The sequence below is a fragment of the Extensimonas soli genome (genome assembly GCF_029211265.1).
Classification (GTDB): Bacteria; Pseudomonadota; Gammaproteobacteria; order Burkholderiales; family Burkholderiaceae_C; genus Extensimonas; species Extensimonas soli.
This window is the reverse complement of sequence record NZ_JARGEL010000013.1, coordinates 282993-394114: the sequence shown is the minus strand read 5'-3', so window position 1 is coordinate 394114 and position 111122 is coordinate 282993. Positions and strand designations below refer to the sequence as shown.

Sequence of the window (111122 nt, the reverse complement as noted above, 5' to 3'; positions counted from 1 at the left end):
GCACGCAGCGATGCACATCACCAAAGAAGCGATCCAAATGCACGGCGGCATTGGCTATACCGACGAATGCGACATCGGCCTCTACCTCAAGAAAGCCATGGTGCTCTCCAGTTGGCTGGGCAGCGCCCACTGGCACCGCGCGCGCTATGGGGCGCTGGCCCCGCTCGAGGCGGATGAGGACAAGGCGCAATCCCAGGTCATCGGCAGCGGGGAGCACGCCGTTTCCATTGCCGAGCTACGCCGATGGATCGCCGAAAACTTTCCGCCCGAGTGGCGCTATCCCCCGAGCCGCCTGAGCCAGAAAACGGCCAAACCCTGGCACGAAAAGCTCTACGCCAAAGGATGGGCCGCACCCAACTGGCCCAAAGAATACGGCGGCATGGGCCTGAGTGCTTACGAGCAGGTGCTGTTCCAGAACGAATTCGACCGGCACGGCATCAACCTGGCGCCCAACCCGGGGCTGACCATGCTCGGGCCTTTGCTGATCCAGCACGGCACGGAGCAGCAAAAGCGCGAACACTTGCCCAAGATCCTCTCGGGCGAGGTGCGCTGGTGCCAGGGGTATTCGGAGCCGCAGGCAGGGTCGGACCTGGCCGACCTGCGCACTTCGGCAGTGCTCGACGGCGACGAGTTCATCGTGAACGGGCAAAAAATCTGGACCTCGTTCGCGCACGAGGCCGACATGATCTTCATGCTGGTGCGCACCGATCCCAAGGCCAAGAAGCAGGAAGGCATCAGCTTCTTGCTCGCCGACATGCGCGCACCCGGCATCACGGTCAAGCGCATTCGCAACCTCGGTGGCGGCGAAGAGTTTTGCGAGACTTTTTTCGACAAGGTGCGCGTACCACGCAGCAATCTGGTGGGCGCCATGAACGCGGGCTGGTCCATGGCCAAGTCGTTGCTGGGTTCCGAAAGAATCACCATTGGCCATCCGCGCAATGCGCGTGCGCCGCTGCTGCGCCTGCATGCGCTGGCCGAAACGCGGCAGCGCTTGCAAGACCCTGTCTGGCGCGCACGCTTCGACGCCCTGCGCCTCGACGTCGATGACCTGAACGCCTTGTTCGTGCGCTGCGTCGATGTGCTGCGCCGCGGCAAAGACCTGGGCGCCGAAGTCTCCATGCTGAAAATCTGGGTCACCGAAACCACGCAGCGCATTTCCGAACTGTTGCTGGACACCGCCGCAGAAGACGGCGTGCAAAACGCGTCCGTCGCGCTGGCCCATGGGGGCGCGGTGCACCCTGCGAACGTGTTTTTCGTCGCACGGCCAGCGACGATCTACGCCGGGTCGAACGAGATCCAGCGCAACATCCTGGCCAAGGCCATCCTCGAGCTGCCAGGTTGAGCGGCGCGGTTCATCGCTCCTGTGGCACGACGCGCTGCACCGCCGGCGCGTAGCCATGGTTCAGCGGGCCGTGGCCGTGGCCGGTGCGCACTTCGGCCCCGGCGGCAATCGCGCCGAGCACGTAGGCGCGCGCCTGCTCCACCGCTTGCGGCAGCGCAAGACCGCAGGCCAGATAGGCTGCCAGCGCAGACGAGAGCGTGCAGCCGGTGCCGTGCACGTTCTGGCTTGCAATGCGCGGCGACTCGAAAGACTGGCGCAGACCATCCCGCGTGGCGAGCCAATCGATCACGAACTCGCCCGCCAAGTGCCCCCCCTTGAGCAACACGGCAGGCGCGCCCAAGGCCAGCAGATCCGCCGCGGCGCCTTCGAGTGCGCCCGCGCTCGCGAGCGGACGCCCGAGCAGCCAAGCAGCCTCGTCGAGGTTCGGGGTGATCACCTCGGCCAGCGGAAAGAGCTCCGCCACGAGCACGGCCACAGTCTCCTCGGCCATCAGGCGGTCGCCGCTCGTGGCCACCATGACGGGGTCGAGCACCACATGCGGCATGCGGTGCCGGCGCAGCGCCTCGGCGACCACGCGCACGACTTCGGGCGCGTGCAGCATGCCGATCTTCACGGCATCGACGCCTATGTCTTCCACCACGGCGTCGATCTGCGCGCGCAGCATCTCGGGCGGCACGCCATGGATCGCACGCACACCTTGCGTGTTCTGGGCCGTGAGCGCGGTGATGGCCGTCATGCCATAGCAGCCCAAGGCGCTGAAGGTCTTGAGGTCGGCCTGTATGCCCGCGCCGCCACCACTGTCGGAGCCCGCGATGGAGAGCACGCGCACGTAGCTGCAAGAAGCATGGTGGGCAGAAGACGCAGAAGAAGCTGACGAACGCATGATGGAAATTATGGTGGATGCGCCAAGTCAAGCGGCGCAGGGTTTGGCTGTGCTGTAATTCTTTTCTCCTGGACGAAACGGAAGTGTCACGCGCTTTGGGATTGGCGTGGCCGAGATGGGCCCCAGCTGGCGTGCGGGTTTCGCGTTTTGCAGCGTGCGGCCTTGACCCGTTTCGTCCTCTGCGAGACGAAGCCATGCCATCCTCTTCTTCCATCGTCATTCTGGGCGCGGGCCTCATGGGCCGTTTGCTCGCGGTCGAGCTGGCCCGCGCAGGCCATGCGGTCGAGGTGTTCGACCGCGGCGGCCCGCAGGCCGAACATGCGGCCGCCACCGTGGCCGCCGCCATGCTCGCGCCGCTGGCCGAATCGGCCGTGACCGAGCCCAGCGTGGTGCGCATGGGCCAGTACGCACTCAGACGCTGGCCCGCTTTGCTCGGCGCGCTCGAGCAGCCGGTGTTTTTCCAGCAAAACGGCACCCTCGTGGTCTGGCACCGGCAGGATGCGGCCGAGGCGCAGCGCCTGCGCCGCGTCTTCGACTCCACCCATGCCACCCTCCCGGAACTACCGGCGCCCGAGGCGCTCGACGCGGCGCGGCTCGCGGCAGCGGAGCCAGCGCTCGCCGATCGGTTTGCCCAGGGTCTTTATCTGCCCGGCGAGGGCCAACTCGACAACCGCCAGCTGCTCGCGGCCCTCGCGCAGGAAATGCAGCGTCTGCAAGTGCGCGTCCATTGGCACACGCCGCGCGAAGTGGGCGACTTCGCCCCCGGCACGCCTGGCCAGCCCGATTGGCTGATCGACTGCCGCGGCCTGGGCGCGCGCGCGCAATGGCCGGCGCTGCGCGGCGTGCGCGGCGAAGTGCTGCGCGTGCATGCGCCCGAAGTCACGCTGCAGCGGCCGACGCGGCTCGTGCATCCGCGCTATCCGATCTATATCGCACCCAAGGAGGAGCATTTGTTCGTGATCGGTGCTACGGAGATCGAATCCGAGGACCTTTCGCCCGTGAGCGTGCGCTCGGCCCTGGAGCTGCTCAGCACCGCCTACACCGTGCACAGCGGCTTTGCCGAGGCGCGCATCCTCGAAATCGCCACGCAGTGCCGCCCCACCCTGCCGGACAACCTGCCCGCGATCCGCTGCAGCGCCCCGCGGCTGCTCGAAGTCAACGGCCTGTACCGCCACGGCTACATGATCGCGCCGGCCGTGCTCGACGCCGCGCTCGAATGGCTGCACACGGGGGCATCGCCGCTCGCCGAGCGCCTGGGCCTGCACATCGTGCACACTGCCACCCCTGCCCGTGCTGCTTTCGCGACACCATGAACGTCCTCATCAACCGCATTCCGCACACCCTGCCCGAAGGGGCCACTGTGGCCGACGCCATTGCGACCATTGCCGCGCGTGCTCCTTTTGCCGTAGCTGTCAACACCCGTTTCGTGCCTCAGTCGCGCTATGCCGAGCAGCGCTTGCAGCCAGGCGACGAGGTCGAGATCATTGCGCCCGTGACGGGCGGCTGAAATGCTGCAAACCATGACCCCAGCCGACGCGCCACCCACCCCCAACTCCATCCTGGCACCCGCCGACGCCGCTGCAGATGCCCTCGTACTGTATGGCGAATCGTTCGCCAGCCGGCTGCTGCTGGGCACGGCGCGCTATCCTTCTCCTAGCGTTCTCGAGGCCGCAGTGCGGCGCGCGCGCCCGGCCATGCTCACGGCCTCCCTGCGGCGCCAGGGCAGCCAGGCGGCCGAGACCGGGCGCGGCTTTTGGGAGTTGCTGCGCGCGCTGCAGGTGCCCGTGCTGCCCAACACGGCCGGCTGCCACAGCGTGCAGGAGGCCATCACCACGGCGCAGATGGCGCGCGAGGTGTTCGACACGCCCTGGATCAAGCTCGAACTCATTGGTGACGACTACACCTTGCAGCCCGACACGTTGCACCTGGTCGATGCCGCCGCGCAGCTGATCCGCGACGGCTTCAAGGTGCTGCCCTATTGCACCGAAGACCTGGTGCTGTGCCAGCGCCTCGTCGATGTGGGCTGCGCGGCCGTCATGCCCTGGGCTGCGCCCATAGGCACCGGCCGCGGCCCCGTGAATCCTTATGCGCTGCAATTGCTGCGCGAGCGCCTCTCGGTGCCCTTGCTCGTCGATGCGGGTCTGGGCCGCCCGTCGCACGCCTGCCAGGTCATGGAGTGGGGCTACGACGGCGTGCTGCTCAACACCGCCGTGGCACTGGCGCAAGACCCGGTCGCGATGGCCGGGGCGTTTGCCGACGCGGTGCGGGCCGGGCGCAACGCTTACCTGGCCGGCACCATGGCCGAGCAAGCATCTGCGCAACCCAGCACCCCGGTGCTCGGCACCCCTTTTTGGCACCAGACATGAGCACCACCCCAGACGACATCGACCGCATGGCGCAAGACATCGTGCGCCACCACGCCACGACCTTTGCCGGCTTTGCCCCCCAGCCAACGCCTGCTTCCGACACGCAGGAGCCGGTTTATCAAGCAGCCTTGCAGGCCTGCAGCACACTCGGCTTCATCGCTGCCGACGCGCTTTGCCTTGCCCGCGCCTGGCAGGCGCGCACGCAGCGCACCGGCCAGTTCAGCGCCGCCGACTGGCCCGACGACCCGCGCGACTTCGGCCTGCGCCTGCGCAACGGGCCTCACGTCTTTGCCGCCTGCCCCATGCAACTGGGCCTGTACGCCGTGCTGCCCGACGCCACCTGGGTGCAGCGCATGGCGCATGCAGGCGTGCCCACGGTGCAATTGCGCTTCAAGTCCAGCGACCCAGCGGCGATCGCGCGTGAAGTCGCTGCTGCCGTGCAGGCCGTGCGCGGCACGCCGGCGCGGCTCTTCATCAACGACCATTGGCGCGCCGCGATCGAGGCTGGTGCCTACGGCGTGCACCTGGGGCAGGAAGACCTGGATGCGCTGCAGCTCGAAGATTTGCAAACGCTGCGCGCAAGCGGCATGCGCCTGGGCGTGAGCACCCACGGCTACGCCGAGATGCTGCGCGCCGACGCGCTAGGGCCGAGCTACATCGCACTCGGCGCGGTGTTTCCAACCACGCTCAAGGCCATGGCCACCGCGCCGCAGGGGCTGGGGCGCCTCGCAGCCTATGCCCGGCTGCTGAAAAGCTATCCGCTCGTGGCCATTGGCGGCATCGGTGCCGAACAGTTCGCGCCGGTGCTCGCGACCGGCGTAGGCGCTATCGCCGTGGTACGCGCGCTGCTCAACGCCGCCGATCTTGATGCGGAGGCACAGAAATTGATGGAGCTGATGGCGGCAGCACTGCGCTGAAAGACGCTGCTGCGGACAGGGGGCAGAAAAGTCGCACCGCCAAGCCGCGCGCACGCCCGTTACTTTGATTTCGGGCCGTCCTTGTCCCGGCTCCATTCGACCCGCGCCTCGAACTTGTCACTGGCCGCGCCAAACCCTACGGGCTGGTCAGGATGCGGCGGCGCCGTCACGGGAACGGGCGGCAGGTCACTGCGCGTCACGGGCGGCAGATCGGACAGGTCCAGGTCGAGATCGGGCCCAGTCCCCTTGGATCGGGCCGGCTGCGCAGCCATGGCACCAAAATCGAAATCGATGTCCAACGGGGCCGCGGCTTTTTGCACGGAAGCGGCCGCTGGCTTGGCCATGGACTCAGCGCCGGCGCCCTGCGACCGAGGAGCTTCTTGCGCGGCCGGAGACTTCGGCGCCGGCGAGGAAGCTGTTTTTGCCTTTGGTTTGGCTGCCGTGCGCGCGCTCGGGGGCGTCGTCTGCACGATGGAGAGCAGAAGCAGCAAGTCATCAAAAGCTGCCAGGTCAAAGGGCTCCGCACCCGTCCCGCCGTCGCGCTCGAACAAGTAGTGCTCGAGCAAACCTTCCACATCTGGCGTGGCCCACGCAGCCTCGATCGATTCCAGCGCCTGCGGATAGTGCTCCAGATTTTTGCCAGGGCGACCAAACTCTTTGAAACCGGGCACGCTCGCGTTGAAGTAACGCTGAAACTGCGCGCGCAAGCGCTCGAAATCTTCTGCGCGGCCAAGCACATGGTAGAGCTGCAAAAGCTCCAGGTACGCCAACGGAGAGGTCTCCTCGTGCTCGGCGATGTGCTTTTTCAGCACATCAACGGCCTGCTCGTGCTCGCCCACCGAAATGAAGAATTCGGCCTGCTGCTGCACATCGAAAAGCTCCTCGGGGTGAACGATATGCGCCGCCGTATGCCCAGACGAAAACTCCAACGAAAAATCTATGGGAACCGTCAAAGGCCCTGTACGCGATTCCACATCCTGCCTTTGGGACATGTCCAAAAGCTGGGGCGCAAGAGGGGCAGCATGCTCTTTTGCTGCAGAAGGCACGACTTCTTGTGCATCCTGGCTGCCGTGCACCGAAAGCGGCATGGCCCCTTGCACTGCAGCCTTGTCGGCGGCACCACTGCGCCCCCCCGCAGCGACTGCATCGCGCCAGGACTCTACCGCGCGTTTGGCCTCTTGCCGCGCCCGCTGCCAGAACCAAGTCAAAGTCAGCACCGCCGCCGCCAGCAAGCCCAGCAACGCATAGACCCACGCGGCCGCAAAACGCTCTTTTTCCATGGCGTCGAGCCGCCGCTGGAGCTGGGCCACACCGGTCTGCTGCTCCGCGGAGCGAGCGCGCAAGGTGGCGAGTTCGGCCTCGAGGGCATGCATGCGCTCGGCGTCGCTTTGCACGCCCGCGCCGGAAGCGTTCAGCGCCTTCCAGCTCGCTGCTGCCTCTGCCCGTTGCGGCGTGGACGCCAGCGGCGGCGCAGACGCCAGTTCGGGCGAAGAGCGCAAGGCCGCAGGAGCGTCTGCCCCCAGCCCTGCCCCCAAACCATCGAGCGGCTCCATCACCAGACGCGAGCGCGCAGGCGGTGCAGTGACTGGTGCCGAGGCGACAGGGCGTGCCTGCGCGGCAGCCTTGGGTGCCTGCGGGGGTGGGCGCTCCCGAACTCTGACGGGGCGCGCCGCCGGCCGGGCTGCAGGGCGTGTTCTGGGTTTGGCGCTGGGGATGGAGCCGTCGGCAGGAGACGAACGCGCGCCGGCGGCACCTGCCGCAGTGCTTGCCAGTAGACCCGCTTCACGACCATCAGCCTGGGACTGTGGTGGCGCGATCCGTGCAATATCCACGGGCGCCGAAGAACTCGCCCCCACGGGCAGATCCGCCAAAAAGGTGTACGTGCGCGACACCTTGCCAGAACAACCGGCCGAGAGCTTGACCTGAACCACGGGCTCATCCACGGCAATGGAGGCGCGCACCCGTACCGCCGCCGCACGTCCTGGCATTTCGGGCAAGGGCAAAACCCGAACTTTCTCGTTTGCTGTGGGCACATCACCGACAAGCAATTCGGCCGTGACGCACGAGGACGCCACACTGGTGCCCGGATCCGGCTCCACTTCGAAAACCAGATCGACGGGCGCACCCAACAGCACGGTACCCTTGGCTGGCCCCAGCGAAAGGGCCGCAGCGCTGCCTGCCAGCAGTATTCCGCCCACTCCCACAATGGTGTAACGCATTTTCACGTGAGTTTCATTTTCTTTGCGCGGATTCTGGCACACAAATACTTTGGCACAGGCTCGCCATAATCATGTGGCGAAAAAACCATGCCCATAGGAGACCCGCCATGCCCGCAGAACTTTGGAGCCGCAGCCAGGGACAGACCTTGATTCTGACTATACACAACCCCGAATCGCGCAACGCGATCGAGCCGGCCATCTACGCCGCAGGCATAGAAGCCCTGAACGTCGCCGAGCGCAGCCCCGAAGTGCGCAGCGTGCTCATCGCCGGTTCTGATGGCATGTTCTGCGCGGGCGGGAATTTGCGCCGGCTGCTCGCCCAGCGCCAGACCACGCCCGAAGTGCAGGCGCAGGGCATAGAAGGGCTGCACCAGTGGATCAGCACCATACGCGCCTACCCCAAGCCCATCATCGCCGCAGTCGAAGGCGCTGCCGCGGGCGCGGGGTTCTCGCTCGCCCTGGCGTGCGACCTGATCGTCGCCGCGCGCAATGCGGTGTTCGTGATGGCCTACAGCAACGTCGCCCTGTCGCCCGACGGCGGCGCGAGCTGGAGCCTTGCGCACGCCTTGCCGCGCCAGCTCGCGAGCGAACTGCTGCTGTGCGGCGCACGCATCACCCCCGAACGCTTGCATGCGCTCGGCGTCGTGAACCGCCTGAGCGAGCCGGGTGGCGCACTCGCGGATGCCCTGGCGCTGGCCGAAGAGCTCAATGCCCGCGCGCCCAACGTGCTCGCAAGCTGCAAGGAACTGCTCACCGAAGCGCCGTTCACCCCGCTGGCCGCGCAGCTCGACCTCGAACGCGCACATTTCCTGAAAAACCTGCACCACCCGAATGCGGGCACGGGCATTTCAGCCTTTCTCGAAAAGCGCCAGCCGCAGTACGAGTGAACACCGGTGCGAACGCGCCGTGCCGCCAGCGTTCGCGCACGCAGGCCGCAAAGGGTCACCTTCGCGACAGCACCACCAGCCGTAAGTCACCCACAAGACAGACTATGGACGAGCCGATTCTTACCATCGAGGAACGAGAGGCGATCAATTCCGGTCGCTGGTTTTCCTCGCTTTCCCCTTCGCTGCGCCACGACATACTCCGATGCGCCTACGTCAAACGCTTCCAGGACGGCGGCTTGATTGCCGCGCGCGGCGATCCGCCCCACGAGTGGATCGCCTGCGCGCGCGGCGCCGTGCGCGTGAGCTCGACCTCGCTTTCGGGCAAGCAGATCACGCTGACGTATGTGGAGCCGGGCATCTGGTTTGGCGACGTGGCGATCTTCGACGGCGACCAGCGCACGCACGACGCCTACGCGCACGGCGACACCACCATCCTGTGCGTGGCCAAGGCCGATTTCAAAAAGATTCTGGCCGCGCACGTGGAGTTCTACGAAGCCATGCTGCGCCTGCACGCGCGCCGCATCCGCCAGCTCTACGGTCTGGTGGAAGACCTCAACACCTTGCCCCTGCGTGCGCGCCTGGCCAAGCAGCTTTTGCACCTGGTGCGCAGCTACGGCATCCCCAGCCTTGCGGACGGCAGCGAGATGCGCATCGGCCTGCAGCTCGCGCAGGAAGAACTCGCGCAGCTGCTCGGCGCCTCGCGCCAGCGCGTGAACCAGGAGCTCAAGGGCATGGAACGCGAGCACATCATCCGCATCGAGCCGGGCGGGCTGGTGGTGCGCGACCGCGCGGCGCTGATGCAGATCGCCGAATCGATCCAATGAAACCATCACACCCACCATGGAGACAGCCTTGAGCCAATACGAGCCATTTGTCGGCACGCGCCCCGTCGCGCCCCAGCACAGTTTCGACGTGGCTGCGCTCAGCGCCTGGCTGAGCGCGCACCTCGAAGGCTTTCGTGGCCCCGTGCAGGTCGAAATGTTCAAAGGCGGGCAGTCGAACCCCACCTACAAGCTGGTGACGCCCACGCAAAGCTATGTGATGCGCGCCAAACCCGGGCCCGTGGCCAAGCTGCTGCCCTCGGCGCACGCGATCGAGCGCGAGTTCGCCGTGATGCGCGGCCTCTACGGCACCGACGTGCCCGTGCCGCGCATGTACGTGCTGTGCGAGGACGAGTCCGTCATCGGCCGCGCTTTTTACGTGATGGAATACATGCAGGGCCGCGTGCTGTGGGATCAGTCGCTGCCGGGCATGAAGCCCGCCGAGCGCGGCGCCATCTACGACGCAATGAACCGCGTGATCGCAGCCCTGCACACCGCGCCCTACGCCGAGCGCGGCCTGGCGAACTTCGGCAAGCCCGGCAATTACTTCGAGCGTCAGATCAGCCGCTGGAGCAAGCAATACCAGGCCTCGATCACTACGCCCATCCCCGAGATGGACCGCCTCATGGAGTGGCTGCCCGCGCACATGCCGGCGAGCGCGCGCGACGACAGCCACGTCTGCATCGTGCACGGCGACTACCGGCTCGACAACCTCATGTTCCACCCTAACGAGGCGCGCGTGATCGCGGTGCTCGACTGGGAGCTTTCCACGCTCGGCCATCCGCTGGCCGACTTCAGCTACCACTGCATGTCTTGGAACATCCCGGCCAACCTGTTTCGTGGCATCGGTGGGCTGGACCTCGCAAGTCTGGGCATTCCAAGCGAAGACGAATACATCCGCCGCTACTGCGAGCGCACGCGCATCACCACGCCCGAGGCGCTGCGCGCCGACTGGAACTTCTACATGGCCTACAACATGTTCCGCATCGCCGCGATCCTGCAGGGCATCGCCAAGCGCGCCGAAAGCGGCACCGCGTCCAGCGACCAGGCCAAGGCCTCGGGCGCGGGCGCACGTCCCATGGCCGAACTCGCCTGGTCTTTCGCGCAGCGCGGCTGACGCCTCGGTTGTCACTTTTTTCACTGGAGACCCACCATGGACTTTGACTATTCCCCAAAAACCAAGGAATTGCGCGCCAAGCTGCTGCAGTTCATGGACGATTACATCTACCCCGCCGAAAAGGATTGCGCCGCAGAACTCGCGGCCAACACCGCGGCAGGCAAGCGCTGGACGCCGCTGCAAACCATAGAAAAGCTCAAAACCAAGGCGCAGGCCGCCGGTTTGTGGAACCTGTTTCTACCCGTCGATACCGCCGAAGTCTCCGGCTACCGTGGCGCAGGGCTCACCAATTCCGAATACGCGCCGCTGGCCGAAATCATGGGGCGCGTGCCCTGGGCGAGCGAAGTCTTCAACTGCTCTGCGCCCGACACCGGCAACATGGAAACCATTGCGCGCTACGGCGACGCGGCCGCGAAAGAGCGCTGGCTCAAGCCGCTGCTCGAAGGCAAGATCCGCTCGGCCTTCGCGATGACCGAGCCCGCCGTGGCCTCGAGCGACGCAACGAACGTCGAGACGCGCATCGAGCGCCAGGGCGACGAATACGTGATCAACGGGCGCAAGTGGTGGATTTCGGGCGCGTCCGACCCGCGCTGCGCGGTGTTCATCACCATGGGCAAGACCAACCCCGATGCCCCCAAGCACTCGCAGCAAAGCATGATCCTCGTGCCTGCCGACGCGCCCGGGCTCAAAATTTTGCGCCCGCTCAACGTGTTCGGCTACGACGACGCGCCGCACGGCCATGTCGAGATGGTGTTCGACAAGGTGCGCGTGCCGGCGTCCAACATTCTGCTCGGCGAGGGTCGCGGCTTCGAGATCGCGCAGGGGCGCCTGGGGCCGGGGCGCATCCACCACTGCATGCGCCTGATCGGCCTGGCCGAGCGCGCACTCGAGCTGATGTGCAAGCGCACGAGTTCGCGCATGGCTTTCGGCAAGCTGGTGTCGCAGCAAACCGTGACGCAAGAGCGCATCGCCGAGGCGCGCTGCAAGATCGACATGGCGCGGCTGCTCACGCTCAAGACCGCGTGGCTCATGGACGTGGCGGGCAACAAGGTGGCCAAGACCGAAATCGCGATGATCAAGGTCGTGGCGCCCAACATGGCCTGCCAGGTGATCGACTGGGCGATCCAGGCGCACGGCGCCGGCGGGCTGTGCGACGACTTCCCGCTCGCCTATGCGCACTCCACGGCGCGCACGCTGCGCTTTGCCGACGGCCCCGACGAGGTGCACCGCAACGCGATCGCCAAGTGGGAGCTGGGCAAGTACGCGCCCGCCCTGCGCGACACGCCGCCGCCCGTCACGCGCGGCTGTTGATAGCACGCTCCGAAGCGCGGGGGCCGTCGTCGCTCAGATATGCCCCCAATACAGCAAGGCATCGCGCCCTTCGACGGACAGCGTGACCTTGGCGCCCACGGGCAGCAGCACTTTGGTCGGCACATGGCCGAACGGCAGGCCCGTGAGCACGGGCACGTCGATGCGGCTGCGCAGCCCATCGACCACCGACTGCAGCTTGTAGCCCTTGTCGTGCGGCGCGAGCTTGTAGCCCGTGAACTGGCCCAGCAGCACGGCCTTTTGCCGCGCCAGCACGCCCGCGTAGAGCAGCTGCGTGAGCAGGCGCTCGATGCGGTACGGGTGCTCGTTCACGTCCTCGAGGAACAGAATGCCGCCCTGCACCTGCGGGAAATACGGCGTGCCCACGAGCGACGCGAGCACGGCCAGATTGCCGCCCCACAGCACGGCGTCTTCCACGAGCAGTTCCGCATCGTGCGCCTGCGCCGCCGCCGTGGCGGCTGCCGCACCGCGCTCGCGCGGCAGGCGCCAGCCCGCGCCCTCGCCCTGGCCTTGCAGCAGGTCGTCGAAGCAGGCAAGCATGATCTCGTCGGGCTCACCTGCCACGCCAAAGTCCGCCGTGAGCGCCGGGCCGGCCCAGCTCACGGCGCCGGTCTGCGCCAGCAGCGCGCTTTGCAAGGCCGTGAAGTCGCTCATGCCAACGAAGCGCGTGCCGCGCGCCACGGCCTGCGCCACTTCGGCGTAGCGTATGCCGGGCAGGATGCGCGTGAGGCCATAGCCGCCGCGTGCGATCAAGGCCACATCGGCACCGCTGGCTGCGGCGCGGTGCAGCGCGGCCAGGCGCGTGGCGTCGTCGCCGGCAAAGCGCGTGTCGCGCGCGAGCGCGTCGGGATCGACCTCGACCGCGTGGCCGAGCGCACGCAGGCGCGCGACGCCGCGCCGGAACGCCGCCTTGTCATTCACCGCGCTCGAAGGCGCATAGATGTAGATGTGGCGTGCACCGGGAACATGCGCGTCGTGGTCATGCGGCGCATGCTCGGCAGTGCGGGTGGCGACGTGGGCGGCGTTGGAATGGGAGGAATGCGCGGGAGACAAAACGCTCGGCCCCGGCGGGCCGCTCCATGGAAAAGATCAGGCGGCGAAGTATTCCACAGCCTGCGCAGCCAAGGCGGCGCCGGGCTCGAAAGCGCTTGGAAGGCACAGCACCCGCTGTTGCGGCAGTGCGCCCTTGCAGGCATCAGCGGCAGCAGCGGGCAGGTGCTCATTGCGCCAGGCGCGCAGCGCCGCGCAGTAGCCGCGATCGGGAAACGGCGCGTCGTATGCGGCCCCATCCTCAGCTGCTGCCGCGCTCGCAGTTTGGGCGTACGCATCGGGTGCGACGTCACCCGACGCAGGTTTTACATGGCGGGCCAGCCAGCGGCCCGGCGCCGCCGCGGGCAACTTGTCGCCCCAGCTTCCCTGCAAAACCAGCACGCCCTCGAAGCGTCCGGGCAGCGCCTCGAGCAATTCCGGCCCCAGCCAAGCCGCCGTGCCGTGCAGCACCAACACGGCCCGTGTGATGTCCAGCCGCTCCACCAGCTCCTGCAGTACCTGGCGATGCCACGGCAAGGTGTGCAGTTGCTCCTTCTTGGGCTTGTCGCTTTTGCCAAAACCGATCAGGTCGGGCGCGAGCACGCGCTCGCCCGTGGCCAGGAACACCGGGATCATGTGGCGGTACAGGTAGCTCCAGCCGGGGCTGCCGTGCAGACACAGCCAGGTGCGCGCCGCTGCGGGGCTGGCTTGCGGCCCGAGGTCGAGGTAGTGCAAGCGCAGGCCGCCCAGCGCGGGCAGGTCGCTGACATAGCGCGGCGCCCACGGGTAAGCGGGCAGATTGGCAAAGCGCTCGGGTGGCGTGCGCAAGGCATCGTCGCGCAAAGGGTGCGCGGCCACAAACTGGGCGCGCTGCTGGCTGCGCCGCGCCGCGAAAAAACCGCGCAAAAGCGCTGCGCATTCCTGCGCGAGCACGCCGCCTTGCAGCTGCGTTTGGTGGTTGAGTGCGGGTTGGGCAAACAGGTTCAGCACCGAGCCGGCGGCACCGGTCTTGGGGTCGGCGGCGCCAAACACCACGCGGGCCAGGCGCGCGTGCAGCATCGCGCCGCTGCACATCGCGCAAGGCTCGAGCGTGACGTAGAGCGTGCAGCCCTCGAGCCGGTAGTTGCCCAGGCGCTGCGCCGCGGCGCGCAGGGCGACGATCTCGGCGTGCGCCGTCGGATCGTGCGCGGTGATGGGCGCATTGCGCCCCGTGGCGATCAGCGCGCCCTCCTTGACCACGACGGCCCCCACCGGCACCTCGCCCGCCTGCGCCGCCGCCTGCGCCTGCGCCAGCGCGAGGCGCATCCAGTGCGCATCCTGCGCACGCATGTCGAATGCTCCCATATCAGTAGCTTCCAACGCTTTAAAAATAAGGGGAAAATGTCAATTTGGCTATGATTTTCAGGTCAACGGGCGTCCTCCGGCATGGGCCGGGGCTGTATCAGTTCCTGCACCTGCTGCTGCACTTGCCGCTCCACTTGGCGCGGCGTCTGCGCTGCAGCGCTCGGCTGCGGCGCAGACGCAGACTGGGCCGCTGGCGATGGCCCCCGCAGCGCGGCAAACTGCTGGCGTGCCAGCAAGGCCACCAAAGCCATCGCGACGAGCAGTGCCAGTAAAGTAAAAACACTTCGCATCTTTTCGACACCCCAAAAAACATTACCAGATTGCTACAACAGCCCCCATGTATCTTGACAAGGCTGTGTCAGCCTTTGCGGCACGTGCTGCGTTAAGCAGCTACCCTCAGGAGTTTTTCATGCGCAACATCGCGATTCTTTCCGCTCTGGCCCTCATGGGCACAGTGGCCGCGGCCCAAGAGCAAGCCCGGGTGATCTCCTCCACCCCCGTCATTCAGCAGGTGGCCATCCCGCAGCAGGTGTGCCGCAACGAAACCATCTACAACGGCAACAGCCAACCCTCGGGCGCGGGCGCAGTGCTCGGCGCGCTCGCGGGCGGTGCCGCTGGCAACACCATTGGCAACGGCAGCGGACGCGCCGCGGCCACGGCGGTGGGCATCATAGGCGGCGCGCTGCTCGGCAACACCGTGGAAGGCAATGCCCATCCGGCGCAGCAGAACGTGCAGCGCTGCACCACCGAAACCCGCTACGAAAACCGCACCCTAGGCTACGACGTGGTCTATGAATACGCCGGACGCCGCTACACCACGCGCACGCCCACGGACCCCGGCCCCACCATTCCCGTCATGGTCCAGCCGGTGATCAACACGCCCCCGCCGGCCAACTACCCCGCGCCGACACAGCAGGCGCCCAGCTACTACCCTCCGGCCTCCGGTCCGCAAGAGACGTACACGCCCGCCCCCTTGTCTTACTACCAGCCTTATTCCCCGTCGTGGACGCCGTGGTATGCGGCCATGCCCGCCATCTCGCTGCAGTTGGGCTATGCCAACATCCGCTCGGGCGGGCACTGGCACCGGCACTGAGAGGCTGAGCTGCACATGGCGGAATAAAACGCCGCCCGCGTTCCCGCCCACGCCCTACCACCAAAGCGCGCAACGGCCGTGCGCACGCCCTGGCAGCGAGCCTTGGCTTGCAGCCGTGGCTGCCCCCTCCCCTACAATCGCGCGTTTGTTCTGCTCTTTGTTTTGCGCCCCCATGACCACCGAGAAAATCGACGGCGTCAGCGTCGCCACCCAAGCCAGCGTCTATTTCGACGGCAAGTGCATCAGCCACGGCATCACGCTGCCAGACGGCACGCGCAAATCGGTGGGCGTGATCCTGCCCGCGACGCTCACCTTCCAGACCGGCGCACCCGAAACCATGGAATGCGTCGCAGGGGGCTGCGAATACAAGCTTGCGGGCAGCGACACCTGGCTGCGCTCGGGCCCCGGCGACACCTTCAGCATCCCCGGCAACTCCTCGTTCGACATTCGCGTCGGCGAGGCCTATCACTACATCTGCCACTTCGGCTGAAACCCCAGCACCCGTTCCATCCCATGGCCACGATTCTCCAAGACCTGCCTGTCGGCCAGAAAGTCGGCATCGCCTTCTCGGGCGGCCTCGACACCAGCGCTGCGCTGCTCTGGATGCAGCGCAAGGGTGCCCTGCCCTTTGCCTACACCGCAAACCTCGGCCAGCCCGACGAGCCCGACTACGAAGCCATCCCGCGCAAGGCGCTCGAATACGGCGCCCAAAAGGCCCGCCTGATCGACTGCCGCAAGCAGCTCGCGCACGAAGGCATCGCCGCACTGCAGGCGGGCGCCTTTCACATCTCCACCGCGGGGCTGACCTATTTCAACACCACGCCGCTGGGGCGCGCCGTCACCGGCACCATGCTCGTGGCCGCGATGAAAGAGGACGACGTCCACATCTGGGGCGACGGCAGCACCTATAAGGGCAACGACATCGAGCGCTTTTACCGCTACGGCCTGCTGACCAACCCGGCCCTCAAGATCTACAAGCCCTGGCTCGACCAGAAGTTCATCGATGAACTCGGCGGCCGCAAGGAGATGAGCGAATTCCTCATCGCCAACGGCTTCGACTACAAAATGAGCGCCGAAAAGGCCTACAGCACCGACAGCAACATGCTGGGCGCCACGCACGAGGCCAAAGACCTCGAATACCTGAACAGTGGCATCCGCATCGTCAACCCCATCATGGGCGTGCCCTTCTGGCGCGACGATTGCAAGGTCTTGGCCGAAGAAGTCAGCGTGCGCTTCGAAGAAGGCCAGCCCGTGGCGCTGAACGGCGTCGAGTTCGACGACCCGGTGGCGCTGATTCTCGAAGCCAACCGCATCGGCGGGCGCCACGGCTTAGGCATGAGCGACCAGATCGAAAACCGCATCATCGAAGCCAAGAGCCGCGGCATCTACGAAGCCCCCGGCATGGCGTTGCTGCACATCGCCTACGAGCGCCTCGTGACCGGCATCCACAACGAAGACACCATAGAGCAGTACCGCATGAACGGCATGAAGCTCGGCCGCCTGCTCTACCAGGGCCGCTGGTTCGACCCGCAGGCCATCATGCTGCGCGAAACCGCGCAGCGCTGGGTGGCGCACGCCGTCACCGGCACGGTGACGTTGGAGCTACGCCGCGGCAACGACTACTCGCTGCTCAACACCGAAAGCCCCAACCTCACCTACCACCCTGAGCGCCTGACCATGGAAAAGGGCGAGTCCATGTTCTCGCCGCGCGACCGCATCGGCCAGCTCACGATGCGCAACCTCGACATCGTGGACACGCGCGCCAAGCTCGGCATCTACACCCAGACGGGGCTGCTCGCGGCAAGCAAGGATTCACCCCTGCCGCTGCTGGGCAATGAATCCTGATCGCCAGCAGCGTCATCGCCTGCGCCAAAAAACCGCCTTCGGGCGGTTTTTTTATAGTCTTTTTGGGCAATAGCGCTTGATACAAAAGCGTATGCAGCTCTTATTAAAAGAGCATTTTCGGTCACACCACCACGGGCTCAGGCTCCAGACGAATGCCAAAGCGCTCATAGACGCTGGTCTGGATCGCGCGCGCCAGCGTCATGACCTCGCCGCCGGTCACGCTGTCCTGGCCCTGCCCGCGGTTGACCAGCACCAGCGCCTGCTTTTCATACACCCCGGCCTTGCCTATGGACTTGCCACGCCAACCGCAGGCATCGATCAGCCAACCCGCTGCCAGCTTGAAGCTGCCATCGGGCATGGGGTAATGCACGATCTTCGGGTCGCGCGCGATGATGTCGGCGCACTGTTCGGGCGTGACAGTCGGGTTCTTGAAGAAACTTCCCGCATTGCCCAGCGCCTGCGGATCGGGCAGTTTGGCGCGCCGGATGGCGCAGACCCACTCGAACACCTGCTGCGCCGTGGGCTGCGCAATCCCTGTCTCGATGCTGCGGCGCTGCAGGTCGAGGTAGCCCAGCTCTGCCTTCCAGGGCTTGGGCAGGCGCAAACGCACGCGCGTGATCACGGCGCGCCCGGCCAGCCCCATGCCGCGCGGCAGGCCACCATCATTCGCCATCGCCGGGGGCGGCGCGTGCTTGAACACCGAGTCGCGGTAGGCAAAACCGCACTGCGTGGCATCCAGGGTGAAGCACTGCCCGGTGACCAGGTCCACGGCGTCGAGCGACTCGAAACGATCCTGCAGCTCCACCCCATAGGCGCCAATGTTTTGCACCGGCGCCGCGCCCACGGTGCCGGGAATCAGGGCCAGGTTTTCCAGGCCGGGCATGCCGTGGGCCAGCGTCCAACGCACACAATCGTGCCAAAGCTCACCCGCCCCAGCCTCCACGATCCAGGCTTGTGGCGTGTCTGCGAGCAGGCGCAAACCTTTGACTTCCACCTTCAGCACCACCGCTTTCACATCCCCCGTGAGCACGATGTTGCTGCCACCGCCCAGCACGAAGAAAGGTCCGCGCCGCAATTCTTCGTGCGCCAGCAATTGCAAAATGTCATCAACGCAGCGCACATGCACCAGGGTCTGCGCGCGCGCCGCGATGCCAAAGCTGTTGAAGGGCTGCAAAGAGCAGTTTTTCTCGACTAACATAGGGCGATTTTCGCATTCCGATGATGCGCGCCGCACCTCAGCCTGCGCAGCAACTCTCCCCAACGACCCACCGAGAATCACCATGCCATCCTTTGACACCGTGTGCGAGCCCAACCTCGTAGAGGTCAAAAACGCCGTCGAGAACACCGCCAAGGAAATCGCCACCCGCTTCGACTTCAAAGGTACCTGCGCCGACATCGAACTCAAAGACCAAGAAATCACGCTGCTGGGCGACGCCGAATTCCAGCTCACGCAGATCGCCGACGTCCTGCGCGCCAAGCTCACCAAGCGCGATGTGGATGTGCGCTTTCTCGACATGGGCGAGGTGCAGAAAATCGGCGGCGACAAGGTCAAGCAAGTCGCCAAAGTGCGCAGCGGCATAGAAAGCGAGCTGGCCAAAAAAATCCAGCGCCTGGTCAAGGACAGCAAACTCAAGGTGCAGGCGTCCATCCAGGGAGAATCGGTGCGCGTCACAGGCGCCAAACGCGACGACCTGCAAGCCGTGATGGCGCTGCTGCGCAAGGAAATCGCAGAAGTTCCCTTGTCTTTCAACAACTTCCGCGACTGAAATGCAGCTCTTTGGGCGCCACGCCCTGCGCTTTCTCGCCGCGGTGGCTATCTGCTCCAGTGGCAGCCTTCTTGGCGTGACCGTACAAGCCGAGCAGGCGGTGGCCTTGTCCGGCATTCTGGGGAGCAAGGCACTCCTGGTCATAGACGGCAACCCGCCGCACAGCATGGCGGCGGGCGAAGTTCACCAGGGCGTCAAGGTGCTCTCCGTCGGGCGCGATGACGCCGTGGTAGAAGTCAACGGCCAGCGCCGTAACCTGCGGCTCGGAGAGGCCCCTGTGAGCGTGGGCAGGCAGGGCGGCAGCGGCCGGCGCGTCACCCTGCTCGCCGACGGACGCGGCCATTTCGTGGGCAGCGGCACCATCAGCGGACGCAGCATGGACTTCGTGGTGGACACGGGAGCGTCCACGGTCGTGATTGGCCGCCCCGACGCCGAGCGCCTCGGCTTGGACTACCAAAAAGGCCAGCCCGTGCGCTTGAGCACCGCAAACGGCATCGCGCAGGGCTGGCGCATCAAGCTGGACTCCGTGCGTATTGGCGACGTCGAGGTTTTCGGCATCGAAGCCATCGTCACGCCCCAGCCCATGCCCTACATACTGCTCGGCAACAGCTTCCTCGAAGAATTCCAAATGACCCGGATGAACGACCGGATGGTGCTGGAAAAGCGCTGAGTCACTGGCCTGCCAACACCCATGTCACCACCAACTGCCTGGAGCCACCGCGGCCACGATGGCGAGTACGAGGACTTGCTCGGCCTCTGGGCGGACCTGGAATCCGCCCTCGCAGTCCTGCTGTCTGCGCCCGCGCAAGTGCTGCACTTCGCGGACAAAGTGCGCCAACTCGACCGGTGGCTGCAGGACCTGATGGCGCATGACACCGACGCGGGGCTCTACCTCATGTTTCAACTCGCCAGCACCTCCACTGCTGGCTACAGCACCTCGCATGCCCTGGTGTGTGGCACGCTGTGCCACGTGCTGGCGCAAGAGCTGCAGCTCGGCAAGTCTGAGCGCGACAGCCTGGTGCATGCGGCACTGACGATGAACATCGGCATGACTGCGCTCCAAAACGAGTTGGCGCAACAGCGCGAAAAACCCAGCGCAGCACAGCAAAACGCCATCCGTGAGCATGCACAAAATGGGCGCAAGCTGCTCGAAGGCTTGCACATCCAAGACGAACTCTGGCTGCGCGTGGTGCAACTGCACCATACCCCGCTCCCCTCTTCGAGCCAGGCCCTGCCCACACAAGCGCCCCCAGAACGACTCGTGCGCATCCTGAACACCATAGACCGCTACGCCGCGATGATCAGCCCGCGCCAGACCCGCGCTGGCCGCAGCATCACAGAGTCGGTGCGCGCCATTTTCAGCCGCAGTGCAGAGGCCACAGACGAGGTCAACCGCGCGCTGGTGCGTGCGCTCGGCCTGTGTCCGCCAGGTGTTTTTGTGCGTCTGGACAATGGTGACACCGCGCTCGTGCTGCGGCGCGGCACAGCCACCAGCCATCCCATCGTCGCCAGTTTGCTGGATCGCAGCGGAAAGAATTACCCGAAGCCGTCGATTTACGACACGGCGGGCGGCAAACCGCGCATCGAATCCTCGCTACCGCGCGCCACAGTGCTGTTGAAACAGGATCACAGGACGATGGTACGCCTGGGTCTTTATGCCGCGCAGCGCAGCCTGGAGCTCGTCACGCCGCACCCCACTGCAGCGTTTCCTTGAGTGCTTGCGGCACCGCCCACGGGATCACGGGAATGCCTTCCGCGCGCAATTGCGCGGCATCCTCTGCGGAGGCTTGTCCGCGGATCGCCCGCTCCTGAGCCTCACCGCTCTGCATACGCCGCGCCTCCTCGGCAAACCGGTCCCCAACGTCTTCGGTATGCGCCATGATCTTGCGCGTGAGCGCCAGCCAGGCGCCCTGCAAAGCAACAGACCCGCCCTCGTGCGAGGGCTCTGCTGCAGGCAGCGTTCCTGCGTCAGGCGCCCCTGCAGCGCAAGGCGCTTTGGCACCAAGGTTCAAGCGCGGAACACTGAGCTGCTTCTCCACACACGTGTCGCCACACAAAGGGCATTGCACCAGACCCCGTTGCATTTGCTCCTGAAAGTCAGTTTCGGAAGCAAACCAGCCCTCAAAGCAGTGACCTTGCCGACACTTCAGGTCAAGCACCTTCATGGCGATGCAACAGATAACGGTAAACGAAACCCGGAAACGCGAGTGTCAAAAACAAGGCCCCCGTCACGGCATAAAACTCCCAGGCCTGCGGGCTTATCTGACCCAGGCGCCTCTCCAACAGCAAGGCCAGTGCACCCACGGCAAAATACAACACGAGCAATTCCAGGAGCCGCAGCCACAAGGTCTTCTTTCCTCCCGCCCGCGGGCCGAAAAAGAAATAACGCTGGCTCAAAAACGGCAAATTGGCCGCCAATGCAGCGGCCAATATCACCAGCCATATCGATGAAGTCTGGCTCATGAGGGAATGAAAGCCCAAAAATCAGGTGACCAGGGCGCGCAACACGGCATCCGAGCACAAAGCCATCAGCCCGCCGGGCAACAAGCCAAGCAAGAGCAGTAGTGCACCATTGAGCGAGAGCACCACCCGCACATCCGGGCCCGCGGACACGCTCGTGGCCGTTAGCGGCGCATCGAAATACATCACCTTGATCACCCGCAAATAATAGAAAGCGCCGATCAACGACATGATGACTGCAAACACGGCCAAAGCAATATAAGGCGCCTGCCCCGACGCGATCAAGGCCTGCAAAACCGCAAGTTTTGCATAAAAACCCACCAGAGGCGGAATGCCCGCCAAAGAAAGCATACAGATTGCCATCACCGCTGCGTACAAGGGGCTGCGCTGATTCAGGCCCGCAAAATCGGAAATCTCCTCACTCTCGAAGCCTTCACGCGCCAGCAGCAAGATCACGCCAAAGCTAGCCAAAGTGGTCAAGACATAAGTCACCACATAGAACATGGCGGAGCTATAGGCCGTTTGCACCGCAATGGCCTCCACCTGGCCATTCACCACGCCCGACAGCAAACCGAGCAGAACGAACCCCATCTGCGCAATGGTGGAATAAGCCAGCATACGCTTCAGATTGGTTTGCGCAATCGCGGCCAAATTGCCCAACAGCAAAGAAGCAATCGCCATGATCGCCAGCATCTGCTGCCAATCGATCGCCATAGGCAAAAGCCCATCCACCAGCAAGCGAATGGTGATCGCAAATGCCGCAAGTTTGGGGGCCGCACCAATCATCAGAGTGACGGCCGTAGGTGCACCATGGTAGACATCAGGAATCCACAGGTGGAACGGCACCACGCCCAGTTTGAAAGCCAGACCACTCACCACGAACACCAGCCCGAAAACCAGTACCTGATGGCGCACCTGGCCCGAAACGACCGCCTTGAACACCTGGCCAATGTCCAAAGAGCCCGTCGCGCCGTAAAGCATGGACAAGCCATACAACAAGAAACCACTGGCCATGGCGCCAAGCACGAAATATTTCATGGCGGCCTCTGTCGCCCTGACATCGTCACGTCGCAGCGCAACGAGCGCGTAACTCGACAAGGTAAGCAACTCCAGACCAAGGTAGATCACCAGCAGATGATTGCCCGAAATCATGATGAACATGCCCAGCAAGGCAAACATCGACAAGGTGAACAGTTCGCCGCCGCGCAACATGTCTCGATCGGCCGCATAGGAGCGGCCATAGACCAATGTCACCATGACCGCGATCGTGGCGAAGCACTTGAGCCAATTTCCCATGGCGTCACTGACCACCATGTTGCCAAAGCCGTAAAACGTGCTTCCGTTGCGCGCGTACATGGCCTGCAACCCAGCCACGACCGCCAGTGTCAACAGGGTCAGCACGTAGGTCCCGGTGCGGCGGTGGCTGCGCACCCCCAAGTCAACCAATGCGATCACGCACGCCATCACCAGCAGCACAATCTCTGGGTAAACGGCAAGCCAGCTGATGTTATCAATCATCTCGAATCTTTCGGTTCAGTCTTGTCAGTTCAGCTTGGACAGGGCCACATGGCGCAGCAGTTCTGTGACGGAAGCATTCATCACGTCGGTAAAGGGGCGGGGGTACACACCCATGGCCAATACCGCCAAAGCGAGCAATGCCAGAATCAAAAACTCCCGGCTCCCGATGTCGCTGAGGCTGCGCACATTTTCATTGGCAATCGGCCCCAAATACACCCGCTTGAACATCCACAAGGTATACGCCGCACCCAGTATGAGCGCTGTAGCCGCGGTCAGGCCAATCCAGAAATTCGACTGCACTGCGGCAAGAATCACCATCCATTCGCCGACGAAGCCCGCCGTCCCGGGCAAACCGCAGTTGGCCATGGAGAAAAGCAAAGCAAATGCGGCGAACCTGGGCATGGTATTGATGACGCCACCATATGCAGCAATTTCGCGGGAATGCACGCGATCGTACAAAACGCCGATAGCCAGAAACATCGCACCCGACACAAATCCGTGGGCAATCATTTGCACCAAACCGCCCGAAACTCCGAGCTCATTGAACACGAAAAAGCCCAACGTCACAAAACCCATGTGCGCCACCGAAGAATAAGCCACGAGCTTTTTCATGTCGGTCTGCACCAGGGCCACGAGTCCCACGTAAACGACCGCAATCAGTGACAGCGCCACCATCAACCAGGCCCACTCATGCGCGGCGTCCGGGGTGACAGGCAGGGAGAAGCGTAAAAAGCCATACGCGCCAAGTTTGAGCATGATGGCGGCAAGCACTGCAGAACCGCCCGTCGGCGCCTCCACGTGCACATCGGGCAGCCAGGTGTGCACCGGCCACATGGGCACCTTGACTGCAAATGCCGCAAAAAACGCGAAAAACAACAAGGTTTGCGCCGTGGCACCCAATGGCATCTTGTGCCAGGTGGCGATATCGAAACTACCACCGGACTGGTTGTAGAGGTAGATCAGCGCCACCAGCATCAGCAGGGAGCCGAGCAAAGTGTAGAGGAAGAATTTGAAAGCGGCATAGATTTTGTTCGGCCCACCCCAAATACCAATGATGAGGTACATGGGAATCAGCGTCGCCTCGAAAAACACGTAAAACAACATGCCGTCGAGCGCAGAAAAAACGCCGATCATCAGGCCCGAAAGAATGAGAAAGGCGCCCATGTATTGGTTCACACGCTCCGTCACCGACTCCCACGAGGCAATCACCACGATCAGCGTAATGAACGCCGTAAGCGGCACGAACCAGAACGAAATACCGTCCAAGCCGAGATGGTAGTAAACGTTGAAGCTTTCGATCCAGATCGTCTTCTCGACGAACTGCATCGCTGCGGTTCCAAGCTTGAACCCATCGTACAAGGGCAAAGTCACCAAAAGGCCCAGCAACGCGCCCAGCAAGGCAAGCCAACGCACGGCGGCCACCTGCCCTTCACGCCCCATGGCCAGCAACAGGGCGCCAAAACCAATCGGCACCCAAATAGCAAGACTCAACAATCCCATTTTCCTTTTTCTCCTACTTGTTGAGCCAGACAAAATACGTCATGAATACGAAGACGCCCAAAATCATGAACAGCGCATAGTGGTAAATGTACCCAGACTGCACCCAGCGCACGACACCTGCCGCCCAACCCACGATTTTCCAGGAGCCATTCACCACGGCGCCATCGATGATGGCACGATCGCCGCCTTTCCAGAGAACCGTACCCAGAATTCTGGCGGCGCGCGCAATGATGTTCTCGTTGATCCAATCCAGGTAATATTTGTTGTCCATCACAACGTAAAGCGGATGCAGACGCCGCTTGATCGCTGCGGGCAAGGCCGGGTTCACCAGATACATGTAGTAAGCAAGAGCGACACCCGCCAAGGCAAGCCAAAATGGCGCCGCTTGCAGCCCATGCAATGCCATGGCAACCGGCCCATGGAACGCTTCCGCGAGCTCTGCCATTGCGGGATGCTTCGCAAGATCAATGAAGATGGCGTCTTTGAAGAAATCACCGAACAGCATAGGCCCGATGAACAAGAATCCTGACACCACCGAAGGAATCGCAAGCAACACCAGGGGTACCGTCACCACCCACGGGGACTCGTGCGGCGCATGGTGGTGTGCATCATGCCCGTGCGCATGTGCATCCTCCGCGTGCGCCTCGGGATTCTGGTCATACCGCTCTTTGCCATGAAAGACCAGAAAATAGAGGCGAAATGAATAAAACGCCGTGATGAAAACCCCTGCGAGCACTGCGAAATGCGCAAATCCTGCTGCGGGCAAGTGGCTTGCGTGCACGGCCTCGATGATGCTGTCTTTGGAATAAAATCCGGAAAAGAAAGGCGTACCGATCAGCGCCAGAGATGCCAACAGAAAGGTGATCCACGTGATCGGCATGTATTTGCGCACGCCGCCCATCCAGCGAATGTCCTGGTTGTGATGCAAGCCCATGATGACCGAGCCTGCACCCAGGAACAGCAGCGCCTTGAAAAACGCATGGGTCATCAAGTGAAATACCGCCACCGAATAAGCGGACGCACCCAGCGCTACCGTCATATACCCTAGTTGCGACAAAGTGGAATATGCCACCACGCGCTTGATGTCGTTCTGAATGATGCCCAGCAGACCCATGAACAGGGCCGTGATGCCCCCAATGATGAGGATGAAATTGAGCGCAGTATCTGAAAGCTCGAACAATGGCGACATGCGCGCGACCATGAAAATCCCCGCCGTGACCATGGTGGCCGCGTGAATCAGCGCAGAGATGGGTGTCGGGCCTTCCATGGAATCCGGCAGCCACACATGTAAGGGAAACTGCGCACTCTTGCCCATGGCTCCGATGAAAAGACAAATGCAGATCACGGTGATGAGCATCCAGTCCGTTCCCGGGAATCCCAATTCCGCCAGCGCCTGCGCCTTGGCAAAAATCTCGCCGTAATTCAACGTGCCTGCATAAGCAGCAATCAAACCAATTCCCAAAATGAATCCAAAGTCGCCCACCCGGTTGACCAAAAAGGCCTTCATGTTGGCAAAAATGGCAGACGGCTTGTTGAACCAGAATCCAATGAGCAGGTACGAAACCAGTCCCACTGCCTCCCAGCCGAAGAACAGCTGTAGAAGATTGTTGCTCATGACCAGCATGAGCATCGAGAAGGTGAACAGGGAAATATAGGCAAAAAATCGGTCGTAACCTTCGTCTTCCGCCATGTAGCCTATGGTGTAAATATGCACCATGAGCGAAACGAAGGTCACGACGACCATCATCATCGCCGTCAAGCTGTCCACCCAAAAACCCACCTCCATCTTCAAGCCACCCGCCACCATCCAGGTGTAGAGGGTTTCATTGAAGCGCGCACCATCGAGCGCCACGCTCTTGAGCGTCATGACCGACAGAATGAAGGCCACGAGCACACCCAAAATCGTCAGGCCATGGCTCAGGTTGCGGCCAATTTTGTTTCCGCCCAAGGAGGTGCCGAAAATACCTACCAGCACGGAGCCAGCGAGCGGCGCCAAAGGCACGGTCAGAAGTGTGGAAGCAGAAAGGGTTTGACTCATTCTAGAGAACCTTGCGTAGGGCTACGACTCAACCCTTGAGGGTATTGAGATCTTCCGCATCGATGCTGGACTTGTTGCGGAACAAAAGCACCAGGATGGCCAGACCGATGGCAGACTCGGCCGCAGCCACCGTCAGAATGAAAAACACGAACACCTGCCCGTGCATGTCGCCAAGGTAATGCGAGAAAGCCACGAAGTTGGTGTTCACCGCCAGCAGCATGAGCTCTATGGCCATGAGCAACACAATGAGATTTTTGCGATTCAAGAAAATACCGATCGCCGCGAGCGCAAAAAGCATTGCCCCCAGTGAAAGATAATGCCCCAAGGTCAAGGTCATGCTTTTTTCTCCTCGCTCGGCACATCATTGGCCGACGCAGTTTGCTGGGTTGCCGCGATCTTCAACACTTGCAGCCGATCCGCAGCACGCACATGCACCTGCTCGGAGGGATCTATTGCCTTGCTGTCTTTGCGCTGACGCAGCGTCAAGGCGATAGCGGCAAGCATGGCCACCAAAAGTATGACGGCAGCAATTTCAATCGGGAAAAGATACTCCGTATAAAGCAGCTTTCCCAAGGCCTTCACATTGGATGCCTGTACCGCGTGCCCTGCCGCGTCCACGACGACAGACGCGGGCCTGGGCTCCTCGACGCCGCGAAAACCGCCCATCAGCACGGCGGCCATTTCGAGCGCGATCAGCGCACCCACCGTCACCGCCAAAGGAAAATGATTCCAAAACCCCTTGCGCACCGCATCGATACGGATGTCCAGCATCATCACTACAAAAAGGAATAGCACCATCACCGCACCCAAATACACGAGCACGAGCGCAATGGCGAGAAACTCCGCCTTCAACAACATCCAAAGCCCCGCCGCCTGAGCAAAGGCCAGTATCAAATACAGCACCGCATGCACAGGGTTGCGCGCCGTCACCACCCGAAAGGCCGCAAACAGCAGCACGATCGAGAAAAAATAGAAAAAACCAGTCTTGGCGTCCATGAATCGGTTCTTTATAGAAAGTCTGGTCCAGTTTTGTTGGTCGCGCCGCTTCAGCGGTATTTTGCGTCTGCAGCTTTGGCCGCAGCAATTTCCGCCTCATATTTGTCGCCCACGGCCAGCAGCATCTCTTTGGTGAAATACAGGTCGCCGCGCTTCTCGCCGTGGTATTCGAGAATATGGGTTTCGACGATCGAATCGACCGGGCAGCTTTCTTCACAGAACCCGCAGAAAATGCATTTGGTCAAGTCGATGTCGTAGCGCGTGGTGCGACGAGTACCATCTTCACGCTGCTGCGATTCGATGGTGATGGCCATTGCAGGGCACACGGCCTCGCAGAGTTTGCAGGCGATGCAGCGTTCCTCGCCGTTTTCGTAGCGGCGCAAAGCGTGCAGCCCACGAAACCGAGGTGACAGCGGCGTCTTCTCCTCGGGATATTGCACAGTAACCTTGCGGCGAAACGCATAACGCCCCGTCAAGGCCATGCCCTTGAACAATTCGACGAGCAAAAAGCTCTTGAAAAAATCCTTGAGCGAAAAAGGTGTAGCAGCAACAGCAGCCATTTGTGTCCCCGCTTACTTCCAGATATTCCAGGGCGAAAGCAACCACGCGCCAACGACGAGCAGCCACACCAGCGTCACTGGAATGAATATCTTCCACCCCAGACGCATGATCTGGTCATACCGGAAACGCGGGAAGGTGGCGCGAATCCAGATGAACATGGAAACCACGATGAAAGTCTTGAGGCCCAGCCAGATCCACCCAGGAATGGCATTGAAAAATTCGGTGTTGATGGGCGAGAGCCATCCGCCGAGGAACATGAGCACCGCAAGAATCGATACCAGCCACATGCTCGCGTATTCGGCCAGGAAAAAGATGGCAAAGCCCATGCCCGAGTATTCGACCATATGCCCGGCAACGATTTCCGCCTCGCCCTCGACCACGTCGAATGGATGCCGGTTGGTTTCGGCAACGCCGGAAATCAGATACACCATGAACATGGGCAACAGTGGTAGCCAGTTCCATGACAAAAACGCCAGCCCCATGTCCGCAGCCATGCCACGGGACTGCGCCATGACGATGTCCGTGAGGTTCATGCTGCCGGAAACCATGATGACCACGAGAAAGCAAAAACCCATGGCGATTTCATAGCTCACCATTTGTGCCGAAGCACGCAGTGCACCCAGAAAGGCATATTTCGAGTTTGACGACCAGCCCGCGATGATCACGCCATACACCTCTATGGACGTGATGGCCATCATCAACAACAAGCCCGCATTCACGTCAGCCAAGGCCACGTGCGGGCCAAATGGAATCACCACCCAGGCCGCGAGCGCAGGCATGATGGCCATGACAGGGCCGAGCACAAAAAGACCTTTGTCAGCCGCTGCCGGCTGAATGATCTCTTTGGTGAGCAACTTCAGCGCATCGGCGATCGGCTGCAGCAAGCCCATGGGGCCCACACGATTGGGGCCATAACGCACCTGCATGAAACCCAACAGCTTGCGCTCCCACAGCGTAAGGTACGCGACTGCGAGCAGCAGCGGGATTAGCACGGCGACGATCTTGAGCAGGGTCCAGACAACGGGCCAGCCGGCGTGCGTCCACCAGCCCTGGCCACTCAAGCCCAGCCCCGCGTTGTAGAGCGCATCGATCATGCTACGCCCCCTTCCCTTGCGCAGCGCGCATCGGCGGTGCGCTGCAACGCTGGAGCGCGGCGCACCAAGCCGTCGAGTTGGTAACTGGATGCCACCACCGGTTCACCTGCAGCGCTAACGGCCTCACCCGCGTGGGCAGGCTGATTGCTCAACGCGGAGGTGGCAATGACGGGCTCTTGCCCAACCGGGGTCTTGGTTGCGAGCATCAACACTTCCTGCGAAGACTCGAACTCAAATCCTGGTAGTTCGAGCATATTGGCCAGCACACGCAACACTTTCCAAGCGGGGCGCGTCTCGCCCAAAGGCCGCACCACCGCATGAAAGCTCTGCAAGCGCCCTTCGGCATTCACAAAACTCCCCGAGGTTTCCGTGAACGGCGCGATCGGAAGAAGCACGTCGCTGAACTCCATGTTCGCCTTGAAGGGGCTCATGGTCACGACCATGTCTGCGGCGTCCAAAGCGGCAATGGCTTTTGCACCCGCTGCGGAATCGAACACGGGCTCGGTGTTCAGCAATAGCACAGCTTTCAGCCCCCCTGCGAGCATTTGTGTGGCATTTTTGCCACTCTGCAAGGGCTGGGCACGCACGAATTGCGCTCCGACGGTGTTGGCGGCTTCGGTGAGGTATCCGACGGAAGCGCCCGTTTGTGCGCCTATCCAGTGCGCGAGTGCCAACAAGCGCGAGGCTTGCGCATGGTGCGCTGCGGCATTGCCCAGCAGCACGGCCTTGCGCTCGCCACCGAGCAGCGATTGCGCGATTGCTTGCGCTGTAACGTCAAAAGAAGCGCTGGCGCCCTCTGGCGGCGGCACCCCTTTTGCCTCGGCGATCACCGCAGCCACCTGGGCCAATGTCTGCACCCAGCCGGCTGCTGGCTGCAACAGCGTATGGGCCACCGGCATGGCCCAATCGTGCTGCAGGGCATTGATCGCACTGACCACGCAACCCTGGCGCGTTGCCTGACGGATGCGCTGGGCAAAAAGAGGATGGTCTTTGCGCAAATTGGAACCAACCACCAAAACACGCTGGAGCTTGGAGAGCGATGCGATCGAGGTGCCGAGCCAGCGCACACCCGCGAATGGCGGGAACTCCGCATGGCGCAAACGATGGTCTATGTTGTCACTGCCCAGGCCACGCACGAGCTCTGCGGCGAGATGGAGCTCTTCGAGCGTGCTGTGGGGGCTGACCAAGGCGCCTATGCTCGTGGCACCGTGTTTTTTCTTGATGTCTTGCAGACCATTCGCCACATATTCGAGCGCCGTCTGCCAGTTGACCTCTTTCCAGACACCCCCCTGCTTGAGCATGGGCTGGGTCAAGCGCTCTGCACTGTTGAGCGCTTCGTAGGAAAACCGGTCACGGTCGGCGATCCAGCATTCGTTGACTTCTTCGTTCTCGAAGGGCACGACGCGCATGACCTTGTGGTTTTTGACCTGCACGATCAGGTTTGCACCCGTGGAATCGTGCGGGCTGATGGACTTGCGACGCGAAAGCTCCCAGGTGCGTGCGCTGTAGCGAAACGGTTTGCTCGTCAAGGCACCGACGGGGCAAATGTCTATCATGTTGCCCGACAGTTCCGAATCGACCGTGCTGCCGGATACCGTGGTGATTTCGGAATGCTCGCCACGGTGGATCATGCCCAGCTCCATGACGCCGGCGATTTCCTGGCCGAAGCGCACGCAGCGCGTGCAATGGATGCAGCGGCTCATCTCCTCCATGGAGATCAGCGGTCCCACATCCTTGTGGAACACCACGCGCTTTTCTTCCTCATAGCGCGAGGCCGAACCGCCGTAGCCCACGGCCAGGTCTTGCAACTGGCATTCACCGCCCTGGTCGCAAATCGGGCAGTCGAGCGGGTGGTTGATGAGCAAGAACTCCATCACGGATTTTTGGGCCTTGATGGCCTTCTCGCTCGTGGTGCGCACGATCATCCCTTGCGTGACCGGCGTCGCGCACGCCGGCACGGGCTTGGGCGCTTTTTCCACGTCCACGAGGCACATGCGGCAATTGGCCGCGATCGAGAGCTTCTTGTGGTAGCAGAAATGGGGAATGTAGGTGCCTGCCTTTTCGGCCGCATGCATCACCATGCTGCCTTCGGCGACTTCCACTTTCTGACCGTCCAGTTCAATTTCAACCATATTCGTTCTCGCGATCAGGCAGACGCAGAGTTGACGGAAACAGCACCCTGCCCAGCCTTGTTGCGGATCTTCGCTGCAAACTCGGGACGGAAATGTTTGAGCATGGCGCGCACCGGCATGGCCGCGGCATCGCCGAGCGCGCAAATCGTGCGGCCCATGATGTTTTCGCCGACCGAGTCGAGCAGCTCCAGGTCACCCTCCCGGCCTTGCCCTTTGTGAATGCGATCGACCAGGCGCCACAGCCAGCCCGTGCCTTCACGGCAGGGCGTGCATTGGCCGCAGGATTCGTGGGCATAAAAGTAAGACAGGCGCAGCAGGCTTTCGACCATGCAGCGCGTGTCGTCCATCACGATCACGGCGCCCGAGCCCAGCATGGAGCCCGCTTTGGAGATGGAGTCGTAATCCATGGTGCACTCCATCATGACGGCTGCGGGCAGCACCGGCGCCGAAGAGCCTCCAGGGATCACGGCCTTGAGCTGACGCCCCTTGCGCACACCACCCGCCAATTCGAGCAGCTTGGCAAAGGGCGTACCGAGTGGAATTTCGTAATTGCCGGGATTTTCCACGTCGCCACTGACAGAAAAAATCTTGGTGCCGCCATTGTTGGGCTTACCGCACGCCAGATAGGCTGCGCCACCGTTGCGGATGATCCAAGGAACCGCGGCAAAGGTTTCCGTGTTGTTGATCGTCGTGGGTTTGCCGTACAGACCGAAACTCGCCGGGAACGGCGGCTTGAAACGCGGCTGGCCTTTTTTGCCCTCGAGCGACTCGAGCAGGGCGGTTTCCTCGCCGCAGATGTAGGCACCAAAACCATGCGCAGCGTGCAACTGGAAGCTGAAGTCGCTGCCCAGGATGCGTTCGCCCAGATAACCGGCGGCACGCGCCTCTTCGAGTGCGGCTTCGAAGCGCTCGTACACCTGAAAAATCTCGCCGTGGATGTAGTTGTAACCCACGCTGATGCCCATGGCATAGGCCGCGATGATCATGCCCTCGATGACGGTATGCGGGTTGTAGCGCAGGATGTCGCGGTCTTTGCAGGTGCCCGGTTCGCCTTCATCGGAGTTACACACCAGGTATTTCTGCCCTGGGAACTGGCGCGGCATGAAGCTCCATTTGAGGCCCGTAGGAAAGCCCGCACCACCGCGCCCGCGCAGGCCAGACTCTTTCATCGTGGCAATGACCTGGTCCTGCGTGAGCCCTTCGCCGCCATCCTTGCCAAGAATTTTGCGCAAAGCCTGGTAGCCGCCGCGTGCTTCGTAATCCTTGAGGCTCCAGTTGCTGCCGTCCAGCCCGGCGTAAATCTGCGGGTTGATGTGGCGCCCATGGAAACAGGTCTGCACGCCTGTGGCTTGGAACTGCGCCAGAATTTGTGCTGCCGTAGTCATGGGCGCTCCTCGGCCTGGCGCAGGCCATCGATCAATTGGTCGAGCTTTTCGTCGTCCATGAAACTGCACATGGTGCGGTCGTTGACCAACATCACCGGTGCGTCGGCACAGGCGCCCAGGCATTCGCATTGCTGCAGCGTGAACATGCCGTCGGCCGTGGTTTCGCCCATCTGGACACCCAGCTTTTGCTCCAAATGGTGCAGCGCCTTGAGACCGTCACGCAACTGGCAGGGCAAATTGGTGCAGACGTTGAGCTTGAAACGACCCACCGGCGCCTGGTTGTACATGTTGTAGAAAGTGCTGACCTCGTGCACGGCGATGGTGGGCATGCCAAGGTATTCGGCCACGTCCTGCTCGGCTTCAGGGCTCACCCAGCCCTGCTCCTGCTGCACGATGGACAGGCAGGCCATCACCGCCGATTGCTTTTGCTCGGCAGGATATTTGGCCACTTCGCGCGCAAAGCGGGCTTTGGTCGCTTCAGAAATCATCGGTCAATCTCTCCGAACACGATATCCAGGGTGCCTATGATGGCCACGGCGTCGGCGAGCATGTGGCCGCGCGCAATTTCGTCGAGTGCGGACAAGTGCACGAAGCCGGGCGCGCGGATCTTCAACCGGTACGGCTTGTTGGCACCGTCGCTCACGAGATAAATGCCAAATTCGCCTTTGGGGTGCTCGACGGCCGCGTAGGCCTCGCCTTCGGGAACGTGGAAGCCTTCGGTGAAGAGCTTGAAATGGTGGATCAGCTCTTCCATGTTGGACTTCATGGACTCGCGCGACGGCGGGGCCACCTTGTGGTTGTCGGTGATCACCGGGCCGGGGTGGGCGCGCAGCCAATCGACGCACTGCTTGATGATCCGGTTGGACTCGCGCATCTCGTGCACGCGCACAAGGTAGCGGTCGTAGCAGTCGCCCGTCTTGCCCACGGGGATATCGAAATCCATGCGGTCATAGACTTCGTAAGGCTGCTTTTTGCGCAAGTCCCACGCGATGCCGGAGCCTCGCAACATGGGGCCGGTCATGCCCAGATTCAGTGCGCGCTCGGGCGTGACGACGCCGATGCCTACGGTGCGCTGCTTCCAGATGCGGTTGTCGGTCAGCAGGGTTTCATATTCATCGACGCACTTCGGAAAGCGCTGCGTGAAATCATCGATGAAGTCGAGCATGGAGCCCTGGCGGTTGCGGTTGAGTTCCGCGAGCTCCTTGGGCCCCTTGATCTTGCTGACCTTGAATTGCGGCATGCTGTCGGGCAGGTCACGATAGACACCGCCAGGACGGAAGTACGCTGCGTGCATGCGCGCGCCGGACACGGCCTCGTACATGTCGAACAGATCTTCGCGTTCGCGAAAGGTATAGATCAGGATCGTGGAGCTGCCGCAGTCGTTGCCGTGCGATCCCAGCCACATCAGGTGGTTCAAAAGGCGCGTGATTTCGGCAAACATCACGCGGATGTATTGCGCACGCAGCGGCACCTCAATGCCCAACAGCTTTTCGATCGCAAGGCAGTAAGCGTGCTCGTTGCACATCATGGACACGTAATCGAGCCGGTCCATATAGGGCAGCGACTGAATGAACGTCTTGTGTTCGGCGAGCTTTTCGGTTGCGCGATGCAGCAGGCCGATGTGCGGGTCGGCGCGCTGCACGACTTCACCGTCGAGTTCGAGCACAAGCCGCAGCACGCCGTGCGCTGCCGGGTGCTGGGGGCCGAAGTTCAGGGAATAGTTTTTGATTTCAGCCATGGTGGATCACAAACGGCGTGCCGCGCCCAGGCCGGCGTATTTGTCTTCACGGACGATGCGCGGCGTGTTTTCGCGCGGCTCGATCGACACGGGCTCATAAACCACCCGGCGCCGCTCCTCGTCGTAGCGCATTTCGACATGCCCCGAAAGCGGAAAATCCTTGCGGAACGGATGACCGGCAAAACCGTAGTCGGTGAGGATGCGGCGCAGGTCGTCGTGCCCTTCAAAGACGATGCCATACAGGTCGAACGCCTCGCGCTCAAACCAGTTGGCCGAAGCCCACAATTGCGAGACCGAGGGCAGCACCGGAAGATCGTCGTCCGGGCAGCGCACCTTGACGCGCACGCGCTGGTTCAGGCTCACCGACAGCAGATGCGCAACGATGCCAAAACGCGGGCTTTCCTGCCCGGCAAAGTCTGCATAGTCCATGCCGCACAAGTCGATGAGCTGCTCGAAACGACAGCTTTCGGCCTCGCGCAGGCGCTGCATCACACCAAGATAGTCAGCGGCCGACACTTGTACCGTGACTTCTCCGAGGCGAACGGAGATGCTGCGTGCGGCGTCGCCCAACACGCTAGCGATGGTTTCCTGGAGCTGTTCGGGCCGAATGGCTACTTCTGTCATCGTCAACCCTTCAAACCCGTGCGATGGTGTTGGTGCGGCGGATTTTCTGCTGCAACTGGATGATGCCGTAGAGCAGCGCCTCGGCCGTGGGCGGACAACCGGGCACGTACACATCGACCGGCACGATGCGATCACAGCCGCGCACCACCGAATAGCTGTAGTGGTAGTAACCACCGCCATTGGCGCAGGAACCCATGGAGAGCACCCAGCGCGGCTCGGCCATCTGGTCATAGACCTTGCGCAGGGCGGGCGCCATCTTGTTGCACAGCGTGCCAGCGACGATCATCAGGTCAGACTGGCGCGGACTGGCACGAAACACCTCGGCCCCGAAACGCCCGATGTCGTAGCGCGCAGCCGCCGCGTGCATCATCTCGACGGCGCAGCAGGCCAAGCCGAACGTCATGGGCCACAGCGAACCCGTCTTGGCCCAGTTCACCACGGCGTCGTAGCTCGTGGTGACGAAGCCTTCTTTCATTACGCCTTCAATCATCAGATCCGTCCTCGTTGAAGCCTGTCGCGCTCATTCCCAATCGAGGGCGCCTTTTTTCCACTCGTAGACAAAGCCCACGACAAGGATGGCCAGAAAGATCACCGCAGCGATGAAGCCGGTCAAGCCGACTTCGCGCATCACCACCGCCCAGGGGAAGAGAAAGGCAACCTCGAGGTCGAACAGAATGAACAGGATGGCGACGAGGTAGTAGCGTACATCGAACTTCATGCGCGCGTCTTCGAACGCCTCAAAGCCACACTCGTACGCAGAATTTTTGGCCGGATCGGGCCGGTTCGGCCCCAGCACATAACCCAGCACCAAGGGGACGACACCGATGGCGATGCCGACCAAGATGAACAACAAAACGGGGAGGTATTGATCGAGGTTCATCTTGTGGATTTGCTCACCGTTGTAGCCGCACCCGCTAAAACTCGACAGACGCGAGCAGCAGGTGGGTTTTGTATGGTGCCGTCGGCGAGACTCGAACTCGCACAGCTTTCGCCACTACCCCCTCAAGATAGCGTGTCTACCAATTTCACCACGACGGCGGTTTTTGCTGCCCGGATGGCTTGAGGCTTGCGCTCCGGACAGACGTAAATTCTAACCCGGAAAAACCCTCATTCGCTGGCTCCGGGCGGATTTTGCTGCAGATTATTTGGTGGGAATCTGCGCCGCCCCGGAGGCTGCTGCAGCAGGCGCGGAGGCTGCAGCGGACGCTGGAGCTGCGGGCGCAACGGGCGCGACAGCGGCGGATTCGAGCACGCTGTTGGAGCTCGTGGGGCGCGCATTGCCGAAATAGGCCAGCGCCAGCGTGGCGGCGAAGAAGATGGTCGCCAGCACCGCCGTCGAGCGAGAGAGGAAGTTGGCACTGCCGCTGGCGCCGAACAGGCTGCCCGCACCGCCGCTGCCGAAGGCGGCCCCCATGTCCGCGCCTTTGCCATGCTGAACCAGCACCAGGCCGATCATGCCCACGGCCGCGAGCATCTGCACGACCAGTATCACGTTGACGAGCACATTCATTCTTTTTTACTCCGTTTTCAATAGCTTCTTGTGCCTGATTTACTTGGCTGAAGCGATGATTTGCAAGAAATCGGGCGCTTTCAGCGAGGCACCACCGATCAGGCCGCCGTCGATATCGGGCTGGGCCAGCAGGGCTGCAGCGTTGGCGGCGTTCATGCTGCCGCCGTAGAGCAGGCGGATGCGGTCGGGTTGCTCGGTTGCGGCCGCAAGCTGGCTGCGCAGCACGGCGTGCACCTCCTGCGCCTGTTCGGGCGTGGCCGTGAGCCCCGTGCCTATGGCCCAGACAGGCTCGTAGGCCACCACGATTTCGCTGATGCAGTGGCCGTTCAGGTGGATCACCGCGGCAAGCTGGCGCTTGACCACGGCTTCGGTCATCCCGGCCTCGCGCTCCTGCATGGTTTCGCCCAGGCAGACGATGGGCGTGATGCCCGCGGCCAACGCCCGCTGCGCCTTGATGGCGACGAGGGAGTCGTTTTCATGGTGGTATTGGCGGCGCTCCGAATGCCCGACGAGCACGTAGCGCACGGAAAAATCCTTGAGCATCGCCGCGGACACCTCGCCGGTGTAGGCGCCGGCCTCGTGCGCCGAAACGTCCTGCGCCGCCACGGCCAGCGGCGCGCCGGCGGTGAGCGTCTGCACCTGCGCCAGATACGGCGCGGGCACCGCCACGGCAACGTCGCACGAAGGCGCCTGCTGCGCCATGCCATCGCGCACGGCGCGCAGCAGCGCCTCGTTGCTGGCCAGGCTGCCGTTCATCTTCCAGTTGCCTGCAATGAGCTTCTTTTTCATGTTCACCACGTCAAAACGATCTTGCCGATATGTTGGTTGGACTCCATCAGTGCATGCGCTTGCGCGGCCTCCTCTGCCGGGAAAGCGCGGTGCACGACGGGGCGAATCTTGCCCGCAGCGATGAGCGGCCAGACGCGCTCGCGCAGTGCGCGCGCAATCGCGCCCTTGAACGCCACAGGGCGCGGGCGCAGCGTGGAGCCCGTGATGACGAGCCGCCGGCGCAGCACCAGGGAGGCATCGAAACTGCTTTTGCTGCCGCCTTGCACGGCGATGATGAGCAAGCGCCCATCCTCGGCCAGGCATTCGACCTCGCGCGCGACGTAATCGCCCGCAACGATGTCGAGGATCACGTCCGCGCCCTTGCCTTGCGTGAGGCGCAGGCACTCGGCGGCGAAGTCCTGCTGCTTGTAATCGATCGCGTGGCTCGCGCCCAGCTCAAGGCAGGCCTGGCATTTTTGCGCGCTGCCTGCGGTGGCGATCACCGTGGCGCCGAAAGCGCGCGCGAGCTGGATCGCCGTGACGCCTATGCCGCTCGTGCCGCCTTGCACGAGCAGGGTTTCGCCGGCTTGCAGGCGACCACGGTCGAACACGTTGCTCCACACGGTAAAAAACGTCTCGGGCAAGGAGGCCGCCTGCGCGTCGCTCAAGCCCTCGGGCACGGGCAGGCACTGCGCCACGGGCGCGACGCAGTATTCAGCGTAACCCCCACCGGCGACCAGGGCGCACACGCGGTCGCCCACTTTGAAACCCGCTTCGGCCAGCGCGGCGGGGTCACCCGCTTCGATCACGCCTGCGACTTCGAGGCCCGGCAGATCGGACGCGCCGGGCGGCGGCGGGTAATGCCCTTTGCGCTGCAGCACGTCGGGCCGGTTGACACCGCTCGCACGCACATGGATCAGCGCCTCGCCCGGCCCCGGCTGGGGCTGCGGACGTTCGGCCAGACGCAGCACTTCAGGCTTGCCAAACGCGGAAATTTCTACGACACGCATACAAAAACCATAGCAATTTTGTATGGATGAAAAATGCTGCTAACGCTTATTAATCAAGCGCTAGCAGCTCTTATAAGATGAGCGAAAAGCTCAAACTTCTTCGGATGGCTCGCCTTCGCTCGCAGCTTGCGGCGCAGGCGCACGGCCGGCACCACGACCGCCCTCACGGCGTTCGCCACGTTCGCCTCGCTCAGCGCGTTCTCCGCGCTCGGAGCGCTCGCCATTGTCTGCGGCGGGCCGGTCAAGGAGCGCCCGCATCGACAGCTTGACGCGCCCTTTGTCGTCGGTCTCAAGCACCTTGACCTTCACGATCTGGCCCTCGCTGAGGTAGTCGCTCACGCGTTCGACGCGCTCGTTGGCGATCTGGCTGATGTGCAGCAGCCCGTCCTTGCCCGGCAGCAGGTTGACCAGCGCGCCGAAGTCCAGAATCTTGACCACTGGCCCTTCATAGACCCGGCCCACCTCGACCTCGGCCGTGAGCTGCTCGATGCGGCGCTTGGCCTCCTCGGCCTTGGCGCTGTCGGTCGCGGCGATGGTGATGGTGCCGTCTTCGGCGATGTCGATCTGCGTGCCGGTTTCCTCGGTCAGCGCGCGAATCACGGCGCCGCCCTTGCCGATCACGTCGCGGATCTTCTCGGGGTTGATCTTCATGGTGAAGAGCTTGGGCGCAAAGCTGCTGACCTCGGTATTGGCGCCCGCCATGGCGCCCTGCATCTTGCCCAGGATGTGCATGCGCGCTTCCTTGGCCTGCGCCAGCGCCACTTGCATGATCTCTTTGGTGATGCCCTGGATCTTGATGTCCATCTGCAGCGCCGTGATGCCGCCCGTGGTGCCTGCCACCTTGAAGTCCATGTCGCCGAGGTGGTCCTCGTCCCCGAGGATGTCGGTCAGCACGGCAAAGCGGTTGTCTTCCTTGATCAGGCCCATGGCGATGCCGGCAACATGCGCCCTCAGCGGCACGCCCGCGTCCATCAAGGCGAGACAGCCGCCGCAGACCGAGGCCATGGACGAGGAACCATTCGACTCGGTGATTTCGGACACCACCCGCATGGTGTAGGGAAATTCGTCCTTCGCGGGCAGCACGGCCGTGAGCGCGCGCTTGGCCAGGCGGCCGTGGCCGATCTCGCGGCGCTTGGTGCTGCCCATGCGCCCGACTTCGCCGGTGGCAAACGGCGGCATGTTGTAGTGCAGCATGAAGCGGTCTTCGTACTCGCCCAGCAGCGCGTCGATGCGCTGCGCGTCGCGCTCGGTGCCCAGCGTGGCCACGGCCAGCGCCTGCGTCTCGCCACGCGTGAACAGCGCCGAGCCGTGCGTGCGCGGCAGCACCGAAGTGCGGATTTCGATCGGGCGCACGGTGCGCGTGTCGCGCCCGTCGATGCGCGGCTCGCCCGCGAGGATCTGGCTGCGCACGATGCGCGCCTCGATCTCGAACAGCAGGCCCTCGACCTTCACCGGGTCGAATTCCAGCCCGGCTTCGCGCAAATCGGCCATGACCACGGCGTAGGTCTCGCGGCAGGCCTGGGTGCGCGCCTGCTTGTTGCGGATCTGGTAGGCGGCGCGCAGGCGCTCTTCGCCAAATTCGGTCACCTTGGCGATCAGGGCCTCGTCGCGCTGCGGCGGCTGCCAGTCCCACAGCGGCTTGCCGGCTTCGCGCACGAGCTCATGGATGGCATTGATGGCGATGTTGCCCTGCTCGTGGCCGAACACCACGGCGCCGAGCATGATCTCTTCAGACAACTGCTGCGCCTCGGACTCGACCATGAGCACGGCTGCTTCGGTGCCGGCCACGACCAGGTCGAGCTGGCTTTGCTTGCGCACCGTCTGACCGGGGTTGAGCACATAGGCGCCGTTGACATAGCCCACGCGCGCGGCACCGATCGGGCCGTTGAACGGGATGCCCGAGATGGCCAGCGCCGCACTCGTGGCAAGCAACGCGGGAATGTCGGCATCGACCTCGGGGTTCAGCGAAAGGGTGTGCACGACCACGTGCACCTCGTTGAAAAAGCCCTCAGGGAACAGCGGACGGATCGGGCGGTCGATCAAGCGGCTCGTGAGCGTTTCGTACTCGCTGGGCTTGGCCTCGCGCTTGAAAAAGCTGCCCGGAATCTTGCCCGCGGCATAGGCTTTTTCGATGTAATCCACCGTGAGCGGAAAAAAGTCCTGTCCCGGCTTGGACGACTTGGACGCGGCCACCGTGGCCAGCACCACGGTATCGTCCATGTTGACCAGCACGGCGCCGGTGGCCTGGCGGGCGATCTCGCCCGTCTCCAGCGTGACCTGGTGCTCGCCCCACTGAAAGGACTTGGTGATTTTGTTGAACAGACTCATAAGTGCTCCAAATTAAATAGCTAAAAGCGCATATCCATCAAGCGCCAGAGCCTCATTCAGAACACGATGCCATTCCAGTGACCCTGCCCGCCCGGCGCCGGGCCAAGGCCATTGGAATGACACAGCTTCGCTCTGCAGTGTGGCTCCGAAGCAAAAAACGCCTGAGCTAGCGCATGACTAACCCAGGCGTTCGATGCATACGATACGAATTACTTGCGCAGCCCCAGCTTGGCGATCAGCGCGGTGTAGCGGTCGGCGTCCTTGGCCTTGAGGTAGTCGAGCAGCTTGCGGCGGCGGCTCACCATGCGCAGCAGACCGCGACGGCCATGGTGGTCCTTGGCGTGGGTCTTGAAGTGCGGGGTGAGTTCGTTGATGCGCGCAGTGAGCAGCGCGACTTGAACCTCGGGGCTGCCGGTGTCGTTGGCAGCACGGGCGTTGGCCTGAATGACTTCGGCCTTGATGGAAGATGCGATCATGGGTTTTCCTGAAAGAATCGGGCGCAGACGATGGGCAACAGCCCTTGCAACCCGGGTTTGAACTTGCGCCAGCGGCCGGAACGAGCCACGCGGCGTGCGTTTTGCACCATGCAAAACCTGTGGATTATAGCGGCCCAATGCGCTGGCCCATTGCCTGCGTGGGCCCAAAGTAGTAATGTCCCCTTTGGCCCCCTTACCCTCTGGGTTCAACGAGTTTCGATAAGTTTCGATAAGAAAGGATGCCCATGCGACCATCCGTTGTGCTTGACATGAAGCGAAGTGCAGTGCGCGAAGCGGTAAGCCGCTTCCGCACAGCGAACCCGCGCGTCTTCGGCTCGGTGCTGCATGGCACCGACCAGGACGGCAGCGACATTGATCTGCTGGTCGATGCGCTGCCTGGCGCAACACTGTTCGACCTGGGCGGCTTGCAAGATGAACTGGAATCACTGCTCGGCATTCACGTCGATGTGCTGACCCCGACCGATTTGCCGCCGAAGTTCCGAGCCAAGGTGCTCGCGGAGGCGCAGCCGGTATGAGTGAAAACCGCCTGCCCGACTACCTCGACCACATACAGCAGGCCGCAGCCGATGCGTGCGGCTTCGTAGAGGGCTTGGCCAAAGAGGATTTCCTTGAGGACAAGCGAACCCAGCAGGCCGTCATCATGAGCCTCATCGTCATCGGCGAGGCTGTCACGAAGGTGATGGATGGCTATGCCGAGTTCGCTCAGGCACACGGGCAAGTGCCGTGGCGCAATATGCGCGGTATGCGCAACCGCATCGCCCACGGCTACTTCGACATCAACCTCGATGTGGTGTGGGACACCGTGCAGACAGCGCTACCGGAATTACTCAAGCAACTGCCCTCAGTGCGCCAAGATGCCGACGACGAAGACCGCAACGCACAATGATCGGCTGGTGGATCGTCATAGATGAGCCTCTCTTTTCGGTGCATGTCTCGTGCAGAAATCACGCGGATCAGCGTTCCGGCCTGCCGCGCGAACCATTCACACCGGCACCCCCTTGCACTTGCAGCCACCCCTTCAACCGCTCCACCCCCTGCACCAAACGCGCTGGATCGTGCGAAGCGAAGCACCAGCGCAGCCAGCCTTGGGCCTCGGGGCCGAAGGCGTTGCCCGGGGCCAGGCCCAGCCCAGCCTCGGTGACCAGGCGCTTGGCCGTGGCGAGGGAATCGTCGTGCCCGTGCAGGCGAAAAAACGCGTACATGCCGCCCAGCGGCGTGGCCACTTCCACGCCCGGTAGCGCCTGCAGCAAAGGCAGCAGCGTATCGCGGCACTTGCGCAGGTGCGCCACCACGCGCGGCGTGATGGCGTCGGCGTGCTGCAGCGCCGCGATGCCCGCGCGCTGCGTGAACACGCTCGTGCACGAAGTGTTGAATTCCACCAGCTTGCCCACGTGGTGCACCGCGGCAGGCGGCAGCACCAGCCAGCCCAGGCGCCAACCCGTCATCAAAAAGCTCTTGGAAAAGCTGTGCACCACCACCAGCCGGTCGTCGGGCTCGGCCAGGTCGAGGAAGCTCGGCGCGCAAGCCTTTGGCGAGGGCGCGTAATACAGGCGCTCGTACACCTCGTCGGCCAGAATCCAGGTGCCCGTGCGGCGGCAATGCGCGAGGATGGCGCGCTGCTCCTCGGGGCGCAAAGTCCAGCCCGTGGGATTGTTCGGTGCGTTCAGGATCAGCAAGCGCGTGCGCGGCGTGATCGCGGCCAGCAAGGCATCCAGGTCGAGCGCCCACGCGCCCCCCGGCTGCGGGCGCAGCGGCACGCACTGCAGGCGCGCGCCCATGATCTGCGGCTGCGCCGTCAAGTTGGGCCACACGGGCGTCACGGCGACCACCTCGTCGCCCGCATCGACGAGCGCCTGCACGGCCAGCATCAGCGCATTCACGCCGCCCGAAGTCACGACGACGCGCTCGGGCGCCACGGGACGATGCAGCTCGCTCATGTACGCGGCGATCTCTGCGCGCAACTCGGGCAGGCCCAGGTTGTGCGAATAAAACGTCTCGCCCCGCTCTATCGAGGCTACGGCCGCCTGGCGCACCACCTCGGGCGTGCCCTCGTCACTCTCGCCAAACCAGAACGCCAGCACGTCGCTGCGCCCCAGGCCGGCGTTGGCCACTTCACGGATACGGGATTCTTCGAGGTTCAAAACGGCTTGGCGCATGGCAGTATGTGCAGTGGAACAGTCCTCTATCCTATCGGTTGCCATTCACACTTCACACTCAACTTTTTGGAATGCCCATGTCCTCTACCACGCATAAACCTGCAAAAGATATAGCACGTCACGCACGCTGTTCCTCGAGAAATGCCCTTTTTGCCTTGTGTTTTGCTTTGAGCCTCAGTGCCCTGCCCCAGGCGGCTCTCGCCGCGAGCAAAAAATCCAGTTCGGGCGACGCGACGACCAGCGTGGGCAACACCAGCACGGCACGCAAGAAAAACCACAGCGTGCGCATCACCCACCAGCGCAGCCCCAGCGAAGAAACCACCGCCGAGCGCGACCGCCGCCTGTACCGCGAATGCCGCGGCATGCCGAATGCGGGGGCGTGTTTGGGGTACACGCACAAGTGAACCGGGCCAGCAGGCCGCTAAAAACGGTCTCGCCCGCGAATGCGCGCCAAAACGCGAAGGTCTGGTCCGACTCGATCCTGCGCCTTAAATTCGAGCTCCTGCGCCTGCGCCAGGGCGGTCAGTTCACCCAGTTGTGCCATCCCGGCGCCTGCGCCTAGGAGCTTGGGCGCCAGATACACCAGCAACTCATCGACCAACCCGGCGCGCAGCAAGGACCCGTTGAGCTTGTAGCCCGCCTCGACGTGCAGCTCATTCACCTCGGCACGCAGCGCAAGGTCCGTCAGCATGGCCGCCAAGTCCACCTTGCCGTGCGCATCGGGCAACGTGATGACCTGCACCCCACGCTCCTCCAGTGCCTGTTTTTTTGCATCATTTTGGCTTGCAGTGAAGATGTAGGCACCACGATCAGCTATGAAAATCGATGCATCCAGCGGCACCTGCAAGGCGCTGTCCACCAGTACCAGCGCAGGCTGCCGCTCCGTGGGCACCTCGCGCACATCGAGCCGCGGATCGTCGGCCAGCACCGTCCCTATGCCCGTGAGCACGGCGCAGGCCCGTGCCCGCCAGGCATGGCCGTCGCGGCGCGCCTCGGGCGAAGTGATCCACTGACTCGCCCCATTGGGCAGCGCCGTGACACCATCGAGCGATGCCGCCACCTTCATGCGCACCCAAGGCGTCTTGCGCACCATGCGGCTGAAAAACCCCAGGTTGAGCTCGCGCGCAGCTTCTGCACCAGGGCCGACCTCCACCTGCACGCCCGCAGCACGCAATCGCGCAAAGCCCTGCCCTGCCACACGCGGATTGGGATCGGTGATTGACGCCACCACTTTGGCAATGCCAGCCTCGGTCAAGGCATCGCAACACGGCCCCGTGCGCCCCTGGTGCGCGCACGGCTCCAGCGTGACGTAAGCCGTCGCCCCTCGCGTCGAATGCCCCTGCGCCAGGGCATCGCGCAGCGCCATGATCTCCGCATGCGGCCCGCCCGCCCGTTGCGTGGAGCCCCGCCCAATCATGCGCCCCTGCGTATCCACCAGCACACAGCCCACGCGCGGGTTCGGAGACGTGCGCAGCAAGCCCTGCTGCGCCAGGGCGAGTGCCTCGAGCATGGGAGGCGGGATAAAAGACAAGGCACCTGCTGCCATCACAACCCTCTTTGACACCTGGCCCAGCAATTCAGCGTACCGCCGTTGATTCCTGCAGCCTTGACCGATACGCTGAAGGGATCTCTGCCCACACCTTCTCTCGCATGACCGGGGGTGCTGCAGCCAGCGCGGCCCGATAAGCCTGCAAGGCCTTTTCTTCCTCATGCACAGAAGGAGAACTATAGATATTCCCCAGTTTCATCCAACCATCCATCGCACGTGCCGGCCATGCGCTGATGCCCGCCTGCAATGCCTGGATAGATAAAGTCCAATCCTGATTGCGTATTCCCAGGGTATAGGCGGCCTGCACAAGGTCCGGATCGACAAAACCCTTTTTCAGTAATTCCATGGCGCGCACGGCGGCCTGCTGCTCGCGGCCGGTCTTGCTCAACAGAATGACTTCCAACGAAAGCAGCGACGGCGCCGCAGGCTGCAGCGCTTGCGCGCGTTGCAGATATTCCTGTGCCTTGGCGTAGTCCCCCGCGTAAACGTGCGCACGCGCCACATTCGCAAGCAAGACCACTACGTAAGGCCGCGAAGAAAGGACGGACTCCCAAACCCAAAGAGCATTCTTCCAGTCGCCCCAACCTGCCATGGCATCGGCAGCGATCGGGGTGAGTTTGCGATAGTGCGGATTGATGGAGATGCCTTCACGCAGCAATTGCAGCATTTGCGTCTTCAATGGCTGCCAGCGCGGGTCATTCGGATAGCCGGATTTCGCGATGGTCAGAGCAATTTTGGTGGCCTCGATCAGTTTGGTTTCACATTCGATAGCCTGCTTCGCGATGTATATGGCGACTCCACTACAAATTGCCGTGATGCACAGGAAGAAAACGACAAGACCTTCCTTCCAGACCCCCAAGCGCACGCACCAGCGAGGCAGGTATTCAAGCCTCACATCCGATGCTGCTAGAACGGATAAACTCAAAGCAAACAAAGCACCAGTACCCGCCATGCGCCAGGGAAATCCTGCATTGCTGACCAGGAAGAAAACCAGCAAACTGGACAATGTCAACGCACGCAAAAGCGCTTCGCTGGCCCCAGCAGCAGTTGCCCCGGAAATGTGCAGGGTGCGATAAGCCGCCCACCCCAAATAGGCCAATAAACCGGCCAGCACAGCTACTCCGAATACGCCATACTCGGCGAGCAGCTGCAAAAATTCATTGTGGGCGTAATAATCGGTCTCGAGTTGGCTGCCGGCTTCCTGGTAACGCGGAATGTGCACTTCCCATGCACCCGCACCCACACCCAAGAATGGGTTGGCCTGGATCATCCTCCCGGTCGCCCGCCACAGCCGCGCCCGAATGGAAAACGATCCGCTGCGGTATTCATCCGCATCCGCCATCGAGATGGAACGCTTGACAGCACGCTCAATAGCGCTGTCTCTGTGCACCCCCACTATCAATGAAGCATTTGCCGTAGGTATGCTACCAAGCGCAAAAACCGAAGCCCCCAACACGCCAGCGAGCGCCAATCCACGCCCCATGCTCCACCCGACCGAAACCACCCCATGACGATAGCGCACCACCAAAATGGGCAGCAAAACCGTCAGCAACGCAAGCCCCAGCAAGGCAGATCGTGTTCCCGCCATCATCAGGGCCACGACGTTGAAAGCCAAAGAAAACGCCAGCAAAAAAACCGATGTCTTGTCGCGCACTCGGGTCAGCAGCAAAACAGAAAACGGCAAAGTGCAAACCACGAATTCCGCAAAAAAGTTGCGATTGACGAAAGTCGATGCAGGGTTCGGACCCTGGGCAAAAAATTGCCAGTCATACCAGAACTGCAACGCTGCCCATAGTGAGGCCAGGACGGCACCAAGATGAATGCCCCAGGCAAGCAAGGCAACCCGCCTGATCGTCCAGACGTTCATGCCTAAAAACACGATCAGGCCAAACATGAGCCAGCGAATTGCCTCCACGCCCCCAAGGTAGGCATGCGACCAAACCATGCTGCCCAACGCATAAAACGCCAAAGTCGTTGGAAAAATCAACAAACCATGCCATTGGACGGTCTTTGCCCCCAGGACACGCAGGCGCCAAAAATAAAGGAAAGCTGCCGTCAAAACAAAAAAAGCCACACCCGCGGATTTGAGGGTATCTTGCAGAGGCGCTTCATGCCGCGCGCCCATGGCAGGCACCACGACCATCATCAATGCGAGTGACAGAGCGGCCCCATCGACTCGAAATTTAGTCAAATGCCAGCGTTTTGCGGGGAAAACGAACGCGCCGCCGATAAAAGTGTCATTCCGCAAGGGCAAAACGCACACTCATTTCCAGCACTTGTCGCGCAAGGCAGCATTGCCGGCAACGCCACCCACTATAACCCCTCTTACTCCTGTCGAGGTAAGGGAAAAAATGCCGCACTCGTCGGTAGCTGCCTGTCTGCCAGAAATCGGAGCCATTGTCAGAGTGTAAGCATTCACGGTTACCGTGAACGTAGGGCTCCCCACACTAGTGATGCTGGTGTTGAGCTGATAAATCGCCGTTCCATCGGATGGCGAAACCGTCAAGTTCGCGGGGATATCGGCCGCCACGCTATTATTGCTGCGATCCGTACTATAGCTATCGTTTGCTGCATAAAACCGTTGCATGAACTGTGCAACCTGCATCAACTGGGTGCGTGCATCCGCCCGCCGCGCACGCGCCACGTAACTGGTATAAGCCGGCAAAGCAACCGCTGCGAGAATTGCAACGATGGCTATGGTGATCATGAGTTCAATCAGGGTAAAACCTTTGAGCCTCAAACGATATGACTTTTCCATACAAGGCAAAAAAAAGGACATTCCACATACTCCCGACACAAAATCATTTCAAAACAGGTTTTGGCCTGTATCCAGTCACCCAGATTTCCTGAATCTGATCCTGTGCAGAATGGTTGTTGCGTGATGTAGTGAAGCGAATCGTCATTCGAGGCTTCAGAGATTTTTCATCCCCAATCCCAGATCGAAGATGCACCACGACTGGCATTGCCTGGAAATGGTAATTCACCCCATCCACGACCAATATTCTCTTGGAGAAATCAACCGCATCCACGACTCCACCACGTTCCACGATCCCAACTGAATTTACATCGTAGGGATTTGCAGCACTTTCTCCGGGCAGCGTCACAGCAGACGCAACCTGAATCCAGGAAAACAAAGAAAAAATAATCAGTAAGGACAAACGAAGTGCGCGCATTTCAAACCTCTTCGCCATTTTGCAACGACAAGATATTTTTAATTTATTGATAAAGATAAATCTGGCGCCAGGTTCTCTTTACGTTACTTGGCAATATAGGCGGGGCTGGAGGGCTGCAGATAAGCGTATTATTCGGACCCAAAATACATCCACCGCCACCTCCACCTCGAAAACTGCCGCCTGGCGCAGTAGAAAGCGGCGCGGATGTATGTACGATAGTGCGCCAATCACCATTGGGCAATTGAAAGAGAACCGGGGCACTGGCCAACACATTGCCAAGAAATATCCCAGAAACAGCCCCAGTAGTCGCATAATCGGCTACACCGCCGGTCTGCGCCTTGACGACGTACTCCCAACTGCTTCCACCTGGATCGCATTTGGTACTGCTCGGAATATTCGTTGTAAACACCACATTCGTCAAATACGCGGAGGGCTGAGTGTTGATACGTTCTCCTGAAGTAGGCAGATCAATATACCAACCTTTCTTGGTGGTGTAATCTACCAAATTACTGGAGACAGTACGGGTTGAACCCGAAGTAGTCACCGTCTGCTGTACCAAGCTGGAACGCAATGGGTCTGGAATAGTAGTCAACGAATCCTTGAGCCCATACATGGTCTGCGCCTGGGTCGTGGAGACGTCCGAGTTACCAAGATATTCGCCCGTACCTACCAGCACCATGCGCGTCCCGTCACTGAGCTTTTTCAATGTCGGTGCCGTGGTAATGGGTTGAACCACGTTGCTGGCATCCTTGAGTGTCGCAAATTTTGCCACAGACCAGCTCGATGATAACGACCCCGTCAAGTCAAAGCGCCACACGTTACCCTTCAGGTCACCACCATAGACATACTCGATGGTATTGTCGCTGGCCATGGAAACACTGATTTGCGCCAAGCCGCATGGATTCGCCGCAGGCGTAGTGGTACACCCGGTGGTCGCAAGATCAACAATCAAGTTCCCGTTTCGCGGGTTGACAACGAACAAATGGCCCAGGCCATCACCACCACTGTCCCCAGCATTCGTGCCATTGTTATAACCCGAGGTCACGAGAACCACCCATCCCTTGGCCGTTGTTTTGGCGATGATGGGTTTTCCGAAAGAATAACCCATGTTTTTAGTGGCAGCAGTACGCGCCGTCGCGTCAGAGATGCTGTTCGGAAATTCCCACAAGGCCTTGCCTGCCGCATCTGCCTCGCTGCTGGCCACTGGGTTTGTTACATTCAATGCGTAATAACCACGCCCACCCTTCGCCAACCCGCCTACGAGGATGGTGCGCCAATCGCCACCACTGGTAACACCATCGGTATTATTGAAATCCACGTCTGCCGTCACTGGTGTGCCGTCCACATAATATTTATGAACAAATCCGTTCTTGGAACTCAAATTATTCAAATTTCCCATGACCATGTTCGGAATATAGGCCCATGCTTCTGCGCCGGTATCCGCCCGAAACGCGTGCAGCATGCCATCGTTCGCCCCTTGAAAAAGCACCCTGGTGCGCGAAGCTTGGCTCGTCTTGAAGCTGGCGTAACCGGTATCCGTGTAACTGGCATTGGGTTCACGCACCAGCACAGGTTCGCTGTTGATGAGATCCCCAAGCAGGTGGGCCCGCGGTCTGTATGTACCCGCTGATTCACCTGAACGGTCACCACGCAGATAAGCGAGCACCGCGGCTCCATCTGCGGGCGTCACGCTGGGAGTATTGAGCAAGGTCTGCTGCGCAGCGCTCAATTTGGTTGGAGTGCTTGCCGAAGTGGGTTGAAACTGCACCCCGCCCGTGCTTCCAGGGCTGTCCGTTGCCGTCACGATGAAGCGATCGCCAGACGTGCGCAAATCCAGTTGCGCACCGGCTGAGCCTGCGCTCCACAAAGACGTACTGCTGGGCACCCCGGTGCTTGTATCCACGGCATTGGCATACAAATCTCCAGTCCAGGTGCCGGAGTTATAGCTCGAGGCATACGACGCATTGTCCGTCGCAGTCACACGAGGGCTGGTCATCGTGACAGCTGCAGCCGCCCCCACCTTGGCCGTAATGTCGTCCGAAATCTGCGTAATGGCATTCTGAAACGAGACCGCATCGTTCGCCGGGATGGCCTTGCCCGTACCACCGTTGTAGGCCATGGAGTGCATCACCGCCATCGCATTCGCATTGGCCACCGTTTCGCCCAAAGCGACCACATACGTTTGCACATCGTATTTACCTGTGACGCTGCCAGTGCCATCCGGATTGGTAGAGGTTTTCGCCGAAACTGACGTCGTGCGCAGATCTTTGGCCGCATTGATGGCATTGGTCGCCGCAGTACCGAAACTCCCTGTCGTACAGGCATTGGTGCTCGTGCTCCAGACGCAGGTATTGGCACGATCCGACGCAGAATACAGATTGCCGCTGGTGTCGCCTGTAGGCAAACCGTCTGTCACCAACATCACGAAATTCTGCTGACAGGAATATTGAACCGGACTGGTCTTCCCGCCGAAGGAAGAAGAAAAATATGTCTTGGACGATTGCAATGAACCCAGCAATGGCGTAAACACCGCACCGTTCTTGACTTCGCCCGTAGCGCTATTGGTTTCATTACCCAGGAGAGACTGCAGTTTATTGTAATGTGTTGTCGAATCTGCAGCCACAGGCTCATTCAATACGCCCGCACCCGTTATATCTGCAATATATCCCCAGCCGCGCGGCATATAAACCTGGCGAGTGATCGGAGGATTATTTGAAAGATAACCTGCATCCGTAGGTGTAAAGCTCCAGGTACCCTGACCACCGGTAAATTGACCCGAATTCCAAGAATTCACTAGATTATGTCCAGTATATACATTATAACTCGTCCCGGTGCCCGCAGTCAGACCCCAAAGTCCTGTATATACGCCCGTAGTGTATAAAACATCCAGAATATCGAAATCATCCCCTGATTTATCGTAGGTAACGTAAAGCCCACCCGAGAATGGCTGTGGGTTGGCGATGCAGTTCCTCCCTCCATTGCTGGCGGAAACCCCAACCGTCGGCGGATTACCAGCCACAAATCCCACACAATCATTCGTGAATACCATTCCAGCATTGGAACCTAGATAATACGCATAGGTATTCCGCAAAGCCGGTGTCCCGCTCATGGCATACGTCATCAAGCCCCAGTTGAAGGAAGATCGGTACGTGGTAATGGCATTGCGCATGACGGATCGGCCAATGTTGCCGCGGGTATTGGGGTCGTTTCCGGAAACCAGCGTCCCGCCCATGTACGCATCCATGGACTGGGAGTTATCGTATATCACCAACACATTCGGCGTGACCATGTTCGAAACGGCCATGGGTACGTCGGCGATGTCGGTGGATGCGGCCTGGACAGACGCCACCATAAGACCCAATAACAAGGCCAGAGCAATCGATATGGCCGATGTGCATCTGGCGAAATATGGTGGCATGTACATGGTCAAACCCTTGAAAAAGCGAGGAGACTTTGTAGCCACCGGAAGAGGAAAACGCTTTTGCACGTGAATTCCTTTCACTGAATATCTATCGTTGATTGAAGCCATACGACAGTGCCAAAGGGGCGGGTGCGATTGGCGTCGGCAGCGGGCACTTCAGGCCCAAAACCGCGGGCCGTGATGAGGAAGGATGCTGGTACACCTGCAGGCGGCGTAACCCCCGTCAATGATTCCACCATACATTCAGGCGGCCTTTTGAATGTCGCCGTCCCCCCCACCAGGGTCGATGGAAGCACGAAAGCAGCACTCGTGGAAGTATCCCAATTCGTCGCGCTCTGCCATTGAATGGCTGTGGTATTCCAACGCATTTGCGCCTGGCCCAAACCTTGCGCGTCATACATGGCTTCTGGTGATGTCGTATCCCCACCAAGATTACGTACCAACTTGATCGCAGATGCCTCACAATGTCGCAAGGCGATTTCCGCCGCCTGCGTCGCGAGTTCTCCGGTACGCACATTGGCCGACACGTTTTCAGAAGAACCGACATTGCGTATGCTGGTCACCGCGAGCAGCGAGATAACTACCAGTAAAATCAATGCAATAATCAATACCACACCACGCTGCCGAGACGTATGTCCCCCACGTTGGTATGGCTTGCAAGCCGGACGGAATGAATGCCTCAAAGCAAAACACATATTAGAAATTTTCTATGTCAAGACTAACGTCGGCGATTACGCAATACCACCGTCGAGGTATAAGCTCTGCGCAACCGCAAATCCGGTGCAGTCACATTGGTATTGCCCTGACAGTCATCATATTTTGCGGCATTGGCATCTGGCGCAACGGGGTTCTCGCTGCGCACGAGCACGCAAATCCGTACCGTAAGCACCTTACCCCACCGCTGCTCAATGGGCAGGATTGAAAGGTTGGCATCATTCACGATGTCATATGCGCTCAGATAGCCAGCCACTGTAGCTGTCGTTGACGTATTCGACGCACTCACCGTACCATAGGTAAACTGCAAATCTTCCACATTTTCCACCAGTGGCTGCGGCGTACTGGCGCCGCCATTGCCCTTGCAGTACAAACTGGGCAATCCGGAAGTGGGCGTTCCAAGATAAAAGCGGTTGTCGGCCACCGCATAGGTTGCCGTCGTTGCTGTACCGGATGGAAATGTTACCGTGACCGTTCCTAATGCATTGCCAAGACAATCGGTAGCCGCACCTGCGTTGGTTGCCACAGTGTTGAATTGGTCAGCTTCATAATTGACAGCGATTGAATCCGGCAAGGTGGATGTTCCAGCACAAGCCAATCCATCAAGCGTGGCCGTGGCAGTGATGTTGCTGAAATTGCCATCACACCCTCTTATCGAAAAATTCGACAATGTAAACGTGCCAGGCAAGGTCAACGTTCCTGGATAGGTGAATGTCGCGCCACCAACGTAACTCGTACTATAGACCGGGTTGTAGCGGAAACTCGAATTCCTGTCCGTTCCATGCAAAGGGTTATCCCCGGCCATGCGGATCTGTTGCGCCAAAATGCTCAGCGCAGCCTGCGCATCTTCGTTCATGCGTGCTTGCGCTTCCGCCATTCTCGCCGCACTTGAAGAACCGAGGTAAGCAGAAATCACGGAAATCACGATGATGAGTCCGATCGTCAAGGACACCATCAACTCTATCAGGGAGAACCCCCTGACATAGCCATGGAACCGAAAATTACCCTGGCGTTTCATGGAGTGCATTTCATTCCACACGGAATCTGACATAAAGACACCGGGGTGCCGGATTTGTATAAAGTGCAGTTGCTTCTGCTGGGCAATTATCAGAAGTCCCAGGATCAAGAGCGGCAAAAGTACTTGGTTCCTGCCATACTATCCATAAGTCCCCAGAGCCATTTTGCACACAGGGATTTGGATCGCATTTCATGATCATGTCTCCAGCGGGAAGTTGGCGGCGTACTGCACGCCGGACAGCTGCGACATCCATCGCGGCCAGCGTAGTCTCCGTACAACTGGAGTAATTGCAATCGGACAGCGCAATATCGGCAAAAGACCAGTCGGATGTCTCGTACAAACCAACGGCATATGAACCACTGACAAATGCATTGGGATTTGCGCGAATACGCTCCACATAACTTGCGGCCAGATTTGTCGCGGTCGCTCGATAAGCAGATAATTTAGGCATTTGGACCGCAAATGACAGCATACCCCCCAGCGAAAGCAATCCAAATGCCAAAATGACAACCGCAACCAAGACCTCGATCAACGTAGCCCCGGATTGTGCTTGCCTTGTTTGATCGTTCATCTTTTTCAGGAGCATGATGCGTACCCATCCCCGGCAACTCTTACGCGACCAGACAAACTCACACAAACTACGCGCTGCGTGGTATTTGGAAAATTTCCACCTCCAAATTGCAAAGTAGTAGTTGAAGCCAAATTTTGCAAGCGACCTGTACCCGAAAAAAGAAATTTGGTGGAATTCGCTTCGACGATGGAATCGACAGATGTAATCGGCGACTGCACGCGCAAAACAGGATCCGTGGAAGCTGCGGTTCTGGTGCCATTACCATCTTGATCATAAAAAATGATCCAACCACTCACCCAACCATTACCGCCTGGCCCTGACCCGGATCCGCACGCCGGACTTGCAGCTTCAGGAGCATCGCTGCGGCACATGATGACCCGCCCCCCACGCTTTATGGCCTCACTGCGCGCGTAGCGCATGTCGGCCATGAAGGTGTTGACAGCATTCGAGATGGCGTTTGACTGGATGATCGACTTGAACGAAGGTGCAGCGAGAGTGATGAGGATGGCAACAACTGCTATCGCTACCATCAACTCGATCAGCGTAAAACCCGCATCAAACGGTGCCGCAGGGTGCTGTGAAGGATGCTTATCCATATGGCAATTATGGTGACAAAAAGTTCAGTTGTGTGTCCGCCGGTGCCCTGTCCGTAGCCGCTCGTCAGTTTCTCCCCATCTATGCTGGCTCTATGGTTCACACCAAACCCTGCCACAATCCTCCCCATGTTCACAGGCATCATCACCGGCCTAGGCCGCATCACCTCCGTGCAAGCGCTGGGCGACTCGCCCACCCATGGCAAGCGCCTGACCATCGCAACCCCGGCGCACTACCTCGACGACGTGGGCCTGGGCGACAGCATTGCGCTCAACGGCGCCTGCATGACCGTGACCGCGCTGGACGCGCCGCAGCAGCAGTTCAGCGTCGATGTTTCGGCCGAATCGCTCGCCAAGACCACGGGGCTCGACGCCCCGGGCCCCGTGAACCTCGAAAAAGCCCTGCGCGCCAACGACCGGCTCGGCGGCCATTTGGTTTCGGGCCACGTCGATGGCATCGGGCAGGTGTGCCACTTTGCGCCCGTGGGCGAAAGCTGGGAGCTGCGCATCCTGGCGCCGCAGGAGCTCGCGCGCTATCTGGCCTACAAGGGCTCGATCACCGTGAACGGCGTGAGCCTGACCGTGAACCGCACCGCCGACCTGCCAACGGGCTGCGAGCTCAGCATCAACCTGATCCCGCACACGGTGCAGAACACGGCCTTGCAGTATCTGCAGGCCGGAGCGCGTGTGAACCTTGAAGTGGACTTGATCGCGCGCTACGTGGCGCGCATGCTCGAAGCGCCACCGCCTGCGCGCGCCGCTTGAGCGCAGGCGTGTGCCTGGCTCATGCGCTCACGAATTCAGAGCGAACACTCAATACCCACCGCTGAGTTTTGCGCTTTTTCGTACATTTCACCGATGGCGGCGGCATGCGCAAAGCCTGCTTCGCGGAAGGCTTGCAGCACCGCGCCCAGCGCCTCGGGCGCACAGCTCACGAGCAGGCCGCCGCTGGTTTGCGGGTCGGTGAGCAAATGGCGCATCCATGGCGGGGCGGCTTCGGGCCACTGCACCTGCGCGCCGTACGATGCCCAGTTGCGGCCCGACGCGCCCGTGACCACGCCTTGCGCGGCAAAGCCCTGGGCCGCGGCAATCAAGGGCAGTTGCGCCAGACGCAGGCGCGCCGACAGGCCCGAGCCGCGGCACACTTCAAGCAAATGCCCGCCCAGACCAAAGCCGGTGACGTCGGTCATCGCGTGCACGCCCGCGAGCTCGCCCAGCGCCGCGCCCACGCGGTTGAGCTGTGTGGTGTGGCGCAGCATCTCGGCGTACCCGGCTTCGTCCAGCAGCCCTTGCTTGAGCGCGGCCGACAGCACGCCCACGCCCAGCGGTTTGCCCAGCACGAGCACGTCACCCGGCTGCGCATCGGCGTTGCGGCGCACGCGCCCGGGGTGCACCAGGCCCAGCGCGACCAGGCCGTAGATAGGCTCGAGCACGTCGATCGAATGCCCGCCCGCAATGGGGATGCCGGCGTCGCGGCACACTGCCGCCCCGCCTTCAAGCACGCGGCCAATGACTTCGGGCGGCAACTTGGCGATGGGCATGCCCACGAGCGCGAGCGCCAAAATGGGGCGCGCGCCCATGGCGTAGATGTCGGAGAGCGCATTCGTGGCGGCAATGCGGCCGAAGTCGTAAGGGTCATCGACAATGGGCGTGAAAAAGTCCGTCGTGGCCACCAGCGCCTGCTCGGCGTTCAGCCGGTACACGGCCGCGTCGTCGCTGGTTTCGGTGCCCACGAGCAGCTCGGGCGGCACCAGGCCCTGCGGCGCACGTGCCAGAATCTCGCTGAGCAGGCCCGGCGCGATCTTGCAGCCGCAGCCACCTCCATGCGCAAATTGCGTCAGTCGAATGTTTTGTAACTCCGTCATAGTGCCAGTCATTTTGCCAGCCCTTGCTTTTGCGCCATGGCCATGAACCAGCGTGGCCCCGTTTCCGTGGATGCGCTCCACCGCTTCGATGCCATCATCGACGCACGCTCGCCGGCAGAATTTGCGCGCGACCACATCCCCGGTGCCATCAATTGCCCCGTGCTCGATGACGAAGAGCGCCGCATCGTCGGCACTCTTTACAAACAGCAAGGGCCTTTCGAGGCGCGGCGCGTGGGCGCGGCCATGGTGGCGGCCAATCTGGCGCACCACCTGCGCACGCAGTTTGCCGAGCGCCCGGCGCAATGGCGTCCGCTCGTGTATTGCTGGCGCGGCGGTCTGCGCAGCGGCGCTATGGTGACCTGGCTGCGCATGGTGGGCTGGGATGCCCAGCAACTGGCGGGCGGCTACAAGACCTGGCGCCGGCACGTGCTGAAACAGATCGAAACCATGCCGCCACAGCTCGACCTGCGCGTGCTCTGCGGCCCCACGGGGAGCGCCAAAACGCGTGTGCTGCAGGCGCTGGCGGCGCAAGGCGCGCAGGTGCTGGACCTGGAAGCGCTCGCGCAGCACCGCGGCTCGGTGCTGGGCGCCCTGCCCGGCGTGGCCCAGCCCACGCAGACCGCCTTTGAAACCCGGCTCGCACATGCCATGCAGGCGCTGGACACGCGCCGCCCCGTCTACATCGAAGCCGAAAGCGCACGCATAGGCTGCCTGAATGTGCCGCAGCCCCTGGTGCAGCGCCTGCGCGCCAGCCCTTGCATCGAAATCCAGGCCGACACGCCCGCACGGCTGGATTTTTTGCTGCGTGATTACGCGCACCTGGGCGATGATCCCGCGCTACTGGCCGAGCGGATCGCGGCACTCAAGGAGTTGCACGGCAAGCAGGTGATCGCACGCTGGCAAGCCTGGGCGCAGGAGCGCGCCTTGGCGCCACTGTTTGCCGAGCTGATAGCGCTGCACTACGACCCGCTGTACGCGCGCTCGCAAAACACCCACCTTTACCAATGGCCGCAACGCCACACTGTGAACACGGAGGCCCTCACGCCAGCGCACATAGACACACTGGCGCGGCAGATTCTCGCCCTGGAAACAGCTGACCGACAGCTGACTAACGCAGCGCCGGGCGTGGCATGCGCGGGCGCAGGTCCGGCACGACCTTGAGCTCCAGCGTTTCATCACCGCGCTGCACGGCGAAAGTGCTAGGTGCCCCCGGCTTGAGCGCCGCGACCATGTTGAGCAGCTCGGGCACGTGCGAAACGGGCTTTCCGTCCACCTGCAAAATCACGTCGCCAGGGCGTATGCCCGCGCGCGCGGCCGGCCCGCCCTGCAGCACGCCCGTGATGATCACGCCCCGGTTCGCCCTGACGCCGAAGGTCTCGGCCAGTTCGGGCGAGAGCTCGTTGGGCTCCACGCCGATCCAGCCGCGTGTCACCTGGCCCTCTTTGACGATGCCCTCGAGCACCTGCCTGGCCGTGGCCACGGGGATGGCAAAGCCTATGCCCATGCTGCCGCCCGAGCGCGAATAAATGGCCGTGTTGATGCCCACGAGGTTGCCCTGCACGTCGATCAGCGCGCCGCCTGAGTTGCCCGGGTTGATCGCGGCATCGGTCTGGATGAAGTTTTCAAACGTGTTGATGCCGAGCTGGTTGCGCCCCAGTGCGCTCACGATGCCGCCCGTGACGGTCTGGCCGACGCCGAACGGGTTGCCTATGGCCAGCACCTGGTCGCCCACGTCGAGGCTGTCGGAATGGCCCAGCACGATCACGGGCAGTTTGTCGAGGTCGATCTTGAGCACGGCAAGGTCGGTGTCCGGGTCCGTGCCCACCACGCGCGCGCGGCTGCGGCGCCCGTCCATGAGCGAGACGTCGATCTCGTCTGCGCCCTCGACGACGTGGTTGTTGGTGAGGATGTAGCCCGTCGCACTGACGATGACGCCACTGCCCAGGCCGATTTGAGTCTGGTTGGGCACGTCACCAAAGAAAAACCGGAACCACGGGTCGTTGGCCCGTGGAATGCGCACCGCTTTGCTCGTGGTGATGCTCACCACCGCCGGCAGCGCCTTGTGCACCGCGGCGCGAAAGCTCCCTGTCGGGGGCGCAGTGCTGGTACTGGGCGGCGCCTCGAGCAGCGCCACACCAACCCCCGACGACCAGGGAGCTTGCCGCACCCAGCCTGGCTGCAAGGTGGCGACGACGAAATACAGCGCGACGCATACCGTGACGGTTTGGGCAAACAGCAGCCAGAAACGTTTCATCGTGGAAGTTCCAAAAACATAGTGAATGCAGCACGCCTATTGTCGCTCAGGCAGGGAATCGATAATGCGCGAACACGCCGCATACGCCAGCTACCACAATCATGAAACGCCCCACCCCCTCCAAAAGAATCCACCTGGCCCGGCAGGGGGTGGTTTATTCACTGATTTTGTGCTCGCTGATCCTGGGCTTGGGTGGTATGGGTTTTTGGATGCTCGACCCCCAGGTCGAAACCTTTTCCGACGGTTTGTGGCTTGCCTTCACCACGGCCGCGACGGTGGGTTATGGCGACCTGGTTCCGAGCACCCATTTGTCGCGCGTTTTTGCCGTCATCGTGGTGCTGCTCGGGCTGGCCGTGCTATCAATCGCCACGGCCTCGCTCGCGGCGATCTTCGTCGAAAAAGAAGTCGAGGTCGAAGAAAATCAGTTGGAAAACGACCTGATGCAGGAACTCATCCAGTTGCGCGAGGATGTGCGCATGCTGCGCACCGAGGTGCGCGCACTGCGCGACGAGGCGGCGGAGTAGCGCCGGGAGACCCCAAAAACCGGGAAACGGTCTTCGCAACGCCTGACTCAGTCGTGACGGCCGTGCCCGTTTCCACGGCCGTGACCATGACCACCCTCACGGTCATCTCTCCATCCTCGGTCATGCGGATTCCCACGAGGTCCAGGACCATCGTGACGATAGGCGGGAGGCGGTGGACCGTATGCACGCGGAGGCCGATGCGGCGGCTCTTTCACGAAATACACCGGCTGATCGCATGCGGCGTAGCGGGAGCAGTATCGGCCCCAGTTCTTTGCATGGCCCGGCGGCACATACAGATAGATTGGCGAGCGCGGCACCAGTACGGTTGGACGCTGGATGATCATCGGTTGGGGGTAAATCACCGCGGGCGGCGGCCCGTTGCCGATATCGATGCGACCATAGACACCCGGCGACAGCTCGCCGCCGACGGTCGCGTTGATATAGGTCTGCGCGTGGGCACCATGGGCCACTGCCAGAGCCGTTGAAGCCAATGCGCCGGCCCATGCACGGCGCACAAAAAATCGAAGCTTCACAATATTCCTCCCAAAAAAGTGATTGCCGCCGTTTGTAGCAAATCAGGCCCGCACACAGGCACCACGGCGCATAAAGGACGTAACTTTGTGTGCTCTCAGCCAAGCAGGCGCGCCAAAGTCAGCAAGGCCAGCAACAGCAGCCAGACGACCACCGAGCGCCACACCAGGCCGACCACGCTGCGCAAGTGGCCGAGTTCAGCCTCGCGGCCCGGCGTGCTGCCGCTGTCGTCCATGTCCGCATCGGCCTCGAAGTCCTGCAGCGACGGTGCTTCGGCGCGGGTTTTGAGCGCGGCGCCGCCCAGACGCACGTCGATCGCCCCTGCGGTGGCCGCCAGGATCACGCCGTCATTGTCGTTTGGGAAATGCTGCGCGTAAAAACGCCAGCCCTCCACGGCCTCCTCGAAGTCACCCACCACGGCAAAGCTGAGCGCGGTCAGGCGCGCCGGTAGCCAATCGATGAACGCCCAGGCCTGCATTGCCGCACGTTGCAGGGACTCGCTCGCCGGCTGGACGAGGCTGACGCTTTTGTCGCGCCAAAAGCGCGCGACGAATTCGGCCATGCGATAGAGCACGGCCCCCGCAGGCCCCAGACCGAAAGCCGCCAGGATGGAATAGCAGGCGAGCACGCCAAACACATGACAGTGCGCGGCCAGCACCGAATACTCGAGCACGTGGCGCACGATTTCGCTGCGTGGCAAGTCGCCCACATCGACTTGCTGCCACTGCGCCAGACGCGCGCGCGCCGTGTCTTCGTCGCCTTCTTCCAGAGCGTCACGAATGCGCGTGAAATGGTGGCTGAACTGGCGAAACCCCAACGTGACATAGAGCACGGCCACGTTCCACAGCATCGCCACGGGCCAGCCCACCCACTCGAGCAGCAGCCAGTGCACGAGCAACGCCAGCAATGCGGGCGGCAATACCGTGAGGCTCCACACCACCCAGCCATGATGGGCTTTGCCGGCGTCGAAGTTGCGGCCTACGGCCAAGACCCAGGCGCGCAGCGCGGCATGGATGGGGTTGCTACGGGCGAGCGGGCGCGCCTGCTCGATCAGCAAGGCCAGCAAAATGGCGAAAAAGCTCATGGGCCGGAATCATACTGAGGTCGGATGTACGCTCTGCGCCGGCCACGGTCACGCCATCAGAAACCGGTAAAAATTGCGCAGCATGCCCGCCGTTGCGCCCCAGATGTAAAAGCTTTTGCTTCCATATTCATAGGGCATGGAGAACCATTCACGCCGGATTCCGCCCAGGTCGTACACATGGCGCCGATGGTGCGCCGGGTTCAGCAAAAATGCCAGCGGCACCTCGAAAACCTCGGCCACCTCATGCGGGTTGGGCTGTAGCTGGCCGGGCGGCTGCACCAGCGCCACCACGGGCGAGACGGCAAAGGCCGAGCCCGTGATGTAGGTCGGCAGCAAACCCAGCACTTCGACGACGTCGGGCAGCAGCCCCACCTCTTCCTGCGCCTCGCGCAGGGCGGTGTGCACGAGCGAAGCATCTTCGGGATCGACACGCCCGCCCGGAAAAGCCACCTGCCCCGAATGCGAAGACAGGTGCGACGTGCGCTGCGTGAGCAACACCGTCGGCTCTTCGCGCAAGACGATGGGCAGCAGTACCGCGGCCTGCGCCAGCGGCCGGTTGGCAAACACCGGCTCCTGCGCCACTTCGGGCGTCCACTGCGGCGGCTTGGCAAAGCGCGCACGCAGAGCCTCGGGTGTCTGCAGCTGCGCGGGCACGGCGGGCAGGTGGGCATCGATACCGGCAATGGGAACCTGGCGCGGATCAAAACCGGGCTGGGTCAAGGAAGGCGCGCGCGCGGTGGAAGGGGATGATTTGGAAGAAGTCACGGCAATGAGTCAATAAGCCGCAGCACAAACAAAAAGCCGCTACAGCACTCACTGTAGCGGCTTGTTTGCAATCGCGCCTGCGGCTTATTCGGCGACTGCAGCGCTGGCTGGGGCCTTGCGTGCGGGCAGCTTTTCCTTGATACGGGCCGACTTGCCGCTGCGCTCGCGCAGGTAGTAGAGCTTGGCACGGCGCACGTCGCCGCGGCGCTTGACTTCGATGCTCGCGATCAGCGGGCTGTAGGTCTGGAAAGTGCGCTCCACGCCTTCGCCGCTGGAGATTTTGCGCACCGTGAAGCCGCTGTTGAGGCCGCGGTTGCGCTTGGCGATGACCACGCCTTCGTAGGCCTGCACGCGCTTGCGCGTGCCTTCGACCACGTTGACGTTCACGACCACGGTGTCACCGGGGCCGAATTCGGGGATTTTTTTGTTGAGGCGGGCGATTTCTTCCGCTTCGAGGATTTGAATCAGGTTCATGTGTGCCATCCAAGGATCATGTCCGCGCCACAAGCGGCTTGCGTCGGGATTGACGTTTCAAGGTTCTGCAAGAGGAATCCATGCGAATTTGCTGCAGCATTGCAGCAAGCTCCCTGCTCACAAAACGGCCGGACAGAGGATCGAAAAGCCCGCGATTATAGCAAGTCCGCTGCGTTTTCTTGCTGGTTTTTTGCCAGAACGGCTTCATCCGCGGCGCTCAGGCGTCCGGCCGCGCGCGCCGCGGCGATCAGGTCGGGGCGGTGCCTGGCCGTGAGGTTCAGGCGCTGGGCGCGCCGCCAGCGCTCGATCTCGGCATGGTGGCCCGACAGCAGCACGGCGGGCACGGTGCGACCGGCCCAATCTTCGGGGCGGGTGTAGTGCGGGCAGTCGAGCAGCCCGTCGAGCGCCTGGCTGAAGCTGTCATAGGCGTGGCTTTGTGCGTCGTGCAGCACGCCGGGTTGCAAGCGCGCCACGGCGTCGAGCAGCGCCATGGCGGCGATCTCGCCACCCGAGAGCACGAAGTCGCCCAGGCTGATCTGCACATCGACATGCGCGTCGATGAAGCGCTGGTCTATGCCCTCATAGCGGCCGCACAGCAAGATGGCGCCACTGCTGGCGGCCCAGTGCTCAACCTGCGCCTGGTTCAATGGCTTGCCTATGGGAGAAAACAGCACAACGGGTGCCCGCGCGCCTTCCTCTTCATGGCGCGCTGCGCGGATCGCGGCAAGGCAGCGCGCAAGCGGCTCGGCCAGCATCACCATGCCCGGCCCGCCGCCGAAGGGCCTGTCATCGACGCGCCGGTACATGCCCTCGGCGTAGTCGCGCGGGTTCCATAGGCGCACTTGCACCTGGCCACTGGCATAGGCGCGGCGCGTCACGCCGCCGGCCAAAAAGGGCGCGAACAGTTCGGGGAACAGGGTGATGATGTCGAAGCGCATGCGGCACTCTGGCAGCGCTGCCAGATGCTTTTCAATAATCGGGCTGCCAATCGACAAAAATGCGCCGCGCCGCGAGATCGACCCGATCGACGTAGGCCGCAACGAAGGGAATCATGCGCTCTAGCGCTTTGCCCTCTTGCTGGTAGCTCAGCACGAGCACGGTTTGAGGGCCCGTGGAGAGCAGTTCGCGCACTTCGCCCAGCTCCACGCCTTCACGGTTGACCACGGTCAGGCCGAGCAGATCGACCCAGTAGTATTCGTCGGCGCCGGTGCTCGGGAAACTGGAGCGCGGCACGAAGATGCGCGCGCCGCGCAGGGCTTCGGCGGCGTCGCGGTCAGGAATGTCCTGCGCCCAGGCGACGACGGTGTCTGCGTGCTCCTTGGCTTCGCGGATGCGCAACAGGCGCGTACCCTCGAAGCCGCGCACACCGCGCTCTGCGGGCAGCAAGTACCAGCGCTTGGACGAAAACAAGGCTTCAGGCGTGGCGCTGTAGGGCAATACCTTGAACCAGCCCTTCACACCCCAGGCGTCCGCGATACGCCCGACTTCCACGGCGTCGGCAGGCAAGTCAACCAAATCGAGCGGCAATGCGGCGGACATAATTGAAAAGGGAAAGAGGCCCCTGAAAACGAAAAAACGGGCCCGTCAGCCCGAGCCAACGGCGCCCGCTGCGCGTGCCAAAGATCAAGCAGCCTGCTTGGCAGCTTGCTTGATCAGGCGATCGACCGTGGGCGACGCCTGCGCACCCACGCTCTTCCAGTAGGCCAGACGGTCCTGTGCGATGCGCAGGCCCTCTTCGCCTTCCTTGGCCACGGGGTTGTAGAAACCCAGGCGCTCGATGAAGCGACCGTCGCGGCGCACGCGCTTGTCGGCGACCACGATGTTGAAGAACGGACGGCCCTTGGAGCCGCCGCGGGAGAGTCGAATGACGACCATGTTGATTTATCCTCGGGGTACAAAAGCTCGCGCAAGACCCATGCCCGGGCGCGCAAAGCCTCGGTGTTTGCTGCCATCGGCAAGGCCTAACCCTAAACCTTGACCGGCTGCAGCGGCTGTGCAGCGTTGAGACACGCAGCATGACCACCCGGTCAGCCACACGCTGCAAAGCCGACGATTATATCCACTTCGACCGTTCATGCCCTCCAACGTTCATGCCCTCCAAAGTCCGATAGGCTCCCTGGGAGATGGCGACCGCAGTTCCCCGGAATAATCACGCACCATGACTGCACAAGCACCCAAAACCAAGAACAAAACCCTTGCCGCCTGGCTCGCCTTTGTGGGCGGTCCGCTGGGGCTGCACCGTTTTTACCTGCACGGGCTGGGCGACTGGCTCGGCTGGCTGCTGCCCATTCCGACGGCGCTCGGGCTCTATGGCATAGAGCGCGTGCAGCAGTTGGGGCAGGACGACGTGCTGAGCTGGCTGCTGATTCCGCTGCTGGGCTTCACGATCGCGGGCTGCGGGCTGCGCGCAATCCTGTACGGACTCATGACGCCAGAGAAGTGGAATGCACGATTCAATCCCCAGGCCGCGCCCGACGCCGCGCCGGGGCGCACGAACTGGTTCACGATCTTCGCCATTGCAGGCGCGCTGATGGTGGGCACGGCGGTGCTCATGGCGAGCATCGCGTTCAGCTTCCAGCGTTATTTCGAGTACCAGATCGAAGAGGCACGCAGCATTTCGCAGTGAACGCGAAAATACCAATGAAAAGTGCCTGTAGCGCTTATCCATCAAGCGCTACAAGCTATCAATAGAAAAGCGTCCGTTCAGTAGAGCTGCAAGCTCAGCCAGTACGCAATGGCTGCGACGAAGGCGCTCGCCGGGATGGTCAATATCCACGCCCAGATGATGTTGCCCGCCACGCCCCAGCGCACCGCGCTCGCGCGTTGCGTCGAGCCTACGCCGACGATGGCGCCCGTGATGGTGTGCGTGGTCGAAACCGGAATGCCCAGCGCCGTCGCGAGAAACAGCGTCAGCGCCCCGCCCGTTTCCGCGCAAAAGCCGCCCACGGGCTTGAGCTTGGTGATGCGCTGGCCCATGGTCTTGACGATGCGCCAGCCGCCAAACATGGTGCCCAGGCCTATGGCCAGATAGCAGCTCACGATGACCCAGGTGGGCGGCGCTGCATCGGTGGCCGAGGTGTAACCCGTGGCGACCAGCAGCAGCCAGATGATGCCCATGGTTTTTTGCGCGTCGTTGCCGCCATGCCCGAGGCTGTAGGCCCCCGCCGACAGCAGCTGCAGGCGCCGAAACCAGTGATCGATGCGGCTCGGGCGCATGCGCCGGCACACCCAGGCGACCAGCACCATCATGAGCGAGCCGAGCAAAAAACCGAGCAGCGGCGACACGAAGATGAACAGCACCGTCTTGAGGATGCCCGCCCCGATCAACGCGCCCGCGCCGGTCTTGGCCATCACTGCGCCGACGATGCCGCCGATCAGCGCGTGCGAGGAACTGCTCGGGATGCCGTACAGCCAGGTGACGACGTTCCACGCAATCGCCCCCACGAGGGCGCCGAACACCACATGGGTATCGACCACCCCCGGCTGCACGATGCCCTTGCCAATCGTGGCGGCCACGCTCAGGTGGAACACGAACACCGCCACGATGTTGAAGAATGCCGCGAACAACACCGCCTGCGCGGGCTTGAGCACACCGGTGGACACGACGGTGGCAATCGAATTGGCGGCGTCGTGAAAGCCGTTCATGAAATCGAACAGGATCGCGAGCGCGACCAGCAGAATCACCACCCAAAGGGCCGTCGGAACGGTTTGCATGCGCCTTGGCTCCCCTGCCCTGCTCAGGAGTTTTCGAGGACGATGCCCTCGATGATGTTGGCCACGTCCTCGCACTTGTCGGTGATGGTTTCGAGCAGTTCGTAGATGGCCTTGAGCTTGATCACCTCGCGCACGTCGGGCTCCTCGCGGAACAGTTTGCTCATGGCGCTGCGCATCACGCGGTCGGCGTCGCTTTCGAGGCGGTCGATTTCTTCGCAGGTCTTGAGCGCGGCCTCGGCCACGGCGGGCTCGGCGATTTTTTCGAGCAGGTGTACGGCGTCGCGCAGGCGCTCGCAGCACTTGACGCTCAGATCGGTGAGGCGCGAGATTTCGACCGTCATGTGGCGCACGTCATAAAGCGCCATGGTCTCGGCCGAGTCCTGGATCAGGTCGGCCACGTCGTCCATGGTGTTGATGAGCGAGTGGATCTGCTCGCGGTCTATGGGCGTGATGAAGGTCTTGTGCAGGTTTTTGTTGACCTCGTGCGTCACGCGATCCGCGGCGCGTTCGGCATTGTCCACGTCCTGGTTGTATTTTTCACGCAGCTGCAGGTCGTTGTAATTCGCGACCAACTGGGCAAAGGCATGGGCAGCCTCGACGACGCGCTCGGCATGCTGGTCGAACATCTTGAAAAAATTGCCTTCGCGCGGCAACAGCTTGCCAAACAGCATGGGGGTGCTCCAGGGGTGCAAATACGCACGCCTCATCCGCCCGGGGCGGGCCAGAATGACGACGGCTTCGTGACAAATGCGTGACAAGCGAGTTTACCTGCACACCCACTGCCCAAAGCCCCATGGCGATGCACCTACCCCGAGGCATCAAGCCCCACGAAAAACGAAATACACCGCGCCCACCATACACAGCGCCGCCCAAAGGTAATCCCAACGCAAGGGCTGACCGAGGTAAAACACGGCGAACGGCATGAACACCGTGAGCGTGATGACCTCCTGCAAGATCTTGAGCTGCCCCACGTCGAACCGGGTGAAGCCGATGCGGTTCGCCGGCACCTGCAGCAGGTATTCGAACAAGGCAATGCCCCAGCTGACGAGCGCGGCCATATACCACGGTGCGGACGCAAGGTTCTTGAGATGCCCGTACCACGCAAAGGTCATGAAGACATTGCTGGCCACGAGCAGCAGCACGGTCTGCAAGGGGACGGGCAGGGACGGGAAGAAGTGCATTGTTTTCTTAGTGTAGTGTTTGATGCTTGATGCGACAAATAAAACCGATGGATTTTTGGTCTGGGCAAGGCGCAAACCGCAGCGATACCGGGTGGTATCGCGAGGATTTGCAACGCGGCCCGGGCCGAAAAGACGCGGTTTTATGTCGCAGATAGCGTCGAACACTACATTAGTTCATGAACAGGTGCTTAGCGGCGCAGACGCTGCAACAGCCCCGCGGTCGAGGCATCGAGCCCTGTCGCGTCGCCGCTCGCGAGGCGCGGCTCCAGGTCGCGCGCGAGCACTTTGCCCAGCTCCACGCCCCACTGGTCGAAGCTGTTGATGCCCCACAGGCTGCCGCTCACGAACACACGGTGCTCCTGCAGCGCGAGCAAGGCACCGAGCGCGGCGGGCGTGAGCGCGTCGAGCACGATGAAGGTGCTGGGGCGGTTGCCCGGAAAGTCGCGGTGCCCGTCGCCCACCACCTTGCCCTGCAGCAACGCCTGCGCCTGCGCCAGGGCGTTCGCGAGCAGCTTTTCGTGGTGGCCCGGCAGCGGGTGCGTGGGCGTGCGCACGGCGATGAATTCGAGCGGCACCACGTCGCTGCCCTGGTGCAGCATCTGGAAAAACGCGTGCTGCCCGTTGGTGCCGGGCTCGCCCCACAGCACGGGCGCGGTGGCGAGCGCAAGCGGCTTGCCGTCCAGCCCCACGCGCTTGCCGTTGCTTTCCATTTCGAGCTGCTGCAAATACGCGGGCAGGCGCCGCAGGCCCGCGTGGTAGGGCGCGATGCAGCGGCTCGTGAAACCGTAGAAATTGCGATACCACACGTCGAGCAACCCCAGGCGCACGGGCAGGTTGGCCGCCAGCGGCGCGCTGCGAAAGTGCTCGTCCATCGCGTGCGCGCCCGCGAGCAGTGCGCGAAAGCCCTCGGCGCCAATGGCGATCGCAAGCGACAAGCCAATGGCCGACCACAGCGAATAGCGCCCGCCCACCCAGTCCCAAAAGCCGAAGGTGGTGGTGATGCCCAGCGCGCGCGCCGCTGCTACGTTGGTAGTGAGCGCCGCAAAATGGCGCGCCACCTCGCGCCCGCCCTGCGCGGCAAACCAGGCCAGCGCCGAATGCGCGTTGGTCATGGTCTCCACGGTCGTGAAGGTCTTGGAGGCGATCAGAAACAGCGTGCGCTCGGGGCGCAGCGTTTGCAGCGTGGTGTGCAGCTCGTGCCCATCGACGTTCGAGACGAAGTGAAAACGCTTGCCCGCGATGTGCTGCGCCTCGAGCGCGAGCACGGCCATCTGCGGCCCGAGGTCGGAGCCGCCGATGCCGATGTTGACCACGTCGGTGATGGCCGCGTCGGCGCGCTGCGCCTCGGCGTAGGCCAGCACGGCGTCGAGCGTGGCGTGCACCTGCGCGAGCTCGTGCGCCACCTGCGGCAAGTCGCCCGGCAGTGCCAGCCCCTTGGGGCGGCGCAGCAAGGTGTGCAGCACGGCGCGGCCCTCGGTGGTGTTGATGGGCGCGCCCGCAAACATCGCATCGCGCCGCTCGGCGAGGCGGCACGACTGCGCGAGCGCGAGCAGCAGCGCCTCGGCCTCGCGGCTCCAAAGGTTTTTCGACAGGTCGGCGAACAGGTGCGGCGCCTCCTGGCTGAAGTGCGCAAAGCGCCCGGCATCTTCGGCAAAGGCGCGGCGCAGGTCGAAGGCGCGCCCCTGCGCGGCAAACAAAGCCTGCAGGCGCGGCCACTCGGGCGCCTGGTCGCAGGGCAACGAGGGCGGCAGAGAGCTCGTGGGGGTCATGGTCAAAAAGCACTCCAAGGCTTATGGATAGGGCGCAAGCAGCTCCTGTTTTGCGAACATTTACGGCGCGCAAGGACATCGCTTGGCGCTACAGGTGCGTGCCACATGGCAAGGTTACACTGCCCCGCAGGGCCTTTCGTGACGGATGGCCGCACGCACAGGAGCACCCCATGGGATTCGACCTCGTCTTGTTCGGCGGCACGGGCGATCTGGCCTGGCGCAAGCTCATGCCGGCTTTGTTCCAGGCTTTTCGCCACGGCACGCTGCCCGCAGGCGGGCGCATCATCGCCGTGGCGCGCGACACGCTCAGCGACGAACAATACCGCCGCCTGATGTACGAGCGCTTCGACAAGGTCGAGCTCGCCAAACGCCCCACGCCCGATGAATTTGCGCGCTTTGCGCAGCTGCTGCACTACCTGCGCATGGACTTGTCGCAGCCGCAGGACTATGCGCAGCTCGCCACGCTGCTGCAGGCACGCCAGGCCGACACCGTGGTGATGTACGTGGCCACCGCGCCCAGCCTTTTCACCACCGTGTGCGAGCAGATCGCCGCCGCGGGGCTCAACGGCCCGGCGACGCGCGTAGTGCTCGAAAAACCGCTGGGGCACGATCTGGCCTCGAACCAGGCCATCAACGCCACCCTGCGCCGCGTGCTGCGCGAGGAGCAGGTCTTTCGCATCGACCACTACCTGGGCAAGCCCTCGGTGCAAAACCTGTTTGCGATGCGCTTTGGCAACGCCTTGTTCGAGCCGCTGTGGCGGCGCGAAACCATTGCGAACATCGAGATCACCATCGCCGAAGACCTGGGCGTGGAAACGCGCGGCGCCTTTTACGACCAGACCGGCGCGCTGCGCGACATGGTGCAAAACCACGCGCTGCAACTGCTGTGCGCGATCGGCATGGAGCCGCCGATCAACGCCAGCGCCAACGCCATCCGCGACGAAAAGCTCAAGGTGCTGCAATCGCTCAAGCCCTGGGACGAAACGACCATAGGCCAGAACGTGATCCGCGGCCAATACACCGCAGGCATGGTGCACGGCCAGCCCGTGCCCGGCTACCGCGAAGAAAAAGGCGTGGCGCCCAACAGCAACACCGAAACCTTCGTGGCGCTGCGCACCGAGATCATGAACTGGCGCTGGGCCGGCGTGCCCTTTTACCTGCGCACCGGCAAGCGCCTGGCCGAGCGCAGCGCGCAGATCATGGTGCACTTTCGCCCCGTGCCGCACCACATCTTCAAAACCCCGGCGGACGCGGCCAACCGCCTCGTGATCCACCTGCAGCCGCAGGACGGCCTCGACTTGCGCCTGCTTGCGCAGGGCGCCACGCAAGCCCAAAGTGCCGAAACCATCCTCACGCCGGCAAGCCTGAACCTCGACTTCACCCAACGCTTCGGCGCCGAGCGCGTAGGCGCCTACGAGCGCCTGCTGCTCGACGTGATCGCGGGGCGCCTGAACCTGTTCGTGCGCAGCGACGAGCAGGAAGAAGCCTGGCGCTGGGTCGAACCCATCCTCGAGCACTGGCGCCGCGACCCTACAGGCCCACGCCCCTACGCCGCCGGCACCTGGGGCCCGAGCGCTGCGAGCGCCATGATCGCGCGCGACGGGTTTTGCTGGAGTGAAGAGGTTTGAGCGCGGTGGGCCCAAGAGGAGGCGCCGCGCCCCTGCGCGGATGCTCGCGAGGGGAAACTCGAAATTGGGGTCAGATTCCAATTATTCAAAAAAGATAGCTGCTCACGCTTGTTGCATATAGGCTAACTGCCAAAAAGACCTCAATTTCTAGCGCACTGCGGCCGATCGAGCGCGCGCGCGGCGCCGTACAGCGCCGGGGCCGCGTCGGGGTTGATGACCCAGCATGGAATGGGCGCCAGATACGCCTGAAAGCGCCCCTTGGCCTCGAAGCGGGCGCGAAAGTTGGATTGGTCGAACCACGCGCCCAGGCGCGGCACGATGCCGCCGCCCAGATACACGCCGCCGCGCGCGCCCAGCGTCAGCGCCAGGTCGCCCGCCACCGTGCCCAGAAAGCCGCTGAACAGCGTGAGCGCCTGCAAGGCCAGCGCGTCGCCCGCGTCGAACGCCAGTGCCGTGACATGCTCGGGCTGGCTCACGTCTGTTCCGCCAAACATCGAGCGCTCGCGCAGCGCGTGGTACAGATCGACCAGCCCCTGCCCACTGAGCACGCGCTCGGCCGACACATGGCCGTAGCGCCGCTGCAAGATGCATAGCAGCTCCCATTCGAGCGGCGTCTGCGCGGCCAGCGTGGCGTGTCCGCCTTCGCCCGCGAGGGGAATATCCATGCCGCCCGGCGCAAACACCAGCCCCGACACGCCCAGCCCCGTGCCCGCCCCGAGCAGCCCCACGGCTGTCCCCGCGACCGGCGCGCCGCCGCCGACCTGGCGCAGCATCTGCGGTGTGAGCAGCGGAATGGCGAGCGCGAGCGCCGTGAAGTCGTTGAGCACGACGAGCCGCCGCAGCCCCAGCGCCGCACGCAACGCGCTTTGCGAAAAGCTCCAGTCGCGGTTGGTCATGCGCACCGCGTCGCCCGTCACGGGGTTGGCGATGCCCAGCGCGGCTTCCTCGGGCATGGCGATGCCCGCCTCGGCCACATAGGCGCGGATCGCGGCTTCGAGCGAGGCAAACTGCGCGCACGGCCGCACCCACAGGTCGTGCAAGGCGTCGCCGGGCCCTGCCTGCCAGGCCAGACGGATGTTGGTGCCGCCGATGTCGGCGAGCAAACGCATGTGCACCATAGTTTCCCTTTCAAAAACCTGTCGAATGCGGGCAGCCCCACGCGCCCGGCGGCTGCACCAGGGCAGCCCCGAAATCGTCCCGCACGCCTGTTAAACTGCCGCCCAGCCACCACTGGCGGGATGCCGCGTGCCTCCGGTTGCAGGCTGCCGCGCAAAGGTCCGCCCTCATCCTACGGCCCCTTTGGGCACAGTGTGTACCACGCCCGCGCCCGCCATCCGACTTTTGCCGCCACCGCCAGCGCCGCGCCGCTCTCCCTTCTGCGCAAATCCAGCCTTATGGAACTCCCCTTTCTCCCCTTTTCGCGCCCCAGCATGGGCGAGGCCGAGATCGAGGCCGTCGCGCAGGTGCTGCGCTCGGGCTGGATCACCACCGGCCCCAAGAACCAGGAGCTCGAACAGCGTTTTTGCGCGCATTTCGGCTGCCAGCACGCGGTCGCCGTGAGCTCGGCCACGGGCGGCATGCACCTGGCGCTGCTCGCGCTGGGCATAGGGCCGGGCGACGAGGTGATCACGCCGTCGCAGACCTGGGTGTCCACGCTCAACATGATCTGCCTGCTCGGCGCCACGCCGGTGTTCGTCGATGTGGATCGCGACACGCTGATGGTCGATGCTGCGCGCGTCGAGGCCGCGATCACGCCGCGCACGCGCGCCATCGTGCCCGTGCACTACGCGGGCGCGTCGCTTGACCTGGACCCGCTCTACGCCCTCGCGCACCAACACGGCATCCCCTTGATCGAAGACGCCGCGCACGCGGCCGGCACGCTGTACCGCGGCCGGCCCGTGGGCGCGCAGGGCACGGCGATTTTTTCGTTCCATGCGATCAAGAACATGACCTGCGCCGAAGGCGGCATGTTCGTCACCGACGATGAGGCGCTCGCGCAAAAGGTGCGCATGCTCAAGTTCCACGGCCTGGGCGTCGATGCCTACGACCGCCACACGCACGGGCGCAAACCGCAGGCGCTGGTGCAGCAGCCGGGCTTCAAATACAACCTGGCCGACCTCAACGCCGCGATCGCGCTGGTGCAGCTCGAACGCCTGACGGCCATCAACGCGCGCCGCAGCGAGATTGCCGCGCAATACCTGCAGCGCCTGGCCGCATTGCCCGTGCAGCCGCTCGCGCTGCCGGCCTACGCGCAGCAGCACGCCTGGCATCTGTTCATCCTGCGCATAGACGCCGAGCGCTGCGGCATCCACCGCGACGGCTTCATGCAGGCGCTGCAAGAGCGCCAGATCGGCACGGGCATCCACTTCATCGGCGCGCATCTGCACACCTGGTACCGGCAACAATTCCCACAGGTGCAATTGCCGCACACCGAATGGAACTCGGCGCGCCTGTGCTCGATCCCGCTGTTTCCGGACATGACGCAGGCCGACATCGACCGCGTGGTCGGCGCCATCGAAAGCATCGTCGCATGAACACGCTCAAGCCCTACCCGATTGATTGCGTCTCGGTGGTCATCCCGGTCTATAACGAGCAGGAAAGCCTGCCCGAGCTGCTGCGGCGTACCACGGCAGCCTGCGCGAGCCTGGGACGCGACCATGAAATCGTGCTGATCGACGACGGCAGCCGCGACCGTTCGGCCGAGATGCTGCTCGAAGCCGCCGCCGCGCCGGGCAGCCACGTCGTCGCCGTGATCCTGAACCGCAACTACGGCCAGCACGCGGCCATCATGGCGGGCTTTGCACAGTGCCGCGGCGACCTGGTCATCACGCTCGACGCCGACCTGCAAAATCCGCCTGAAGAAATTCCGCGCCTGGTGCAGCAGGCCGCGCTGGGCTACGACGTGGTCGGCAGCGTGCGCCAGAACCGCCAGGATTCGGCGCTGCGCCGCTGGCCCTCGCTGCTCATCAACCTGGCCGTGCGCCGCGCCACGGGCGTGGGCATGAGCGACTACGGCTGCATGCTGCGCGCCTACCGCCGCAGCGTGGTGCAGGCCATGCTCGCCTGCCCCGAGCGCAGCACCTTCATCCCGATTCTGGCCAACAGCTTTGCACGCCACACGACGGAAATCGAGGTCGGCCACGCCGAGCGCGAGCACGGCACGTCCAAGTACGACTTTTTGCGCCTCATCAACCTGATGTTCGACCTGGTCACCTGCATGACCACGGCGCCGCTGCGCCTTTTGAGCCTGGCCGGTGCGGGGCTCGCACTGCTGGGCTTCGGCTTCGGGCTGCTGCTGCTGGTGCTGCGTCTGGTTTTTGGCGCGCAGTGGGCGGGCAACGGGCTGTTCGTGCTGTTCGCCGTGCTGTTCTTCTTCAGCGGCGTGCAGCTTTTGGGCATGGGCATGCTGGGCGAATACCTGGGGCGCGTCTATGACGACGTGCGCGCCCGGCCGCGCTTTTTCATCGAACGCATAGCACGCGGCGCACTCACCCCTACGTTGCCAGCACCGGCGCCGCCACCGTCTGCCGCTACCGAAACCGCCACGAACGTCGGGGCGAATGCCCCTGCCCCTTGCTGCACTCCACCCTCTTGCGGGTCTTGAATCCATGAGCCTCAACACCATCGTTTTCGCCTACCACGACATCGGCTGCGCCGGCATCGAAGCCCTGCGCGCCGCGGGTTACACCATTTCGGCCGTCTTCACGCACGCCGACGACCCGAAAGAAAACCGCTTTTTCGGCTCGGTTGCGCAGCTGTGCGCGCGTTTGGGCATCCCGGTGCATGCGCCCGAAGACGCCAACCACCCGCTGTGGATAGAGCAGGTGCGCGCGCTGCAGCCGGACTTCATTTTTTCGTTCTACTACCGCCACCTGCTCGGCGCGGAACTGCTCGCGAGCGCGCGCTGCGGCGCGTACAACCTGCACGGTTCGCTGCTGCCGCGCTACCGCGGGCGCGCGCCGGCGAACTGGGTGCTGGTGAACGGCGAAACAGAAACCGGCGTGACCCTGCACCGCATGGTGCAGCGGCCCGACGCCGGCCCCATCCTCGCGCAGCAGCGCGTACCCATCGCCGACGACGACACGGCCTTCACGCTGCACGGCAAGCTGCGCGAAGCCGCGCGCGCACTGCTCGACGCCGCGCTGCCCCGGCTCGCGCGCGGCGAGCTGCCCGAAGTGCCGCAAGACGAAGCGCAGGCCAGCTACTTCGGCCGGCGCACCCCCGAAGACGGCCGCATCGACTGGAGCCGCCCGGCGCGCGCGCTGCACAACCTGGTGCGCGCCGTGACCCAGCCTTACCCGGGCGCGTTCGCGCCCGTGGGCGAGCGCAAGCTGATCGTCTGGGCCTCGCGCGTGGTGCCCGGGGCGCACGGGCGTGCGCCGGGCACGGTGCTCGGCACCGCACCGCTGCGCATCGCCTGCGGCGAAGATGCGCTCGAAATCGTCGCGGGCCAGCAGGGCGATGCGGGCCTGTACCTGGCCGGCCCGCAGCTCGCGCAGGAGTTCGGCCTGGTCGAAGGCTCGCGCCTGCACGCGGCCTCGGCCGGCCCGCAGCGCAAGACGCGCGTGCTGATCCTGGGCGTGAACGGTTTCATCGGCAACCATTTGTCCGAGCGCCTGCTGCGCGACGGGTGCTACGAAATCTATGGCATGGACATAGGCTCGGACGCGATCGAACGCCTCAAGAGCAACCCCGACTTCCACTTCGTCGAGGGCGACATCAGCATCCACACCGAGTGGATCGAATACCACATCAAAAAGTGCGACGTGGTGCTGCCGCTCGTCGCCATCGCCACGCCGATCGAATACACGCGCAACCCGCTGCGCGTGTTCGAGCTCGACTTCGAGGAAAACCTCAAACTCGTGCGCCATTGCGTCAAGTACCGCAAGCGCGTGATCTTCCCCTCGACCTCCGAGGTCTATGGCATGTGCACCGACGAGCGCTTCGACGAGGACAAGTCCAACCTCGTGGTCGGGCCGATCAACAAGCAACGCTGGATTTATTCGGTCTCCAAGCAGCTGCTCGACCGCGTGATCTGGGCTTACGGGCAGCAGGGCCTGCGCTTTACCCTCTTTCGCCCGTTCAACTGGATGGGGCCGCGGCTCGACCGGCTCAACTCGGCGCGCATCGGCAGCTCGCGCGCGATCACGCAGCTGATCCTGAACCTGGTCGAAGGCACACCGATCCGCCTCGTCGACGGCGGCGCGCAAAAGCGCTGCTTCACCGACGTGGCCGACGGCATCGAGGCGCTCGCGCGCATCGTCGAAAACGCGGGCGGGCGCTGCGACGGGCAGATCATCAACATCGGCAACCCCGACAACGAGGCCAGCATCGCCGAGCTCGCCCACGAGCTGCTGCGCCAGTTCGAGCAGCACCCGCTGCGCGGTCACTTCCCGCCGTTCGCGGGCTTTCGCGCCGTGGAGAGCCGCTCGTTCTACGGCGCCGGCTACCAGGACGTGTCGCACCGCAAGCCCAGCATAGACAACGCGCACCGCCTGCTCGGCTGGAACCCCACGGTGCCCATGCACGTGACCATCGAAAAAACGCTGGACTTCTTCCTGCGCGAAGCGCTGGCCGAGCCCGGCATGCTCGCCGCGCAAGAAGAGCGCGACGAGCCACCCGCACAGGAGGCGCGGAGCGCCTGATGCCGGTCGGCCTGCGCATAGACGTGGACACCTACCGCGGCACGCGCGAGGGCGTGCCGCGCCTGCTCGACCTGCTCGCGGCCGCACAGGTCAAGGCGACGTTTTTCTTCTGCGTGGGGCCGGACAACATGGGGCGGCACTTGTGGCGCCTCGTCAAGCCGCGCTTTTTGTGGAAGATGCTGCGCTCCAAAGCCGCGAGCCTGTACGGCTGGGACATTCTGCTCGCAGGCACGGCCTGGCCCGGCCGCCCGATCGGGCGCGACCTGGGCGCCTTGATGCGCCGCGCCCAGGAAGCCGGGCACGAAGTGGGTCTGCATGCCTGGGACCACCACGCCTGGCAGGCGCACGCGGGCGACTGGAGCCGCGCGCGCCTCGCGGCCGAATACCGGCGCGGGCTCAACGCGCTTTCCGACATTCTGGGCCGGCGCGTGGACTGCTCGGCCGTCGCCGGCTGGCGCGCCGACGAGCGCGTGGTCGAGGTCGAGCAGGACTTTGCCTTGCGCTACCACAGCGACTGTCGCGGCCAGAGCCTGTTTCGGCCGCTGCTCGAAAGCGGCCAGCCCGGCACGCCGCAGATTCCGGTCACGCTGCCCACCTTCGACGAAGTCGTGGGCCCGCAGTGCGCGGCACCCGATTTCAACGACTTGATTTTGAGCCAAATCCGGCCTGAGCCCGCACCGGGCTTGCCGTCTGCGCTACAGGTTTACACGATCCACGCCGAGGTCGAAGGCATCCTCATGGCCCCTGCTTTTGCCGAACTGCTGCGCCGCGCGCAGGAGCGTTCCATCACCTTCGCGCCGCTCGGTGCGCTGCTGCCCGCCGACTTGGCCACGCTGCCCACGGGGCGCCTCACGCGCGGCAGCATTGCGGGCCGCGAGGGCTGGCTGGGGGTGCAGGCATGACGCCGCGCCGCGCTGCGCTCGCGCTGGGCGCCGTCTTTGCGCTGTTTTTCCTCATGCCGCTGGGGCTGCACGGGCTGTGGATTCCCGACGAGTCGCGCTACGCGCAGATCGGGCAGGAGATTTTGCGCAGCGGCGACTGGATCGCGCCGCATTTTCTGGGTCTGCGCTATTTCGAAAAGCCCATAGGCGGCTACTGGCTGATCGCGCTCAGCGAAGCGGTTTTTGGCGAAAACCTGTTCGGCGCGCGCTTTGCCTCGGTGCTGGTCACGCTGCTCACCACGCTGCTGCTCTACGCTTTCGCGCAGCGCCTGTGGCGCGACGCGCGCACGAGCATTGCGGCGGCGCTGGTTTTTCTGAGTTTTGCGCTCGTCGCCGGGCAGGCGGGCTACAGCAACCTCGACCCGCAGTTCAGCCTCTGGGTCACGCTGGGCATGGTGGCACTTTACTTCGCTTTCGAGAGCGGCTCGCGCGCGTCACGCCTGCGTTGGTGGGCTGTTTTGGGCCTGGCCTGCGCGCTCGGCTTCCTGACCAAAGGGTTTCTGGCCTTCGCGCTGCCGGTGCTCGTCGCGCTGCCCTACGCGCTATGGCAGGGCCGCTGGCGCGTGCTGCTGACCTGGGGGCCGCTCGCCGTGGGCGTGGCGCTGCTCGTGTGCCTGCCCTGGGCGCTCGCGGTGCACTGGCGCGAGCCCGATTTCTGGAACTTCTTTTTCTGGAACGAGCACGTGCGCCGCTTTGCGAGCGCCACCGCGCAACACATGCGGCCGTGGTGGTTCTTCGTGCCCATCGTGTTTGCCGGCGCCCTGCCCTGGGCCGCTTTGCTGCCGCCCGCGCTGCGCCTGGCCTGGGGCCAGCGCGGTGAGCGCGCCACGGCCTTCATGCTGCTGTGGTTTGCCGTGCCCTTCGTGTTTTTCAGCCTGAGCAAAGGCAAGCTGCCGACCTACATCCTGCCGTGCTTTGCGCCGCTGGCCTTGGCCCTGGGGCGTTACGTGGTACAGGCGTGCACGCAGGGGACTGCGGGCTCGGTGCGCGCCCTGCGCGTGAACGGCGCGCTCAACCTGCTGATAGGCGCTGGCGCCGCGGCGGCGCTGGTCTGGCTGCAGATGCACGAGCCCCTGTACCCTGCGGGCGAGGGCTGGGGCCTGGCGCAGATCACACTGGTGCTTGGCTGCTGGCTGCTCTGCGCCGCGCTGCAGTGCTGGCAGCCGCTGCGCCATTGGGCGGCGCCGGCCTTCGGCGTGTGGGCGTTTTTCGCGCTCGTGCCCGCCGCGCTGCCGCTCGCGCTGGTGCACAACAAAATGCCCGACCAGCTCATCCTCGCACACCGCGAAGCGCTGCGCGGCGCACACACGCTCGTGAGCGACGACGTGGGCACGGCGGCGGCGCTTGCCTGGCGGCTTGCGCGCACCGACGTGGTCATGCTCGACTCGCAGGGCGAATTGCGCTACGGCCTGTCACAGCCCGACGTGCAGGGGCGCTACGTCACGCGCGCCGATTTTCCCGCCTGGCTCGCGCAGGCGCGCCGCAGCGGCCCCGTGGGCATCGTGCTGCGCCTGGACGACGCCGAAGAAGATCCGCTGCTTGCGCTGCTGCCACCTGACGCCCGCATGCACCGCGCGGGCCGGCTCGTGATTGCCGTCGTTCCATGAGCTGGATGCTGCTGCTGGGCGCCTGCCTGCTGACCTGCCTCGGGCAGATCGCGCAAAAATACGCAGTGCTGCACTGGCAGGGGCGCGCGCTGGGCGTCTGGGCCAAGCTCACATCTCCATGGCTTTTGCTCGCTTTTGGCAGTATGGGCGCGGGCTTGCTGCTATGGCTTTTGCTGCTGCAGCGCATGCCCGTGGGCCTGGCCTACCCCATGCTGAGCCTGAACTTCGTGTTCGTCACGCTCGCGGCGCGCTGGCTGTTCCATGAGACCGTCGATGCGCGCCACTGGGCGGGCGTCGCGCTCATCATGGCGGGCGTGGCACTGCTCGGGGCGCAGGCATGAAGCAACGCAAAGGCGCGGGCAAGGGCTTGGGCCTGGCGCTCGCGAGTACGCTCTTGGTCAGCGCCGCGCAGCTCGCTTTGCGCTGGGGCATGGCGCGCCTGCCGCTGCCTGCCGATGGGCTTGACGCGTGGCAGGCGCACACGCTCGATGCAGCCGCGCTCGCCAGCGTATGCTTTGGCATCCTGGCCTACGCGCTGTCCATGCTCTGCTGGCTGGGCGCGCTGCAGCACCTGCCGCTGTCGCGCGCTTACGCCTTGCTCAGCATCAGCTACGCGCTGGTGCACCTGGGCGCGGCGCTGCTGCCGGGCTGGGGCGAAGCGCTGAGCGTGGGCAAGGCGCTGGGCGTGGCGCTGGTGGTCGGCGGCGTGCTGTTGATCCACGCACGGCCTGCGGCACCTGCGACACCTGCGGCATCAACGCACTGATTTTTTATTTCGACACACTCACCATGAAACTCACGATCTTCGGCACCGGCTATGTAGGACTGGTGCAAGCGGCCGTCATGGCCGAAGTCGGGCACGATGTGCTCTGCATGGACATAGACCAGGCCAAAATCGAGCAGCTCCAGCAAGGCCAGGTCGGCATCTACGAGCCCGGCCTCGCGGAATTGGTGCGCGAAGGGGTGGCCGCGGGCCACTTGCGCTTCACGCACGACGTGGCCCAGGCGGTGCAGCACGGCGCGGTGCAGTTCATCGCCGTGGGCACGCCGCCCGGGCCCGACGGCGGCGCCGACCTGAGCGGCGTGTTCGCCGTGGCGGAGGGCATTGCGCGCCACCGCAGCGAGCCGGTCATCATCGTCGAAAAATCCACCGTGCCCGTGGGCACGGGCGACCGGCTCAAGGTGCACATCGAAGCGCAACTCGCGCACAGCGGCAAGCGGCTCGAATTCACCATCGTCTCGAACCCCGAGTTCCTCAAGGAAGGCTCGGCGCTCAACGACTGCCGCCGCCCCGACCGCATCATCCTCGGCAGCGAAGACGAGGACGCACTCGACCTGATGCGCGAAATCTACGCGCCCTTCAACCGCAACCACGACCGCATCCTGTGCATGAACCTGCGCAGCGCCGAGCTCACCAAGTACGCGGCCAACTGCATGCTCGCGACCAAGATCAGCTTCATCAACCAGATCGCCGAGCTCGCCGAAAACCTGGGCGCCGACATTGAGGCGATCCGCAAGGGCATAGGCGCCGACCCGCGCATCGGCTACCAGTTCATCTACCCGGGCTGCGGCTACGGCGGCTCGTGCTTTCCGAAGGACATCAAGGCGCTGATCCACACCGCGCAGGAAGCCGGCTGCGGCAGCGACCTGCTGCAGGCCGTCGAAGCCGTGAACGAGCGGCAAAAGCACAAGCTGTTCCAGCGCATCCATGCCTATTACCAGGGCGACCTCAAGGGCCGTACCTTCGCGCTCTGGGGCCTGGCCTTCAAGCCCAACACCGACGACATGCGCGACGCCCCGAGCCGCGAGCTCATGGAATCGCTGTGGGCCGCGGGCGCCAAGGTGCGCGCCTACGACCCCGAGGCCATGGCCGAGGCACAGCGCCTCTACGGCCACGACGAGCGCCTGGCCCTCATGGGCACGCCCGAAGCCGTGCTGCCCGGCGCCGACGCACTCGTGATCTGCACCGAGTGGCAGGTGTTCAAGGCGCCGGACTTCGAGCTCATCAAGCGGCAGCTGCGCGCGCCGGTGATCTTCGACGGCCGCAACCTCTACGACCCGCAGCGCCTGGCGCGCAAGGGCATCCACTACTTCGCGATCGGCCGCGGCGAATCGCTGCAATTGCCGCTGCCGGGGCGTGCGCGCGTGCTCGCGGACTGAGCATTTGATCCGTCAAAACAAACACCCCTGCCCGCGCGCGAGCGCCGGGCGGAACTGGCTGTAGTCGAGCTCGAGCGGCGTGCGGTTCAAGCCCAGGCGCCGGCACGCGAGCGCAAAGCGCTGGCGCAGCAGATCGCCCCAGTGGCCGCTGCCGTGCATGCGCGTGGCAAAGCCGCCGGCGTAACTTTTGCCCTCTCGACGTGCTTCGGCGCTGATGCCGTGCAGGTCTTGCACGCGCGCCATGATGCGCGCCGCGCGCTGCGGGTAGTGCAGCTCCAGCCACTCGCGAAACAGCGCGTCGAGCTCCCAGGGCAGGCGCAGCACGCTATAAAAAGCGCTGCGCGCCCCGGCTGCATAGGCGGCGTCGAGCACCTGCTCCATGTCTTCGTTCAAAAACGGTATCTGCGGCGCCACGCTCACGCCCACCGGGATACCCGCCGCGGCCAGGGTGGCAATGGTACGCAGGCGCCGGTGCGGTGCTGCGGCACGCGGCTCGAGCCGGCGCGCAAGGTCCGCGTCCAGCGTGGTCAGCGTCACATACACCGCCACGAGGCGCCGCTCGGCCAGCGGCGCGAGCAAGTCGATGTCGCGCTCCACACCGCTGCTCTTGGTGATGAGGCCGAACGGGTGGCGCGCCTCGCGCAGCACCGCTATCAAGCCGCGCGTGAGCCGCAGCGTGCGCTCCACGGGCTGGTAGCAATCGGTGGCCGAACCGAGGCTCAGCGCGCTGGGCACATGGCCGGGGCGCGCGAGCTCGCCTCGCAGCACTGCGGCGATGTTGGTCTTGGCGACGATGCGCGTCTCGAAGTCCAGCCCCGGCGAGAGGTTCAGGTAGCTGTGCGTGGGCCGCGCGTAGCAGTAGATGCAGCCGTGCTCGCAGCCGCGGTAGGGGTTGACCGAGTAGATGAAGGGAATGTCTGGCGAATCGTTGCGGCACAAGGCGCTGCGCGCGCTCTCGTGCAGCACCTCGGTCGCGGGTGGCGCCGCCTGCGCGTCTTCGCTATCTGCTTCATGCGCATCGCCGGGCCAACCATCGTCCGCCCCCGCGAGCCGATCGCGCGTGTCGCGCGCAAAGCGGTGCGCAATGCGGCTCGCCGCCCCGCGCCCGCGCACCGCCTGCAGCGGCACGCGTACTAGCAGCCTGTCGGACTTTGGAATCGTCGGCTGCGAATGCGCCGCAGCGGCCCATTTTTCACCGTCTTCTTGCCCCATAGCACCACTATGGGGCTGCGAATCCGGCAAAAACTGGCCTCGCTGGGGCACATTCTCGCTTTCGACGCCCAAAGTCCGACAGGCTGCTAGCGGCGCAGGTTCGTCAGCGCGTTCGTCGATGCGATCTTCGGGTTGCATGCTGTATGAATATACAGCAACCCTGCTGCGATGACCGCATGCTGCGGTGCGAGATTCACGATCGACTACAGTGCCGCCCTCTGTTTGTCCGCATCACGAGGAGGTCAACGAAACCATGGCACGCAGCAAACCGCAAATCATCCTGTCGTCTCTGGACTTGGAGCGCATCGAAGCTGTTTTGGCTGCCTTGCCTGCAAGCGTCTTTCCCGGCAAGGCGGAATTGCAAGCCGAGCTCGATCGCGCCGATGTGGTGGCGCCGCAGGCCATCCCTCCCACCGTCGTCACCATGAATTCCACCGTGCGCTTTGCGATTGCCGAAACAGGCAAGGAGTTTTGTCTCACGCTCGTTTACCCGCGTGACATGGACGGCAGCGCGGATCGCATTTCCATTCTTGCCCCCGTAGGCGCTGCCTTGCTCGGCCTTTCCGTGGGCGACGAGCTGACCTGGCCCGGGCCCGGCGGCAAAACGATGACGGTGCGCGTGCAAGAAGTCGTCTATCAGCCGGAGCGCGCGGGCGAGTTACATCGCTGAGCCGGCCCCCATCAGCCGAAATTCCCCGCGAACGACGCCAGCCACCCCACGCCCAGCAAACCCGCCTGCCAACGCAGGATCGCCGGCCACGAGATGCTCTGCTTTTCGATGCGCTCGTACATCAATCGCCCCGCCGCGAGCGACAGCAGCACGGCCAGCAGCATGCCCAGCGCATTCCAGCCGGGCGCATCGGGCCACAGCGTGGTCACGACGGCGTTCACGGCGAGGCACACGGCAAAGTGCAGCAAAAAAACCGAGTACGACATTTGCCCGATCCGGTTCAGGGCCGGCACACCTTGCCACTGGCGCAAAGCCGGCGTGCGCATGGCCCCTGCGAGCGCCAGTGCCGTAACCAAAGCCACTGCGATGCGCGGGCGAAATTCCACCCCCAACGCAGCCACACCCAGCGCCGCCATCATGAACAGCCAGGGCCGCACGCGCGGCGCATGTGCGGCCCAGTAGGCCATCATCCCCAGGCCGTAAGCGCCCCAGAAATACACCGCCCAGGCGTCGAGCTGCGGCAGGCGGTTGAAGACCAGCAGCGACACCGCCACGCCCGCTACCACCGCTGCCTGCCCGCAGCGCGCCGCATCGATCCGCCCGTTGCGCCCGGCCCAGGCGCGCACGACGGCAAACAGCAGCACCGCCAATGCAAAGAGCTGAAAATCGATGGCCACGTACCACACGCCGGCCGAGAGCGCCTCATAGCCCAGGACATCCTGCAGCAGCAAAGCGTTGGCAAGCAACTGCGCAAGATCGGGCTCGGCGGGCACCGAATGGTGCTCCAGCCACGGCCGCACCAGCGCCGACACGAGCACCGTGGCGAGCAAGGCCACGGCGTAAGGCACGACCAGCCGCCCGAAACGGCGCGCCACCTGCTGCCAGGCACTTGTAAATCGCGCCACGCCTTGTGGCGCGAGGCTGGCCGCAGCCAGATAGCCGCCCAACACCAAAAACACCTGTACGGCCATGCGCCCATGGCTGGAAAGCCAGGCCAGCAAGCGCGGCGCGAGCGGCTCGGCAATGTCCGACATGGGGCCGTAAAACGCGAGGTGGTGGGCGACGATGAGCAAACAGGCAAGGCCCTTGAGCACGTCGATCAAAGGCGCGCGTGAGGATGCAGCAGACATGGGTGGATGAGACATTCAGCAGCGCAGGCCGAAGCGAGGCTCCCGGTCAAAAGAAAAGCGGGCGATTTTGCGCCCTTGCTCCTTTTTTTACTTGACCGGCGTCACAAATCCTGGCGCAAGACTCAGGGTTTTCCCCAGACCACGGACTGCGAACTGAAAGAAAACTGAAAGCAGTTTGCGGCTAGATTGCGCGCGATGCGATTTCCGCGCAACGAATCCGAGGAGCAGCTTTCATGACCGCCCTGGACCAAACCGTCTTTCTGTGGCTCAACCTGGGGCCCCAAACGCCCTCGTCGGTGTTGAATCTTGCGCTCTTTGCCACGCAGTATCTGCCCCACTGGCTCGTCGCCACGTCGCTCACCGTGGCCCTGGTCGGGCGCCAAGGTTGGCGCGGGCAGGCCTGGAGGGTTTTGGCCAGCATCGCGCTGGCCGTGCTGCTGGCCCATTGGATCAAGCAAGCGGTGCAAATCCCCCGTCCCTTCACGCTGGGCCTGGGCATCCAATGGCTGCCGCATGGCAAATCCGCCGGCTTTCCGAGCTCGCACGCGGCCATGGCGATGGCGTTTGCGGCTTCGGCTTGTCTGGCGCCCATGCCGTGGGCCATGCGCGCCTTGCTGCTCGGTGCGGCCCTGCTGCTCAGCTGGAGCCGCATCGCGCTGGGTTTGCACTTCCCCTCGGACGTACTGGCCGCCTGGTGCGTGGGCGCGGCCAGCGCCTGCGCGGTGCAAGCCCTGGCACATGCTTTCATCCAACGCATCCGGCGCAGCACGCGCATGGCGGCGACCAACGGTTCAACCCAGATTGTTCATTAGGGCGCGGGTTGATGGCGAGGCGGCTGGCGTGGCAGTTTGGTCGCGGGTGAGAAGCCCATGCCCGCAGCCATGAGCGCCGAAGCCGCGACCAAAATGACCGGCGGGCGCCCGCCAGCGCCCGCGAAGGTGCGCAGCACCGCCTCATGGACGATCTGGGTTGATGTCGCAGAGAGCGTCGAACACTGCACCAGGAGCCTGTCCGACTTTGGAATCGTCGGCTGCGAATGCGCCGCAGCGGCCCATTTTTTACCGGCTTCTTGCCCCATAGCACCACTATGGGGCGGCGAATCCGGCAAAAACTGGCCTCGCTGGGGCGGATTCTCGCTTTCGACGCCCAAAGTCCGACAGGCTCCTAGTGCAGTGTTTGATGCTTGATGCGACTAATAAAACCGATGGATTTTTGGTCTGGGCAAGGCGCAAACCGCAGCGATACCGGGTGGTATCGCGAGGATTTGCAACGCGGCCCGGGCCGAAAAGACGCGGTTTTATGTCGCAGAGTGCGTCGAACACTGCACTAGCCCACACGCCCTCACTGAAACGCTACTTCGGCAAAGCTGCGCAGCTTGCGGCTGTGCAGGCGCTGCACGCCGGCGGCGCGCAGGATGTCGATGGCGTGCATGCCTATGCGCAGGTGCTGATCGACGCGCTCGCGGTAGAACTGGTTGGCCATGCCGGGGAGCTTGATTTCGCCGTGCAGCGGCTTGTCGCTCACGCACAGCAGCGTGCCGTAGGGTACGCGGAAGCGAAAGCCGTTCGCGGCGATGGTGGCGCTTTCCATGTCGAGCGCGACGGCGCGGCTCTGGCTGAAGCGGCGCTGCGGCGTGTTGCCGGGCAGCAGCTCCCAGTTGCGGTTGTCGGTGCTGGCCACGGTGCCAGTGCGCATGATGCGCTTGAGGTCGGCGCCGTGCACCTGCGTGACTTCGGCCACGGCCTGCTCGAGCGCGACCTGAATCTCGGCGAGCGCCGGGATCGGCACCCACAGCGGCAGGTCTTCGTCGAGCACGTGGTCTTCGCGCACGTAGGCGTGGGCGAGCACGTAGTCGCCCAGCTGCTGGCTGTTGCGCAGGCCCGCACAGTGGCCCAGCATCATCCAGGCGTGCGGGCGCAGCACGGCGATGTGGTCGGTGATGGTCTTGGCGTTGGCCGGGCCCACGCCAATGTTGACCATGGTGATGCCGCTGCCGTCGGCGCGCACCAGGTGGTAGGCGGGCATTTGCGGCAGGCGCGGCGGCGCGGCGCCGCGCTCGTCACCGGGCTCGGGCGGCAGGCCCACGCGGCGTGTGACCACGTTGCCGGGCTCGACGAAGGCGCAGTAGCCGCTGTCGGGCCGCGCCATTTCGGCGTGCCCGAGGCGGATGAATTCGTCGATGTAGAACTGGTAGTTGGTGAACAGCACGAAGTTCTGGAACCACTCGGGCAGCGTGCCCGTGTAGTGACGCAGGCGGTGCAGCGAGTAGTCCACGCGCGGCGCGGTGAAGAGCGCGAGCGGCCTGGCCTCGCCGGGCACGGGCTCACAAGTGCCGTTGGCGATGCCGTCGTCCATGGCCGCAAGGTCGGGCAGGTCGAACAGGTCGCGCATGCGCAGGCGGCGTTCAGGGCTCAGCGCGCCTTCAAAATAATCGTCTTCGGCGAACGAAAAGTGCACGGGGATGGGCTGCGTGCTCGTGCCCACTTCGAGCGCCACGCCGTGGCTCTGGCGCAGCAGCTGGAACTGCTCGAGGTAGTAGCGCGCAAACAGGTCGGGGCGCGTGAGCGTGGTTTCGTAATGCCCCGGCCCTTCGACGAAGCCGTACGCGAGCTTGCTGTCGGCGCGCGCCACCGTGTCCACGTGCAGGCGCACGAAGGGGTAGCAGGCGCGCACGGGCTGCGGTGGCGTTTCGCCGGCCACGAAGCGCGCCATGGCGGCGCGCAGGTGGTCGATCTGCTGTTGGTAGATCTGCTGCACCTGCGCGAGCGCGGCGGCCGGGTCGGTGTGGCGGGTGGGGGCGATGAAGGCGGGAGGTTCAAACATGGTGGTATTGTCCACGCCCGCGGCGCCGTTCCGTGCGTGCATGGGGCGGTGCCGCGGGTTGAGATGAAAGGCAAATGGTGATGGAGACTTCGAACAGCCTGACTTCGGCCTGGGCGGCGCTGGCGAGCGCGTTTGGCTGCGGTTTGCTCATGGGCATAGAGCGCGAGCGGCGCAAAGGCACCGGGCCGCACCGCGCGCTCGCCGGCGTGCGCTCGTTCACGCTGGCGGCCCTGGCCGGCGCGGCGACCGCCATCCTGGCCATGCCGGCATTGCTGGCCGTGGGGGCGCTGTTCATGGCAATTCTGGGCGCCACGGCCTATGCCAAGGACCGCTCGGGCGACCCGGGCGTGACCACCGAAATCGCCCTCTTTCTCGCCTACGTGATCGGCGCCATGTGCACGCAGGACCAGCTGCTGGCCGCGGCGCTGGCCGTGGCCGCCACGGGCTTGCTTGCCGCGCGCGAGCGCCTGCACAGCTTCGCCAACACCTGGCTGCAGCCCGGCGAGGTGCGCGGCGGCCTGATCCTGGCTGCCTTGATCCTCATCGTCGCGCCACTGATGCCCGACCGGCCGCTGTGGGGCGAGGTGCTGAACCCGCAGCTGCTCGTGCGCCTGCTCGTGGTGCTGCTTTTGATCCAGTCGCTCGCGCACCTGGGGCGGCGGCTGCTGCAGGCGCGCCAGGCGCTGGCCCTGTCGGCGCTGGCTTCGGGCTTCGTCTCGAGCACGGCCACCATCGCGAATCTGGGGCTGGAGCTGCGCGCAGGGCGCGGCACGCTGCGCGCGCAGGCGGGCGGCGCGGTGCTCTCGTGCGTGGCCACCATGCTGCAGATGCTGGCCGTGGCCGCGACCATTCAGCCGGCCTGGCTGGCGCAGTTGGCGGCGCCGGCGCTGGCTTCGGCGCTGGTGGCCGGTGTGTACGGCAGCTGGCTGGCGCACACGGGCCTGGCAGACGTCAGCGAAAAACCGGCCGCGCAAATGCCTGCCGACACGCCCATGTTCCGCCTGCGCGACGCGCTGGTCATCGCCGTGCTGCTCACGGCCGTGCAGGCCGGCGTCTATGGTCTGGGCCTGTGGCTGGGCGACGCAGGCATGATGACCGGCGCCCTGCTCGCGGCGCTCGCCGACGTGCACTCGGTCATTGCCGCGCTGCTCGCGCACGGCGCCCCCGGTACGCCCGCGGCGCCCCTGGTCGCGCGCACCCTGATGGCGGCCATGCTGGTGCATGCACTGAGCAAGAGCGGGATGGCGCTGGCCAGCGGCGGCCCCCGCTACGCGCTGGCGGTGGCGGCCGGCGTACTGGGGCACACCCTGGTGTTCGTCTTGGGTCTATGGCTTATGTGAGGCCTGTGCGCGCCCTAGCAGCCTGTCGGACTTTGGAATCGTCGGCTGCGAATGCGCCGCAGCGGCCCATTTTTTACCGGCTTCTTGCCCCATAGCAGCACTATGGGGCGGCGAATCCGGCTAAAACTGGTCTCGCTGGGGCACCTTCTCGCTATCGACGCCTAAAGTCCGACAGCCTGCTAGCCGCCATTCCTGTTCGAGCCAGTCGAGCACCGGGTACGCGCCCGGCAGCACCGGGCTGACCTGCAGAGGAAAGTGCTGCCAGGCCATGGTCTGGCCCTCGCGCATCTCGAAGTCGCCGCTCCAGCGGTACACCTTGCACCAGTGCAGGCGCACGAGTGCGTGCGGGTAGTCGTGCTCGGTCACGCGCCAGACGCTCGCCGGGCCTATGGTGATGCCCAGCTCCTCGTGCAGCTCGCGCCGCAGCGCCTGCTCGACGGTCTCGCCTGCTTCGATCTTGCCGCCCGGAAACTCCCAATAGCCCGCATAGGGCTTGCCGGGCGGGCGCGTGGCCAGCAGCAGCGCGCCGTCGCCCCGCAGCAAGATGCCCACGGCGACTTCGGTGTGCGCGCGTTGCGGCTCTTGCGGCCTGTTTTGCGCCGCGCCCTCCGCTGGGGCTGGGGGCTGCGGCGCCGGCTCAGGCTCAGGCATTGCTGACACCATGGCGGCCCGCAAAATCGCGCGCAAACTGGTAGGCCACGCGCCCGCTGCGCGAGCCACGCTCCAGCGCCCACACCAGCGCCTCGGCGCGTGCGGCCTCTATGGCCGACTCCGGCACCCCGAGCGCCGCGAGCCACTGGCGCACGATGACCAGGTATTCGTCCTGGCTGAAGGGGTAAAAGCTCACCCACAGGCCGAAGCGCTCGGAGAGCGAGATTTTTTCCTCGACCACCTCGCCGGGGTGCACCTCGCCGTCCTCGCCGTGCTGGTAGCTGAGGTTTTCCTTCATGTATTCGGGCAGCAGGTGGCGGCGGTTGCTGGTTGCGTAGATCAGCACGTTGGGCGTGGCCGCGGCCACCGAGCCGTCCAGGATCGACTTGAGCGCCTTGTAGCCGGGCTCGCCCTCCTCGAAGCTCAGGTCGTCGCAAAAGACGATGAACTTCTCGGGGCGCGCGGCCACCACCTCGACGATGTCGGGCAGGTCGGGCAGGTCGCTCTTGTCCATCTCGATCAGGCGCAGGCCCTGCGCGGCAAAAGCGTTCAGGCAGGCCTTGACGAGCGAAGACTTGCCCGTGCCGCGCGCGCCCGTGAGCAGCACGTTGTTCGCGGGCCGGCCCTGCACGAACTGTTCGGTGTTGCGCACGATTTTTTCTTTCTGCGCGTCGATTTCCTGCAGATCGGACAGGCGCATCGCCGCGACGTGGCGCACCGGCTCGAGCACGCCGTGGCCGTTGCTGCGCTTGCGGTAGCGCCAGGCGATAGCGGCGCCCCAATCGGGGGCCGAAAGGGGCTGGGGAAGAATGGACTCTATGCGGGCAATAAGCTGTTCGGCGCGCACGAGCAGATGCTCGAAATTTGGATTCATTTTGGCCTCCAGTGTAGTGTTCGACGCTATCTGCGACATAAAACCGCGTCTTTTCGGCCTGGGCCGCGTTGCAAATCCTCGCGATACCACCCGGTATCGCTGCGGTTTGCGCCTTGCCCAGACCAAAAATCCATCGGCTTTATTGGTCGCATCAAGCATCAAACACTACACTCGCGCTTATGGTTCAAGCGCAAGCAGCTATTTAAAATATAGCAATTTCAAGAACGGTAGTCGGCGTTGATGCTCACGTATTCGTGGCTCAGGTCGCAGGTCCAGACCGTCTCGGCCGCCGTGCCGCGCCCGAGCCGCACGCGCACGGTGATTTCGCTTTGCTGCATCACGCGCTGGCCGTCCTCCTCGCGGTAGTCGGGGTGGCGCCCGCCCTGCTGGGCCACGTGCACGTCGTCGAGGTACAGGTCTATGCCGCCCTGGTCGAGGTCGGCAATGCCCGCGTAGCCCACGGCCGCGAGGATGCGGCCCAGGTTCGGGTCGCTCGCGTAGAACGCCGTCTTGACCAGCGGCGAATGCGCGATCGCGTACGCCACCTTGCGGCATTCCTCAGCGTCGCGCCCGCCTTCGACGCGCACCGTGATGAACTTGGTCGCGCCCTCACCGTCGCGCACGATGGCCTGCGCGAGCTTTTGCGCCACCTCGCGCAGCGCGGCGAAAAGCGCCTGCCCCTCGGCGCTCTCTAGCGAGGTGATGGGCGTGTGCTGCGCCTTGTTGGTGGCCAGCACGATGAAGGAGTCGTTGGTCGAGGTGTCGCCGTCTATGGTGATGCGGTTGAACGAGGCCTCGGCGAGCGCGTGCGCGATTTTGGGCAGCAGCGCCGGTGCGATGCAGGCGTCGGTCGCCAGAAAGCCCAGCATGGTCGCCATGTTCGGGCGGATCATGCCCGCGCCTTTGCTGATGCCCGTGACCGACACCGTGGCCGCGCCCAGGCGCAGCTGCGTGCTGAAGGCCTTGGGCACGGTGTCCGTGGTCATGATGCCTTCGGCGGCGCGCGCCCAGTGGCCTGGCGCCGCGTCGGCGAGCGCCGCGGGCAGCGCCGCGATGAGGCGCTCGTGCGGCAGCGGCTCCATGATCACGCCCGTGGAAAAAGGCAGCACCTGCGCAGGTGCAATGTCCAGCAGCCGAGCGAGTGCGATGCACGTGGCCTGCGCGCGCACCATGCCGTCGGCGCCCGTGCCCGCGTTGGCGTTGCCGGTGTTGATGAGCAGCGCGCGGATCGGTTGCCCGCCCGCAAGGTGCGCCCGGCTGATCTGCACGGGCGCGGCGCAAAAGCGGTTTTGCGTGAACACGCCCGCGACGCTCGTGCCCTCGTCGAGCAGGAACAGCGTGAGGTCCTTGCGCGCGGCCTTGCGGATGCCGGCTTCGGCCACGCCGATGCGCACGCCCGCGATGGGCTGCAGCTCGGCGGCGATGGGGGGCTGAAGGTTCACGGGCATGGGGGCTCCTCTTTCTTCAAAAACGCTGGAAAAACACTGCACGCCGCGCCGCTGCAACCAGCCATGCGGACGCGCTCAGCTCAGCTCAGCTTGCCGTGGCACTGCTTGTATTTCTTGCCGCTGCCGCAGGGGCAGGGGTCGTTGCGCCCCACGCGCACGCCCGGCGGCAGCGTGAGCGGCGCGCTTGCTGCCGGCGTCTCTTGCGTGACCTCGACCGCGCCGGTTTCGGTGGGCGCGGTGTAGGTGACGTTGGCGATGTGCTCACCGCGGCTTTCGAGCTCCTCTGCGGCGGCGTCGAGCTCGCTGCGCGACTGCACCTGCACGGTCATGAGCGTTTTCGTGACCTCGTTCTTGACCTGCTCGAGCATCTGGCGGAACAGCTCGAAAGCCTCGCGCTTGTATTCCTGCTTGGGCTGCTTTTGCGCATAGCCGCGCAGGTGGATGCCCTGGCGCAGGTAGTCGAGCGCCGCGAGGTGGTCGCGCCAGTTCGAGTCCAGGCTTTGCAGCAGCACCATGCGCTCGAACTGCGTGAAGTTTTCGCGCCCGATCTGCTCGACCTTGGCGTCGAACGCCGCGTGCGCGGCCTGCAGCACTTTTTCGAGGATGTCCTCGTCGGTGATGGCCTCGGACTGCGCCACTTCCTGCTGCAGCGCGAGCGGCAGCTGCCACTCCTGCGTGAGCGCTTTTTCGAGGCCCGGCAAGTCCCACTGCTCTTCGACCGAATCGGCGGGCACGTACTGGCGCACGAGCTCGGTGAAGCAGTCCTCGCGCATGGCGCGGATCACGTCGGAGAGGTCGGCAGCGTCGAGGATTTCGTTGCGCTGCTGGTAAATCACCTTGCGCTGGTCGTTGGCCACGTCGTCGTATTCGAGCAGCTGCTTGCGCATGTCGAAGTTGCGCGCCTCGACCTTGCGCTGCGCTGATTCGATGCTGCGCGTGACGATGCCGGCCTCGATCGCCTCGCCGTCGGGCATCTTGAGCCGCTCCATGATGGCCTTGACGCGCTCGCCCGCGAAAATGCGCATCAGCGCGTCGTCCAGGCTCAGGTAAAAGCGCGACGAGCCGGGGTCACCCTGGCGCCCCGAGCGGCCGCGCAGCTGGTTGTCGATGCGGCGGCTTTCGTGGCGCTCGGTGGCGATGATGCGCAGGCCGCCGAGCTCCTTGACCTTGTCGTGGTCGCGCTGCCAGTCGGCGCGCAGCTGCGCGATGCGCTGCTGGCGCGTGGCTTCGTCGAGCGCTGGGTCGGCTTCTATGGCCGCGACCATTTTTTCGATGTTGCCGCCGAGCACGATGTCGGTGCCGCGCCCGGCCATGTTGGTGGCGATGGTGATCATGCCGGGGCGCCCCGCCTGGGCGATGATCTCGGCCTCGCGCGCGTGCTGCTTGGCGTTGAGCACCTGGTGCGGCAGGCCCTCTTTCTTGAGCAGCTCGGCGATGAGTTCGGAGTTTTCGATCGAGGTCGTGCCCACGAGCACGGGCTGGCCGCGCTCGTGGCAGGCGCGGATGTCCGCGATGGCCGCGGCGTATTTTTCGCGCGTGGTTTTATAGACGCGGTCGAGCTGGTCTTCGCGCCGGCTTGGCCTGTTGGGCGGGATGATCACGGTCTCGAGGCCGTAGATCTCCTGGAACTCGTAGGCCTCGGTGTCGGCCGTGCCGGTCATGCCCGCGAGCTTTTCGTACAGGCGGAAGTAGTTCTGGAAGGTGATCGACGCCAGCGTCTGGTTTTCCGCCTGGATGTTCACGCCTTCCTTGGCCTCCACCGCCTGGTGCAGACCCTCGCTCCAGCGCCGGCCTTGCATCAGGCGGCCCGTGAATTCATCGACGATGGTGACTTCGCCGTTTTGCACCACGTAGTGCTGGTCGCGGTGGTAGAGATGGTGTGCACGCAAGGCCGCGTACAAATGGTGCATCAGCGTGATGTTGGCCGGGTCGTAGAGCGACGCACCCTCGGCGATCAGTCCGCGGCTGGCCAGAATGCGCTCGGCCGTCTCGTGGCCCTGCTCGGTCAGGTACACCTGGCGCGATTTTTCATCGACGGTGAAGTCGCCCGGCTTGATCACGCCCTCGCCGGTGCGCGGGTCTTCCTCGCCCTCCTGGCGCACCAGCAGCGGCGCGATCTCGTTCATCGCGCGGTACAGCGCCGTGTGGTCTTCGGCCTGGCCGCTGATGATGAGCGGCGTGCGCGCTTCGTCGATCAGGATCGAGTCCACCTCGTCGACGATGGCGTAATGCAGGCCGCGCTGCACGCGGTCGTGCGCCTCATAGACCATGTTGTCGCGCAGGTAGTCGAAGCCGTATTCGTTGTTCGTGCCGTAGGTGATGTCGGCGCGGTAGGCAGCCTGCTTTTCCTCGCGCGGCAGGTGCGGCAGGTTGATGCCCACGCTCAGGCCCAAAAACTCGTACAGCCGCCCCATCCACTGCGCGTCGCGCTGCGCAAGGTAGTCGTTCACGGTGACCACGTGCACGCCCTTGCCGGTCAGCGCGTTCAGGTACACGGCCAGCGTGGCCGTGAGGGTCTTGCCCTCGCCCGTGCGCATTTCGGCGATCTTGCCGTTGTGCAGCGCCATGCCGCCGAGCAGCTGCACGTCGAAGTGGCGCATCTTCATCACGCGCTTAGAGCCCTCGCGCACCACGGCAAAGGCTTCGGGCAGCAGCTCGTCGAGCGAGGCACCGCGCGCGAAGCGCTCGCGGAACTCCTGCGTCTTGGCGCGCAAGGCCTCGTCCGACAATTTCTCGAGCTCGGGCTCCAGCGCGTTGATGCGCGCAACCGTCTTGCGGTATTGCTTGAGGAGCCGGTCGTTGCGGCTGCCGAAGATTTTGGTGAGGAAGTTGGTGGCCATGCGCACGGGGCCGCTGCATCTGCGTGGGGCAAAAATACGAGGCGGCCGGTATTGAATAGGGGTTTCGGGCAACGCCGCAAGCCGGGGTTTGCAAGTGCCTTAAACCCAGATTGTCCATGAGGACGCGGGATGATGGCGAGGCGGCTGGCGAGGCAGTTTGGTTGCTGCTGAGGAGTTCGTGGTGGTGCCACGAACAACGAAGCAGCGGCCAAAATGACCGCCAGACGTCCGCCAGCACCCGCGTAGGTGCGAAGCACCGCCTAATGGACAATCTGGGTTCAACCCACAGCGGCAAGCGGCCCATGCCGGGACGGCGATTTTAGGGCTTAATTTTGTCGGCATTTTTTTGTGCCCCAGCCTGCCCCTTGGCAACTCGCTAGCCCTGCGCGCGCCACTGCGCCGCCATGGCTTGCAGCCACTGGATGAAGGCCGCCAGGGCCGTCGAAGGCGCCTGGGCCGGATGGATCAGGTAGTAGCTGCGCTCGGCGCGCAGCGGCTGGGCGCAGGCCACCACGAGTTCGCCGCGCGCGAGCTCGGCCTCTATGAGCAGCGGGGGGATCAGCGCCACGCCCAGGCCCTGCGCCGCAGCGACGGCCAGCATGGAAAAAAGTTCGTAGCGCGGCCCGTCGAGCGCATGCGGCGCATCCACGGCCATGGCTTCGAACCAGCGGCGCCAGCCGGCGGGGCGCGTGCTTTGCTGCAGCAGTGGCAGTTGCGCCAGCACGTGTGCGGCCACCGGCTGGTAGGCGCGCCCCGGGTCACGCTGCGCCGCGGCTTCGAGCAGGTGCGGGCTGCACACGGGCAGCACGTCTTCGTCCATGAGCCAATGCGCCGTGATGCCAGGCCAGTTGGCGACCTGCTCGGGCGTGCCGGCATACAGCGCGGCGTCGAAGGCGGTGTCGGCAAACAGAAAAGGGCGTGTGCGCGTGTCTATGTGCACCACGATGTCGGGGTGCTGCTGCGCGAGCTGCGGCAGGCGCGGAATCAACCAGCGCGTGGCAAAAGTGGGCACGGCCGCGAGCGCCAGCGTGCCGCCCGCGCCCTGGTGCGCCATCAGGTCCAGCGTGTCGCGCTCCAGCCCCTGCAGCCAGCGCGCCACCTGGCGCGCATAGTGCGTGCCCGCGGGCGTGAGCACCACGCCATGGCGTGTGCGCCGAAACAGCGCCACGCCGACGAAGTCTTCCAGCGCGGCGATCTGGCGCGACACCGCGCTTTGCGTGAGCGCGAGCTCCTGCGCCGCGCGCGTGTAGCTTTCGTGGCGCGCGGCGGCCTCGAAACAGGCCAGCGCTTGGGTCGAGGGCAGGTGGCGGCGCATGCGGCGAGTATTTCATAAGTTCACAAACAGCATATCTGCATGCCAAGATTGCGCTTGCCCCATCAGCTTCATGCGCCTACCATGGGCATGCTGCGGCGCGCCGTCCACATGGCATGCGCAATGCGCACAAAACCTTTTTTCTTTTTCTACATCCCCCGGAGACCCCATGGCCCACGCCCCCTTTCACTGGGACGACCCCTTCTTGCTCGACCAGCAACTGAGCGCCGACGAGCGCATGGTGCGCGACGCCGCCGCGGCGTACTGCCGCGACAGGCTCGCGCCGCGCGTGCGCGACGCCTTCCGGCACGAAAAAATGGACACCAGCATCTTCCGCGAGATGGGCGAGGTCGGCCTGCTCGGCCCCACCATCCCAGAGCAGTATGGCGGGCCGGGGCTGAATTACGTGGCCTACGGCCTGATCGCACGCGAAATCGAGCGCATCGACTCGGGCTACCGCTCCATGGCCAGCGTGCAAAGCTCGCTCGTGATGGTGCCCATTGACGAATTCGGCACCGAGGCGCAAAAGCAGAAATACCTGCCCAAGCTCGCGTGCGGTGAGTGGATTGGCTGCTTCGGCCTGACCGAGCCCGACCATGGCTCCGACCCCGGCAGCATGGCCACGCGCGCGACCAAGGTCGCGGGTGGCTATCGCCTCAAGGGCAGCAAGATGTGGATCACGAACAGCCCCGTGGCCGACGTGTTCGTGGTCTGGGCCAAGGAGGTGAGCGAAAGCGGCGCCGTGGGCCCGATCCGCGGCTTTGTGCTCGAAAAAGGATTCAAGGGCCTGAGCGCGCCCGCGATCCATGGCAAGGTGGGGCTGCGCACCTCGGTCACGGGCGAGATTCTCATGGACGACGTGTTCGTGCCCGAAGAAAACGCCTTCCCCACCGTACAGGGCCTCAAAGGGCCGTTCACCTGCCTCAACAGCGCACGCTACGGTATCGCCTGGGGCGCGCTGGGCGCGGCCGAGTTCTGCTGGCACACGGCACGCCAATACACGCTGGACCGCAAGCAGTTCGGCCGCCCGCTCGCGGCCAACCAGCTGATCCAGAAAAAGCTCGCCGACATGCAGACCGAGATTGCCCTGGGCCTGCAAGCCTGCCTGCGCATGGGCCGCATGAAGGACGAAGGCACGGCCTCGGTCGAGGCCACCTCCATCATCAAGCGCAACAACTGCGGCAAGGCGCTGGACATCGCACGCCTGGCTCGCGACATGCTCGGCGGCAACGGCATCAGCGACGAATTCGGCGTGGCACGCCACCTCGTGAACCTCGAAGTGGTCAACACCTACGAAGGCACGCACGACATCCACGCGCTGATCCTGGGCCGCGCGCAAACGGGCATTGCGGCGTTCGCGAACTGAACCTGCGGGACGCCCATAGGCTGCACTACATCTTCTGGTTTCAGCATCTTTTTGGCTCCAGGCCCTTATTCAACCACCATGAGCAGCTACTGAAAGAGAAGCTTCTCATGGGTGCAGGCCCGCACGCACACTAGAATCGCACTCCGGCACACATTTGTTTCAATGTGTGATCCATTCCGCGAAGGACCGCCATGAAAACCGTGCAACAGGAAGTCGACGAGCGCACCCACCTGACCAGCTCGAACCAGTTCGAGCTGTTGCTGTTCAAGCTGGGCAAGGACAAGGTGCTCGGCCAGTCGGAGCTGTTCGGCATCAACGTCTTCAAAATCCGCGAGATCGTGGCCATGCCGGAGATCACGCCGATCGCCGGGGCCTCGCCCTACGCGCTGGGCGTGGTGAACCTGCGCGGCCAGGTCATTCCCGTGTACGACCTGCCCGCCCTCGTCGGCTGCACGCCGGAAAAGCTCAACATCCTGCTCGTGACCGAATACGCGCGCAGCACGCAGGCCTTCGCCGTCGAATCGGTCGAAGACATCGTGCGCCTCGACTGGAAGCAGGTGCTTTCGGCCGAGGCCAGCGGCGCCGCGGGCAAGCTCGTGACCAGCATCGCGCGGCTCGACGGCAACAAGGATGGTTCACGCCTGGCGCAGGTGCTCGACGTCGAAGCGATCCTGCAGATGGTCTCGCCCGGCGCGACGGCAGACGTGGACCCCAACCAGGTGGGCGAGCGGCTGCAACTGCCGCCCGGAGCCATCGTGCTCGCAGCGGACGACTCCTTCGTCGCACGCTCGCTGATCGAGCAGGAGCTGCAACTGCTGCACGCCCCTTGCGAGATCACCAAATCGGGCAAGGAAGCCTGGGATCGGCTCAACGCCATCGCCCAAAGCGCCGCCGCCGAAGGCAAGAGCGTGCGCGACAAGGTGGCGCTGGTGCTCACCGACCTCGAAATGCCCGAGATGGACGGCTTCACGCTCACGCGCAACATCAAGCAGGACCCGCGCTTTGCCGGCCTGCCCGTGCTCATCCACTCCTCGCTGTCGGGCTCGGCCAACGAAGACCACGTGCGCAGTGTGGGCGCGGATGGCTATGTGGCAAAGTTCGCTGCGCAGGAGTTGGCACAAGCCATACGCCGCGTGATCACCGCAAGCTGCTGAGGCGCGCACAGAATAACCGCAGAGTCCACTCTCCGGCCTTGAGCATGCCACTTTCCCGGCCTCCTGCGCGCACACTGCCACAGCCGCTTGCAGGTGCGGCACGCACGGCGTATCTTGGTTTCGCGCTGGCCTTTGCGGCGGCCCTGCTGCCACTGGCTACCGCACACGCCCAGGTGCTGCGCTGCACCGATGCGCGCACGGGCGCCGTCACCTACACCAACGACGTCTGCCCCAGCGGCAGCAGCGTGCGCGAGGTGGAGCCGCGCAAGACGCCCGAAGAGATCGCGCGCGAGCGCGCCCAGGCCGCCGAGGCGCTGCAGCGCAAACAGCAGCAGTTGCAGCTCGAATCCGCCGCCCAGGCCCAGGAGGAGCGGCAAAAGGCCCTGCAAGAACGTGAGCGCGAGCGCGCCGCGCAAGCCGCCAGGCCCAGCGCGCACGACTACGCCCATTCGGCAGCCTGCGCACGCTCGCGGCGCAACCTCGACGTGCTGGCCAGCAGCCTGGGCAGCACTTACGAAGACCAGGCGCGCCTCGAAGCCGCGCAGCGCCAGATGGACTTGGACTGCCTAGGCCCCGAGGGCTACGCCGAAGTGGAAAAGGCGCGCGCCCTGCGCCCCGAACCCAGCGTGCCGCCGGTGATCGTCGTGCCGCAGCGCCGCCCAGGTTATCGACCCAACCACCCAGAGCCATCGCCAACGCCGCCGCAAAAACCCGGCGGAGCCTTCCAATGCGACGTGTTCCGCTGCTGGGACGGCAAAGGCAACGTGTATCCGGTACCGCGTTGATGCTACTGATAACGAAGCTTCTTGCGCAATACAGATAAGGCTTGACGCACAAAACGGCACCAAATCTCGAAAAAATGCGCCTGCCGTCAGCACGCCCACTGCCGCTACCCGCCGCGCAAACCCTCGGCCACGCTGGGATAGCGCAGGCGCAGGCGCAGCTCGTGCAGCAGGCGCCGGTTTTCGAGGCGGCGCGATTCGCTCATGAAGCTCAGCAGCAGCGCTGATAGCTGTTCCTGCGCCGCACTGCGCGCCAAGCGCGGTGGGCGCGGCAGGCCGTACAGATCTGCGGCAAGGTCGAAATAGTCGCCCATCTTCATCGGCTGCAGGTCGCACACATGGTAGGCGCGCTGCGGCCTGCCGCGCCATAGCGCCGCGAGGCAGGCGCGCGCGAGGTCGTCGGCGTGGATGTGGTTGGTGAACACGTCATCCTGCGGCGCGAGCGCGGGCGTGCCCTTGCGCAGCCGTGCCTCGGGCGTGCCGCCTGCGCGATCGGGGGCGTAGATGCCCGGAATACGCAAAATGCTCGTGCGCACCCCCGCGCGGCCCAGGTGGCGCACCGCACGCTCGGCATTCGCGCGGCGCTGCGCGCGCGCCGTGGCCGGCGCCAGCGGGCGCGTCTCGCGCACCCAGGCTCCCGCGCAGTCGCCGTACACGCCGCTCGTCGAGGCATAGACGAGCGCCCGCGGCGGCGTGCGCAGCCGCAGCACGCGCACCAAGGCCTCGGTGCGCGGATCGCTCCACCATGCCGCCGCACCCTCGGCAGGCGGCGGCGCGAGGTGCAGCACGTGCGTGGCCAGGCCCGCGAGGCGGCGCAGCGTGGCCGGCGCGTCGAGGTTGCCGAGCAAGGGCGTGATGCCTTGCGCGCGCAGCTCGGCCACGCGCTGCGCGCTCGAGGTCAGCGCCAGCACACGCAGGCGCGGCGCCCCGGCCTGCGGCGTCGTGCCCCGCTGCGCGCCGACCACCTCACTGCGCAAGGCACGCACCACGCGCAGACCCACGTCGCCACAGCCCACGATCAACAGCCGCGCACGGCGAAAACGCGCGGGCAGCGCGCCCATGGGGCGTGGAACGGCAAGTCTTTGCATGGCAGCGGTGATCAGCAGGAAAAAGTCAAATTTGGAGAGGCCACGGCACAATCTTGCCCCGTCGCCCTGTTGGGCATATTGTTCCCGAGGATCACCCCACATCATGACGACCCCAGCCTCATACCAGATCACCGTGCAACCCAGCGGCCGGCGCTTTTCCGCGCAGACGGACGAATCCCTCCTGAACGCCGCGATCCGCGCCGGCGTGGGCCTGCCCTACGGCTGCAAGGACGGCGCCTGCGGCTCGTGCAAATGCAAAAAGCTCAGCGGCAGCGTCGTGCATGGCCCGCACCAGGACAAGGCCCTGAGCGCCGCCGAAGAGGCCGCAGGCTTCGTCCTGACCTGCTGCGCGCAGCCGCGCAGCGACGTGGTGCTGGAGTCGCGCCAGGTCACCGACGAAAGCGCCTTTCCGGTCAAGAAAATGCCCGTGCGCGTGGCCGCGCTCGAGAAAAAATCGCCCGACGTGATGCTGCTGCGCCTGCAGCTGCCCGCGGCCGAGCCGCTGCGCTACCACGCAGGCCAGTACCTCGAATTTCTGCTGCCCGGAGGCCTGCGCCGCGCGTACTCGATGGCAAACGCGCCGCACACGCTGGGCACGCCGCCGCACGTGGAGCTGCACATCCGCCTCATGCCCGGCGGCCACTTCACCGAGCAGGTCTTTCACACCCTCAAAGAAAAAGACATCCTGCGCGCCGAGGGGCCGTTCGGCAGCTTTTACCTGCGCGAGGATTCCGGCAAACCCATCATCCTGCTGGCCTCGGGCACGGGCTTTGCGCCCATCAAGGCCATCATCGAACAATTGCAACACCAGGGCAGCACGCGCCCCGTCACGCTCTACTGGGGCGGGCGCCGGCCGGTCGATTTGTACCTCGACGACTGGGTGCGCGCGCGCCAGGCCGAAATGCCGCAGCTGCGCTACGTGCCCGTGGTTTCGGACGCGCCGCCCGAAGACGGCTGGAGCGGCCGCACCGGCTTCGTGCACCAGGCCGTGCTCGACGACTTTGCCGACCTCTCGGGACACCAGGTCTATGCCTGCGGCGCGCCCGTCGTGGTCGAGTCGGCGCGCACTGCCTACTGCGCCGAGCGCGGCCTGCCGCCCGAGGCGTTTTACGCCGACGCCTTCACCTCCGAGGCGGACAAGCACGCCCAAGCCGCATGACACCAGCCGCATGACGTTATCCGACTGACACCATCCCCCGCCTCACCCCGCCCCGCCATCACCGAGACTGCAGGAGCCCGCCCATGCCCAGCACCCGCATCGCCCTCGTGTCCGACATCCACGGCAACCTGCCCGCGCTCGAGGCCGTGCACGCCGACCTGCGCCGCCGCGGCGCCGACCTGGTGGTGAACCTGGGCGACAGCCTGTCCGGCCCCTTGCTCGCACGCGAGACGGCGCAGTTCCTGCAGGCCCAGGACTGGCCCACGGTGGCGGGCAACCACGACCGCAACCTGATCGAACAAAGCCCGGCGCAGCTCGCCCCGCCCGACGCCTGCGCCCATGCGCAGCTCGGCGCGCAGGAGCTCGCCTGGCTGCGCACGCTGCCCGCAACGCTGCGCGAAGCAGACCTGTTCTTCTGCCACGCCACACCGCAGCACAACTGCAGCTACCTGCTCGAAACCGTGCTGCCCGGCGGCGCCGTGCGACTCGCCAGCCAGAGCGAAATCGCGCAGCGGCTGGCCGAGGAGCGCGCCGCGTTCATCGCCTGCGGCCATACGCACTTTCCGCGCGCGGTGCGCACGGCGGCGGGACAATGGATCGTCAACCCCGGCAGCGTGGGCCTGCCCGCGTTCGAGGACGACAGCCCCTGCCTGCACCGCATCGAAACCGGCGCGCCCGACGCACGCTACGCCCTTGCCGAGCGCACGGCACAGGGCTTTAGCGTCGCGCTCATCAGCGTGCCCTACGACCACCGCCCCATGGCGCAACTGGCGCGCAGCTGCGGCTTCGCCGACTGGGCCGTGGCTTTGGAGACCGGTTACATGAAATACCCGGAGACGGCGCGCTGACGGCCTTTCGGCGCCTGGATCTATCTTCCGGCAGGGCAAGCCATCGGCGCCCGCTCGCGTCGAAGCCACCGGCACAGACGTGCGACACGTTGGGGTGCGTCTGGATGTCCACGTTGATGAAACCGCGGCCGGTCATGACCACGCAGGCCTTGTCTGCAGCAATCTCATTGTCGTTGGGCGTGCGGCCTACGGTTTGCAGCACCCGATCCCGCAAATTCACCGAAAAGACATCATAGGCAATGTGATACACATAAAAAATGTGAAGTATGTTCTCGATACCGATGTCATCGTGGCCGCCGTGCGAAGCCCCAAAGGCGCGTCAGCGGCGCTGATTCGTGCGTTACAAGCCGGGCAGATGCAGGTAGCTGCCAGTGTGGCCTTGTCTGTGGAATACGAAGCCACCTGCACCCGAGCCGAGCATGTGTTGGCAGCCGGTTTGCAGACCATCGACGTGGCGGATTTTCTGGATGCCTTGGCGACTTTGATCGAGCCGACAGAGATTCACTACCTGTGGCGCCCCCAGGTACGCGACCCGGCAGACGATATGGTGCTGGAGGCAGCGGTCAATGCGATGGCTGATGCCATCGTCAGTTTCAATGCCAAAGATTTTGGCAATGTGCCCCAGCGCTTTGGCATCGAAGTCTTGCTGCCGCGCGATGCGCTGACCCGGGTTCGCGCATCGCAACCGTGATGTAAAGGAGTTGACCATGGCCGATACCACCACCTACCCCCTGCGCTTGCCCCACTCCATCAAAGCCGCGGCCGAGAATCTGGCCCGTGCAGAAGGCATCAGCATGAACCAGTTCATAGCCACGGCAGTGGCCGAGAAATTGTCAGCACTGAGCACGGCCGATTTCTTTGTGCTACGCGCCCAACGCGCCAAGCCGGATGCCTTGGACAAGATATTGAATCGCCAAGGGGGCGAGCCCCCGCGTGCGGGCGATGAGCTGCCTTGAGCCCCCATAAATGACAAACCGCCCGAACCGTCACCTGTTCGAGTTGCCCTTGGGACAGGCGATCGGCGCCCCCGCGGCGTCGAAGCAGCTCACACTGCGCGTGACGCCTTCGCCCTTGGTGTAGCTTTCCGTGGCAGTGAACGAATTGCCGGTGCTCGCGCTGCTGCCGCTGGTGCTGCGGCTTTGCGTCACGTTGCCACTGGCGTCGCGCGTGGCGCTGCCCTGGCTTTGCACGCTGCCCTTGGCGCCGCTCGCGTCGAAGCCGCTGGCATGGTTCATGGAACCGTCGGCATTGCGCGTGGTCTGCCCCGCGCGCCGCAAGCTGCCGCCGTTGGCACCTTGGTAGGCCGCGCCGCTGGTGGCGCGCGCATTGCCTTGCCCGTCGGTGACCACGCGGTGCCCGCGCACGCCTTTGCCGGCCTCGCCCCTGTGGCCGACCACGGCGCCCTGGGTCACGCCACCTTCGGCATTGCCGTGCGCATAGCGCAGGCGCCCGGCATGGACGGGGAGCGTGATCGCCGCACTCAGGCACAGCAGGCAGGCCGCGCGCAGTGCGGCAGGGGGTACGGATGGGTGCAGAGTCAACATGGAAAACTCCTCAAATCAATCAAAGACACCCGCCGCCCGGCACGAGGCCGGCGCGGCAGCCCTGCAGGCAGGTCGCCCGCCCAATCACCGGGGCGACCGGCGACCGCACTGCATGGCGACAGTGTGAACGCAGCTTGTGAGACAGCCATGTCGGCCAAGGGGGCGATCGTGGCAATCCGTGGCGCAAAGCGGCTTTTGTCATGCTTTGTCATGCTTGCGTGAAGCGGCGCCCTGCCCTACCCGCTGCCGCCGCGCCCATCACTGTGCCCGTTATTGCGCCGTGCCAGTCACATACGCCTTGCGAATGAGGCGGCCGCACTGCGCGGAGGCATAGCCCTGATTGCTGCCCGACCCGTCCTCGCGCGCCAAAATGCCGTAGTAGGTGAGGGTGCTGTCGATCCACGGGTAGAAGCCGAAGGCACCGGCGGAACTGAACGCGCCGTCACCAATGCCGGGCGCGTCCTCGACCCAGTGGCCGACGCTGTAGCTCCATGCCTCGGCAGAGATCGGCGAATAGTCCGCCGTCGCGCAGCTGCCCGGCTGGGTGCAGGTCTTCTGGTCGCCCAGCAGTCCGGCGATCCTGAGTTGCCGGTTCAGTATCTTGCGCAGGAACACGGCATAGTCCTGCGCCGACATGATCGCGCCGCCGGCCAGCAAGGGGCCGTTGAAACTCGACGTGATGCCCAGCGTGGTCCGATAGGCGCTGGCCACTGCGGCGCCGGTCATTCCCCCCATGCCGTTGTCAACGCCCCAACGCTGGAAGTGGCCCGAATCGTAGTTGAAGCGATCCAGTTTTGCCGCGGTATAGGTGTCGTTGTTCAGCATCCTGAAGCACGACTCGACGGTCGCATTCGGCAGGCAGCCACCGTGCATGCTCGCGTAGCCGGACAACATATGCGTCGCCCGCGTGTCGTCTGCCGTCAGCACGCCGGCGCGGACTTCCGCCACGTAGGCACCGAACAGCCACTTCGAGGCGGATGCGATGTTCATCTGCGTGGTCGCCGTGTAGGTCGAACCGATGGCACCACTGACGATCGCGCCGCTCTTGTCGCCGAGCTCGTAGTAAAACGGAGCCACCGCCGTGCAATACGCATTCGAGGCGGCGGTTCGCTGGGCAGCGGCAATGCGCGCCGACGGGTCCGGCGAGGGGTTTGCGTCCCCAGCGTCGCTGCCGCTGCCACCGCCGCTGCCATCGCTGCTGCCGCCGCCACCACAGGCCGCAAGGAGCGCGGTGATGGACAACACCCAGAAGACTCGCTTCGTTACGGCAGGCATTCGATCCCCCTTGCTGCTTGGCAAGCGGGCATCCACGGACTTGTGCAGGGTACACATGGAAAAGGCTCCTGAGAGATAGATCACCGATACCCGCCGCCCGACACGAGTCCGACGCGGCAGCCCCGCAGGCTAACCGCCTGACCGGCGACCGCACTGCATGGCGCCAGTGTGCGCGCACCTCGCGCGGCTGCCATGTCGGCCAAAAGGACGATCGTGGCAATCCGTGGCGCAAAGCGGCTTTTGTCATGGTTTGTCATCTTTGCACGGGCCCGTGCGCACTGCGGCCCGATACCATGGGCACCCAGCCACCTGCCGCCCCGCCCCTGCACCCATCCTGCACCATGCGAGACGCCCCCCGCATCCTGATCACCGACGACGAGGCCGAGTTGCGCGCCCTGCTGCAGCGCTATCTGAGCGAGCAGGGCCTGCAGGTGCGCGCCGTGGGCGACGCGGCCAGTGCAGCCCGGCTGCTGGCGCGCGAGCGCTTCGACGTGCTGGTGCTCGACGTCATGATGCCCGGCGAAGACGGCCTGTCGCTGTGCCGGCGCCTGCGCGCCGCGGGCGAGACCATCCCCATCCTCATGCTCACCGCGCGCGGCGATCCGGTGGATCGCATCCTGGGGCTGGAAATGGGCGCCGACGATTACCTGCCCAAGCCCTTTCAGCCGCGCGAGCTGCTGGCGCGCGTGCAGGCCATGGTGCGCCGCCAGCGCATGCTCGGCGCCCACGGCGGGCCGCTGGGCGAAGCGCCCGTGGTATTTGGCGACTTCACCCTGCATGCAGCGCAGCGCCGGCTCGAAAAGAACGGGCAGGCGCTGCCGCTGACGACGGGGGAGTTCAACCTGCTGCTGGTACTGGCCCAGCACCCGCACCGGCCGCTCGGGCGCGACCGCCTGATCGAGCTCACGCGCGGGCGCGAGCACGAGGCCACCGAGCGCAGCATAGACGTGCAGGTAATGCGCCTGCGCAAGCTCATCGAGGCCGACCCCGGCGCCCCGCGGCACATCCAGACCGTGTGGGGCATAGGCTACGTCTTCGTGCCCAACCCGCACGCGCAAGATGCTGCGGCCCACAGCGGGCGGGCGGGCTGAAAGCCGGCGATGCCTTGGCCGCCTCGCCCGCACCTGCCGCGCACGCTGTTCGGGCGCAATCTGCTGCTTATCGTCGCCATCATCTTCCTGAGCCAGCTCGGCAGCGCCTGGCTGTACCGCGAGCTGGTGATCAAGCCGCGTGTACGCCAGAACGCCGAAGCCACGGCGCAGGACCTGCTGGCTTTGGTCGATGGCTTGCAGGCCCTGGCGCCGGCGGAGCGCGCACGCTTCGTAGCGCGGTTCAATGCCCATGTCCATGCCAAGCTGCGCGCGCAAGACCCCACGCCAGCGCCGCGCGAGCGCCTCACGCCGCTGGAGCAGACCTTCGTGCAGGAAGTGTCGGCGCGCCTGGCGCTGCAACAGCACGACCTGCTGTGGCGGCGCATGGGCCGGGACTGGCTGGCGGTGCGCGTGCGCCTGGGAGACTGTCGGACTTTGGGCGTCGATAGCGAGAATGCGCCCCAGCAAGGACAGTGTTTGCCGGATTCGCAGCCCCATAGTGGTGCTATGGGGCAAGAAGCCGGTAAACAATGGAGCGCTGAGGTGTATTCGCAGCCGACGACTCCAAAGTCCGACAGTCTCCTTGATGCAGAGGAATACTGGATCGAGCTGCCGTCCCTGCAGCGCCGGCGCGGCTGGCCCACGGCATGGCTGCTGGGCAGCGCGGCCACGGGGCTGCTGGCGCTGCTGGGCGCCTGGCTGATTCAGCGGCGCATCAACCGGCCGCTGAACGCGCTGGTGCAGGCGGCCGGTGCGCTCGGGCGCGGCGAGCGCCCCGCGTCGCTGCCCGAACAGGGCCCCGCGGAAATCGCCACCGTCGCGCGCAGCTTCAACGCCATGGTGAGCAGCCTCGCGCGCGGCGAGCAGGAGCGCCGGCTGATGCTGGCCGGGCTGTCGCACGACCTGCGCACGCCGCTGGCCAAGCTGCGCCTGGTGGCCGAGCTGCTGGCGCCCACGGGCGCGGACGCGCAGCTCATCGACAGCCTGCACCGCAATGTCGAAGCCCTGGACACCCTGCTTGCACAATTTTTGGACTTCGTGCGCGCCGACAGTCCGGCCCACGACGGCAGTGCCTGGGAACAGGAAGCGCTGATGCCCTGCAACCTCAACGAAGTGGTGCACCAGGCCCTGCAGGCCTGCCACTTCGATCCCGAAGGGCGGCATACGCATCTGGCGCCCGAAGCCTTGCACCTGCCGCTGCGCCGCCAGGCCATGCTGCGCCTGGTGGACAACCTGGTGGCGAATGCCGAACATCACGGCGCGCCGCCCGTGGAAGTGGCCACCGGCCGCACCGCCGATGCCATCTGGCTCGAAGTGCGCGACCGCGGCCCGGGCATCGCGCCGCAGGACGTGGAGCGCCTCAAGCAGCCCTTTGCGCGCGGCGACAGCGCACGCGGCGGCCCCGGCGGCGCCGGCCTGGGGCTGGCCATCGTCGAGCGCATCGCACGGGCGCATGGCGCGTCCTTCACATTGTTGCCACGCACGGGCGGCGGAACCATCGCGCGCGTGTGCTGGCCGCTGCCCTCCGTTGCATCCGCTGCATCCGCTGATGCGCCCTTCCCTTCCCAAACCCTTGACTGAGGAGCCCTCGATGCCTGCACACTCTTGGTTGCAAACCGCCTCGCTGCCGCGCGCACGCCGCGCCCCGCCAGGCAGCCTGTGGGCTGCCGTGGCGCTGGGCGCGGCGCTGCTGGCCGCGGCCCTGCCAGCGCCTGCCGGCCCCTTGCGTGCCTGGTTGGGCGGCGAGCGTGGCGGTGGCCAGCAGGCGTCTTCGTCGCGGGCGGATGGCGCGCCAAACGGGCGCATGCCCAGCGATGTGGCCGATGTAGCCCATGTGGCCCATGAGGCGTATGGCCCGGACGCGGCGCAGCGCTTTGACGTCTATCTGCCCGTCCAGCGCAGCGCGCGCCCGAAAATCCTGCTCATGGTGCACGGTGGTGGCTGGCGCATCGGCGACAAAACCTCGCCCGGCGTCTGGGAGCCCAAGGTGCGGCACTGGGGCGCGCTGGGCTGGATCGTCGTGAGCACCAACTACCGCATGGTGCCGCAGGCCGACCCGATCGAGCAGGCCCGCGACGTTGCCCGTGCGCTCGCCAAAGTGCAGCAGCTTGCGCCCGGCTGGGGCGCCGATGCGCACGATGTGGTGCTCATGGGGCACTCGGCGGGCGCGCACCTGGTGATGCTGCTCACGGCTGCGCCGCAACTTGCCCGCGAGCAGGGGGCCGCGGCCTGGCGCGGCACCGTGTCGCTGGACAGCGGCGCGCTGGACGTGCCCGCAATCATGAACCACCGGCACCCGCGCCTGTACGACCAGGCCTTCGGGCAAGACCCGGACTTTTGGCGTCAGTCCTCGCCGCTGCAGCAGCTGGCCGGGCCCATAGCCCCCACGCTGATCGTGTGCTCCACGCGCCGGCAGGATGCGTGCCCACAGGGCCAGCAATTCGCTGAACGCGCCGCGCAGTTCGGCGCGCGCGTGCAGGTGCTGCCGCAGGCACTGTCGCACATGGACATCAACCGCCTGCTGGGCGAGCCCGGCGCCTACACCGATGCGGTGGATGCGTTTCTGGCGCGCTTGTGAGCGGGCAGACCGCCCGTTCGCCCGCTTTCACCCGCTTTCACCCGCTTTCGGCCCACCCGAGGCACCCCTGCGTGCAGACCGCCTCACGCGGCGCGCACGTCCTCCACCACCTGCCCGGCCTCGAGCGTGATGCGCCGGCGGCACTGCGCGGCGATGCGCGCGTCGTGCGTCACGAGCACCAGGGTGGTGCCTTGCTCGCGGTTGAGCTCGAACATCAGCTGCATGACTTTTTCGCCGGTGGCGAAGTCCAGGCTGCCCGTGGGCTCGTCGGCCAGCAGCACCGCGGGCTGCACGACGAAAGCCCGCGCGAGCGCCACACGCTGCTGCTCGCCGCCGCTGAGCAGCTTGGGGTAGTGGCGCAGGCGTTGCGCGAGCTCCACGCGCGCGAGCATCTCGGTCGCGCGCCGGCGTGCGTCGCGCTGCCCGGCGAGCTCCAGCGGCAGCATCACGTTTTCGAGCGCCGTGAGGTGCGCGAGCAGCTGAAAGCTCTGGAACACGAAGCCCACTTTTTGCGCGCGCAGTGCGGCGCGTGCGTCCTCGTCGCGCGCGAACAGGTCTTGGCCATCGAGGCGCACCGTGCCGCGCGTGGGCGTGTCCAGCCCGGCGATCAGCGCCAGCAGCGTGCTCTTGCCCGAACCCGAGGCGCCCACGATGGCCGCCGTCTCGCGCGGCGCAAGGCAAAAGTCCACATCCCGCAAAATGTCGAGCGTGCCGCTCGAATCCGTCACCGACTTGCTCAGGTGCTCCACGGCCACCATGGGCTCGGCACTGGGGCTGGGGCTGGGGCTGGGGCTGGGGCTGGGGCTGGGGCTGGGGCTGGGGCTGGGGCTGGCACCGGAGCCGGCAGCGTGGGGCAAAGGCGGTAAAGAGGGCGCGGCTTGGGTCATGAAATGATGAAAGGTTGGGAATGAGGATTCGCACTCTGCATCGACGCGACTTTATCCTGCACGCGGGCGCTGCCGCGGCTGCGGGGCTTTTCGGCGTGCCAGCGCGCGCTCGTCAGGCTGCTCCCGCGGCCGCACACAACCCGCCCAAAGCGCCGGCACGCGCGCCCGTGATCCTGGTGCTCGGCGACTCGCTGAGCGCCGAATACGGCCTGCCGCGCGGCAGTGGCTGGGTGGCGCTGCTCGAGCAAAAGCTGGCGCAGGAAAAAACCGCCGCCACCGTGCTGAACGCAAGCATCAGCGGCGAAACCACCTCGGGCGGACGCGCGCGCCTGCCGGCGCTGCTTGCGCAGCACCGACCCAGCGTGGTGGTGATAGAGCTCGGCGGCAACGACGCGCTGCGCGGGCTGGCGCTTGCGCACACCGAGGACAACCTCGTGGCCATGGTGCAAGCCGCGCAGCAGGCGGGCGCGAAGGTACTGCTCGTGGGCATGCAGGTGCCGCCCAACTATGGCGCCGCCTACACGCAGCAATTCGCCGCGCTGTTTCCCAAAGTGGCGCGTGCGCACAAGGCGGCGCTCGTGCCCTTTTTGCTCGCGGGCGTGGCCGACGGGCCCGACCCCACGGCCGCATTCCAGCCCGACCGCATCCACCCGAACGCGCAGGCGCAGCCGCGCCTGCTGGCCAACGTCTGGCCGCAGCTCGTCAAGTTGCTGCGCTGAATCCAGCGCCCGTGCTTGCTGGCGCAGGCGCCACCGCGGCGCGGTAGGCGTGCCAGCTTGCATGGCCCAGCACCGGGCCCACCAGCAGCAGACCCGCGCCCCAGATCGACAGCGAGGCCACGACGAGCGCCGTGATCAAAGCGCCCCACAGCAGCATGACGCCGGGGTTTTCGGCAACCACGCGCATGCTCGTGATGCCGGCCGTGAGCGCGTCGGTGTCGCGGTCCAGGATCATGGGGATGGACACCACCGTGCACGAAAACACCAGCGCCGCGAACGCCCCGCCCACCACGGTATAGACCGCGACGAATTCCCAGTTGCGCGGGTTGAACACGGCCTCGAACACGCCGCTCGACGAGGGCATGCCAGTGTCGAAAAACACCGCAAACACCACGAGCGAGGCGCGCCCCCAGAGCAGCTCGAGCACGATCAGCACGAGCACCAGCATGCCCATGCTGCCCATGTGGCTGTCCCAGCAGGTGATCGACTGCCCCAGGTCGGGCGCGAGCCCCGCTTCGCGCCGCCGGCTCGTGTCGTAGAGGCCCATGGCCAGAAACGGCCCGACCAGCAGGCAGCCGCTTGCGAGCGACATGGTGTATTCAGGCTCGTTGCGAAACACCCAGCCGAGCAGCAGCGCCATGCACCAGAAACAAAAGCCGTAAAACAGCGCAATGCCGGGCGCAGCACGCACGTCCTGCAAGCCCTTGAGCAGCCAGCGCAGCGGGTCGGCCCAGCGCAAGGGCTGCAGCGTGATGGCATATGCGGGCTGGGCGGCTGGGGTGAGGTCGGAAGTGGCGGGGGATTCGTTCATCGGAGCCTCCTGCAATAGAGATGCTCCAAAGTAAAACCTTCGCCGCCGCTACGCCATCATGGAAAACCCTTGCTTTAGATCAAACACCAGAACGCTTTGGTCGGCTATAGCGGCGGCAGCGCCTGTGCCAGGGCTTGCTGCAAGTCGCGCTGCAAATCCGCCACCGCTTCGAGCCCGATGGAAAAGCGCACCAGGTGCCCCGGCTGCAGGTGTGGCGCCGCGCGGCTGCGCATGGCGGCGAGCTCATAGGGCACGACCAGGCTGATCGGCCCGCCCCAGCTGTAGCCGATTTTGAACAGGCGCAGCGCATCGCAGAAGGCATCGACCTGCTCGGCGCGATAGCGTGCGTCGAAAATGATGCTGAAAAGGCCCGCAGCCAAGCCTGGATCAGCGCTTGTAGCTACTTCCTTCGTAGCATCCTGCACCACCCCGCTGGCGCCAGCGCAGAGCGCGCGCCAATGCGCGTGCCCCGGTGCGCCCGGCAGTGCCGGGTGCAGCACCTGCACTACCTGGCTTTGCTGCGCGAGCCAGCGCGCGAGCGTGCGCGCCGCCACGTCGTGCGCGCGGTAGCGCAGCGCCAGGCTGGGCAGCGCGCGCAGCACGGCCTCGGCGTCGTTCGCGCCCACGCCCAGCCCCAGGTGCATGTGCGTGCGCTGCAGCCGCTGGTGCAGCGCCGCGTCGCGGGTGACGATGCTGCCCATGAGCACGTCGCCGCCGCCGCTCGGGTACTTGGTCAGCGCGTGGATGGAGATGTCCGCGCCTAGGAGCCTATCGGACTTTGGAATCGTCGGCTGCGAATGCGCCGCAGCGGCCCATTTTTCACCGTCTTCTTGCCCCATAGCACCACTATGGGGCGGCGAATCCGGCAAAAACTGGCCTCGCTGGGGCGCATTCTCGCTATCGCCGCCCAAAGTCCGACAGGCTCCTAGGCTGCCGCCATCACGCAGCAAGTCAAACGGCGCAAAGGCCAGGCCCGCGCCCCAGGTGTTGTCGAGCGCGCAGCACACGCCCTGCGCGCGGCAGATGCGCACCAGCGCAGGCAGGTCAGGGAACTCCATGCTCACCG

The 111122-nt window shown here is 64.3% G+C and carries 111 protein-coding genes and 1 tRNA gene (2 of these 112 cut by a window edge); 46 read left to right on the top strand and 66 right to left on the bottom strand.

Features of this window, described 5'->3' with window-relative positions; genetic code table 11:
- Positions 1 to 1342 carry the 3' portion of an acyl-CoA dehydrogenase family protein gene (locus PYV55_RS05950; RefSeq protein WP_275849759.1) on the top strand. The gene continues 989 nt to the left of window position 1, outside the view, so 1342 of the gene's 2331 nt are visible here — the last part of the coding sequence; its start codon lies beyond the left edge, outside the window; its stop codon occupies positions 1340 to 1342.
- Positions 1343 to 1352: 10 nt separating this feature from the next.
- Here PYV55_RS05950 and thiD read toward each other — a convergent pair whose 3' ends face one another.
- Entirely contained in the window at positions 1353 to 2225 is an 873-nt protein-coding gene (thiD, locus tag PYV55_RS05945) for a bifunctional hydroxymethylpyrimidine kinase/phosphomethylpyrimidine kinase (RefSeq protein ID WP_275849758.1), read from the bottom strand.
- Positions 2226 to 2419: 194 nt separating this feature from the next.
- On the opposite strand from thiD, the gene PYV55_RS05940 reads away from it, so the two are divergent.
- The 4 genes from PYV55_RS05940 to PYV55_RS05925 are packed head-to-tail and all read left to right on the top strand — an operon-like array spanning position 2420 to position 5508.
- On the top strand, positions 2420 to 3538 hold the full coding sequence (locus PYV55_RS05940; RefSeq protein WP_275849757.1) for an FAD-dependent oxidoreductase: 1119 nt from the start codon (positions 2420 to 2422) through the stop codon (positions 3536 to 3538).
- Complete coding sequence (gene thiS, locus PYV55_RS05935) at positions 3535 to 3732, top strand: sulfur carrier protein ThiS (RefSeq protein ID WP_275849756.1); 198 nt, start codon at positions 3535 to 3537, stop codon at positions 3730 to 3732. The genes PYV55_RS05940 and thiS overlap by 4 nt, the downstream gene beginning before the upstream one ends.
- A 13-nt stretch (positions 3733 to 3745) precedes the next feature.
- Positions 3746 to 4591, top strand: coding sequence for a thiazole synthase (locus PYV55_RS05930; protein ID WP_275849755.1), 846 nt, complete (start codon positions 3746 to 3748; stop codon positions 4589 to 4591).
- Positions 4588 to 5508: a thiamine phosphate synthase gene (locus PYV55_RS05925; protein WP_275849754.1), complete on the top strand. Its 921-nt coding sequence runs from the start codon at positions 4588 to 4590 to the stop codon at positions 5506 to 5508. The genes PYV55_RS05930 and PYV55_RS05925 overlap by 4 nt, the downstream gene beginning before the upstream one ends.
- Before the next feature lie 59 nt (positions 5509 to 5567).
- On the opposite strand, the gene PYV55_RS05920 is transcribed toward PYV55_RS05925, so the two are convergent.
- Complete coding sequence (locus PYV55_RS05920; RefSeq protein ID WP_275849753.1) at positions 5568 to 7727, bottom strand: type IV pilus assembly protein FimV; 2160 nt, start codon at positions 7725 to 7727, stop codon at positions 5568 to 5570.
- Positions 7728 to 7834: 107 nt separating this feature from the next.
- On the opposite strand from PYV55_RS05920, the gene PYV55_RS05915 reads away from it, so the two are divergent.
- From PYV55_RS05915 to PYV55_RS05900, 4 genes are all read left to right on the top strand, one after another.
- Complete coding sequence (locus PYV55_RS05915) at positions 7835 to 8614, top strand: oxepin-CoA hydrolase, alternative type (RefSeq protein WP_275849752.1); 780 nt, start codon at positions 7835 to 7837, stop codon at positions 8612 to 8614.
- 104 nt (positions 8615 to 8718) lie between these two features.
- Positions 8719 to 9438, top strand: coding sequence for a Crp/Fnr family transcriptional regulator (locus PYV55_RS05910; protein ID WP_275849751.1), 720 nt, complete (start codon positions 8719 to 8721; stop codon positions 9436 to 9438).
- A gap of 16 nt (positions 9439 to 9454) precedes the next feature.
- On the top strand, positions 9455 to 10552 hold the full coding sequence (locus PYV55_RS05905) for a phosphotransferase (RefSeq protein ID WP_407066771.1): 1098 nt from the start codon (positions 9455 to 9457) through the stop codon (positions 10550 to 10552).
- Positions 10553 to 10588: 36 nt separating this feature from the next.
- Complete coding sequence (locus tag PYV55_RS05900) at positions 10589 to 11863, top strand: acyl-CoA dehydrogenase family protein (protein ID WP_275849750.1); 1275 nt, start codon at positions 10589 to 10591, stop codon at positions 11861 to 11863.
- 33 nt (positions 11864 to 11896) lie between these two features.
- On the opposite strand, the gene PYV55_RS05895 is transcribed toward PYV55_RS05900, so the two are convergent.
- The 3 genes from PYV55_RS05895 to PYV55_RS05885 form a co-directional block, all read right to left on the bottom strand.
- Complete coding sequence (locus PYV55_RS05895; protein WP_275849887.1) at positions 11897 to 12829, bottom strand: LD-carboxypeptidase; 933 nt, start codon at positions 12827 to 12829, stop codon at positions 11897 to 11899.
- 141 nt (positions 12830 to 12970) lie between these two features.
- Complete coding sequence (gene tadA, locus PYV55_RS05890) at positions 12971 to 14254, bottom strand: tRNA adenosine(34) deaminase TadA (protein WP_275849749.1); 1284 nt, start codon at positions 14252 to 14254, stop codon at positions 12971 to 12973.
- Between the two features lie 62 nt (positions 14255 to 14316).
- The gene (locus PYV55_RS05885) at positions 14317 to 14505 is read right to left on the bottom strand and encodes a hypothetical protein (RefSeq protein ID WP_275849748.1); all 189 of its coding nucleotides are present in this window, start codon (positions 14503 to 14505) and stop codon (positions 14317 to 14319) included.
- A 158-nt stretch (positions 14506 to 14663) separates the two neighbouring features.
- Here PYV55_RS05885 and PYV55_RS05880 point away from each other — a divergent pair, with 158 nt between their 5' ends.
- The 3 genes from PYV55_RS05880 to argG all read left to right on the top strand — a co-directional run bounded on the left by PYV55_RS05880 (position 14664) and on the right by argG (position 17192).
- On the top strand, positions 14664 to 15347 hold the full coding sequence (locus PYV55_RS05880) for a glycine zipper 2TM domain-containing protein (RefSeq protein WP_275849747.1): 684 nt from the start codon (positions 14664 to 14666) through the stop codon (positions 15345 to 15347).
- Between the two features lie 172 nt (positions 15348 to 15519).
- The gene (ppnP, locus tag PYV55_RS05875; RefSeq protein ID WP_275849746.1) at positions 15520 to 15837 is read left to right on the top strand and encodes a pyrimidine/purine nucleoside phosphorylase; all 318 of its coding nucleotides are present in this window, start codon (positions 15520 to 15522) and stop codon (positions 15835 to 15837) included.
- A gap of 23 nt (positions 15838 to 15860) precedes the next feature.
- The gene (gene argG, locus PYV55_RS05870) at positions 15861 to 17192 is read left to right on the top strand and encodes an argininosuccinate synthase (RefSeq protein ID WP_275849745.1); all 1332 of its coding nucleotides are present in this window, start codon (positions 15861 to 15863) and stop codon (positions 17190 to 17192) included.
- Positions 17193 to 17313: 121 nt separating this feature from the next.
- Here argG and murB read toward each other — a convergent pair whose 3' ends face one another.
- Positions 17314 to 18390 (bottom strand): UDP-N-acetylmuramate dehydrogenase, encoded by a 1077-nt coding sequence (gene murB / locus PYV55_RS05865; protein WP_275849744.1) that lies wholly within the window; start codon positions 18388 to 18390, stop codon positions 17314 to 17316.
- Positions 18391 to 18472: 82 nt separating this feature from the next.
- Here murB and PYV55_RS05860 point away from each other — a divergent pair, with 82 nt between their 5' ends.
- From PYV55_RS05860 to PYV55_RS05850, 3 genes are read left to right on the top strand one after another with little or no spacing between them, the layout of a single operon-like run.
- The gene (locus PYV55_RS05860) at positions 18473 to 18958 is read left to right on the top strand and encodes a YajQ family cyclic di-GMP-binding protein (protein WP_275849743.1); all 486 of its coding nucleotides are present in this window, start codon (positions 18473 to 18475) and stop codon (positions 18956 to 18958) included.
- Position 18959: 1 nt separating this feature from the next.
- A complete protein-coding gene (locus PYV55_RS05855; RefSeq protein ID WP_275849742.1) occupies positions 18960 to 19628 on the top strand; it encodes a retropepsin-like aspartic protease family protein in 669 nt (222 codons plus the stop codon).
- A 21-nt stretch (positions 19629 to 19649) separates the two neighbouring features.
- On the top strand, positions 19650 to 20672 hold the full coding sequence (locus PYV55_RS05850) for an HD-GYP domain-containing protein (protein WP_275849741.1): 1023 nt from the start codon (positions 19650 to 19652) through the stop codon (positions 20670 to 20672).
- On the opposite strand, the gene PYV55_RS05845 is transcribed toward PYV55_RS05850, so the two are convergent.
- The 22 genes from PYV55_RS05845 to rpsO all read right to left on the bottom strand — a co-directional run bounded on the left by PYV55_RS05845 (position 20641) and on the right by rpsO (position 41096).
- A complete protein-coding gene (locus tag PYV55_RS05845; RefSeq protein WP_275849740.1) occupies positions 20641 to 21123 on the bottom strand; it encodes a DUF1178 family protein in 483 nt (160 codons plus the stop codon). The genes PYV55_RS05850 and PYV55_RS05845 overlap by 32 nt on opposite strands.
- On the bottom strand, positions 21110 to 21421 hold the full coding sequence (locus tag PYV55_RS05840) for a DUF2818 family protein (RefSeq protein WP_275849739.1): 312 nt from the start codon (positions 21419 to 21421) through the stop codon (positions 21110 to 21112). Before PYV55_RS05840 ends, PYV55_RS05845 begins: the two co-directional genes overlap by 14 nt.
- A gap of 21 nt (positions 21422 to 21442) precedes the next feature.
- Entirely contained in the window at positions 21443 to 22936 is a 1494-nt protein-coding gene (gene nuoN, locus PYV55_RS05835) for an NADH-quinone oxidoreductase subunit NuoN (RefSeq protein WP_275849738.1), read from the bottom strand.
- Between the two features lie 24 nt (positions 22937 to 22960).
- Entirely contained in the window at positions 22961 to 24436 is a 1476-nt protein-coding gene (locus tag PYV55_RS05830; protein ID WP_275849737.1) for an NADH-quinone oxidoreductase subunit M, read from the bottom strand.
- A 13-nt stretch (positions 24437 to 24449) separates the two neighbouring features.
- On the bottom strand, positions 24450 to 26474 hold the full coding sequence (gene nuoL / locus PYV55_RS05825) for an NADH-quinone oxidoreductase subunit L (protein WP_275849736.1): 2025 nt from the start codon (positions 26472 to 26474) through the stop codon (positions 24450 to 24452).
- 28 nt (positions 26475 to 26502) lie between these two features.
- Positions 26503 to 26811 carry an NADH-quinone oxidoreductase subunit NuoK gene (gene nuoK / locus PYV55_RS05820; protein WP_275849735.1) on the bottom strand — a complete coding sequence of 103 codons (309 nt, stop codon included), beginning with the start codon at positions 26809 to 26811 and terminating at the stop codon, positions 26503 to 26505.
- Positions 26808 to 27470 carry an NADH-quinone oxidoreductase subunit J gene (locus PYV55_RS05815; protein ID WP_275849734.1) on the bottom strand — a complete coding sequence of 221 codons (663 nt, stop codon included), beginning with the start codon at positions 27468 to 27470 and terminating at the stop codon, positions 26808 to 26810. Before PYV55_RS05815 ends, nuoK begins: the two co-directional genes overlap by 4 nt.
- A gap of 50 nt (positions 27471 to 27520) precedes the next feature.
- Entirely contained in the window at positions 27521 to 28030 is a 510-nt protein-coding gene (gene nuoI / locus PYV55_RS05810; protein ID WP_144729124.1) for an NADH-quinone oxidoreductase subunit NuoI, read from the bottom strand.
- A 12-nt stretch (positions 28031 to 28042) separates the two neighbouring features.
- A complete protein-coding gene (gene nuoH / locus PYV55_RS05805; protein WP_275849733.1) occupies positions 28043 to 29125 on the bottom strand; it encodes an NADH-quinone oxidoreductase subunit NuoH in 1083 nt (360 codons plus the stop codon).
- Positions 29122 to 31257, bottom strand: a complete 2136-nt coding sequence (nuoG, locus tag PYV55_RS05800) for an NADH-quinone oxidoreductase subunit NuoG (RefSeq protein ID WP_275849732.1) — start codon at positions 31255 to 31257, stop codon at positions 29122 to 29124. Before nuoG ends, nuoH begins: the two co-directional genes overlap by 4 nt.
- Before the next feature lie 14 nt (positions 31258 to 31271).
- Positions 31272 to 32642 (bottom strand): NADH-quinone oxidoreductase subunit NuoF, encoded by a 1371-nt coding sequence (gene nuoF / locus PYV55_RS05795; protein ID WP_275849731.1) that lies wholly within the window; start codon positions 32640 to 32642, stop codon positions 31272 to 31274.
- Positions 32639 to 33130 (bottom strand): NADH-quinone oxidoreductase subunit NuoE, encoded by a 492-nt coding sequence (nuoE, locus tag PYV55_RS05790; RefSeq protein WP_275849730.1) that lies wholly within the window; start codon positions 33128 to 33130, stop codon positions 32639 to 32641. Before nuoE ends, nuoF begins: the two co-directional genes overlap by 4 nt.
- Positions 33127 to 34380 carry an NADH-quinone oxidoreductase subunit D gene (locus tag PYV55_RS05785; protein WP_275849729.1) on the bottom strand — a complete coding sequence of 418 codons (1254 nt, stop codon included), beginning with the start codon at positions 34378 to 34380 and terminating at the stop codon, positions 33127 to 33129. The genes nuoE and PYV55_RS05785 overlap by 4 nt, the downstream gene beginning before the upstream one ends.
- Before the next feature lie 6 nt (positions 34381 to 34386).
- Positions 34387 to 35004, bottom strand: coding sequence for an NADH-quinone oxidoreductase subunit C (locus tag PYV55_RS05780; protein ID WP_275849728.1), 618 nt, complete (start codon positions 35002 to 35004; stop codon positions 34387 to 34389).
- Between the two features lie 10 nt (positions 35005 to 35014).
- A complete protein-coding gene (locus PYV55_RS05775) occupies positions 35015 to 35497 on the bottom strand; it encodes a NuoB/complex I 20 kDa subunit family protein (protein ID WP_275849886.1) in 483 nt (160 codons plus the stop codon).
- A gap of 27 nt (positions 35498 to 35524) precedes the next feature.
- The gene (locus tag PYV55_RS05770) at positions 35525 to 35884 is read right to left on the bottom strand and encodes an NADH-quinone oxidoreductase subunit A (RefSeq protein WP_114483388.1); all 360 of its coding nucleotides are present in this window, start codon (positions 35882 to 35884) and stop codon (positions 35525 to 35527) included.
- Between the two features lie 73 nt (positions 35885 to 35957).
- Positions 35958 to 36042 (bottom strand) — tRNA-Leu (locus PYV55_RS05765).
- 103 nt (positions 36043 to 36145) lie between these two features.
- Positions 36146 to 36514, bottom strand: a complete 369-nt coding sequence (gene secG / locus PYV55_RS05760; protein ID WP_275849727.1) for a preprotein translocase subunit SecG — start codon at positions 36512 to 36514, stop codon at positions 36146 to 36148.
- Positions 36515 to 36553: 39 nt separating this feature from the next.
- Entirely contained in the window at positions 36554 to 37303 is a 750-nt protein-coding gene (tpiA, locus tag PYV55_RS05755; RefSeq protein WP_275849726.1) for a triose-phosphate isomerase, read from the bottom strand.
- Positions 37304 to 37305: 2 nt separating this feature from the next.
- Positions 37306 to 38292, bottom strand: coding sequence for an NAD(P)H-quinone oxidoreductase (locus PYV55_RS05750; protein ID WP_275849725.1), 987 nt, complete (start codon positions 38290 to 38292; stop codon positions 37306 to 37308).
- A gap of 90 nt (positions 38293 to 38382) precedes the next feature.
- Positions 38383 to 40620 (bottom strand): polyribonucleotide nucleotidyltransferase, encoded by a 2238-nt coding sequence (pnp, locus tag PYV55_RS05745; RefSeq protein WP_275849724.1) that lies wholly within the window; start codon positions 40618 to 40620, stop codon positions 38383 to 38385.
- Between the two features lie 209 nt (positions 40621 to 40829).
- The gene (rpsO, locus tag PYV55_RS05740) at positions 40830 to 41096 is read right to left on the bottom strand and encodes a 30S ribosomal protein S15 (protein WP_275849723.1); all 267 of its coding nucleotides are present in this window, start codon (positions 41094 to 41096) and stop codon (positions 40830 to 40832) included.
- A 245-nt stretch (positions 41097 to 41341) separates the two neighbouring features.
- Here rpsO and PYV55_RS05735 point away from each other — a divergent pair, with 245 nt between their 5' ends.
- Together PYV55_RS05735 and PYV55_RS05730 are read left to right on the top strand one after the other, a co-directional pair.
- Positions 41342 to 41632, top strand: a complete 291-nt coding sequence (locus PYV55_RS05735) for a nucleotidyltransferase family protein (RefSeq protein ID WP_275849722.1) — start codon at positions 41342 to 41344, stop codon at positions 41630 to 41632.
- Positions 41629 to 42003: a HepT-like ribonuclease domain-containing protein gene (locus PYV55_RS05730; RefSeq protein ID WP_275849721.1), complete on the top strand. Its 375-nt coding sequence runs from the start codon at positions 41629 to 41631 to the stop codon at positions 42001 to 42003. The genes PYV55_RS05735 and PYV55_RS05730 overlap by 4 nt, the downstream gene beginning before the upstream one ends.
- Before the next feature lie 67 nt (positions 42004 to 42070).
- On the opposite strand, the gene PYV55_RS05725 is transcribed toward PYV55_RS05730, so the two are convergent.
- Positions 42071 to 43318 (bottom strand): pyridoxal phosphate-dependent aminotransferase, encoded by a 1248-nt coding sequence (locus PYV55_RS05725; RefSeq protein WP_275849720.1) that lies wholly within the window; start codon positions 43316 to 43318, stop codon positions 42071 to 42073.
- A 122-nt stretch (positions 43319 to 43440) separates the two neighbouring features.
- Between PYV55_RS05725 and PYV55_RS05720 the strand changes: the two genes are divergently transcribed.
- Complete coding sequence (locus PYV55_RS05720; protein WP_345803587.1) at positions 43441 to 43677, top strand: hypothetical protein; 237 nt, start codon at positions 43441 to 43443, stop codon at positions 43675 to 43677.
- 17 nt (positions 43678 to 43694) lie between these two features.
- Here PYV55_RS05720 and ribD read toward each other — a convergent pair whose 3' ends face one another.
- From ribD to PYV55_RS05695, 5 genes are all read right to left on the bottom strand, one after another.
- Positions 43695 to 44783, bottom strand: a complete 1089-nt coding sequence (gene ribD / locus PYV55_RS05715) for a bifunctional diaminohydroxyphosphoribosylaminopyrimidine deaminase/5-amino-6-(5-phosphoribosylamino)uracil reductase RibD (protein WP_275849718.1) — start codon at positions 44781 to 44783, stop codon at positions 43695 to 43697.
- A 67-nt stretch (positions 44784 to 44850) separates the two neighbouring features.
- The gene (locus tag PYV55_RS05710; protein ID WP_275849717.1) at positions 44851 to 47070 is read right to left on the bottom strand and encodes an O-antigen ligase family protein; all 2220 of its coding nucleotides are present in this window, start codon (positions 47068 to 47070) and stop codon (positions 44851 to 44853) included.
- Positions 47071 to 47085: 15 nt separating this feature from the next.
- A complete protein-coding gene (locus PYV55_RS05705; RefSeq protein ID WP_275849716.1) occupies positions 47086 to 47601 on the bottom strand; it encodes a type IV pilin protein in 516 nt (171 codons plus the stop codon).
- A gap of 22 nt (positions 47602 to 47623) precedes the next feature.
- Positions 47624 to 47995, bottom strand: coding sequence for a hypothetical protein (locus PYV55_RS05700; RefSeq protein WP_275849715.1), 372 nt, complete (start codon positions 47993 to 47995; stop codon positions 47624 to 47626).
- 43 nt (positions 47996 to 48038) lie between these two features.
- Positions 48039 to 51299 (bottom strand): pilus assembly protein, encoded by a 3261-nt coding sequence (locus PYV55_RS05695; RefSeq protein WP_275849714.1) that lies wholly within the window; start codon positions 51297 to 51299, stop codon positions 48039 to 48041.
- Here PYV55_RS05695 and PYV55_RS05690 point away from each other — a divergent pair.
- Positions 51283 to 51486 (top strand): hypothetical protein, encoded by a 204-nt coding sequence (locus PYV55_RS05690; protein ID WP_275849713.1) that lies wholly within the window; start codon positions 51283 to 51285, stop codon positions 51484 to 51486. The genes PYV55_RS05695 and PYV55_RS05690 overlap by 17 nt on opposite strands.
- Before the next feature lie 7 nt (positions 51487 to 51493).
- On the opposite strand, the gene PYV55_RS05685 is transcribed toward PYV55_RS05690, so the two are convergent.
- From PYV55_RS05685 to PYV55_RS05670, 4 genes are all read right to left on the bottom strand, one after another.
- On the bottom strand, positions 51494 to 52030 hold the full coding sequence (locus PYV55_RS05685; RefSeq protein WP_275849712.1) for a pilus assembly PilX family protein: 537 nt from the start codon (positions 52028 to 52030) through the stop codon (positions 51494 to 51496).
- 104 nt (positions 52031 to 52134) lie between these two features.
- Entirely contained in the window at positions 52135 to 53148 is a 1014-nt protein-coding gene (locus PYV55_RS05680; protein ID WP_275849711.1) for a PilW family protein, read from the bottom strand.
- 10 nt (positions 53149 to 53158) lie between these two features.
- Positions 53159 to 53734 carry a type IV pilus modification protein PilV gene (gene pilV / locus PYV55_RS05675; protein WP_275849710.1) on the bottom strand — a complete coding sequence of 192 codons (576 nt, stop codon included), beginning with the start codon at positions 53732 to 53734 and terminating at the stop codon, positions 53159 to 53161.
- The gene (locus tag PYV55_RS05670; RefSeq protein ID WP_275849709.1) at positions 53725 to 54315 is read right to left on the bottom strand and encodes a GspH/FimT family pseudopilin; all 591 of its coding nucleotides are present in this window, start codon (positions 54313 to 54315) and stop codon (positions 53725 to 53727) included. Before PYV55_RS05670 ends, pilV begins: the two co-directional genes overlap by 10 nt.
- A 126-nt stretch (positions 54316 to 54441) precedes the next feature.
- Between PYV55_RS05670 and PYV55_RS05665 the strand changes: the two genes are divergently transcribed.
- Complete coding sequence (locus tag PYV55_RS05665; protein ID WP_275849708.1) at positions 54442 to 55077, top strand: riboflavin synthase; 636 nt, start codon at positions 54442 to 54444, stop codon at positions 55075 to 55077.
- 35 nt (positions 55078 to 55112) lie between these two features.
- On the opposite strand, the gene selD is transcribed toward PYV55_RS05665, so the two are convergent.
- The gene (selD, locus tag PYV55_RS05660; protein WP_275849707.1) at positions 55113 to 56177 is read right to left on the bottom strand and encodes a selenide, water dikinase SelD; all 1065 of its coding nucleotides are present in this window, start codon (positions 56175 to 56177) and stop codon (positions 55113 to 55115) included.
- A 42-nt stretch (positions 56178 to 56219) separates the two neighbouring features.
- Between selD and mnmH the strand changes: the two genes are divergently transcribed.
- Complete coding sequence (gene mnmH / locus PYV55_RS05655) at positions 56220 to 57338, top strand: tRNA 2-selenouridine(34) synthase MnmH (protein WP_275849706.1); 1119 nt, start codon at positions 56220 to 56222, stop codon at positions 57336 to 57338.
- Here the strand turns inward: mnmH and PYV55_RS05650 are convergent.
- Positions 57286 to 58431 carry a trypsin-like peptidase domain-containing protein gene (locus PYV55_RS05650; protein WP_275849705.1) on the bottom strand — a complete coding sequence of 382 codons (1146 nt, stop codon included), beginning with the start codon at positions 58429 to 58431 and terminating at the stop codon, positions 57286 to 57288. The two genes, mnmH and PYV55_RS05650, sit on opposite strands and share 53 nt — an antisense overlap.
- 101 nt (positions 58432 to 58532) lie before the next feature.
- On the opposite strand from PYV55_RS05650, the gene PYV55_RS05645 reads away from it, so the two are divergent.
- Positions 58533 to 58955, top strand: coding sequence for a potassium channel family protein (locus PYV55_RS05645; protein ID WP_275849704.1), 423 nt, complete (start codon positions 58533 to 58535; stop codon positions 58953 to 58955).
- Between the two features lie 628 nt (positions 58956 to 59583).
- Here the strand turns inward: PYV55_RS05645 and PYV55_RS05635 are convergent.
- The 6 genes from PYV55_RS05635 to rpsP all read right to left on the bottom strand — a co-directional run bounded on the left by PYV55_RS05635 (position 59584) and on the right by rpsP (position 63684).
- Positions 59584 to 60570, bottom strand: a complete 987-nt coding sequence (locus tag PYV55_RS05635; RefSeq protein WP_275849703.1) for a CobD/CbiB family protein — start codon at positions 60568 to 60570, stop codon at positions 59584 to 59586.
- Positions 60571 to 60618: 48 nt separating this feature from the next.
- The gene (locus PYV55_RS05630) at positions 60619 to 61335 is read right to left on the bottom strand and encodes a CoA pyrophosphatase (protein WP_275849702.1); all 717 of its coding nucleotides are present in this window, start codon (positions 61333 to 61335) and stop codon (positions 60619 to 60621) included.
- 84 nt (positions 61336 to 61419) lie between these two features.
- On the bottom strand, positions 61420 to 61809 hold the full coding sequence (gene rplS, locus PYV55_RS05625) for a 50S ribosomal protein L19 (RefSeq protein ID WP_275849701.1): 390 nt from the start codon (positions 61807 to 61809) through the stop codon (positions 61420 to 61422).
- Positions 61810 to 61964: 155 nt separating this feature from the next.
- Positions 61965 to 62747 carry a tRNA (guanosine(37)-N1)-methyltransferase TrmD gene (gene trmD / locus PYV55_RS05620; protein WP_275849700.1) on the bottom strand — a complete coding sequence of 261 codons (783 nt, stop codon included), beginning with the start codon at positions 62745 to 62747 and terminating at the stop codon, positions 61965 to 61967.
- Positions 62748 to 62778: 31 nt separating this feature from the next.
- Complete coding sequence (gene rimM / locus PYV55_RS05615; protein WP_275849699.1) at positions 62779 to 63348, bottom strand: ribosome maturation factor RimM; 570 nt, start codon at positions 63346 to 63348, stop codon at positions 62779 to 62781.
- Positions 63349 to 63432: 84 nt separating this feature from the next.
- Positions 63433 to 63684 (bottom strand): 30S ribosomal protein S16, encoded by a 252-nt coding sequence (gene rpsP / locus PYV55_RS05610; protein ID WP_275849698.1) that lies wholly within the window; start codon positions 63682 to 63684, stop codon positions 63433 to 63435.
- Positions 63685 to 63967: 283 nt separating this feature from the next.
- On the opposite strand from rpsP, the gene PYV55_RS05605 reads away from it, so the two are divergent.
- Positions 63968 to 64435 (top strand): NINE protein, encoded by a 468-nt coding sequence (locus tag PYV55_RS05605; RefSeq protein WP_275849697.1) that lies wholly within the window; start codon positions 63968 to 63970, stop codon positions 64433 to 64435.
- A 77-nt stretch (positions 64436 to 64512) separates the two neighbouring features.
- Here the strand turns inward: PYV55_RS05605 and PYV55_RS05600 are convergent, their stop codons facing one another.
- From PYV55_RS05600 to pgi, 4 genes are all read right to left on the bottom strand, one after another.
- Entirely contained in the window at positions 64513 to 65523 is a 1011-nt protein-coding gene (locus tag PYV55_RS05600) for an inorganic phosphate transporter (RefSeq protein ID WP_275849696.1), read from the bottom strand.
- 23 nt (positions 65524 to 65546) lie between these two features.
- A complete protein-coding gene (locus PYV55_RS05595; protein WP_275849695.1) occupies positions 65547 to 66194 on the bottom strand; it encodes a DUF47 domain-containing protein in 648 nt (215 codons plus the stop codon).
- A 147-nt stretch (positions 66195 to 66341) separates the two neighbouring features.
- Positions 66342 to 66704 carry a DMT family protein gene (locus PYV55_RS05590; protein WP_275849694.1) on the bottom strand — a complete coding sequence of 121 codons (363 nt, stop codon included), beginning with the start codon at positions 66702 to 66704 and terminating at the stop codon, positions 66342 to 66344.
- Between the two features lie 188 nt (positions 66705 to 66892).
- Positions 66893 to 68473: a glucose-6-phosphate isomerase gene (pgi, locus tag PYV55_RS05585; protein ID WP_275849693.1), complete on the bottom strand. Its 1581-nt coding sequence runs from the start codon at positions 68471 to 68473 to the stop codon at positions 66893 to 66895.
- A gap of 170 nt (positions 68474 to 68643) precedes the next feature.
- Here pgi and zwf point away from each other — a divergent pair, with 170 nt between their 5' ends.
- Positions 68644 to 70101 carry a glucose-6-phosphate dehydrogenase gene (gene zwf, locus PYV55_RS05580; protein WP_275849692.1) on the top strand — a complete coding sequence of 486 codons (1458 nt, stop codon included), beginning with the start codon at positions 68644 to 68646 and terminating at the stop codon, positions 70099 to 70101.
- 140 nt (positions 70102 to 70241) lie between these two features.
- On the opposite strand, the gene glk is transcribed toward zwf, so the two are convergent.
- Positions 70242 to 71219 carry a glucokinase gene (gene glk, locus PYV55_RS05575; protein ID WP_275849691.1) on the bottom strand — a complete coding sequence of 326 codons (978 nt, stop codon included), beginning with the start codon at positions 71217 to 71219 and terminating at the stop codon, positions 70242 to 70244.
- A 276-nt stretch (positions 71220 to 71495) separates the two neighbouring features.
- Here glk and arnB point away from each other — a divergent pair, with 276 nt between their 5' ends.
- From arnB to PYV55_RS05535, 8 genes are read left to right on the top strand one after another with little or no spacing between them, the layout of a single operon-like run.
- Positions 71496 to 72635 carry a UDP-4-amino-4-deoxy-L-arabinose aminotransferase gene (gene arnB / locus PYV55_RS05570; RefSeq protein ID WP_275849690.1) on the top strand — a complete coding sequence of 380 codons (1140 nt, stop codon included), beginning with the start codon at positions 71496 to 71498 and terminating at the stop codon, positions 72633 to 72635.
- Positions 72632 to 73705: an undecaprenyl-phosphate 4-deoxy-4-formamido-L-arabinose transferase gene (gene arnC / locus PYV55_RS05565; protein ID WP_275849689.1), complete on the top strand. Its 1074-nt coding sequence runs from the start codon at positions 72632 to 72634 to the stop codon at positions 73703 to 73705. The genes arnB and arnC overlap by 4 nt, the downstream gene beginning before the upstream one ends.
- A 4-nt stretch (positions 73706 to 73709) precedes the next feature.
- A complete protein-coding gene (arnA, locus tag PYV55_RS05560) occupies positions 73710 to 75746 on the top strand; it encodes a bifunctional UDP-4-amino-4-deoxy-L-arabinose formyltransferase/UDP-glucuronic acid oxidase ArnA (protein ID WP_275849688.1) in 2037 nt (678 codons plus the stop codon).
- On the top strand, positions 75746 to 76648 hold the full coding sequence (gene arnD, locus PYV55_RS05555) for a 4-deoxy-4-formamido-L-arabinose-phosphoundecaprenol deformylase (protein ID WP_275849687.1): 903 nt from the start codon (positions 75746 to 75748) through the stop codon (positions 76646 to 76648). Before arnA ends, arnD begins: the two co-directional genes overlap by 1 nt.
- Positions 76645 to 78294: a lipid IV(A) 4-amino-4-deoxy-L-arabinosyltransferase gene (arnT, locus tag PYV55_RS05550; protein WP_275849686.1), complete on the top strand. Its 1650-nt coding sequence runs from the start codon at positions 76645 to 76647 to the stop codon at positions 78292 to 78294. Before arnD ends, arnT begins: the two co-directional genes overlap by 4 nt.
- Complete coding sequence (arnE, locus tag PYV55_RS05545) at positions 78291 to 78635, top strand: 4-amino-4-deoxy-L-arabinose-phosphoundecaprenol flippase subunit ArnE (protein WP_275849685.1); 345 nt, start codon at positions 78291 to 78293, stop codon at positions 78633 to 78635. Before arnT ends, arnE begins: the two co-directional genes overlap by 4 nt.
- Positions 78632 to 79060 carry a 4-amino-4-deoxy-L-arabinose-phosphoundecaprenol flippase subunit ArnF gene (arnF, locus tag PYV55_RS05540; protein ID WP_275849684.1) on the top strand — a complete coding sequence of 143 codons (429 nt, stop codon included), beginning with the start codon at positions 78632 to 78634 and terminating at the stop codon, positions 79058 to 79060. The genes arnE and arnF overlap by 4 nt, the downstream gene beginning before the upstream one ends.
- Before the next feature lie 23 nt (positions 79061 to 79083).
- Positions 79084 to 80454, top strand: coding sequence for a UDP-glucose dehydrogenase family protein (locus PYV55_RS05535; protein WP_275849683.1), 1371 nt, complete (start codon positions 79084 to 79086; stop codon positions 80452 to 80454).
- A gap of 12 nt (positions 80455 to 80466) precedes the next feature.
- On the opposite strand, the gene PYV55_RS05530 is transcribed toward PYV55_RS05535, so the two are convergent.
- Positions 80467 to 81804, bottom strand: a complete 1338-nt coding sequence (locus PYV55_RS05530; RefSeq protein WP_275849682.1) for a PA0069 family radical SAM protein — start codon at positions 81802 to 81804, stop codon at positions 80467 to 80469.
- A 115-nt stretch (positions 81805 to 81919) separates the two neighbouring features.
- Between PYV55_RS05530 and rnk the strand changes: the two genes are divergently transcribed.
- Positions 81920 to 82336: a nucleoside diphosphate kinase regulator gene (gene rnk / locus PYV55_RS05525; protein WP_275849681.1), complete on the top strand. Its 417-nt coding sequence runs from the start codon at positions 81920 to 81922 to the stop codon at positions 82334 to 82336.
- A gap of 11 nt (positions 82337 to 82347) precedes the next feature.
- On the opposite strand, the gene PYV55_RS05520 is transcribed toward rnk, so the two are convergent.
- A complete protein-coding gene (locus tag PYV55_RS05520; protein ID WP_275849680.1) occupies positions 82348 to 83466 on the bottom strand; it encodes an acyltransferase family protein in 1119 nt (372 codons plus the stop codon).
- Between the two features lie 233 nt (positions 83467 to 83699).
- Between PYV55_RS05520 and PYV55_RS05515 the strand changes: the two genes are divergently transcribed.
- The gene (locus tag PYV55_RS05515; RefSeq protein WP_275849679.1) at positions 83700 to 84278 is read left to right on the top strand and encodes a phosphatase PAP2 family protein; all 579 of its coding nucleotides are present in this window, start codon (positions 83700 to 83702) and stop codon (positions 84276 to 84278) included.
- On the opposite strand, the gene PYV55_RS05510 is transcribed toward PYV55_RS05515, so the two are convergent.
- Positions 84275 to 84616, bottom strand: a complete 342-nt coding sequence (locus tag PYV55_RS05510; protein ID WP_275849678.1) for a hypothetical protein — start codon at positions 84614 to 84616, stop codon at positions 84275 to 84277. The genes PYV55_RS05515 and PYV55_RS05510 overlap by 4 nt on opposite strands.
- Positions 84617 to 84807: 191 nt before the next feature.
- On the bottom strand, positions 84808 to 86289 hold the full coding sequence (locus PYV55_RS05505) for an AMP nucleosidase (protein ID WP_275849677.1): 1482 nt from the start codon (positions 86287 to 86289) through the stop codon (positions 84808 to 84810).
- An 80-nt stretch (positions 86290 to 86369) separates the two neighbouring features.
- On the opposite strand from PYV55_RS05505, the gene PYV55_RS05500 reads away from it, so the two are divergent.
- Complete coding sequence (locus tag PYV55_RS05500) at positions 86370 to 87629, top strand: MgtC/SapB family protein (RefSeq protein ID WP_275849676.1); 1260 nt, start codon at positions 86370 to 86372, stop codon at positions 87627 to 87629.
- 120 nt (positions 87630 to 87749) lie between these two features.
- On the opposite strand, the gene PYV55_RS05495 is transcribed toward PYV55_RS05500, so the two are convergent.
- The 5 genes from PYV55_RS05495 to PYV55_RS05475 all read right to left on the bottom strand — a co-directional run bounded on the left by PYV55_RS05495 (position 87750) and on the right by PYV55_RS05475 (position 94757).
- On the bottom strand, positions 87750 to 88280 hold the full coding sequence (locus PYV55_RS05495) for an NUDIX domain-containing protein (protein WP_275849675.1): 531 nt from the start codon (positions 88278 to 88280) through the stop codon (positions 87750 to 87752).
- On the bottom strand, positions 88273 to 89154 hold the full coding sequence (locus tag PYV55_RS05490) for an ATP-binding protein (protein ID WP_275849674.1): 882 nt from the start codon (positions 89152 to 89154) through the stop codon (positions 88273 to 88275). The genes PYV55_RS05495 and PYV55_RS05490 overlap by 8 nt, the downstream gene beginning before the upstream one ends.
- Before the next feature lie 218 nt (positions 89155 to 89372).
- On the bottom strand, positions 89373 to 90602 hold the full coding sequence (gene argJ / locus PYV55_RS05485; RefSeq protein WP_275849673.1) for a bifunctional glutamate N-acetyltransferase/amino-acid acetyltransferase ArgJ: 1230 nt from the start codon (positions 90600 to 90602) through the stop codon (positions 89373 to 89375).
- Between the two features lie 80 nt (positions 90603 to 90682).
- A complete protein-coding gene (gene secA / locus PYV55_RS05480) occupies positions 90683 to 93442 on the bottom strand; it encodes a preprotein translocase subunit SecA (protein WP_275849672.1) in 2760 nt (919 codons plus the stop codon).
- A gap of 376 nt (positions 93443 to 93818) precedes the next feature.
- Positions 93819 to 94757, bottom strand: coding sequence for a LysR substrate-binding domain-containing protein (locus PYV55_RS05475; RefSeq protein ID WP_275849671.1), 939 nt, complete (start codon positions 94755 to 94757; stop codon positions 93819 to 93821).
- Between the two features lie 166 nt (positions 94758 to 94923).
- On the opposite strand from PYV55_RS05475, the gene PYV55_RS05470 reads away from it, so the two are divergent.
- The 3 genes from PYV55_RS05470 to PYV55_RS05460 all read left to right on the top strand — a co-directional run bounded on the left by PYV55_RS05470 (position 94924) and on the right by PYV55_RS05460 (position 98059).
- The gene (locus PYV55_RS05470) at positions 94924 to 96120 is read left to right on the top strand and encodes an acyl-CoA dehydrogenase (protein WP_275849670.1); all 1197 of its coding nucleotides are present in this window, start codon (positions 94924 to 94926) and stop codon (positions 96118 to 96120) included.
- Positions 96121 to 96311: 191 nt separating this feature from the next.
- Entirely contained in the window at positions 96312 to 97274 is a 963-nt protein-coding gene (locus PYV55_RS05465) for a chemotaxis protein (protein WP_275849669.1), read from the top strand.
- A gap of 44 nt (positions 97275 to 97318) precedes the next feature.
- Positions 97319 to 98059 (top strand): DUF4124 domain-containing protein, encoded by a 741-nt coding sequence (locus tag PYV55_RS05460; protein ID WP_275849668.1) that lies wholly within the window; start codon positions 97319 to 97321, stop codon positions 98057 to 98059.
- Between the two features lie 104 nt (positions 98060 to 98163).
- Here the strand turns inward: PYV55_RS05460 and PYV55_RS05455 are convergent, their stop codons facing one another.
- A complete protein-coding gene (locus PYV55_RS05455; protein WP_275849667.1) occupies positions 98164 to 99144 on the bottom strand; it encodes an NAD-dependent epimerase/dehydratase family protein in 981 nt (326 codons plus the stop codon).
- A gap of 103 nt (positions 99145 to 99247) precedes the next feature.
- On the opposite strand from PYV55_RS05455, the gene PYV55_RS05450 reads away from it, so the two are divergent.
- The 4 genes from PYV55_RS05450 to PYV55_RS05435 all read left to right on the top strand — a co-directional run bounded on the left by PYV55_RS05450 (position 99248) and on the right by PYV55_RS05435 (position 102107).
- Positions 99248 to 100303 carry a CDP-6-deoxy-delta-3,4-glucoseen reductase gene (locus PYV55_RS05450; protein WP_275849666.1) on the top strand — a complete coding sequence of 352 codons (1056 nt, stop codon included), beginning with the start codon at positions 99248 to 99250 and terminating at the stop codon, positions 100301 to 100303.
- A gap of 83 nt (positions 100304 to 100386) precedes the next feature.
- Positions 100387 to 101151 (top strand): metallophosphoesterase family protein, encoded by a 765-nt coding sequence (locus tag PYV55_RS05445; protein WP_275849665.1) that lies wholly within the window; start codon positions 100387 to 100389, stop codon positions 101149 to 101151.
- A 94-nt stretch (positions 101152 to 101245) separates the two neighbouring features.
- The gene (locus PYV55_RS05440) at positions 101246 to 101842 is read left to right on the top strand and encodes a putative toxin-antitoxin system toxin component, PIN family (RefSeq protein ID WP_275849664.1); all 597 of its coding nucleotides are present in this window, start codon (positions 101246 to 101248) and stop codon (positions 101840 to 101842) included.
- 16 nt (positions 101843 to 101858) lie between these two features.
- Entirely contained in the window at positions 101859 to 102107 is a 249-nt protein-coding gene (locus PYV55_RS05435; RefSeq protein ID WP_275849663.1) for a toxin-antitoxin system HicB family antitoxin, read from the top strand.
- A gap of 30 nt (positions 102108 to 102137) precedes the next feature.
- Here the strand turns inward: PYV55_RS05435 and PYV55_RS05430 are convergent, their stop codons facing one another.
- Positions 102138 to 102695 carry a hypothetical protein gene (locus PYV55_RS05430; RefSeq protein ID WP_275849662.1) on the bottom strand — a complete coding sequence of 186 codons (558 nt, stop codon included), beginning with the start codon at positions 102693 to 102695 and terminating at the stop codon, positions 102138 to 102140.
- 270 nt (positions 102696 to 102965) lie between these two features.
- Positions 102966 to 104027 (bottom strand): hypothetical protein, encoded by a 1062-nt coding sequence (locus tag PYV55_RS05425; protein WP_275849661.1) that lies wholly within the window; start codon positions 104025 to 104027, stop codon positions 102966 to 102968.
- A 284-nt stretch (positions 104028 to 104311) separates the two neighbouring features.
- Between PYV55_RS05425 and ompR the strand changes: the two genes are divergently transcribed.
- The 3 genes from ompR to PYV55_RS05410 are packed head-to-tail and all read left to right on the top strand — an operon-like array spanning position 104312 to position 107639.
- Positions 104312 to 105061, top strand: a complete 750-nt coding sequence (gene ompR / locus PYV55_RS05420) for an osmolarity response regulator transcription factor OmpR (protein ID WP_275849660.1) — start codon at positions 104312 to 104314, stop codon at positions 105059 to 105061.
- A 9-nt stretch (positions 105062 to 105070) separates the two neighbouring features.
- Positions 105071 to 106642 carry an ATP-binding protein gene (locus tag PYV55_RS05415; protein ID WP_275849659.1) on the top strand — a complete coding sequence of 524 codons (1572 nt, stop codon included), beginning with the start codon at positions 105071 to 105073 and terminating at the stop codon, positions 106640 to 106642.
- 10 nt (positions 106643 to 106652) lie between these two features.
- A complete protein-coding gene (locus PYV55_RS05410) occupies positions 106653 to 107639 on the top strand; it encodes an alpha/beta hydrolase (protein ID WP_275849658.1) in 987 nt (328 codons plus the stop codon).
- Positions 107640 to 107722: 83 nt separating this feature from the next.
- Here the strand turns inward: PYV55_RS05410 and PYV55_RS05405 are convergent, their stop codons facing one another.
- Complete coding sequence (locus PYV55_RS05405) at positions 107723 to 108397, bottom strand: ABC transporter ATP-binding protein (RefSeq protein ID WP_275849884.1); 675 nt, start codon at positions 108395 to 108397, stop codon at positions 107723 to 107725.
- A gap of 149 nt (positions 108398 to 108546) precedes the next feature.
- On the opposite strand from PYV55_RS05405, the gene PYV55_RS05400 reads away from it, so the two are divergent.
- The gene (locus PYV55_RS05400) at positions 108547 to 109245 is read left to right on the top strand and encodes an arylesterase (RefSeq protein WP_275849657.1); all 699 of its coding nucleotides are present in this window, start codon (positions 108547 to 108549) and stop codon (positions 109243 to 109245) included.
- On the opposite strand, the gene PYV55_RS05395 is transcribed toward PYV55_RS05400, so the two are convergent.
- Together PYV55_RS05395 and PYV55_RS05390 are read right to left on the bottom strand one after the other, a co-directional pair.
- Positions 109229 to 110056: a DUF2189 domain-containing protein gene (locus PYV55_RS05395; RefSeq protein WP_275849656.1), complete on the bottom strand. Its 828-nt coding sequence runs from the start codon at positions 110054 to 110056 to the stop codon at positions 109229 to 109231. The two genes, PYV55_RS05400 and PYV55_RS05395, sit on opposite strands and share 17 nt — an antisense overlap.
- A gap of 104 nt (positions 110057 to 110160) precedes the next feature.
- Positions 110161 to 111122: the 3' portion of a PLP-dependent transferase gene (locus tag PYV55_RS05390; RefSeq protein WP_407066770.1), read on the bottom strand. 481 nt of this gene lie beyond the right edge of the window; only the last 962 of its 1443 coding nucleotides appear in the window; the start codon falls outside the window, past its right edge; the stop codon is at positions 110161 to 110163.

Coding starts and splice junctions, on each gene's coding strand:
- PYV55_RS05855 (WP_275849742.1), top strand. CDS start 18,960: ATGCAGCTCTTTGGGCGCCACGCCCTGCGCTTTCTCGCCGCGGTGGCT.
- PYV55_RS05845 (WP_275849740.1), bottom strand. CDS start 21,123: ATGAAGGTGCTTGACCTGAAGTGTCGGCAAGGTCACTGCTTTGAGGGC.
- PYV55_RS05470 (WP_275849670.1), top strand. CDS start 94,924: ATGGCCCACGCCCCCTTTCACTGGGACGACCCCTTCTTGCTCGACCAG.
- PYV55_RS05905 (WP_407066771.1), top strand. CDS start 9,455: ATGGAGACAGCCTTGAGCCAATACGAGCCATTTGTCGGCACGCGCCCC.
- argJ (WP_275849673.1), bottom strand. CDS start 90,602: ATGCCCGTGAACCTTCAGCCCCCCATCGCCGCCGAGCTGCAGCCCATC.
- PYV55_RS05600 (WP_275849696.1), bottom strand. CDS start 65,523: ATGCAAACCGTTCCGACGGCCCTTTGGGTGGTGATTCTGCTGGTCGCG.
- PYV55_RS05940 (WP_275849757.1), top strand. CDS start 2,420: ATGCCATCCTCTTCTTCCATCGTCATTCTGGGCGCGGGCCTCATGGGC.
- PYV55_RS05395 (WP_275849656.1), bottom strand. CDS start 110,056: ATGAACGAATCCCCCGCCACTTCCGACCTCACCCCAGCCGCCCAGCCC.
- PYV55_RS05505 (WP_275849677.1), bottom strand. CDS start 86,289: ATGTTTGAACCTCCCGCCTTCATCGCCCCCACCCGCCACACCGACCCG.
- thiD (WP_275849758.1), bottom strand. CDS start 2,225: ATGCGTTCGTCAGCTTCTTCTGCGTCTTCTGCCCACCATGCTTCTTGC.
- PYV55_RS05400 (WP_275849657.1), top strand. CDS start 108,547: ATGAGGATTCGCACTCTGCATCGACGCGACTTTATCCTGCACGCGGGC.
- arnD (WP_275849687.1), top strand. CDS start 75,746: ATGCCGGTCGGCCTGCGCATAGACGTGGACACCTACCGCGGCACGCGC.
- pilV (WP_275849710.1), bottom strand. CDS start 53,734: ATGCTCCTGAAAAAGATGAACGATCAAACAAGGCAAGCACAATCCGGG.
- murB (WP_275849744.1), bottom strand. CDS start 18,390: ATGTTAGTCGAGAAAAACTGCTCTTTGCAGCCCTTCAACAGCTTTGGC.
- PYV55_RS05635 (WP_275849703.1), bottom strand. CDS start 60,570: ATGAGCTTTTTCGCCATTTTGCTGGCCTTGCTGATCGAGCAGGCGCGC.
- glk (WP_275849691.1), bottom strand. CDS start 71,219: ATGGTGCACATGCGTTTGCTCGCCGACATCGGCGGCACCAACATCCGT.
- arnB (WP_275849690.1), top strand. CDS start 71,496: ATGGAACTCCCCTTTCTCCCCTTTTCGCGCCCCAGCATGGGCGAGGCC.
- nuoF (WP_275849731.1), bottom strand. CDS start 32,642: ATGACTACGGCAGCACAAATTCTGGCGCAGTTCCAAGCCACAGGCGTG.
- PYV55_RS05840 (WP_275849739.1), bottom strand. CDS start 21,421: ATGAGCCAGACTTCATCGATATGGCTGGTGATATTGGCCGCTGCATTG.
- PYV55_RS05880 (WP_275849747.1), top strand. CDS start 14,664: ATGCGCAACATCGCGATTCTTTCCGCTCTGGCCCTCATGGGCACAGTG.
- rnk (WP_275849681.1), top strand. CDS start 81,920: ATGGCACGCAGCAAACCGCAAATCATCCTGTCGTCTCTGGACTTGGAG.
- nuoL (WP_275849736.1), bottom strand. CDS start 26,474: ATGAGTCAAACCCTTTCTGCTTCCACACTTCTGACCGTGCCTTTGGCG.
- PYV55_RS05780 (WP_275849728.1), bottom strand. CDS start 35,004: ATGACAGAAGTAGCCATTCGGCCCGAACAGCTCCAGGAAACCATCGCT.
- PYV55_RS05520 (WP_275849680.1), bottom strand. CDS start 83,466: ATGTCTGCTGCATCCTCACGCGCGCCTTTGATCGACGTGCTCAAGGGC.
- PYV55_RS05515 (WP_275849679.1), top strand. CDS start 83,700: ATGACCGCCCTGGACCAAACCGTCTTTCTGTGGCTCAACCTGGGGCCC.
- nuoI (WP_144729124.1), bottom strand. CDS start 28,030: ATGGCTGCTGTTGCTGCTACACCTTTTTCGCTCAAGGATTTTTTCAAG.
- nuoN (WP_275849738.1), bottom strand. CDS start 22,936: ATGATTGATAACATCAGCTGGCTTGCCGTTTACCCAGAGATTGTGCTG.
- PYV55_RS05500 (WP_275849676.1), top strand. CDS start 86,370: ATGGAGACTTCGAACAGCCTGACTTCGGCCTGGGCGGCGCTGGCGAGC.
- PYV55_RS05725 (WP_275849720.1), bottom strand. CDS start 43,318: ATGGCAACCGATAGGATAGAGGACTGTTCCACTGCACATACTGCCATG.
- PYV55_RS05405 (WP_275849884.1), bottom strand. CDS start 108,397: ATGGTGGCCGTGGAGCACCTGAGCAAGTCGGTGACGGATTCGAGCGGC.
- nuoG (WP_275849732.1), bottom strand. CDS start 31,257: ATGGTTGAAATTGAACTGGACGGTCAGAAAGTGGAAGTCGCCGAAGGC.
- PYV55_RS05680 (WP_275849711.1), bottom strand. CDS start 53,148: ATGAAACGCCAGGGTAATTTTCGGTTCCATGGCTATGTCAGGGGGTTC.
- PYV55_RS05455 (WP_275849667.1), bottom strand. CDS start 99,144: ATGCAAAGACTTGCCGTTCCACGCCCCATGGGCGCGCTGCCCGCGCGT.
- PYV55_RS05410 (WP_275849658.1), top strand. CDS start 106,653: ATGCCTGCACACTCTTGGTTGCAAACCGCCTCGCTGCCGCGCGCACGC.
- PYV55_RS05830 (WP_275849737.1), bottom strand. CDS start 24,436: ATGGGATTGTTGAGTCTTGCTATTTGGGTGCCGATTGGTTTTGGCGCC.
- rpsP (WP_275849698.1), bottom strand. CDS start 63,684: ATGGTCGTCATTCGACTCTCCCGCGGCGGCTCCAAGGGCCGTCCGTTC.
- PYV55_RS05885 (WP_275849748.1), bottom strand. CDS start 14,505: ATGGCTTTGGTGGCCTTGCTGGCACGCCAGCAGTTTGCCGCGCTGCGG.
- PYV55_RS05750 (WP_275849725.1), bottom strand. CDS start 38,292: ATGCGTGTCGTAGAAATTTCCGCGTTTGGCAAGCCTGAAGTGCTGCGT.
- secG (WP_275849727.1), bottom strand. CDS start 36,514: ATGAATGTGCTCGTCAACGTGATACTGGTCGTGCAGATGCTCGCGGCC.
- PYV55_RS05450 (WP_275849666.1), top strand. CDS start 99,248: ATGACGACCCCAGCCTCATACCAGATCACCGTGCAACCCAGCGGCCGG.
- arnF (WP_275849684.1), top strand. CDS start 78,632: ATGAAGCAACGCAAAGGCGCGGGCAAGGGCTTGGGCCTGGCGCTCGCG.
- pgi (WP_275849693.1), bottom strand. CDS start 68,473: ATGACCCCCACGAGCTCTCTGCCGCCCTCGTTGCCCTGCGACCAGGCG.
- PYV55_RS05910 (WP_275849751.1), top strand. CDS start 8,719: ATGGACGAGCCGATTCTTACCATCGAGGAACGAGAGGCGATCAATTCC.
- rplS (WP_275849701.1), bottom strand. CDS start 61,809: ATGAACCTGATTCAAATCCTCGAAGCGGAAGAAATCGCCCGCCTCAAC.
- PYV55_RS05605 (WP_275849697.1), top strand. CDS start 63,968: ATGACTGCACAAGCACCCAAAACCAAGAACAAAACCCTTGCCGCCTGG.
- PYV55_RS05415 (WP_275849659.1), top strand. CDS start 105,071: ATGCCTTGGCCGCCTCGCCCGCACCTGCCGCGCACGCTGTTCGGGCGC.
- PYV55_RS05925 (WP_275849754.1), top strand. CDS start 4,588: ATGAGCACCACCCCAGACGACATCGACCGCATGGCGCAAGACATCGTG.
- PYV55_RS05690 (WP_275849713.1), top strand. CDS start 51,283: ATGTTCGAAACGGCCATGGGTACGTCGGCGATGTCGGTGGATGCGGCC.
- pnp (WP_275849724.1), bottom strand. CDS start 40,620: ATGAGTCTGTTCAACAAAATCACCAAGTCCTTTCAGTGGGGCGAGCAC.
- PYV55_RS05705 (WP_275849716.1), bottom strand. CDS start 47,601: ATGTCCTTTTTTTTGCCTTGTATGGAAAAGTCATATCGTTTGAGGCTC.
- PYV55_RS05900 (WP_275849750.1), top strand. CDS start 10,589: ATGGACTTTGACTATTCCCCAAAAACCAAGGAATTGCGCGCCAAGCTG.
- PYV55_RS05435 (WP_275849663.1), top strand. CDS start 101,859: ATGGCCGATACCACCACCTACCCCCTGCGCTTGCCCCACTCCATCAAA.
- PYV55_RS05785 (WP_275849729.1), bottom strand. CDS start 34,380: ATGGCTGAAATCAAAAACTATTCCCTGAACTTCGGCCCCCAGCACCCG.
- PYV55_RS05930 (WP_275849755.1), top strand. CDS start 3,746: ATGACCCCAGCCGACGCGCCACCCACCCCCAACTCCATCCTGGCACCC.
- PYV55_RS05650 (WP_275849705.1), bottom strand. CDS start 58,431: ATGAAACGTTTCTGGCTGCTGTTTGCCCAAACCGTCACGGTATGCGTC.
- PYV55_RS05695 (WP_275849714.1), bottom strand. CDS start 51,299: ATGGCCGTTTCGAACATGGTCACGCCGAATGTGTTGGTGATATACGAT.
- rimM (WP_275849699.1), bottom strand. CDS start 63,348: ATGTCCGCCGCATTGCCGCTCGATTTGGTTGACTTGCCTGCCGACGCC.
- ppnP (WP_275849746.1), top strand. CDS start 15,520: ATGACCACCGAGAAAATCGACGGCGTCAGCGTCGCCACCCAAGCCAGC.
- PYV55_RS05595 (WP_275849695.1), bottom strand. CDS start 66,194: ATGCTGTTTGGCAAGCTGTTGCCGCGCGAAGGCAATTTTTTCAAGATG.
- arnA (WP_275849688.1), top strand. CDS start 73,710: ATGAGCCTCAACACCATCGTTTTCGCCTACCACGACATCGGCTGCGCC.
- secA (WP_275849672.1), bottom strand. CDS start 93,442: ATGGCCACCAACTTCCTCACCAAAATCTTCGGCAGCCGCAACGACCGG.
- argG (WP_275849745.1), top strand. CDS start 15,861: ATGGCCACGATTCTCCAAGACCTGCCTGTCGGCCAGAAAGTCGGCATC.
- PYV55_RS05475 (WP_275849671.1), bottom strand. CDS start 94,757: ATGCGCCGCCACCTGCCCTCGACCCAAGCGCTGGCCTGTTTCGAGGCC.
- zwf (WP_275849692.1), top strand. CDS start 68,644: ATGGGATTCGACCTCGTCTTGTTCGGCGGCACGGGCGATCTGGCCTGG.
- PYV55_RS05770 (WP_114483388.1), bottom strand. CDS start 35,884: ATGAACCTCGATCAATACCTCCCCGTTTTGTTGTTCATCTTGGTCGGC.
- nuoK (WP_275849735.1), bottom strand. CDS start 26,811: ATGACCTTGACCTTGGGGCATTATCTTTCACTGGGGGCAATGCTTTTT.
- nuoE (WP_275849730.1), bottom strand. CDS start 33,130: ATGATTTCTGAAGCGACCAAAGCCCGCTTTGCGCGCGAAGTGGCCAAA.
- PYV55_RS05425 (WP_275849661.1), bottom strand. CDS start 104,027: ATGTGTACCCTGCACAAGTCCGTGGATGCCCGCTTGCCAAGCAGCAAG.
- PYV55_RS05495 (WP_275849675.1), bottom strand. CDS start 88,280: ATGCCTGAGCCTGAGCCGGCGCCGCAGCCCCCAGCCCCAGCGGAGGGC.
- PYV55_RS05465 (WP_275849669.1), top strand. CDS start 96,312: ATGAAAACCGTGCAACAGGAAGTCGACGAGCGCACCCACCTGACCAGC.
- ompR (WP_275849660.1), top strand. CDS start 104,312: ATGCGAGACGCCCCCCGCATCCTGATCACCGACGACGAGGCCGAGTTG.
- PYV55_RS05445 (WP_275849665.1), top strand. CDS start 100,387: ATGCCCAGCACCCGCATCGCCCTCGTGTCCGACATCCACGGCAACCTG.
- thiS (WP_275849756.1), top strand. CDS start 3,535: ATGAACGTCCTCATCAACCGCATTCCGCACACCCTGCCCGAAGGGGCC.
- arnT (WP_275849686.1), top strand. CDS start 76,645: ATGACGCCGCGCCGCGCTGCGCTCGCGCTGGGCGCCGTCTTTGCGCTG.
- arnE (WP_275849685.1), top strand. CDS start 78,291: ATGAGCTGGATGCTGCTGCTGGGCGCCTGCCTGCTGACCTGCCTCGGG.
- PYV55_RS05670 (WP_275849709.1), bottom strand. CDS start 54,315: ATGGATAAGCATCCTTCACAGCACCCTGCGGCACCGTTTGATGCGGGT.
- PYV55_RS05535 (WP_275849683.1), top strand. CDS start 79,084: ATGAAACTCACGATCTTCGGCACCGGCTATGTAGGACTGGTGCAAGCG.
- PYV55_RS05700 (WP_275849715.1), bottom strand. CDS start 47,995: ATGCGCGCACTTCGTTTGTCCTTACTGATTATTTTTTCTTTGTTTTCC.
- PYV55_RS05915 (WP_275849752.1), top strand. CDS start 7,835: ATGCCCGCAGAACTTTGGAGCCGCAGCCAGGGACAGACCTTGATTCTG.
- selD (WP_275849707.1), bottom strand. CDS start 56,177: ATGACGGAGTTACAAAACATTCGACTGACGCAATTTGCGCATGGAGGT.
- PYV55_RS05645 (WP_275849704.1), top strand. CDS start 58,533: ATGAAACGCCCCACCCCCTCCAAAAGAATCCACCTGGCCCGGCAGGGG.
- PYV55_RS05860 (WP_275849743.1), top strand. CDS start 18,473: ATGCCATCCTTTGACACCGTGTGCGAGCCCAACCTCGTAGAGGTCAAA.
- PYV55_RS05850 (WP_275849741.1), top strand. CDS start 19,650: ATGTCACCACCAACTGCCTGGAGCCACCGCGGCCACGATGGCGAGTAC.
- PYV55_RS05815 (WP_275849734.1), bottom strand. CDS start 27,470: ATGGACGCCAAGACTGGTTTTTTCTATTTTTTCTCGATCGTGCTGCTG.
- PYV55_RS05735 (WP_275849722.1), top strand. CDS start 41,342: ATGCGACCATCCGTTGTGCTTGACATGAAGCGAAGTGCAGTGCGCGAA.
- PYV55_RS05460 (WP_275849668.1), top strand. CDS start 97,319: ATGCCACTTTCCCGGCCTCCTGCGCGCACACTGCCACAGCCGCTTGCA.
- rpsO (WP_275849723.1), bottom strand. CDS start 41,096: ATGATCGCATCTTCCATCAAGGCCGAAGTCATTCAGGCCAACGCCCGT.
- PYV55_RS05730 (WP_275849721.1), top strand. CDS start 41,629: ATGAGTGAAAACCGCCTGCCCGACTACCTCGACCACATACAGCAGGCC.
- nuoH (WP_275849733.1), bottom strand. CDS start 29,125: ATGATCGATGCGCTCTACAACGCGGGGCTGGGCTTGAGTGGCCAGGGC.
- trmD (WP_275849700.1), bottom strand. CDS start 62,747: ATGCGCTTCGACATCATCACCCTGTTCCCCGAACTGTTCGCGCCCTTT.
- mnmH (WP_275849706.1), top strand. CDS start 56,220: ATGAACCAGCGTGGCCCCGTTTCCGTGGATGCGCTCCACCGCTTCGAT.
- tadA (WP_275849749.1), bottom strand. CDS start 14,254: ATGGGAGCATTCGACATGCGTGCGCAGGATGCGCACTGGATGCGCCTC.
- PYV55_RS05530 (WP_275849682.1), bottom strand. CDS start 81,804: ATGCAACCCGAAGATCGCATCGACGAACGCGCTGACGAACCTGCGCCG.
- arnC (WP_275849689.1), top strand. CDS start 72,632: ATGAACACGCTCAAGCCCTACCCGATTGATTGCGTCTCGGTGGTCATC.
- PYV55_RS05920 (WP_275849753.1), bottom strand. CDS start 7,727: ATGCGTTACACCATTGTGGGAGTGGGCGGAATACTGCTGGCAGGCAGC.
- ribD (WP_275849718.1), bottom strand. CDS start 44,783: ATGCTCGAGGCACTCGCCCTGGCGCAGCAGGGCTTGCTGCGCACGTCT.
- PYV55_RS05490 (WP_275849674.1), bottom strand. CDS start 89,154: ATGAATCCAAATTTCGAGCATCTGCTCGTGCGCGCCGAACAGCTTATT.
- PYV55_RS05590 (WP_275849694.1), bottom strand. CDS start 66,704: ATGCACTTCTTCCCGTCCCTGCCCGTCCCCTTGCAGACCGTGCTGCTG.
- tpiA (WP_275849726.1), bottom strand. CDS start 37,303: ATGAAAAAGAAGCTCATTGCAGGCAACTGGAAGATGAACGGCAGCCTG.
- PYV55_RS05665 (WP_275849708.1), top strand. CDS start 54,442: ATGTTCACAGGCATCATCACCGGCCTAGGCCGCATCACCTCCGTGCAA.
- PYV55_RS05430 (WP_275849662.1), bottom strand. CDS start 102,695: ATGTTGACTCTGCACCCATCCGTACCCCCTGCCGCACTGCGCGCGGCC.